Below are 115343 nucleotides of genomic sequence, written 5' to 3' on the forward strand. Positions count from 1 at the left end.
TAGAAAATCTGCAATCAAAAATCGTTAATCATCAATCTACAATCCAATTTTTAGGATTTTCTAATACTTTAATTAATTTCTCTTCTTCACTTCCCATCTCTGGATGATGGTCATAAACCCACTGAACATGTGGTGGTAAACTCATCAAAATGCTTTCAATTCGACCATTGGTTTTGAGTCCGAAAAGAGTGCCTTTGTCGTGCACCAAATTGAATTCGACATAACGACCACGACGGATTTCTTGCCACGTACGTTGTGCGGGTGTGTATTCTAAATTTTTTCTTCTTTCCACAATTGGAACGTAGGCTTCTAGAAAACTGTTGCCCACTTCTGTTACAAAGTTAAACCAATCTTCCATCGTCATGTATTCGTTTGCTTTACAATAATCGAAAAATAATCCGCCGATTCCGCGTGCTTCGTTTCGGTGTGCATTCCAAAAATAGTCGTCACATTGTTTTTTGAATTTTGAATAAAACTCAGGATTATGTTTGTCGCAAGCGATTTTACAGGTTTGATGAAAATGAATCGCATCTTCTTCAAACAAATAATAAGGTGTTAAATCTTGTCCGCCGCCAAACCAACTGTTGATTACATTTCCGTTATCGTCATACATTTCAAAATAACGCCAATTAGCGTGAACGGTTGGCACCATTGGATTCTTTAGGTGAATAACCAAACTCAATCCACAAGCAAAAAAATCGGCTTCACCAACGTTGAATAATTTTTGCATACTGTCAGGCAATTTGCCATGAACAGCTGAAATGTTTACACCTCCTTTTTCAAAAACTTGACTGTTTTCAATCACACGCGTTCTTCCGCCACCACCTTCTGGTCGAGTCCAAATGTCTTCACGAAATTGGGCTACACCATCAACATCTTCCAATCCTTTACAGATTTGGTTCTGAAGATTTAGTATGTATTGGTAGAAATTATTTTTCATTATTGATTGTATTCTTTCACAGCGTCAATAAACGCTTTGGCATGATCCACAGGAATATTGGGTAAAATACCATGACCTAAATTTACAATGTATTTGTCTTTTCCGAATTCGTCAATCATTTGATGCACCATTTTCTTAATGGTAGGAATTGGCGAAAGCAATCTTGACGGATCGAAATTCCCTTGCAAAGTGATATTTCCACCTGATAAATAACGGGCGTTTCTTGGCGAGCATGTCCAATCTACTCCAAGAGCAGAAGCTTTGCTTTTTCCCATTTCATTAAGTGCAAACCAACATCCTTTTCCGAAAACAATTACAGGAGTCATGTCAGCTAAAGCTTCTACAATTTGATTGATGTATTTCCATGAAAACTCTTGATAATCTACTGGCGATAACATGCCGCCCCAAGAGTCAAAAATTTGGATGGCATTGCAACCTGCTTTTACTTTTTCTTTCAAATATAAAATAGTCGTATCGGTAATTTTTTGCAATAAAACATGTGCTGCTTCTGGATGTGAAAAACAAAATCCTTTAGCCGTATCAAAGCTTTTAGAGCCTTTGCCTTCAACAGCATAACAAAAAATGGTCCATGGTGACCCTGCAAAACCAATTAATGGCACCTCATCATTCAACATTTGTTTCGTTAATTTGATGGCATCAAAAACATAACCCAAAGTCTCGTGAACATCCGGAACAACTACTCTTTCAACGTCTTGTATCGTACGAATAGGATTGGGTAAAAATGGCCCAACACTTTCTTTCATCAACACTTCAATCCCCATGGCTTGTGGCACAACGAGAATATCCGAAAACAAAATTGCGGCATCAGGAGCAATTCTTCGTATGGGTTGCACGGTGATTTCAGCAGCCAATTCTGGCGTTTGACAACGCGTGAAAAAATCATATTTGTCCCTCAATGCAATGAATTCTGGTAAATATCTACCCGCTTGACGCATCATCCAAACTGGTGGACGTTGCACAGTTTCTCCTTTTAAGGCTTTTAGAAAAAGGTCGTTTTTGATCATTTTATTTTATTTATCCTACAAAGTTTTAAAAATAGTGTAAGTTTATTTATTGATGGTTTTATATTTTTACCTACAAGGTTAAAAAAACATTGCAGGAAATCCTAATTGTTATTTAAATTCTTCAATTACTTCTAAAATCAAGTCTTCAATTGAAGGATTTTCAGCAATTCTTATATTTTTTGTTACTGTTGCTAATGCTTCTGCTGTGGTTTCGCCAATGCAAAAACAAACTTCTTTTTTTATTTTATTTTCAGATAAATAACTTTCAACTCCAGAAGGACTAAAAAACAGAAGTCCTTCAACTGGTACTTCTAATTTGTGTGGTGTCAAAGTAGTTTCGTACACTTGAATCTCATTGAGTTGAATATTGGCTTCTTTTAATGCTTTGGGTATAGTTTCTTTTCTCAAATTACCACTAAAAAAAGTATAACTCTCATTACTGTAAATTAAGGTGATTATCTCTGCCAAATCGGAAGCATAATCAACATATACAATAATATTAAATCCATTTTCTTCTAATAAAGCTTTGGTTTTTATCCCAACACAAAAAACATTTTTTTCCCGAAGCTTCTGGATTAAATCTTCGTGTTTTGAATGGAGCAGGACACTTTGAGCAGCATTTTGGCTTGTAAAAATCAAATTGTCATTTATAGTATTTAAATCAAAATCGATGCTGGTGGTTTTGATAAAATCGGCTTCATAAACTTCAAAGTTAGTATTCAATAATTCCTCCCTTTGACTGCTAGAAAGTATTTTGGTGGAAGCTATTTTGATTGGATCGCTCATTATTTTTTCAGACTTTCTTTAATGTTTTTCATCAATTCAGCGCCACCGTTATTCAAAATTTCTTGTGCTAAATGGTAACCCAATTTCTTCCATTCTTGAATAGGAACTGTTCTTTCGATTTCTATTTTTTGCTTTCCATCAATAGATAATAAAATTCCTTTAAACAAAATTTCATCTTCCCAAAATTTTGCTAGAGCCCCAATGGGTGCCGTACAACCGCCTTCAAGCGTTTTTAAAAATTGTCTTTCAATGTAGGTACAAATATCGGTTTCAAGATCGTTTAACTCAGCAATAGCTTCTTTACAAAATTCGTCATTTAACATAGCATGTACCACCATTGCGCCCTGAGCTGGTGCGGGAATCATCCAATCTAAATTCACAAAATTAGACGGTTTGATATTTATTCGTTCTAATCCTGCAGCCGCAAAAACGGCTCCATTCCAGTTATTTTCTTTTAATTTTTGCAGTCTTGTGTTGACATTGCCTCGTAAATCTTCTACTTTGTGATTGGGGTATTTGTTTAACCAAAACGCCTGGCGTCGCAAACTTCCTGTTGCTATTATTCCTTCTGCTTCTAGAAAATCGAGATTGTTATTATAAACTAAAATATCTTTTTCGTCGGCTCTTTGCAAAACTGCTGCTTGTACAATTCCAATAGGCAAGGCAGTTGGTACATCTTTCATAGAATGGACTGCAATGTCAATTTGCCCATTAATCATAGCAACATCAAGAGTTTTGGTAAAAATTCCTGTAATTCCCAATTCGTAAAGTGGTTTGTCAAGAATGATGTCTCCTTGTGATTTAACGGCAATAATTTGAGTTTTATACCCTAAATCATTGAGTTTTTTTTCGACATGATGCGCTTGCCAAAGTGCTAGTTCGCTATCACGAGTTCCAATGCGTATCGTTTTTTTCATTATTTGGCAGAAGCTTCTATTTGAAATATTTTTTCAATCCATTCAATACTTTCATCCACAATAGTATCATCCGCTTTGAGATGATTGGCAAAATGATTGGTGATTTTTTGAATGATACGATTGCTAATGATTTCAGCTTGTTCTTCATCAAAATTAGATAATTTTTTACGTTGAAAATTAAGCTCAGAATCTTTAATTGTATTGAGTTTTGCTTTGAGTGCATGAATTGTTGGAGCAAATTTTCTTCCTTGTGTCCAAGTTATAAACTCTTCTTTTAATTCATCGATAATCGCTTCTGCAGCCGGAATATGTAATTTTCTGTTTTCTAATGTTTCATCCGTAATTTGAGACAAATCATCTAAATGAACTAAAGTAACATTATTTAAATCTGTAACATTTTGATTGACATTCTTAGGAATTGACAAATCTAAAATCAACAATGGTTTTTTTAAATTCAAAATGGCTTTATCAATAGTTGGATTTTGAGCTCCAGTTGCCACAACAACAACATCTGTTTTTTGAAGTTCCAATTGCAAATCGGCATAATCTTTTACAACAAGATTTAACTTTCCTGCTAATTTTTCTGCTTTGTCTTTGGTTCTATTGATTAGGGTAATGTGTTCGTTTTTGGAATGTTTTACCAGATTTTCGCAGGTATTTCTGCCTATTTTTCCAGTTCCAAAAAGCAAGATGTTTTTTTCTCCTATTTGCTCTACATTTTTCATGATGTATTGCACGGCAGCAAATGAAACTGATGTTGCTCCAGAAGAAATCTCAGTATCGGTTTTTATTTTTTTACTTGCCTGAATAACGACGTTTATTAAACGTTCTAGAAAACTATTTACTAAACCTAATGATTTACTTGCTACAAAAGCAGCTTTAAGTTGGCTAATAATTTCAAAATCTCCTAAAATTTGACTATCTAAACCTGTTCCAACACGAAACATGTGTGAAACGGCTTCTTTATTTTTGTATACATAAGCCACTTTTTGAAACTCTTCTACGGTGCCTTTACTATTTTCACATAGCAATTTTATAAGTTGAAATGGATGTTGTGCAAAACCATAAATTTCGGTTCTGTTACATGTAGAAGTAACAATCAAACATTCGATTCCTTCTTGTTTGGCTTGAAGCAATAACTGCGATTTAGCTTGAGTATCAACACTAAATTTTCCTCTTATATCAGCATCCGCCTTCTTGTAACTCAAACCAATGGAGTAGAAAGTGGTATGCTTTGATATAATTCCGTTTTCCATAAAATACTATTACTACTAATACAAGACAAAAGTATCGCTATCCTTTTTATAAAAGTAACGCTATAAGTTCTTTTTGTGTCGCTGTGAGATATTTTGTCAATAAATATGATTTTTATCGTTAAATATTTTATTTTTGTACTAAAATCAATACTTATAAACTTTTTAGTTTAGATTAATTCTAAATAAATAGAAAATAAAAATTGGTTCTTTTCCGTATTCAACGTAAAAAAAATATCGCTATGAGTTCTCAGGAAGTAATAACAGTTGAAAATGATTTTACCCTAATTCGATTTCAAAACGACAGTGATGAAATGATTATTGTTGAACGTCAAGTAGATATTGGTTTGATTCAATTTCATTTTGGACTGAAAGGAAGTGCAAAATTTATTTTCAATCAAGGCAATTATACTTTGGAATTGAAAGAAGAAAAATCTTTGCTTTTTTACAATCCTCAAAAAGAATTACCATTGCACATAGAAATTGCTCCAAAATCTTGGTTGATTACTATTTTAGTTTCTATTAAAAAGTTTCATGGATTATTTTCTACCCATTCCGATCATATTCCTTTTTTGAGTGCCGAAAATCGTGATAAAAAATATTATGGTGAAGAAAATATTAGTCCGTCAATGGCAATTGTACTCAACCAAATGTTTCATTATAATTTAAATCCATCAATAAAAAATCTTTACTACAAAGGAAAAGGGTATGAATTATTGAGTTTATTTTTCAACAGAAATGAAGATCCAAATGCAGAGCAATGTCCTTTTTTAATAGACGAAGAAAACGTATTAAAAATTAAAAAAGCCAAGGAAATTATAATTTCGAATATGGCTGAACCTCCAGGATTACAGGAGTTAGCTGATCAAATTGGTTTGAATTTAAAGAAACTAAAAATGGGTTTCAAACAAATTTATGGCGATACTGTTTATGGTTTTTTATTTGATTACAAAATGAATTATGCCCGACAATTATTAGATTCTGGGTCGTACAATGTAAATGAAGTTGGATTGAAAATAGGCTATAGCACCGGAAGTCATTTTATAGCGGCTTTCAAAAAGAAATTTGCGACAACACCAAAAAAATATTTGATGTCAATTAACCCAAACAATTAATAGTATCATAAAACATTCAATAAAAAATTGTTAATTAAATAAAGAAAAAAGAAGTTTCAGTACATTTATAAAAATTAAAAACACATATGAAAGGAGTATTATTAGTTAATCTTGGATCACCAGAAAGCCCAACAGCAAAAGATGTAAAGCCTTATTTAGATGAATTTTTAATGGACAAATACGTTATAGACGTTCCGTTTTTGCTACGTGCCTTATTGGTTCGTGGTATTATTTTACAAACACGTCCTAAAAAATCGGCGGCGGCTTATGCTAAAATATGGTGGAAAGAAGGCTCACCTTTGGTAGTGATTTCTCAAAGAATGCAAAAAAAGGTACAAGCCTTAACAAATATTCCTGTCGCCTTAGCCATGCGTTATGGCACTATGACCATTTTAAAAGGATTGCAAGAACTAAAAGACAAAGGTGTAACAGAAGTGATGCTTTTCCCTTTATATCCGCAACATGCTATGGCTTCTACGACTACCATTTTGGTTTTAGCCGAAGAATTGCGCCAGAAACATTTTCCTGAAATGACCTTTACTATCGTTCCTGCTTTTTACAACAAGCCTGGATATATTAAAGCCTTGTCAAACTCTATAAAAAAGCATTTAGACACTTTTGAATACGATCATTTATTGTTTTCATATCACGGAATTCCAAAACGTCATATTCGTAAAACCGATATCACTAAATCACATTGCGCCATTGATGGTTCCTGTTGCAACACGCCTTCTCCAGCACACGAGTTTTGTTACCGCCATCAATGTTATGAAACTACAAAACAAGTAGTACAATATTTGGGAATTCCAGAAGGTAAATACAGTCAAACTTTCCAATCTCGATTGGCAGGCGACAAATGGTTGACTCCTTATACCGATGTTGAAGTAAATAAAATGCCTGAAAAAGGAATTAAGAAATTGGCAGTTGTAACTCCGGCATTTGTTTCAGATTGTTTAGAAACTTTAGAAGAAATAGCCATGGAGGCCAATCATGAATTTAAAGCTCATGGAGGCGAAGAATTTATGGCAATTCCTTGTATGAATGATGATGAAGAATGGTGTGAAACAGTTGTAGATTGGATTAAAGACTGGCAAAAAACTTAAAAAATGGAATACTACAACTACATAAAATCACTTCACCTCATCTTTGTTATTACGTGGTTTGCTGGTTTGTTTTATATTGTACGTTTGTTTGTATATCAAATTGAAGCTAACGATAAGCCTTCGCCTGAGAAAGAAATTCTTCAAAAACAATACAAAATAATGACCTATAGGTTGTGGTACATCATTACTTGGCCGAGTGCGATTTTAGCTTCGTTATTTGCAATTTGGTTATTAATTTTAATACCAACTTGGCTACAAATGCCTTGGATGCACGTTAAACTTGGGTTTGTAGTTTTACTTATTGCTTATCAACTCAAATGCCAACAAATATATACTCAATTGCAAAATGACACTTTTAAATACGGTTCTAACTTTATGCGATTGTGGAATGAAGGCGCAACTTTAATATTATTTGCAGTAGTGTTTTTAGTGATTCTAAAAAATGCTTTTAACTGGATTTATGGAGTTCTTGGTATTTTTTTATTTTCAATAATTATTATGTTAGGGTTCAAATTTTACAAACGAATTCGAGAAAATAACAAATCCTAATTATGGCAAAAGGATTCAAAATGTCAATGCTTTCCCTTCGAATTAGGATTTTCCTTTCGATGATTGTATTGATCCTGATTGCCTCGCTTTTAATGGCTTCTATTTCTATTATTCAATTTAAAAACGAAGCTAAAGAGTATCATCAGGAGCGATTAGAACGAAAGGAAACCGCCATAAAAGAGCATATAAATTATGTGCTTTCTACTACAACTTATCCGCTAACTTCAAATAATTTACCCTTTATTTTTAAAGATAAAATACATGAATTAGCACAAATTCACAATCTTGAAATTAATATATACAGTTTAAACGGAAAGCTTTTAAAATCATCTAAAGCTTCTTTTTCTATAGACAGTGTCTCTCCTCCTATTCCTAAATACATTCTGAAACTCGTACAATCATCTATTGAAAAAAGATACGTTGATATCAAGAATATAGATGGTGTGAAAAATCGTTCGTCTTACAGTCAAATAAAAGATGAAAAATTCAAACCTTTAGGGATTTTAAATTTACCTTATGTAGAAGACGATGGTTTTTATGACAAAGAATTACAAAGTTTCCTAATTCGATTAGGGCAAGTATATTCCTTTATGCTAGTAATTGCTTTTGCTTTGGCTTATTTTCTTTCTACCTATATTACACAATCGCTAAAAACAATTTCGGACAAATTGAGCGAGACGAGTCTAAACCAAAAAAATGAAAAAATTGTATTGGAAGCTAACAGTAAAGAAATTAATTTACTGATAAAAGCATACAATATTATGGTTGACGAACTAGAACAAAGTGCTACAAAATTAGCGCAAAGCGAACGAGAAGAAGCATGGCGAGAAATGGCAAAACAAGTAGCTCATGAAATTAAAAATCCGTTAACACCAATGCGATTAACGGTTCAAAGTTTTCAACGAAAGTTTGATGCCAATGATCCAGATTTAAAACAAAAGCTAAAAGATTATTCAGAAACTTTGATTCAGCAAATTGACACGATGAGTTCAGTAGCTTCTGCATTTTCGAACTTTGCTTCGATGCCGGCACAACAAAATGAAACTTTGAATGTAGTTGAAGTTGTAGAGTTAGCTTTGGATATTTTTAACGAAGATTATATTGTTTTTGAAAGTCTAGAAAAAGAAATTATCTCTAAGATGGATCGTACACAATTAATTCGAATTATTACTAATTTAGTAAAAAATGCTATACAAGCTATACCTCTAGAAAAAACAGAAAAAAAGATTGTTGTAACAGTAAAAAGAGTTGTAAATGATGTTCAGATTTCAGTAAAAGACAACGGAATAGGAATTGAAAAATTCAATATAGATAGAATTTTTGAACCTAAATTTACTACAAAAAATAGCGGAATGGGTCTTGGTTTGGGAATTATAAAAAACATTATTGAAAATTATAAAGGAACAATTACATTTGAAACTCAATACGGGAAAGGAACTACTTTTACAGTTTCCCTTCCTATAATTAACTCTTAATTTTTTTATAAATGAACTACTCAAATATAGTACTTTCCTCAGAAAATAATATAGCAACTATTACCATAAATCGGCCTACAAAACTAAATGCTCTCAATTCTGAAACTATTCAGGAATTGCATGATACCTTCAAATCATTAGAAAACAATTCCGATATCCGAGTAATTATTTTAACCGGTAGTAGCGAAAAAGCTTTTGTTGCTGGAGCCGATATTGCTGAATTTGCCCACTTTTCTATTGCTGAAGGAGCTCAATTAGCAGAGCAAGGACAAGAACTTTTATTTGATTTCATCGAAAAACTGAAAAAACCAGTCATTGCAGCTATTAATGGTTTTGCTCTTGGCGGAGGTTTAGAATTAGCCATGTCATGCCACTTTAGAATAGCTTCAGATAATGCTAAAATGGGGTTGCCTGAAGTTTCTTTAGGATTAATTCCTGGCTATGGTGGTACGCAACGCTTGCCTCAATTAGTTGGTAAAGGGCGCGCAATGGAAATGATTATGACCGCCGCAATGATTGATGCTACAACGGCAAAAAATTATGGTTTAGTCAATCATGTAGTGACTCAAGCCGAGCTTTTAGAATTCACAAAAAGTATTGCAACAAAAATTATTAAAAATTCTCCATTAGCCATTAGCAAAGCGATTAAAGCAATCAATGCCAATTATAAAGACGGTGTAAATGGTTTTGAAACCGAAATTAGAAACTTCGGAAAATGCTTTGGAACCGGAGATTTTAAAGAAGGAACTACTGCTTTTTTAGAAAAAAGAAAGGCTGAGTTTATAGGAAAATAAAGAAAGTCTTCGTTATTCAGTTCTTAATAATCAATTACCTTAAAAATTATGAAATTATCATTATGAAAAGAATTACGTATTTGTTGTTTTTTGCATTTTTATCGACGTTTAGTTTTACACAAAATATTCCTTTTAAAATTCAAAAAAGCGAAATTTTTAAAGATGAATTTAAAGAGTCAAATATTGTATTATCCGAAGTGGATGAAAACGGAGGGGTTTTGATAGTTCGTACATATAAAGGCAGTGGGATTTCTTCAAACGCTGGATACTATTTTGAGCATTATGACAGTAATTTAAATCTCATCAATGAATTTGATTTTCAATTAACACACACTAGTTCTCAAAAATATGCGGTTACATTTGGGGTCTTTAAAACCAAAAATGCAATTAGAATTATTGAAATGTATTACGATGTTATCGAGAAATCATATATCTGTATGGCTAATTCAATTAGCAAAATTGATTTTAAAGAAGAAAAAAAAGAATTATTTAGGTTAACTCGTGATGAAATAAAACAATATGGGAGTTTCTCACTTTCAAATTTATCTAAAGATAAAAACGACAAAAAATTAGCAAGTGAAACAAACGGTTATTTTACGGATACCTCCAATGGAATTGCAATTATAGCAAATGAAAATGTATTTTCTATTGCAATAGATTTCATGAGCATAGATAATTCTGAAACCTTAAAATTGTTTTTGTTTGATGACAACTTAAATAAAAAAATGGAACATCTTTATAAGAAACAAATTAAGGATAGCAATCATGTGTTTCAAAATATTGATTTAGCAAAGGATAATAATTCTGTATATTTACTAAGCAAATCCTATTCTGAGGATGTAAAAAATAAGGATGATGGCGGGAAATATCAATTTGAAATTACAAAATTTACGCAGAATAAAGAAGAAACTAAATCTTTCGATATAAAAAATCATTTCATTGGTTCTTTGAAATCCATTGTTTTTAATAAAAAAATAGTTTGTATAGGCTTTTATTCAGACTCAAAAGAGAATAAATTTAAAGGCGTTAGTTATTTTGAAATTGATCCAAATAATCTTGAGATAAATCTTTCAAAATTTAACCCATTCACAGAACAATTTATTATTGATAAATACGGAACAGTTAAGGATAAGGAATTAGTGGACTTAAATTTTAAAAATATATTAATCACTCCTGAAAATGACATCATTTTAAATGCAGAGGAGTCTTATGCTACTTCTAGTGCTAGTGGGGGAGGATATGGTGGTGCTGGGTTTGGCGGAGTGAATATGGGTGGAGTGAGTGGCAGACTCTATTTCGGAGGGATTTATGGAGAAACATTCAATCATTTTGACGATATTGTAAGTGTAAAATTAACTCTGAAGGCGATTTAATGTGGGCAAGAAATATTAATAAAAAGCAAAACGACACCTCTGCTTTTAGTCAAACTTCTTATTCTTCCATTTTAAACTAAAATAACGATTTGTTTTTCTTTATTAATACGAAAGAGAAAATAAAAGATATAAGTAATAATCGGATTGATTTTAAAGGAGTTAGAAATCTAAATGTCATCCAGATAAGCAAAAACGGCGATTTTGAATATCAAAAAATCCTTGACGAAATAGAAAACGAAGTGCCTTTTATGGTTTCAAATGGGATTAAATCTGGGAACTCTATTTTCTTCTTGGGTAGAAAAGAAAATAAAAAACAGCTATTAAAAGTTACTTTAGAGTAAACCAATCCACAAAATATCAAATTATTATATTTTTTTAATATTTAAATATCGTATAATTATGTTTTTTTAATGTTGAAATATCATATTATTATGTTTTTTAGTACATTTGCACTGTAAATAAATGTAAAATGATACATCGAACACAACAAAAAGAAATAGATTCTTATCTTTTTAAAGGGAAGGCAATACTCATATTTGGCGCAAGACAAGTAGGAAAAACATCTTTAATAAAAAATACCATAACGAACAATTCCTATTTGTGGTTGAATGGCGATGAACCCGATACCCAACTTTTACTCGAAAACATTACAACAGACAGGTTGAAAGTATTAGTTGGAAACCATAAAATTCTTGTAATTGACGAAGCGCAAATGATTCATAATATTGGATTATTAATCAAACGAATGGTCGATAATTTTCCGGAAATTCAAGTAATTGCCTCTGGGAGTAGTGCTTTTGAACTTGCTGATAAGACCAAAGAAAGCATGGTTGGACGAAAAGAAGAACTACAACTTTTTCCATTTAGTTACCAAGAAATGGTCAATCATACGAACTTCATTGAAGAAACAAGATTGGTACCTCACCGATTGGTTTTTGGATATTATCCGGAAGTGGTTAATAATCCCGGAAAAGAAGAAAAAACTCTTAATGATTTAGTAGATGGTTTTTTATATAAGGACATTTTGAATCTTGAAGGTATAAAAAAATCAGCTCCTTTGCAACGATTGGTTCAAATGTTAGCCTTTAGAATTGGCAGTGAAATCAATTATAGTTCGTTAGGGAATGATTTGGGAATAAACCGAATAACTGTTGAAAAATATATAGACATACTCGAAAAAAACTTCATTGTTTTTAGTTTGAACGCTTTTAGCAAAAATCAAGATAATGAGATTAGAAAAAGCCGAAAAGTATATTTTTGGGATAATGGTTTGCGAAACAGAATCATCAAAAATTTTACACCAATAGAATTACGAGATGATGTAGGAGCCTTATGGGAAAATTTTGTAATTAGCGAAAGAAAAAAGAAATTATCCTATGAAAATCAATACAAAGACACTTATTTTTGGCGAAATACACAACACGCAGAAATAGATTTTTTAGAAATAAAAAACAATGAAATCAATGCTTATGAAATAAAATACAATCCAAATGTAAAAGTAAAATTTACTAAATCTTTTACTTCTATGTACAACCCAAAAACCACTCAAGTTATTCATAAAGAAAATTTTTGGGATTATTTATTATAGATAAAATTACTTTTCACCATCCCATTCTGCATAAAATTGCGACAAGAATAACTCCATAAAATGATGTCTGTCATGGGCTATTCGTTTCCCTGTTTCTGTATTCATTTTATCTTTTAATAAAAGTAATTTTTCATAAAAATGATTCAAGGTTGGGGCATCACTATTTTTATATTCCTCTTTACTCATGTGAAGATTTGGAGCAATGATCGGATTATATAAAGGTCTGTTTTTAAATCCCCCGTAATTAAAAGTTCTAGCAATGCCAATAGCTCCAATAGCGTCTAATCTATCGGCATCCTGAACAATATCTAACTCTATAGATTGAAATTGTTTTTCAAAATTACCCCCTTTGTAAGAAATGTTTTTAATGATAGAAACAACATGAAAAATAATTTCTTCGGAAACGCTTTGAGATTCTAAAAATTCACGAGCTTTCTTTGGACCAATATTTTCATCACCATTATGAAACTTGCTATCGGCAATATCGTGAAGTAATGCACTTAAAGCTACTACTGTTGCATCACATTTCTCGTTTTTTGAAATAGATAGCGCATTTTTATATACTCTTTCTATGTGAAACCAATCGTGTCCGCCTTCAGAATCTTTTAATTCGTGTTTTACAAAAAGGACAGTTTTATTAATTAAATCTGTTGTGTTCATATTTGTTATTATCGCTACAAAGATAATGTGTTTAAAAAACAAAATCCGTATTGCTACGGATTTTAAAACTATTTTAATAAATACATTAACATCTTTAATTCATTATCTTCTGAGAAATTACTTTACCGTTTTCTAAAACAATTTTAGCGATATAGATTCCGTTGGAGTAATTAAAATCAGAAATAAATTTATTACTTGTAGCATTATTATTAAAAGCAGCTACCGTTCGACCTGAAATATCAAAGATTGTTACTTTACTAATAGTTGAATTACTAGAAATAGTTAACTTTCTATTTTTAATATATGCAATTGCGTTTGTGTTTTCAAAATCATTTGATTTTAAAGATTGATTTATATATACTAATTTAAATCTTTCGTTGTCCTCGAGTGTAGAAGCTGTAAAGGTATACGATGACTCTTGAAGATTATGATACGTATTTAAAAATTTATCGTATAAATAAATTGGTGTTCCGTCGTTAAATATTCCTTCTTTATTTGACAATGTTATTGTTAAAACTTGGGGTGTAGTTGCTACTTGTTTAATTCCTAATGGAACTTCATCTGATGAGTCAAAAGGTACTCTTCCGTTTATGGATAATTTTTCTTTACCTAATAACGAATACAATTCTATTGAAGTTTCTCCCATTCTGTGTGCATCAAACATTCTATCATAATCATTAGTTGCGTCTTCAAGATACCCAATCAAAATTTGACTGTTGAGCCTTACTCCATCTGTTATGTTTATCCAATATCTATCTACAACATCTTTAGATTTTCTGTAAAACATGGTGTTTTTATCTGTTGCTCTCATGTAGTTTTTAAAAACTGCAGTTCCATTAGTCATAACCCTAACAAAGAAGCCTTGGCCCGATGGAATTTTTCCGTCAGGAGTTAGTCCGTTTGCAGGAGTAGTTGAACCTGTAAGATTCCAAACAGCATAATCCGGATCTTGATAAGCACCTGTTCCTGGGTATTGAGTTGCAGAAGTCCAGAAAAACAATGATCCCTCTAAATTTGAGTTACTTGGATCAGTAAGAAATTTATAGCCATCTACTGAACACGGATATGGGTTGGCTAATAAAGCACCATTATTATAATTTGTAGGATTGGTAGCATAATCTTCTTGGCTTACAGGCACTGTTACAATTCCATTATTGGCGGTTCCGTTTATTTGCCAACTTGTAGTTCCTCCAGCACCAACATTCCAAGGTGGTAAATTAGAAACTCTAAGAATAAATCCTTTTCCCACACTCATATCACCGGAAGTCAATGTTCTCCATCCTCCACCTGGACCAGATTGTCTCCAATATCCTAAATCAAAAGGAGAAGGCTTTGTACTGAACATGTTTTCATCTATTGGTGTGCCCCAATATTCATAATCCCACTTTCTTTTTAAGCCTGTTGTTTTTAAATGTTCTATGTAAGCCAACTCTGGTTTTTCATCACATCGTTGTACTAAGTTTCCAGAACTAGCAATAACAATCTTTCCTCTGCCTATCCCTGTGCCTAATGTAGTAACAGAATTTAATACTTCTATATAATCATCAGGTCCAATAGTTACTGTAACTCCATTGTTTACAGTCATATCATTACAGTTTATATCGCCGCTTACAGCAGTAGAATAATTTGCTTCAAATAATATATCATTTTTTTTACTTGGAGGAGTCGTTATTGTCCAAAAAGGTGATTTTCTCCAGTTTGCACCATCCCATTTTTTTAAACCATCCGAAGCGCCAATTTTAACACTAGAAACATAAAATAAACTTGTTCCTGGTAAACTGTTTTTAGATGAATTCCCGGGACTTGCTATTGGTGCATTGTTATGATTTGGATTCAGCAATACTCCAGAAGAAGTAACTTTATTCTTATTAATATCTCTATGATAAATTAAACTAGATGCATCAGAACAGTTTCCATTTGTACTTACCCATGCTAACATCGCTATAGCTACTCTATAATCGCCCGAACATGTTGGACAACCTATAGGATTTACAGGAGTATTTATTGCATTAACTGTTCCGGTAACTGGATCTGTATAATCTTTATATTTTGTTATAACATTAGGTGCAACATCTATACTTGAGTTATAGCCCCCATCAGATGTTGAACCTGATGCATTACCGCCAGAAGCTACAAATGGTATATTTGAACCTATAGTTGCAGAAGAATTCACTAATGTAAACTTACCGTTTGTTTGCGAAGTAAATAGTAAACTTGCTGGCGGTAATGGAAAATCTGTTTCTATTGGATCTGCTGTTGTGGCGGCATTATAAACATAACTCCAACTGCTGCAACCACAAACCGTATGGGTTCCTCTTGTGAAAACTTTGGTTTCTGTTCCAACATTAAAAGTCAATCCTGGATCCTGGATCCCAAAATCAAAATTAGAATTATTTGTACTTCCTAAAGCTCCGTCCATATCAAAAACCCTATTCAAGCCAAAAATTGGATTACCGTTTATGTCTTCTACTAAAACTCCCATATAGGATTCAAAGATTCCGCTAGTATTTGCTGCTGTTGGATTATAATTCCCGTCATTTATATCTTGTTCGCCAACAGAGGTAACAGTGATCACGTTAAATGAAGCAGAAAAAGGAGATGTTCCTAATTTATACCAATCATACGTAAATCCGCCATCGTCAGCTGAAAAATAAATTTGTACAATATAGGTTCCGTCTCCTTCAGAAGTACCTAAACTATTTTGGCCAGCACTTATTGTGGTAAGCAACTCACTTATTTCCCATTTTCTGTCAGCTCCATTACAACCGTTACCTGGAGCACCAATATTTACTAGTGATTTAGATGAATATACTGGAGGAGTATTTCCACTTTTAAAAACCCTGTAATACATAGTTGCATTTGTGTAAACAGTTCCTGACTGAATAATGTTACCTCCTATTTGAAAGTTTTGCCCTTGAGAGATTGACCCAACTACAGGCACTCCTACTGCTAAATCTGAGGTTTGTCCTGGGTCACATGTTGTATTTAATTTACACCCATAATATTGTGTCCCAGCACCATTCAATTTAAAAAAGGCTTTACCTGAATAAGTAGGATTTATAATAACTGCAAGTGTTTGCGGTGCACTAGTACCAAAACCATTTCCTGCAGTTACAGTAATGTTTCCGCTTTGACCTACTGTACCTGTTGTAACAGTTATTGAATTTGTTCCAGCTCCTGCTGTAATTGTCCACCCCGCTGGAACAGTCCATGTATAAGTTGAGGCTCCTGCTACAGGGAGCACACTATATACTTGTAAAGTTGTTGTAGAGTTTTGTGAAACTGTTCCTGATATTGCTAAAGGCATTGTTGGAGGACCATTTACTACTGTAACCGCTAGGGTTCTAGCGGAACTTATTCCGCAAATACTTTGTGCGGTTACACTAATATTTCCGTTTTGCCCTGTTGTTCCAACAGTTACTAAAATTGAATTGGTTGTTCCTCCACCAGATTGTGTCCATCCTACAGGTAAAACCCAATTGTAGGAAGTTGCTCCTGCTACAGGAAGTATGCTATAGGCTTGATTTGTTGCGCTATCAGATTGAACAGCAGTTCCTGTTATAGCTAGTGGAACAGAAGGAGTACTATTAATTGTAAAAAAAGAAGCACTTGAACGAGTGAAATCCATTTGTAATCTTGAAAATGAAGTGTTTCTGTTTGGTGTAATATTTATACCATCGGCCATAATTCCTAATCGAATGGTTTTACTAATGGCAGAAGCTGCCAAATAAGTTGCAGTTCCTCTGAGCACAACATAACATCTTAATCCTCCTGTAGTATTTTGGGGAATTGCAATGTTTAAAGCATCATTACCATATTGATTATTTGAAGTAGAATTTCCACCGTAATCTCCATAGAGTATAGTCGACGATTCAGATCCATCAAAGACTTCTGCGCCTGTTGCAGGCTCATAGTACAACATAAATGCGGCATTATTTATATCAGTGCCTTCTGAGGCTGAACCGTCATTAGATAGCCATAACCTATTTAGAGCCTGACCGGCTGTGTTTTCATTAGAAATAGTAAATGTTAATACCACATTTGAATTTGCAGATGAATAGCAAACATTGCTTGTTAAAGCATCTGTTTTAGGATCTACATCTACAACAAAAAAAGACCGCTCATTAAAACACTGAACCGTTGGTGTCATATTAGTATGTGAGTAACCTGGACAATATTGAACAAAAACTGAAGAATACAAAATATTTCCAGCGACCATTGCGTTTGTTGAATTATCATAATTGGTTGTTGAATCATCACCCCTAGCACAACTTCCTGATCCCGAATAATTGTATTTAGTAACATTTGGGCCTCCTAAGAACGTACGAACGCCGTATTGAAAAATATTACCAAAACCTCCATTCCCAATTAGAAAGTTTGTAGTTGTTGCGTCTTTTTCTATATATCCATATTGTCCGTATCCGCCAGTAGTTCTAATTAATGGCTGCGAAAAAGATAGGTTTCCAATTAAAAAAAATGCAATTAGAATTAAACCTAAGCTTTTTGAGTTTAAAGTAAAATTTTTCATATGCTGTATTTTAAGGAAATAATTGTTTTAAGTATAAAAGGCTTCTGCCTAAATCTCTTAAAATCTTTAATCCTATAAAATTTTATCTAAATTTTTATTGATAAAAAAATAAAACAAGCTTGTTTTTATACAATTACAGATTTTTGAGATTATAAATTTAAATTAAAAAAATTAATTTTTACTTACATTACCTGTAATGCTTTTTGCGAAAACGTTTTCGTGTTGATAAGTTTCTACATATCATAGCTTTAATTGTTGAAATATGAAAGTGTTAATAGGTAAAACATCTGTTTTAAAGTGTTTCACAAATTGCTCAGAAATCTATATCAAAGATATAATACTTGTGAAAAAAGATATTTTATGGTAGTATTTTTACAAAAAAAATGGAAGCGCCAATTTTATAAATTTTTTGCAAACTTTAAGTGGTGTATTGCTGTATTCATATGAAAACTAGACGTAAAAAAATCCTTTCTTATTTAAAAAAGGATTTAATAATATTTCTATTTATACTATCGGACTACTGCTGGTTCAACCCATTTAAAAATATAGGAGTCCTCAGGAATTATTAATCTTTCAGAAATTTTAGCCATTCTTGCTGGCAATTTCATCAAATAATCTCTAGCTTTTTCGGCTTCGTCAGTTAAGCCACCTATTTTATCTATTTCCCATTTTTCAATAAGCTTTTGCATAATTTCTACATAATCACTTGCGGTATATACACCAATTCGTTGAGCAGAGTCTGAAAATTGCTCGAAAGCCGTACTTATTTTCTGACCTGATTCTCTTAAAAAATGAGCAGGCATAACTATTTTTTGCTTCATCATGTAATTAAAGGCTAACATCATTTCGCTCGGGTCTACTTTAAAAATTTGATTAACAAATTCGCTGTAGGCCAAATGATGACGCATTTCATCTCCCGCAATCATTTTACACATTTTAGATAATTTATTGTCACCATAATTTTTAGCCAATTGCGAAACTCTGTTATGAGACACATAAGTCGCAAGTTCTTGAAAAGAAGTGTATACAAAGTTTTTGTATGGGTCTCTACCTGTTCCAATATCAAAACCATCGTTAATTAAATGCTGTGTTGTTATTTCAACCTCGCGCATATTTACTCGCCCAGACAAATACAAATATTTATTCAACAAATCTCCATGTCGATTCTCCTCTCCTGTCCATTGTCGAACCCACTTAGACCAACCGTTTCTCTCTACATTATCTACTCCTTCTACTTCCATCAACCAAGATTCATAAGTTGGCAAAGCTTCTTCAGTTATGGTATCGCCTACCATAGCTACCCAAAAATCATAGGGTAAATCTTTTGCTATTTCACGCAGTTCCTTAACTTCTTCAAAAAAAGTATCACTTTCAGAATTAGGTAAAAAATCAGAAGGTTGCCAAATTTTTTCTACCGGAATTAGATATTGATCAACAAATCCGTCAACCTTATTTTCTAGAAACTGCATTACCTCTAGACGAATGTTTTTAATAGACATTATTCATTTTAAATTTAGGATTTTAGATTTAGGACTACTAAAACTAAAATCTGATTATATTATTTTATTATTCCTTGAACAATACTTTGTTCGGTTTGTTTCATAAGCTCATCAAACGACAAATCTTTTACAGAGAGTGGTTTATGAACTACAAAGGTAAGATGATTTCCTAAACCAAGCGGGAAAAATCCGTATTTAAATATTTTCCAAGAGTTATTTATAGAAACAGGAACTACAAATGCTGATGGTGCATATTTACATAATATTTTTAATCCTGTTTGTGAAAACTCTTTTGGAGCTCCAGTCTTAGATCTTGTTCCTTCGGGAAAAATTACAGCTGAACGTTTGTAAAGTTGAATGTATTCTGATAATTTTTTAATATTTGGAACGGCTTGTTTAGGGTCTTTCCTATCTATAAGAACTGAACCTCCATGACGTAAATTATAAGAAACACTGGGAACTCCTCTTCCTAATTCTTTCTTACTTACAAACTTAGGATGAAATTTTCTAAAAAACCAAATTATAGCAATAATGTCAAATAAACTCTGATGATTGGCCACAAAAATAATTGGTACTCCTTTTGGTATATCTTCTCGATTTTCTACTTTATAAGTAGTACCTAAAACATGTCCAATTCTTACAAGAACAAAATTAAGATAGTCTACACTTTTTTTATGTGCCTGATACCCAAATAAATTAAAACATATCCACTGTAAAGGATGAAAAATCACCAATGTTAAAAGAAACAATAATAGGGCAATTAATGATATTGGATACGAAATGATTTTTTGCATTAAACGAAAATATATTGACAAAAATAAGAAATAATTTTTTGTTTGTTTACAATTTATAAAAATGTCTGTTCTTTATATCATCACCTCTTGCAACTTCAAAAAAAATAAGTAATTTTACTAAAAATAATATTCTATATACATGGCAGCAAAAGACACTTTGGAAAAAGGAAATTCTGAAAAAGAAGCGAAATTAAAAGCGTTACAATTAACGTTGGACAAACTAGATAAAACTTACGGAAAAGGAACTGTAATGAAAATGGGGGATAAAGCTGTTGAAGAAGTTGAGGTAATTTCTTCTGGCTCTTTAGGTTTAGACCTAGCATTAGGGGTAAACGGATACCCAAAAGGTCGGGTTATAGAAATTTACGGACCAGAATCATCTGGTAAAACAACCTTAACTTTACATGCCATTGCCGAAGCTCAAAAAGCTGGAGGAATTGCTGCTTTTATTGATGCTGAGCATGCTTTTGATAGAAATTATGCTGAAAAATTAGGTGTCGACATTGAAAATTTAATTATTTCTCAACCTGATAATGGAGAACAAGCACTAGAAATTGCTGAAAACCTAATCCGTTCAGGAGCCATTGATATTGTTGTAATTGACTCGGTTGCAGCATTAACACCTAAGAGTGAAATTGAAGGCGAAATGGGTGATTCTAAAATGGGATTGCACGCTCGTTTGATGTCTCAGGCATTAAGAAAACTGACAGGAACTATTAGTAAAACCAATTGCACGGTGTTTTTCATTAACCAATTAAGAGAAAAAATTGGAGTGATGTTTGGGAATCCTGAAACGACAACCGGGGGAAATGCTTTAAAATTCTATGCCTCGGTACGACTAGACATTCGTCGTTCTACTCAAATAAAAGATGGTGATAACGTGCTTGGAAACAGAACTAAAGTAAAAGTAGTGAAAAATAAAGTAGCTCCGCCATTTAAAGTTGCCGAATTTGATATTATGTATGGTGAAGGAATTTCAAAAACAGGTGAAATTCTAGATTTGGCCGTTGAATTTGAAATTATCAAAAAAGCAGGTTCTTGGTTTAGTTATGGTGACACTAAATTAGGCCAAGGCCGGGATGCCGTAAAAGCGTTAATAAAAGATAACCCTGAATTGGCGGACGAACTAGAACAAAAAATTAAAGATCAGATTAAAGAAAATAATGCATAAAAGTAAAGCCCAAAATTAAATTTTGGGCTTTTTTTATTTCTTAAATCTAAGAAGTTGATTATTTATGATTGTACGTGCTTCTTCTTTTACTTCTTTAATATCTTTTTTGTTTTCAATTGTTTTTCCAATGGTTGACACAAATGAATGAACTTTAACCCTCATCAATCCTGGACTACCGCTAAAAAAAGTATACGAAAAACGTTCTTTATTATCGGCAAAAGTCATAGGAACTATTGGGATTTGATGTTCAATAGCTAAACGAAAAGCTCCATCTTTAAAAGAATCTAAAAGTATCGTTTCGTCTGAAGGAACTCCGCCCTCTGGAAATATACAAATACTTAAACCTTGTTTTAATCTTCTTTCAGCACGATTAAAAACTTCCATTCTGCTTCTTTGGCTTCCTCTATCGACTAAAATACAGGTTCGTTTATAGAAGAATCCAAAAAGTGGAATTTTAGACAATTCCTTTTTACCTACAAAAACAAACGGATGTTTTACTACCGCTAGCATCAACATAATATCAGCCATTGAAGTGTGATTGGCAACAAACATATAACTAGAACCCGATTCTAACTGTTGTTCCCTTTCTACTTTATAATAAAATCCTGAGCCGTAAAGAATACATTTAGCCCAAATTCGTGCCATAATAAAAAAATAGGAATACCATTTTTCTTTAAGAATAGAAACCAACAAAAAAGGCAACATAATAATAATTGGAATACCCATCATGATATAAAACCAAATGCGCCAAAGCGTCCAAAAAATGATTTTTAGTATTTTCATATTGTCAAAAGTAAGAATTCAATCCTTATTTTTTAGTAAAAGATTTACCTTTGAATAAAATCTACCGCAAAGACGCAAAGTTTCTGCAAAGTAAAAAAAGAAAAATGACTGAAAATGAAATTTCTAATACAATAATTGGTCTAGCAATTGATGTGCACAAAAGTCTTGGTCCTGGTTTATTAGAGAGTGCATATAAAGAATGTTTGTTTTTTAAAATAAATCAATTTGGATTATTTGTTGAAAAAGAAAAAGCAATGCCTCTTATTTTTGAAGATATAAAATTAGACTGTGGTTATCGAGTTGATTTATTAGTAGAGAAAAAATCGGTTATTGAAATTAAAAGTGTAGCATCATTGAGTGACTTACATTTAGCTCAAACAATAACCTATTTAAAACTTGGAAATTATAAATTGGGGCTCCTTATTAATTTTAATGAAGTGCTTTTAAAAACAGGAATTAGAAGAGTTGTAAATAAATTATAGAAAAACTACTTTTTTAAAACCTTTGTAAACTTAAAAAACTTTGCAATCTTTGCGATAAACTTTGCAATCTTTGCGGTGAAAATAATCAACAATGGCCAAAATACTTACAGGCATTCAAAGCACAGGAACTCCGCATTTAGGAAATTTATTAGGCGCAATAATTCCTGCAATCCAATTATCGAATAAACCAGAAAATGAATCTTTTCTTTTCATTGCTGATTTGCATTCGGTTACCCAAATAAAAGACGGTGCTGCTTTAAAAGCAAACACTTACAGTACCGCAGCAGCTTGGTTGGCTTGTGGATTGAATATTGATAAAGTGGTTTTTTACCGTCAGTCTGATGTGCCACAAACTGCAGAATTATCTTGGTATTTGAGTTGTTTTTTTCCGTACCAACGGCTAACATTAGCTCACTCTTTTAAAGACAAGTCAGATCGATTAGACGATGTCAATGCTGGATTATTTTCATATCCTATGTTGATGGCTGCAGATATTTTGCTGTATGATGCTCAATTTGTTCCTGTAGGAAAAGACCAATTGCAACATATTGAGATAACTCGTGATGTCGCTTCGCGTTTCAATCATCAAATGGGAGAAACCTTTGTTTTACCAGAATCATACTTACAGGAACATACGAAGTATGTTCCAGGAACCAATGGTGGAAAAATGAGTAAATCGGCAAATAATATTATTAACATCTTTCTTGAAGATAAAGGGTTGCGCAAGCAAATCATGTCTATAGAAACAGATAGTACTCCTCTCGAAGAACCAAAAAATACAGATACTTGTAAAATTTTTGCTATTTATAAGTTATTGGCAAACGAAAGTCAAATAGAAGCATTGACCGAAAAATATAAAAACAAAAACCGAGATTTTGGATACGGTCATGCCAAGCAAGCTTTATTTGAACTTATTATAGAGACCTTCAAAACTGAAAGAGAAAAATATTCTTATTACATGAGTAATCATAACGAAATAGACAATGCTTTATTTCTAGGTGCAGAAAAAGCCAAAGTAATTGCCAATGGTGTTTTAAATAGAGTGAGAGAAAAATTAGGCTTTAGTTTTTAAATCGCTTCAAACAACTTTCCTGGCAAAGGACGTACAACTCCTTTTAACTCCATATTTAATAATATTCCGGAAATTCTATAAATAGGAAAATCACATTGTAAGGCAATTGTATCCAACATTTCTTTGCCATTTTTTTGGAGATACTCATATATTTTTTGTTCGTCCTGATCTAAAGTAACAAACAATTGCTTTTGTATCGCTTTTTTGTTATTGCGCGTTTTCGAAGTAATCTCATCAATGTCCCAATTCAAAATATATAATACATCGGCAGCGCTTGAAAGAAGGTTAGCTTTTTGTGTTTTTATTAAATTATTGCACCCTTGACTGTATTTGTCTGAAGTTCTTCCTGGAACTGCAAAAACATCTCGATTATAATCATTTGCCATATATGCTGTAATTAATGAACCTCCTTTATCAGCAGATTCTATTACAATGGTGGCTTCTGAAATTCCGGTAACAATGCGGTTTCGTTTTACAAAGTTTTCTTTTTCGGGATTAGAAGTACTCCAAAACTCGGTCATAAAACCACCATTTTCTTCTATTCTAGAAACATACTTTTTATGCGTTTTAGGATAAATTTGGTTTAAACCATGAGCTAAAACTCCAATGGTTTGTAAATTGTGTTCTAAAGCCGCTTGATGGGCAACAATATCAACACCGTAAGCAAAACCACTCACAATGATAGGGTTTAAGGGAGCCAAATCTGCAATCAGTTTTTTACAAAATTCTGTGCCATAAGATGTAATTTGGCGCGTTCCTACAATGCTGATTATTTTTCTGTTTTTAAAATCAATATTTCCTGACGAAAACAACAAAACAGGACCGTCGATACAGTGTTTCAATCGTTCAGGATACTTTTCCTCAAGAAAAAAAGAGACATCTATATTATTATTTCTTATGAATTTTAATTCTTGATCTGCTTTTTCAAAAACAATTTTATCTTTCAGGTTTTTCATCAATACAGAACCAATACCGTCAATCGATGCCATTTGTGAAGCTCTAGCATTAAAAACTGCAGATGCTGAACCAAAATGTGTAAGCAGCTTTTTAGCAATAATATCACCTACTCCATCAACTTTTAACAAGGCTAATACATGAAATAATTCGTCGTCGTTCATAATAACAATTTGAACCTGAAAAATATAAAATTTTATTAGAATTGTTAATAAAAATTGTGAATAAAATTTTGATACTTTAGCGCATTGTATAACTTTGTTGCTATGAAGATAGAACAATACATTTCGCAACTTTTATACAGACATCAATGTGTAACTGTTCCTGGTTTTGGTGCTTTTTTGACGGAGATTCAGTCGGCACACATGCATGAAAACACCAATTCTTTTTATCCTCCAAAAAAATTAATTTCATTTAATTCTCATTTAAAAAACAATGACGGATTATTAGCCAATCATATTTCAAAAGCGGAAAATACCAATTACGAAAATGCTGTTGCTTCAATAGAAAGTGAAGTTGTGATTTGGAAAAGTATTCTTGAGGTAAATCAAAAATTTACTCTGAAAAATATTGGAGAACTTTCATTTAATGTGGAAAAAAATTTAGTTTTCACTCCCTCTGAAAACATCAATTATTTGACTGAATCTTTCGGACTGAATTCGTTTGTTTCTCCTTCCATAAAAAGAGAAATTTCAATTCCTGAAATTGAAAAAATAATTGTAGAAGCAAAAGAGCCAATTGCTTTTATTCCTGAGGAGAAAAAGACGCGTCCTTACCTTAAATATGCTGCTATATTTATTGCAACTCTGTCAGTAACTGGAACCATAGGTTATAAAATGTTGCAAAATCATGTTGCTAAGGAAACTTTGATAGTAGAAACTGCTGTTCAAAAGCAGGTTCAAAACAAAATTCAGGAAGCTACTTTCTTTATTGAGAACCCAATTCCATCGGTTACGCTTACTGTAAAAGAAGAAAAATTATCCTATCACATCGTTGCTGGTGCTTTCAGAAATGAAGAAAATGCCCAAAAAATATACGTAGATTTAACTAAATCTGGTTTTAAAGCAAGACGTGTTGAACCTAATAAACACGGTTTGTTTCCTGTATTATACGGAAGTTATGCAACATATACTGAAGCGCATCAGGCCATGATTGATATTCAACAATCAATAAATCCAGATGCTTGGCTTATGGTTAAAGAACTTTAATAATTATCCCGTTTGAAACGGGATTTTTTTTGCGTTGTAATTATTATCTTTGATAAAAAAATGCATCCAAAATCTCCTTCTGATTCTTTAACGATACTAACCGATTTAGTTTTGCCAAGCGAAACCAACCCTTTAAATAATCTTTTTGGGGGTGAATTATTAGCTCGTATGGATCGTGCCGCAAGTATTACTGCCCAAAGACATTCTAGAAGAGTTGCAGTTACAGCTTCTGTAAATCATGTTGCTTTTAATCGTGCTATTCCATTAGGAAGTGTAGTTACTATTGAAGCTAAAGTCTCTAGAAGTTTTAAAAGCTCAATGGAGATTTACCTTGACGTTTGGATTGAAGATCGTGAAACAGGTATTAAAAGTAAAGCCAACGAAGCCATTTACACCTTTGTAGCTGTTGATGACACTGGAAGCCCAGTAGAGGTACCTCCTGTGATACCTGAAACTGAACTTGAAAAAGAACGCTTTAATGCCGCTTTAAGACGCAAACAACTTAGTCTTGTTCTGGCAGGAAAAATGAACCCACATGAAGCTACTGAATTGAAAGCTTTGTTTTCTTGAGATGAAAAGGTTTATCTTTTCTGTTCTTATTTATATAACGTCATTTCGACTTTTTATTCCATTTTATCCAAATAAATTAGTAATCAATAGATTAATATAAAGCATCAATAGGGAAATTTTAATTAAAATGTTGCAATTTTATTTAATTACTTTTGTTAAAAACAATACTTGATTTCAACTTCCGACATATTCACGATTTCGAGCCAAAAGCAATTTGAGAAAACAGCACTAAAAGTGTTTCGTTTTCAATATGATAACAATCAAGTATATCGAGAATTTTGTCAACTTATAAAAACCGAAAAACAGGACGTAAAAACATTGCAACAAATTCCTTTTCTACCCATTCAGTTTTTTAAAAGTCATGCTGTTGTTTCTAGTACTAATCCTATTCAAGAAACGTTCACTAGCAGTGGTACAACCGGAATGGTTACTAGCAAACATCTTGTTACTGACGTTTCAATATATGAAGAAAGCTATCGCAAAGGGTTTTCTCAATTTTATGGAAACATAGAAGACTACACGATATTAGCACTACTTCCATCCTATTTAGAACGCGAAGGTTCTTCCTTAATTTATATGGTCAAAGATTTAATTGAATTATCTAATAACTCAAATAGCGGATTTTATTTGAACCAATATGATGCGCTCATCAAAAAATTAATTGATTTAGACCATTCGGGACAAAATGTAATTTTAATAGGAGTTACTTATGCTTTATTAGATTTGATTGAACTGAATAAACTTCAATTAAAAAACACTATTATCATGGAAACTGGCGGTATGAAAGGCAAACGCAAAGAAATGATTCGAGAAGAATTACACGAACAACTTTGCACTGGCTTTGGCGTTTCTGCCATACATTCTGAATACGGAATGACTGAATTATTATCGCAAGCGTATTCATTAGGAAATGGCGTTTTCGAGTGTCCGCCTTGGATGCATATCTTAATTAGAGAAGCCGAAGATGCTTTAAATTACGTCTCAAACGGAAAAACGGGCGGTATTAACGTCATTGATTTAGCTAACATCAATTCGTGTTCATTTATAGCTACGCAAGATTTGGGCAAAAAAAATCCCAACAACTCTTTTGAAGTTTTGGGACGTTTTGATAATAGCGACATTCGTGGTTGTAACTTGATGGTTATATAACCCGAATGACAAAATAATTTTTCTTTCCGCTTTGCAACAAAACAAACTGATTGTTGATTAATTCTTTAGTCGAAAGAACAAACTCTTCAGTTACTTTTTCTTTATTTATGGAAATAGAATTGGCGGTCAAAGCACGTCTAGCCTCTCCATTAGATTTTAAAAACCCTGTTTTTTCATTCAAGACAGTAACAATATCTATTCCGTTTTCAATATCGTTTATTGAAATTGCTGCTTGAGGTACACCATCAAAAACTTCTAAAAAAGTGGCTTCATCCAATTGTTTCAAATCGTCTGAGGTCGCATTACCGAACAAAATAGCAGAGGCTTGAATCGCTTTGTCTAAATCTGCTGCCGAATGTACAAAAGTGGTTACTTCCTCAGCTAATTTCTTTTGCAAAACTCTTAAGTGCGGTGCTTCATAATGAGTCGCAATTAATTCATCTATCGTTTCCTTATCTAAAAAGGTGAATATTTTAATGTATTTCTCAGCATCACCGTCTGTAGTATTCAGCCAAAATTGATAAAACTTGTAAACAGATGTTTTGTCTGGAGTTAACCAAACATTTCCCCCTTCAGATTTTCCAAATTTCGAACCATCTGCTTTAGTGATTAATGGACAGGTCATCGCATAAGCCTTAGCATCACTATTTACGTTCATTCTGCGAACCAATTCAGTTCCTGTTGTAATGTTTCCCCATTGATCAGAACCGCCCATTTGTAACAAACAATTGTACTGCTTGTGCAAATGGTAAAAATCATACCCTTGAATTAACTGATACGTAAATTCTGTAAACGACATTCCTTCGCCTTCGCCAGTAAGTCTTTTCTTTACAGAATCCTTAGCCATCATATAATTTACGGTGATGCGCTTTCCTACTTCCCGAGCAAAGTCAATAAAAGTAAAGTTCTTCATCCAATCATAGTTGTTGACCAAAATTGGGGCGTTTTTTTCTTTCGAATTAAAATCTAAGAAGTGAGACAAAACTTTTTTTATCCCAGCCACATTATGATTCAAAGTAGCTTCATCGAGCAAATTTCTCTCGTCTGATTTTCCTGAAGGATCGCCAATCATACCTGTTGCGCCACCAACAAGAGCTATAGGTTTATGACCAAAATGTTCTAAATGAACCAATAGAATTATGGGAACTAAACTTCCAATGTGTAACGAATCTGAAGTGGGGTCAAACCCTATGTATGTTGCCGTCATTTCTTTCAGCAATTGTTCTTCTGTTCCGGGCATGATGTCATGTACCAGTCCACGCCATTGTAATTCTGCAATAATATTTTTCATCTAAATAATCAATTTCGACAAAGATAGTAATTCGAAAAGCAATGACAATGGCAATTTCAATGGCAATATTCAAAAAATGTAAAATCAAAAATTTATAAATCCAACAATCTAATTATCTTTACAAAATGGTTTTAATCACAGGAGCAACAGGATTAGTTGGGTCGCATTTAGCATTGCATTTGTTAGAAAATAACGAGCGTGTTCGTGCAATATACAGAACAACATCTTCCATCGAGAAAACAAAGTCCCTTTTTAAGCTTTATGAAAAAGAAAATCTATTTGAAAAAATTGAATGGGTTCAGGCTGATATTACCGATATTCCCTCTTTAGAAGTCGCTTTTAAAAATATAGAATACGTTTACCATTGCGCCGCTTTAATTTCATTTGACCCTAAAGATGAAAAACAACTTCGAAAAATAAACATCGAAGGTACTGCCAATATTGTTAATTTGTGTTTGGCCTATACCATCAAAAAACTATGTTATGTAAGTTCGATAGCAGCACTTGGCAATCTTAAAGAATATGAAACGACAATTACCGAAGAAACCGAATGGAATCCAGAATTGTACCACAGTGATTATGCTATATCAAAATATGGTGCTGAAATAGAAGTTTGGCGTGGTTATAAGGAAGGATTGCCAATAGTAATTGTTAATCCAGGGGTTCTTCTTGGTCCTGGATTTTGGAAAACAGGTAGCGGAGAAATTTTTACTAAAGTACAAAAAGGATTATTGTTTTATACCAAAGGCATTACGGGTTTTGTTACTGTTAACGACGTGGTAAAAATCATGACTCAATTAATGAAAAGCAATATAAACGGGGAAAGATATATTGTCATTGCAAAAAACATTTCATTTGAGAAGATATTAACTACTATTGCAAAAGCATTAAATGTTAATTCGCCCTCTATTTATGCTAAACCTTGGATAACCGAAATAGTATGGCGAATAGATTGGTTACTTTCAACTTTTTTTAATTGTAAAAGACGGCTGAGTAAGGATATGGTTCAATCTTTACATTCAGAAAATTTTATTTCTAATGAAAAAGTAAAAAGGAATTTAGATTTTACTTTTCAGAATGTAGAGGTTTATTGTAATGAAGTTGTGACTTTTTTAAGGATGTAATTATCTAACAAATTGTTCCTCTTTTTTTACGATTTTAGGCAAGACTCCTTTTTTGGGATTTTTACTAATTATTGAATCTATATGTTTTTTTTGGCTTTCAATTTTTTGGCCTACTTCATTCAGCATTTTTTTATAATTTGTAATGTCTGACGAATAATATTTTGTGCTTTTTGCAAATTGAAGACTATCTATTTTAAATTTTTTATATATAAAATCATTTGATCTAAAACTTTGAAAATCAGATGGGTTTTGCGACTTCATTCCCTCAATAATTGCTAAGTCATAAAAAATCGCAACCATTTTATCTTCTTCTATAAGTCTGTCAGGCTTGCTAATAGCATTGTCTCTACAACTTATAAATAAAATAATCAACAAAAATATAGCCAAAAAATTTTTCATGTTAAATATTGAATAAGTGTCATTAACTATTCTCTTTCAAACAATAATCGCTGTCCTTTAGGAGTCTCTTTTACTTTAAAATTACTGTATACTAAATGTCCGTTGACAAAAGTATGTGTAATTCTCGATTTAAAAGTAAACCCTTCAAACGGAGACCATCCACATTTTGCTAAAATATTTTCTTTTTTTACGCTCCATGGCAGGCCTATATTTACAATCACTAAATCAGCATAAAAACCTACTTTTATAAATCCTCGTTTTTCAATTTTGAATATTTTTGCTGGATTATGAGCCATTTTTTCAACAATTTTTTCAATAGAAATTTTACCTTGATGATAGGCTTCGAACATCGCTACTACTGCGTGTTGAACTAGAGGTCCTCCTGAAGGCGCTTTTGTGTAAAGGTTTTTCTTTTCCTCTAATGTATGCGGAGCATGGTCGGTAGCTACTACGTCAATTCGACCATCTATTAAGGCTTCCCAAAGTGCTTTTCGGTCGTTTTTTGTTTTAACCGCCGGATTCCATTTTATTAAATTGCCTTTAGTTTCATAATCTTCATCTGAAAACCATAAATGATGAATACAAACTTCGGCTGTAATTTGCTTTTTCTCTAATGGAATTTTATTAGTAAATAAGTCTAATTCTTTAGCAGTAGAAATGTGAAATACATGCAAACGAGCACCTGTTCTTTTAGCTAATTCAATTATTTTAACAGTCGACTTATAGCATGCTTCTACACTTCTGATTTCAGGATGAAATTTAACTGGAATATCGTCTCCATATTCTAACTTGAATTTTTCAAGATTGGCTTTTACCGTCAATTCATCTTCACTGTGAACTGCAATCAACAATTTTGTACTAGAAAATATCTTTTCTAATGACTCGGAACTATCCACCAACATATCACCTGTTGAAGAGCCTAAGAAAAGTTTAAGCCCTGCAACATTTCTAGGATTTGTTTTTAAAATTTCTTCTAAATTATCATTTGTTCCGCCCATCATAAACGAATAATTGGCAAATGATTTCCCTGCTGCTAATTGGTATTTATGTTCAAGTAATTCTTGAGTTACAGCATTAGGTACGGTGTTGGGTTGTTCTATATAGGATGTGATTCCACCAGCAACAGCTGCTCTAGATTCAGATGAGATATCTCCTTTATGCGTAAGTCCTGGTTCTCTAAAATGCACTTGATCATCGATTGCTCCTGGTATTAAATAATTTCCTTCGGCATCAATAATTTTAGTGGTTGCAGATTTTGCACTAATTGTTTCCGCAATTTCAACAATATATTCGTCTTCAATTAAAACGTCTCCTTGAAAGATCTGACCCTCGTTAACAATTTTGGCATTCTTTATTAAAATACGATTCATTTACTTTTATGCTTGCTTAAATATAAAACCAGAAACTAAATTTTATAATTGATTGAAAAATTTTCTTATTCTTAATGATATTACACCAAAAACGGCTTCGGTAATAATTGAATTACTCATTTTTGATTGTCCTTTTGTTCTATCGGTAAAAATAATTGGAACTTCTGTAATTTGAAACTTTTTCAGATAAGTCCTATACTTCATTTCTATTTGAAAAGCATATCCAATAAACCTAATTTTGTCTATGTTGACAGTTTCTAAAACAATCCTTTTGTAGCAGATAAATCCAGCTGTGGCATCATGAATTTTCATTCCAGTAATCATTTTTACATAAACTGATGCGAAATAGGACATCAAAACTCGGTTTAAAGGCCAATTTACAACATTAACCCCAGTTACATATCTTGAACCAATAGCCATGTCAGCGGTATTGAAATGACACGCTTCGTATAGTCTCTCTAAATCGGCTGGGTTGTGCGAAAAATCAGCATCCATTTCAAAAACATATTCGTATTTTCTTGCAAGTGCCCATTTAAAACCATGAACATAGGCGGTGCCTAATCCTGCTTTTTTTTCTCTTTGTTCTAAAAATAGTTTTCCTGAAAATTCTTTTTGAAGCTCTATTACTCTTTGGGCAGTATGATCAGGTGAATTGTCATCAATAATTAAGACATGAAACTGTTTGTGTAATGAAAGAACAGTTCTAACTATGCTTTCTATATTCTCAATTTCATTGTAAGTCGGAATTATGACAACAGAATCAAACATGCTCTAAAAAAATTTAACGCAAAAATAAACTTTTTATAGCAGTTGACTATTAATAAAACTTTAAATTTTGACAAAATTCATATGCGAATAATATACTAACCCTTTTCTATAAACTTAAAAACAAGAGAATAAATAACATAATAATTTAGTAATTTTGTCGTCATTATGAACGAAATTGTATTTCATCCTCGAGTATTAGAAAATAGAGATTGGGCTAGTATATTATTTATAGTTGCTTTTGCGTTAATTGCATTCGCTAAATCTGTTTTTGAAATTCGTTTTATCGATTTCTTAAAACTAATTGTTTCAGATAAGTATTTAAAAATCTACCGGGACAGCTCTCATCTTCTTAGCGGATTTAATATAATACTATTTATAGTTCAGGTTGTCTCTATATCATTTTTTATACAACTAACACTGCATCATTTTGGATTTGTTTCGAAAACAAATTGGATTGTTTTTATACAAATAACTACATTATTACTTTTTTTTATATTGTCAAAATTCTTGATAGAAATGATTATATCTACATCATTTAATATAGAAGAGTTCGCCGAGCTATACAATTTACAAAAAGTAAGTTATAGATCCTACATTGGGCTACTAATTCTTCCTATTGATATTATTCTTTTTTATAACAATAATTCATCTCAATTCTTAATTTTGTTTTTTATTGCTATTATTTTAATAATTAACACCCTAACTTATATACTTTCTTTAAAAAACTACCAAAATTTAATATTTGGCAAGTTGTTTTATTTTATTTTGTATCTTTGCGCTCTTGAAATAGCGCCCTACTATTTCATCTATTATTGGTTTACAAAAAGTTAGCATATTAGAAAATGTCAAATATGAAAGTGAAAACAATTTTGGTGTCACAACCAGAGCCTAAAGTAGAGAATTCGCCATACTTTGAGCTACAACAAAAGCATAAAGTAAAAGTTGATTTCAGACCTTTCATTCATGTAGAAGGGGTTAATGCAAAAGACGTTAGACTTCAGAAGATAGACCTTAATAACTACACCGCAATTATCTTAACCAGTAAAAATTCGGTTGATCACTTTTTTAGAGTGGCTGATGAGATGCGTTATAAAGTTCCTGAAGGGTTAAAATATTTTTGCCAATCTGAAGCCGTTGCTTTTTATCTTCAAAAATACGTTATATACAGAAAGCGTAAAATTTATGTGGGTCAAAAAGATTTTGCAGATATGTCGCCTCTTATAAAAAAATACAAGGACGAAAAGTATTTATTACCTGCTTCTGATCAATTAAACGCAGACGCACCTCAAACTTTAAATAATCTTAAAGTTGATTGGACTCAAGCTGTTTTTTACAAAACAGTAATGAGCGACTTGTCTGATTTAGCTGATGTTTATTATGATATCTTAGCTTTCTTTAGTCCAACAGGGATTAAATCATTATTCATGAACTTCCCTACTTTTGAACAAAACAACACTAGAATAGCTGTTTTTGGAAGCACTACTCAAAAAGAAGCTTTAGAACATGGATTACGAATTGATATTTTAGCTCCAACACCTGAAACGCCATCTATGACAATGGCTCTAGAAAGATATATTGCTGAAGCGAATAAAGGGAAATAAAGTTTTCAATACTCTATAGATTCAATAATATTGATTTCTTTAACTTTTGTTGAAAATAAAATGCCTCTAAATTTTATCCTCTATTTATAAAATAGGAAATTAAAAAACCTCAAATCAATTTATAATAATTTATTTGAGGTTTTTTGTGCGGATAATAGGACTCGAACCTACACGCCTTGCGGCACCAGATCCTAAGTCTGGCATGTCTACCAATTTCACCATATCCGCGAAATCTGAGTGCAAATATAATCATATCTTCTAACTTTCAAAGGAATTTTTTCGAAAAATAATTATTCTCTTTTTTGTACTTTTGATAGTATAAATAAAGCAACTTATGAGTCCTATAAAAACATACGTACAAGAGCATAAAGACCGATTCATTAATGAATTAATAGAATTATTAAAAATTCCTTCTGTTAGTGCCGACACTGCCTATTCGCATGACGTGATACTTACTGCCGATGCTGTAAAAGTAAGTTTAGAAAACGCAGGTTGTAATTTTGTAGAAATATGTGATACGCCGGGTTACCCAATAGTTTTTGGAGAACATATTATTGACAAAAATTTGCCTACTGTTTTGGTATACGGGCATTATGATGTACAACCTCCAGACCCATTAGAACTTTGGACTTCGCCTCCTTTTGAACCCGTTATCAAAAAAACTGAAATTCATCCCGAGGGCGCCATTTTTGCACGCGGTTCATGTGATGATAAAGGACAAATGTACATGCATATTAAGGCTTTTGAGTACATGATACATTCTAATTCTTTGCCTTGCAATGTCAAATTTATGATTGAGGGGGAGGAAGAAATAGGCTCTAAAAGTTTAAGTTGGTTTGTTGAACGCAATCAAAGTAAATTAAGCTGCGATGTAATTTTAATTTCTGATACTGGAATGATATCTAATCAACAACCATCTATTACAACCGGTTTACGCGGATTGAGTTATGTGGAAGTAGAAGTTACAGGGCCAAATAGAGATTTACATTCTGGATTATATGGTGGAGCTGTGGCTAACCCAATAAATGTATTGGCTAAAATGATAGCTTCACTTCATGATGAAAACAATCATATTACTATTCCTGGTTTTTATGATAACGTTGAAGAGTTATCTTTAGAAGAGAGAGCTGAAATGGCAAAAGCTCCTTTCAGTTTAGATAATTACAAAAAAGCATTAGATATTGAAGCTGTTTATGGCGAAAGCGGCTATGTTACCAACGAAAGAAACTCCATTCGTCCAACATTAGATGTAAACGGAATTTGGGGCGGTTATACTGGCGAAGGTGCTAAAACTGTAATTGCAAGCAAAGCCTATGCTAAAATTTCGATGCGATTAGTTCCTAATCAGGATTGGGAAACCATTACCGAATTGTTTACCAAACATTTCATTAGTATTGCACCTGCTGGAGTTACCGTAAAAGTAAAACCGCATCATGGTGGGCAAGGATATGTAACGCCAATTGATAGTATTGGCTATAAAGCTGCTAATAAAGCCTATACAGAAACCTTTGGAGTACCTGCAATTCCAGTTCGATCAGGTGGCAGCATTCCTATTGTTGCCTTGTTTGAAAAAGAACTTAAATCAAAAACAATATTAATGGGATTTGGTTTAGATTCTGATGCGATTCATTCACCTAATGAACATTTCGGAATTTTTAATTTTCTGAAAGGAATTGAAACGATTCCTTTATTTTATAAGTATTTTGTAGAGTTGAGTAAATAATTTTTATCTGAAAAGCACGACTAATTTATTGAGAATATCATTTTAAATCTTTGATTCATGGTAAGACTATTTAAGATTGGACTATTTTTTATTGTTTCAATTAATTGTGGCTGTAAAACAAATCTAATGGTTAATAAGGAAAGAAATGGGAAATGGATTTTTAGTGATACTATAAATAATATTGTATATAAGTCAAAAGGAAAATATAAAAACGGAATTGAGCAAAAAACTTGGCGCTATTTTGCAAATAACAAACGAATTAAAAAAGAAAAGTATAAAAATGAAGTTTGTTTTACTACCATTTTTTTTGATAATGGAAGACTAAAATCTAAGGGGAAAACCCAGATGATTTCTGTAAACAAAGAGATTCATTGGTTTTATTTTGGAGATTGGCAGTTCTATGATGAGTCCGGAAAACTAATCGAAGTAAAAAAATTTGTAAAAGGAGAATGGGTAAACGAACCACTTTAATGAGTTATTTGGTTTTATTCTTCTCCTCAATCCATCGAGACATATATTTGGTACTCGATAAAGTATGATGTAAAAGAATTGATCCCATAAAGTTATCCATTCGGTGTTGTTCTATGTTTTCTTGAATTGATAAAATGTGACTTATAAAACCATTGCCAAAAAGAGATTTACTGTACCTTTGATTTATAATTTCAATACCATTTTGTTGGGCTTTTTGCCAAAGTATTTCGTCTTGATACAATTGTACAGCTCCTTTTGCAATTTCTTGTTCACCATCGGTAATAATTCCGTTCCAAGGTAAAGTACCATGCATCGATTCAGCCCCTACAGTGGTTGTTATACTTGGGGTTCCGCTTTGCATGGCTTCAATAAGTTTGCCTTTTGCACCAGCACCAAAACGTACAGGCGCTAATACCACTCTTGCTTTTTTTACTTCTGTTGCTGCATTATGGGCTCTTCCTAAAATTAAAAAACGGTCTTCAGGTTTATGCAATTGCCATACTTTTTGCGAAGGATAGGCTCCGTAAATTAATAATGAAGCTTCTGGTAATTCTTTTTTAATTAATGGCCAAAGGGTTTCTTTTAAATATTGAACCGCATTCCAATTTGGCTCATGAAGAAAATTACCAATAAATATAAAATCCTTTCGTTCATGAAATTTGGGTAAATTTTCAATAGTTTTCTCATCAATACTATCCACTAAAAAAGGAAGATAATAGAGGATTTTAGCATCTATTTTAAAATGATTTTGAAGAATTTCAATTTCAATTTCCGAAATCAATAATGAAACATCACATCGCAAAATACTTGCTATTTCTCTTTTAGCAGTTTCTGAATACAAATCTGACGGTTGAAATTCTTTATTCTCCTTACTCGCTTTCTGACGTGCTAATCTTAAAGTATGTAGGTCTATCGTATCTAATATTCGTAGTGCATTTGGGCAATTTTCGGCTACTCTCCATCCAAATTGTTCTTCGACTATAAAACGGTCAAACAAAACAATGCTAGGATTTAATTCTTGTATAAAAGTATCAAAACTAGAGTCATTGATAGCAATAGGAACTTTTTTTACTCCAATGCTAGTCACATCAAACATAAATTCACTATCGGCTGCTGCGCTTGCAAAAGTAATGTTCCAATTTTGTTCCTGAAACAACTCTATTAGTTGCATCATTCGGGTTCCCGCACCTGAAGAATTAGGCTCGGGCCATACAAAACCTATAATTAAAACTTCTTGTTGCATGAATAAATATTCTGAAAAGTGATGCAAAATAAGGCTATTTTTCTTTTAAAATAAGTGATAGCAATACAAATTTTATTAGGTCAACTTAAAACAAATCAACAATTTAAAACATTTGGTAACATTTGGCGTTAAAATTGTACTAAACAATCAATCATCAATCTTTCCACCTTTGGTGGATCAAAATCAATCATCATGTTACAATCCTTTTTTATTCTATGCTCCGGAGCTGACAAAAATCTAATCGAAAGCTGCTCAGATGGCGAAAAAACCAAGTATGTTGGTATAGGTGCTACGGTTTTTTTTACTGCAGTTATGGCTTTTATTGCTAGTAGTTATGCGCTTTTTACCGTTTTTGATAATCCTTTTATGGCAATGGGATTTGGAATAGTTTGGGGATTATTAATTTTTAATTTAGACCGATTCATTGTTTCTACAATACGAAAAAGAGACCGTTTTAGCAGTGAATTTTTACAAGCAACACCTCGAATTATTTTAGCGATAATCATAGCAATTGTCATATCAAAACCATTAGAAATTAAAATTTTTGAAAAAGAAATCAATACCGTTTTATTGAAAGAAAAAAACGCTATGACTTTAAATAACAAAAAAGAAGTCGCTTCTTATTTTAAATCGGATTTAGACAACATCAAAGCCGAAACAGATAAATTGAAAGCTGAAATTGCAAATAAAGAAAAGGAAGTGAATTCACTTTATGAAACTTATATATCAGAAGCGGAGGGAACAAAAGGCACAATGAAATTAGGCAAAGGACCCGTTTTTAAAGAAAAAATCGCCAAGCATAATTTAGCCTCTTCTGAACTAGATTCTATTCGAAAAACCAACTTTGAAAAAATTGCTTTAAATGACAAAAAAGCGATAAGTCTTCGATTAGATATAGATAAAAAAGTGACAGAAACACAGCCTGTGATAGACGCTTTTGATGGGTTGATGGCTAGAATAAATGCGCTCAATAAATTACCATTAATTCCTTCGTTATTTATTATGTTGTTGTTTTTAGCCATAGAAACTTCGCCAATAATTGCTAAATTACTTTCTTCCAAAGGCGAATACGATTATAAATTAGAAGATTTAGAAACTGCTTTAAAAACAACTTTAACTCAAAATAATTACCAACGAAATTTATTAATTCAAACCAGCGCTGCTATGCACGAAAAGGTTTATGAAGATATTGCTCAAGATAAAAAATTGTATGATTTGCAACGTTCTAGAACTTCAGAATTGTTAGAATTGCAAGCTAATGGATTTATAGAAAAACAAAAGAGTACCTTATAATATGTGAAATATTATTCTACAACTATTTTCTTAACCACTTTTCTATCTCCATCTTTAATAGTTACTAGATAAATTCCTTTTTGAATAGGCGAAAGCGAAACGTTTTGCGAGAACAAACCTGAATTGTTGAAACGCTTTTCTAAAATTGACCTTCCTCTTAAATCATGAATAGTAACTGCGATTTCATTTATTGTTTGAGATTCAAACTGAATGATAAAACTTCCGTTGTTTGGATTTGGAAACAACCTAAAATTGGTTAAAGCAAAATCTTCATTTCCTAAACCAGCAATTGAAAAACCTCTAGAATTTATAGCATAGTATACATTAGCCGTGGGTTCAATTAATACTCTACAATTAGATGCCGAAGGTGTAGAAGGGACCGTAATTACTTGATTCCCGTCATTTGGAGTGTTAGAAGCTAAAACATAAGGAAAAGTTGCTCCACCATCAATAGATAACTTAATATTTACATTTGCAGAACCTGACAAAGAAGTAGTATTATTAACATCCCAAGTTATTGTTTGCGATGCTCCAAGATTCCAAATAATTCCTGAAGAATTTTGCGAAGTAACTCTAAAAGGGCCTACACCGCCAGGGGATGTTGAAGCATTAAAAGGGGCCCTAGAAGTTACAGATACTTCATCTGAGTCTGTTTGAGCGCCATTTGGGTTATTGTCTCTAACCGTTAATGTAAACTTTAAAGTTCTTGCAACGGTAGATACTGACTCCCAAGTACTACTTAATGACCCCGATAAAACTCTAGAAAAAGATGGTAAAAATCTATTTGGAGAATCTTTAGGCTCAAAAGACCTATAGTTTGGGCCAGATATTTTAGTAGCAGATGCTACTGAATTAGAACCTGTTTGTGATCCTGTTGCACTGTTATTTTGTTCCCAACAATATGTTAATGAGTCACCGTCTACATCTGTAGCTGTTCCTTTAAGGATATAAGCTGTTCCAGAAGGCACACTAAAATCAGAACCAGCATTTACTACAGGAGGAGAGTTGGAAATAGGAATACCTACAACACATAACTTATTTTTTAAATTATTTTCTATTTGTAAAATACTTCTGTAAGTAAAGTATGGGTCTGAATTAAACTGTATATTAAGATTTGATGGGGTTGCAACTCCAGCATATCCCATAATTGTAGTTCCGCTGCCTGGCTCAACTTGAACACTTGAAATTTCAGGACTATAAGAAAAAGTATGATTTGCACCTAACTGATGTCCTAATTCGTGAGCAACATAATCAATATCGAAATTATCTCCCTCAGGTATGTTATCTGATGGAGCGGTAAATGCACTCCCTTTAGTTTCAGAATTAAATCCGTCATCATCATCGCAAACACAACCAATACAACCTGCATTCCCTCCTCCTCCAGAGGCTCCAAATAGATGTCCTATGTCATAAGCTTCATTTCCTATTACGTTTGTTAAGTTAGTTTGTAATTCTTGATTCCAAACACCATTATTAATTCCTATACTTGCTGGGGAATAAGGATCTGTGCTCCCTCTTGTGTATATTATTTGTTCATTATTATCAATAATATTTAAATGTAATGCTAAATCTTTTTCAAATACACCATTTACTCTAGTCATAGTTGCATTCATTGCTTCTAAAGCCTGAGAAACTCCACCAAAATAAGCACCATATTCTCCTGTACATGATATTGCTAAACGTAGTGTTTTGTAACTCTGATCAGTAGACCTACTAGCATATTGCGATTTGTTAATAATTTCCTGATTTATAGATTTATCTAGTGTTTTACAATTAAATGGAGAGTCCTTTACTCCTTTAGACTTTGAGTCAAAAAGCACATAAATAGATTTATCATTTAAGGTAGGCTCTATAAACTCTGAGCTATTATTTGGACTCAAAACCATAGTTTGTATTCCTCGAGGAGATACACTAAAATTAATTGTGGTACTCTTACGAGAAAGGCTTTTCCCAACATAGGAACGAATATTGGGATATTTTGCTTGCAAAAGTGGTGCAAAATTTGAGTTTTCCCAAACTTGAAATTTTTCTAAATCACCATCAATGTTAGGAAAATTAATAATAATTCCTATTTTACCTGAAAATTTATCACTGACATTAAGTAATGACTTTCTAAACTCTAGAGTATCTAATTTATAAAATTTTTGACTTTCATCAGATTGTTTCAGTTTTTTTGAAGTCACTAAACTATTGATGTTATCAGAACTAACTTTTTGCCAAACATTCTTACTTTGAGCATTACTCAAAATAATTGAAAAAAAGCATAACAATGATAGTATATATTTTTTCATTAGTTTCATTTAAATTTTAACTCGTAAAATTAATACTATTTTTGAACCTATATTGAAATCTATAAAATATTTAACTTTTATAAAAAGTTTTATTTTAAAATAAGACTATAAATTTATTTCTAATAAAGTATAAAAAGATTGTTAAATTAAACTCTACTTCAAATTATTAAATATCGAATTGATAAACTAAATTTGTACTTTTATAAATTACCATTTTGAATATTTTTCATTCTATAGAAACTTTCCGTACCCAACAAAAAACAATTGTAACAATTGGTACTTTTGACGGAGTACATATTGGACATCAAAAAATTATTGAAAAGTTACTTGATAATGCGAAAAACACCAATTATAAGAGTGTAATTCTTACTTTTTTCCCACATCCTAGAATGGTTTTACAAGAGCATTCTGAAATAAAATTATTAAACACCATTCACGAGCGGGCAGAACTATTAGAACAAACAGGTCTTGATAATTTAATCATTCATCCTTTTGACAAAAAATTCTCTAGACTAACTGCCGAAGAATTTGTAAAGAACATTCTTGTTGACCAACTTAAAATTAATAAAATAGTCATAGGTTACGATCACCGATTTGGAAGAAACCGAACAGCAAATATTGAAGATTTAATTCTTTTTGGGGAAAAATATGACTTTGAGGTTGAGCAAATTTCAGCTCAAGAAATAGAAGAAGTATCTATAAGTTCTACAAAAATAAGAAACGCACTTCAAGAAGGTGATGTTGTCCTTGCTAATGCCTATTTAGGCTATCCTTATTTTCTATCAGGAATTGTGAAAGAAGGCAAACAATTAGGTCGGACTATTGGCTTTCCTACAGCTAATTTAATAATTGAAGAAAATTATAAACTCATACCAAAAAACGGAGTATATATAGTAAAAAGTATGCTGCATGACAATACAGTATATGGCATAATGAATATAGGAACTAATCCAACCGTAAATGGGGAAAAACAATCAATTGAAGTATATTATTTAGATTTCGATTTAAATCTTTACAATCAAAAAATTAAAATCTCAATTCTGAAATATATTCGTGCAGAAGAAAAATTTGAATCCCTAGCATTACTCCAACAACAATTAGAAAAAGACAAAGCTACTGCAATAGCTTTTATAAATACTCTTTAGCTAACAATAATTTTTAGCAATTCGTGTCGTATTTAGATATTTTGAATATTGTTATATTAGAACTATTTAACTACTTTTGAAGCATTATAAAAATGCTACTATGAGTATTACAAAACACAATTGGACTAAAGAAGAAATCATATCTATTTATAACAAACCTTTAATGGATTTGCTTTACGAAGCGGCTTCTATTCATAGAGAGCATCACGATCCAAATGTTGTTCAGGTTTCTACTCTTTTGTCTATAAAAACAGGTGGTTGTCCTGAGGATTGTGGCTACTGCCCTCAAGCGGCAAGATACCATACTGAAATAGAAGGCAACGATTTAATGTCTGTAAATCAAGTAAAAGCCCAAGCTTTACGGGCAAAATCAAATGGATCTTCACGCGTTTGTATGGGTGCAGCTTGGAGAAATGTAAAAGATGGTCCCGAATTTGATCAAGTTTTAGAAATGGTTCGTACCATTAATAAACTAGACATGGAAGTATGTTGCACACTTGGAATGATTACTGAAAATCAAGCGCAACGTCTTGCCGAAGCAGGTTTATATGCCTATAACCATAATTTAGACACCTCTGAAGAATATTATAAAGAAGTAATTTCAACTAGAGGATTTGAAGATCGTTTACAGACTATTGAGAACGTTCGTAAAACTAATGTAACTGTATGTAGCGGAGGAATCATTGGCATGGGAGAAGTTATAGAGGATAGAGCCGGAATGTTAGTAGCGCTTTCTACCTTAAATCCGCAACCTGAATCAGTACCAATAAATGCCTTAGTTGCTGTTGAAGGCACTCCTCTTGAAGATGAAAAGCCAGTAGAAATTTGGGAAATGATTAGAATGGTAGCCACTACTAGAATCATTATGCCTGAAACTCAAGTTCGTTTGTCGGCGGGAAGAATGAATATGAGTCGAGAAGGACAAGCTATGTGTTTCTTTGCTGGAGCAAATTCTATTTTTGCAGGAGATAAATTGCTAACAACTCCAAATCCTGATGTAAATGAAGATATGAAAATGTTTGAAGCATTAGGCCTTATTCCTCAAAAACCATTTATAAAAATCACGCAACCCACAACTGTAGAAGCCTCTGATTCGCAATTTACACCTCTAGGAGAAAAACCTAAATGGTCGCGACCAGATCATAAAATTGAAAGAAACTTAGAAGCATCTATTAAAGGAAAATAAAAATAAAAATCCCATCTAGTAAATTTACTGATGGGATTTTTTTATTCGTTTAATGCTGCTATCAAAAAATTATCTTTTTAGAAATTACTTGACCGTTTTCTAAAACTACTTTAATAATTAATGCTTGTTGAAAGGCTTTAATATCTTTAATATTCAATTCTCTAAAATTAATGTTGTCCTTATTGTATATCTCTCTCCCTAAAACATCATAAACTGTAACACTTATAATATTTTCTTTATTCGATTTAACTTTAATCTGGGCATCGCTAGTAGCAACTATAACATTGTTTTTTGAAGTATTAAAATCATTAATTCCTAAAGAAGTTTTTGTATATCGCAATACAAATCGATTGTCGAATCTCCCTGCGTTACTTGTAAAAACATAAGGTTCTTTTCTTAAATCATGAATACTATTTAGCAGTTTATCTTCTAAAAAAACATCTTGATTTTCTTTATTAAAAATCCCATCAACAAATGCAATTCCTATTTTATAAGTGCTTGCTGATGGCGCACTATTTGAGGGCTTGGCTGGAATAACTATTCCAAGTGAAACCCTATCCTTATTATCAAAAGGCATTGGTCGACCTTGAATAATTTGAGGTTCTGTATCAATTAATGAATAGATATTTAAATTGGAATCTACATTGATTTTAGCATCATACATTCTGTCTTTTTCTGTAGTTGCCTCTTTATCATAACCCACTAAAGTCCTTATAGAACTTCCTGTGTCGTTTGTTATGTCAAGCCATATTCTACTTGGTTTTGAAGCATTAGAAGTTCTGAAAAAATTAGAATTATTATAACCCTTATTCCTCATCGAATTATTAAAAATTATGTTTCCAGAAGTTACTGTTGGACTGTGATTCATCGTTACAAAAAAGCCTTGCCCTGCAGCAATTTTTCCATTAAAAGCTTGAGGTCCAGTAGAAGGACCTAATTTATTCCAAAAAACATAATCACTTGCCGTATACGTTAATACAAAACCATTATAAAATGATTGTCCGTTTGAAGCAGAAATTGCTGTGCCGTGAGACCATAACTTAACATGACCTTCTATGTTTGTATTGACTGTTAAAAAAGTATCCGCATCTATTGCCGATGCGTACGGATTACCTAATAAATTATAATTATCATTATCTTTATTAACCGTTAATGTAGTACTTCCGCTTAAATAAGTATAATCAGGTCCGTCGTATGTACTACTTTCAATTCCAACATTAATTACTCCATTATTAATTACACCGCTTCCATGAGTTGCATCATTTGTAAAAGTAGCGGTTACGGTATCTAAACCTCTTATAATATATCCTTTACCAGGTAACATAGTATCTCCATAACAAGCTAACCAACCTCCAAAATCACTGGCTAGTGGGGTTCTTGAAATAGTAGGTATCCATTTATATATTAACCATGAGGCAGGACTTACCTGTGCTACTGGAAAATTAGAAACCGGTGATGACCAATAGATATAATCTGTACTTCTAAGAATTGTTGGGGTACGTTGCATAGAAATGATTCCTGTATTGACACCATTATCATCTATTTGCACCAAGCTACCATTATTTTGTACAATTAAATTACCCCCTACGTTTACTGTTAGGTCATATTTAATGTTGATGTAATCATTTGGATTAATTACTGCGGTATATGGTGAATTGACGACTAAACTACAAGCATCAAAACTTCCATGAGTTGCTGTATTGAATGCTCCATTAATTATAGCGAGTTTACCAATTGTAGGAGCTGAAATTGCATTACTTGCATCTCGCCAATCTACTCCGTTCCAAGTAACTCCACCTCCGTCAGTTATTTTAACAGCAGTCGTGGCTGCAAAACAGGTATTTGTATTCTCTCGAATTTGACAATAATACTGATAATTAATAACCCCGGAAATATTAGATATTGACAAGTTAAGCGTTGAAGTTCCACTATAAATTCCACCATCTGAAAGAGCTGTCCAATCTGTAACTGCTGGAGCTGGGGCAGAAACATACCATTGATACGCTAACTCTTTTACGTCTCCCGGGTCATTGTATCCTTCTGAACCGGCTATAACTAAGCTAGTAGATTTACAACTTGGCGAATAGGTTGGATTCAAAGTAACTGTTGGAGCTAATTTTGGATTTGCTGGAAACGACCCTAAATTGGCACATAATTCAGTTCCTGAAATACTCCAATCGGCGGCACTGTAGGTTGTAGTAGGACCAACTGCTGTTAAATTTCTCAACATTGAATATCCTGTTTCATTTGGAGTAACTACTCTATCAATAATTACATTATTTTTGGTTAGGTAAATACCGTCATTAGCATTTGTTCCGGTTCCGAAAAAATTAACTGTTGCAACACTTGTACAAGGAGATTCACTAGGTGTATTGTTTCCAAGATTATAAACTATGACTCCTCCGGCGGGAATCGTTCCAGTAATATTTATTGTTCTGTTAACGCCATTAAACACACCGTCTTTATCATTATCAATCTCAATTCTATACGTTGGATTTGCTGCGTTTAGAGTTATTGCAGTATTGGTAGGATTGTATAACTCTAGATAAAAACCATTCCCCGCATTTGTATCAAAAACTTCTGAAATAATTAAATCATTAAATGTTCCTCCAACACCATCACAACTGGTTTTATCTTCTTTAATAATGGAATAAGCAGTTGGTAGTCCTGCGCACAGTGCAGCATTAGTAACAACTAAATTCCCTGTCACTGCACTTGGAGGAACTTTAACCACTAATTGAGTAGCAGAACTAGAGACCGGAATCGCTGTAAAACCAGCAAAAGTTGCGGTTGCACCTGATAGTCCTGAGGCCGCATTTATGGTTACTTCAGTTCCAATAGGAGCCATATTTGGAGTTATAGTTGTTATGGTTACAGCAGTACACCCAGCAAGTATATTTATTGTGTAATCTTCGACTTCTCCATCAAATGCAGTAGAACACTCATTAATTCCTAGATCATAAGAAGCGGTTATACGCATTCTTGTAGTACCCAAAACGGCATTAGCTGGAATAGTAATACTTAATGGACAAGAAAATAAAACTCCATTTGCTACATTAATCGCGCTCCCTAAATTAAACGACTCACCAGCATCAGTAAAAAGACCGTTTTTATTAAAATCTATCCAAGCATAGCCATCTACTTCATAGTTCCCTGCTGTGTTTACATTCACCGAAAGAGGATAGGTTAATCCCGAAGTTAAATTGGTTGAAATAGCAGTGTAATCGCTATATCCTGATGGTTTAGCACTAGAATTATTTATGGTGTTTAATATAACATTTGTTACTGAGGTACTAAACGTTGTGTTTCCGCTTGAAGCACAATAAACTAAATTTGGTGTTGCACATATTGAAACTCCGTTGCTCCATTCTGTACCCCGTCGAACAAAAAGTCTATAACAATAACTAAGCCCATTTGTTAGCCCGGTTATTGTAACATTAGTGCCAGCACCTTTATAAACTACCTGATTGGAACCACTGTAAACACTATTTGCCGTATAAGCAGTTCCGTCTCCAGTCGGCGTAAAGGAAACTGTTCCTTGATTGGCAACTATTAAATATTGATAACTGCAAACTGAAACACTTGCAACATTTGTCCATGAAACAAATGATTGATTGTTTCCTACAGTTGCAGACAAACCAGTAACCTCAGGCATATCAGTTGTAACATTTGTTAATCGCCACGTACCAATATTATTAACTCCAGAACTCCATCCTGTTGCTGTATTACCTCTGTAAGCAACCACTGTAAAAGAGTAGTTTGTAGCATTGGTAAGTCCTGTGACTATAACCGAAGTTCCAACTCCTTTGTAAACACATCTTCCTAATGATGCAGTTACTACTGCGGCTAGAGAAAAATTGGAGTTTTCAGTATAAGCTGAGGCATTACCAGCAGCAGCAGATGTAGATGCAGGTGCAGTTGCGCCGGGAAGAACAAAAACCATATATCCATCTGGAGCTGACCCACCTGAAGAAGCTGTCCAAGATAAATCTACACTTGTGTTATTAAAACAAGATGTTAAATTTGTAGGATTATTTGGTGGAGTATTTGTTACTGTTAAACTTGCAGTATTAGAAATTACATTTGTGCATGGAGCTGTACCAGTAACTATACATCTATATAAATACCCACTCATTCCAAGTGAAGCCGCTGTTACATTCATTGTTGCAGTAAGGACATTTGAATAAGGAGGTCCGTTAACCAAATTTGTAAAACCACTTCCAGTATCTACTTGCCATTGGTAACTTACCCCCGCTGCAGCAACTACGGCGAAAGTTGTATTTGTACCATCTGTAATTGCTATGTTAGTTGGCTGGGTTGTAATTGATAATAAAGGGTTTATAGTAATTAAACCTGTATTCATATCGGTTGCACTCCAACATCCAGCATTGTATGCTCTTACATATATTGTTCCTGTGCTATTCAAAATATAATCTGAAGAAGTTGGATTTGACAAACTGTTACCTAAAGAAGTTGTTTGCCAATAATATCCTGGCGCAAAACTTAACGTAGCTGGACCACAAGATGAATAGGAAGAAACCGCTATTAACCCAGGTGGAGCAGATGGAGGAGATAAACAATTCCCTTGAACTGTAACATCATCTATTCTATAATTACCTAAATTTGTTGTAGCCGCTGACCACCTTAATCTTAAATTTGATAAACCCTCAGCTCCAGCAGGCAAAAGGATTCTTGCTCCTGAATTCACTAAATCCCAAGCATTTCCTGCCTGTACATAAGTATATGTAACTGGATTCCATGTTGTTCCGTCCGAACTCCATTCAAAAGTTATCACTCCAGTAAATGCAGATGTACCTCGCCCTCCCCACAAAACGGTAATTGAATTATACCCTATAGTTGATAAATTATTTGAATAAGTTAAAGTGTGTACCGCTCCATTTGCACCAGTACCATTAAAAATTGCGTTTGCTCCAGCCGAAAATCCAGAATATGTAGATGAAGGTGAAGATATATTTCCATTCCAACCATTAGCTGTATTAGAGCTAACCCAACCTATGGGTAAAGTCGATGTTGAACCAAATGTTTCAGTTAAAATATTTGTCTGCCCAAAACAGAATATTGAAAAAAATATAAGGAAAAAAAGTAATTTTATTTTCATTTTATAATGTGGCATTTTGCTAAATAAAAACTTATTAGGTTATTCATTCTTATCATATAACAACAATACATACGTTTAACCCTAATTTTTGAATATAAAAAAACAGGTATAACATGACAATTAAACTTAGGGTTAACAAATTTAGATTTAATTTACTTAATATCAGTCACTTTATTTTAATTAATTGTTAACAAATATGTTAAATTCACGTTTCTCAATAAAATTAAAAACAATGTAATATATAAATATCGCTCATTTTTACAATTTTTTCAACAAAAACAAAACAAATAATTAATCTGTTTTAAAGGTAAAAAAACAATAAAAATCAACACATTTTAACAGTGCATAATAAAAATGTTGTGTTTTAAACAAAAGCAAGTTAGATTATAACTAAAAATTAAAATATGGTGATGAAAGATTTTTAAGTATAAAAAAAACAAGATGCAAATAATATAAGAAACATCTTATTTTTTTAATTTTCCTAAATCCCTCTTAATTAAAATTTCAATACCAATTTGTTTTCAGCTATTTTTGTATATCAAAAATTTCGTGCAATGCAAAAAACTCATTCCCTTACAGAAGCTCAAAAAAAGTTAGAGCATTATTGCGCTTATCAGGAACGATGTCATGAGGATGTGATAAAAAAATCTAGAGAGTTATTACTTTCGCCGTCAGAAATTGATGAGGTAGTTGTTTATCTTATACAAAACAATTTCTTAAACGAAGAACGCTTTGCCTGTAGTTTTGCTAGAGGGAAACACCGTATTAAACATTGGGGTAAAATTAGAATCGTAAACGAATTAAAATTTAGAAATATCTCTACCTACAATATCAACAAAGCTTTAAAAGAAATAACGCCTGAAGAATATTTGCAAAGTTTTAATTCTATAACTGAAAAGTTTTGGGAAAGTTTATCAGAATCAAATCCTCTAAAGAAAAGGAAGAAATTTTGCGATTATTTACTTCGTAAAGGATTTGAAAGCAATCTAGTTTACGGAAAAGTTAAAGAATTAGAACCTTCTTAAAAATCAGATTGACAACAAAATACTCACTGCATTACCACCAAAACCAACCGCATTTATCAAAACTTTTTTTATAGCTTTTCGTTTTGGTTGTTTTGTTGCAAAAGGAACTCCAATAAATTGTTGGTGTTGCATCATCAAGATAGCCATTTCAATGTTTAACATCCCAGAAGCTCCAAAAGTGTGACCTGTTTTCCATTTATTAGTAGTAAGCATAGGTAAATCAGTTCCGAAAACTTTTTGAATCGCTTTGAATTCTGTTTTATCTCCCGCTATAGTTCCCGGGGCATGCATTACAATTACATCAACATCTGAAACTTTAGTGTCATTTAATGCCATTTTCATGGATTTTTGAAAACAATTTGCTTCTGTAGAAATAGAGATGTTATGCTCTAAAATTTCAGTCGCATAACCAATCCCTTCTATATAAGCCAGCGCATTAGGTGATTTACCTATTTCTAAACAACAAACCGCTGCCCCTTCTCCAAGAATTAAAGAGCTTTGCTTTTTCTCTAAATCGAAAGCTCGACAAGGATAATCCTGATTTTCTTTCGCATAAATCTTTAAAGCTTGCATTTGAGCAATAGTGAAATTGGTCAAAGGAGCTTCACTTCCGCCCACTAAAAATTTATCTACCATTCCAGCACGAAGCCAAGCTACGCCGTTTAGCAAAGCATGCAATGCAGTTGAGCAAGTAATAGAGTGTGAAATTTCTGGTCCTTGACATTGCAAGTCATGTGCTACCCAAGAGGAAATATTTCCTAAAGTGGTGGTTGGCGAGGCTAAAGTTTGTGCTTTTCCTGTTTCAAGAAATTCTTTATGGTGTTTCTCAAACAATTCTGTTGCGCCTCTTGACGATCCTATATTCACTCCAAAAACATCTTTGATTGACCATCCAGATTGAGTAACCGCTTTACGAGATGCTGCCATTGCATATAAAACAGATGAATCTAATGATTTGTATTTGATGTCTTCATTTTTTAAATTTTCGACCTCATTTTTGCTATCAAAATCTAAAACTGCTACATACGCTTTATGATTATTGAATTCTTTCTTTACAAAACAATGCTGGTTGGTCAAATAATTGTTCCAAATAGTTTCGGGATTATTTCCTAATGGAGAAATTGTTGCGATTGACGTAATAGAAATAGTTTTAGACAAAGTAGTATTTTCTATATTATAATTGAACAAATTTAAACTATTTCCAATGCTTTTTCAACAACTTGATACACTTTTTCGAGTTGTTGATTGGTAATAATATAAGGTGGCAAGATATAAACGGTATTACCCACTGGTCGTAAAATAATGCCGTTTTCTATAAAAAAGTGATACAGTTTATTTCTTAAATTACCATAATAACTTTCCTGATTTTCAGTTTTGAGTTCTAAAGCAAAAATGACTCCAAGAATTCGAGTGGTTTTAACTCTTGAATGGTATTTTATTTTTTGCTCAAAAACTAAATGTAAATCATGAATTCGTTGAATGTTTTTTTGCATTTCTTCGGTTTCTAACAAAGTTATACTCGCTAAAGCAGCTGCGCATCCTGTTGGGTTTGCCGTAAAAGTATGACCATGAAAAAAAGCTTTGTTCACATCTTCGTCTAAAAATCCGTCGAATATTTCCTGAGTAAAAGTAGTAATTGCCATAGGAATAGTTCCTCCTGTTAAGGCTTTAGACAAGCACATCATATCTGGATTTGTTTCTAAATAATCAACCGCGAGTGTTTTGCCTGTTTTGCCAAAACCAGTCATAACCTCATCGGCAATGGTAAATACGCTATTGGCTTTACACAGTGCAATCATTTTATCTAAAACTTCTGGTGCATACATAACCATACCAGCGGCACCTTGACATAACGGCTCAAAAATAAAGGCAGCAAATTCGTTTGTTTGAACCAATTTTTCGAGAGCTTGAAAAGAGTCAGTTTCGTTTCCTGGAGTTGGAACTGGAATTCGAACCACTTCTAATAATGACCCTTGAAAAGCTTCGGTAAAAAAAGTGATTCCGCTTGATGCCATAGCTCCAAAAGTATCGCCATGAAAAGCATCTTCAAGCGCTATGATTTTGGTTCGCTTTTGGTTTTTATTATAAAAATATTGCAGTGAAGCTTTAATTGCGACTTCAACTGCAGTTGAACCATTATCAGAGTAAAATATTTTTTTTTGGTTGGATGGTAAAATCTCCATTAACTTTTCTGCCAAAAACACAGCGGGTTTATTAGTAAATCCTCCAAAAAGCACATGCTCTAAAGTAGTCAATTGTTTATAAATAGCATCGGCAATTACTTGATTGGAATGCCCGAAAGGGTTTACCCACCATGAAGCAATAGCGTCTATGTATTCTTTACCGTTCTCGTCCCAAAGCAAAGCCCCTTCTCCTTTTACAATAGCTGGCAACAAACCCGTTGTTTGATGTTGAGTATAAGGATGCCAATGGTATAATTGATCTTTTTCAGATAATGTCATTGGATTTCAGATTAAATGGTTGCAATTTTCGTTTCAAGATTAAAATTAATTTTTGAAATTGTCATTGGGATTGCTATTGCAGTCCTAAAAGGTTTTCTCTAAACTTATCGGCATAATATTTCGTGACGTTTGCGTCAAAATAGGGTTCATTGTCTATTCTTCCTATAAAAGTGGCTCCCGTATTTTTTAAAATTATTTCTTCGGTGGCTCTATTTTCATCACCAGAGAATATAATTCCTTCTATTTTGATATTTCTGCTTTTTAAGGCTTCATATGTTAGCAATGTGTGATTGATACTTCCTAAATAATGTCGAGAAACCAAAATTACTTTATAATCTTCCTGAATTAAATCTATAATATAATTTTCATGGTTAAATGGCACTAAAACGCCTCCCGCTCCTTCTATTACTAGATGATTGCTCGTGTTAGGTTCAATGATTTGATTAATATCAACAGTAATTCCGTCTATTGCCGCAGCATAATGCGGACTTGCAGGAGTGTTTAATGCATAGGCATTAGGATGAAAAAAAGACTTTTTGTTTGATACCCTTTCTTGTACTTTATGTGTATCTGAATTTTCTAAATCACCGGCTTGTATGGGTTTCCAATAATCGGCTTCTAAAGCTTCGGTTAAGATTGCTGCTGTTACGGTCTTTCCTACATCTGTTCCGATTCCTGTTATAAATAGTTTCATATTTTTTATTTAACCGCAAAGTTCGCAAAGAATGCGCAAAGTTCGCAACGATTTTTAGTTTATATTATTTAAAAACCAATTCAGACAACAATTTCAATACTTCTGATATTTCTTCTTTAGAATTATAACTGTGCAAACAAAACCGCAATCGTTCCTGTCCTTCTGGAACCGTTGGTGATAAAATGGCTTTTACATCATATCCTTTTTCTTGAAATTGATTTGCTATTGCCTTTACAGCATCATTCCCTGGAATTATTGCCGATTGAATAGCCGATTTACTTCTAACAAATAAAGGTTTTAGACCAAATACATTTTTTTCTTGATTGAAATGAATGATATTTTCTTTTAATTTTTGAATATTTTTTGTTTCTTCTAAATGTTGATACCCTATTAAAATTGTTGCAACAGCATGAGGAGAAAGCCCTGTGGTGTATATAAAACTTCTTGAGAAATTAATTAAATATTCTTGAAGTTCTAAACTTCCTACTATTGCTGCTCCGTGACAACCTAGCCCTTTCCCGAAAGTGATTATTCTTGCAAAAACATTGTTCTGTATTTCCTCTAATTGTAGAATTCCTTCACCATTTAATCCAAAAACACCAAGAGCGTGAGCTTCATCAACAACCAGATAACAGTTGTATTTGTTAGAAAGTTGAACTAGTTCTTTTAAATTTGGCGTATCTCCATCCATAGAAAACACACTTTCGGTAACAATATAAATTTCAGAATGCTCCTTTTGAATTCGTAAAATTAATTGCTCTAAATCGTCTAAATCGTTGTGTTTAAATTTATATGATTTTGCATTTGACAATTGTAATCCATCGCGAATAGAAGCATGACTTAATTCATCGTATAAAATAAAATCGCCTTTTTGAGGAACTGAACTAAAAAAACCAACATTGGCATCGTAACCCGAATTAAAAATTAAGGCTGATTCAGACTGATGAAATTGGGCAATACGTTTTTCTGCTTCTTGATACAATTGATGATTTCCAGACAATAATCGAGAACCTGTCGCTCCGTTTGTTTTGATATTTTTATCAATAAGATATTGATGAGATTCCTGAAAAATAGTTTCTGATAGAGCAAAACCAATATAATCATTAGATGAAAAATCTATCAAATCTTTTGGAATGGACAATTTACGCAAAGCATTGTTTTGCTTGCGAAGTTCGATTTTTAAAGAAAGATTATTAGGGAAATTTTTCATGTTTTTATACCTTAAAAACAATTAGTAATTTAGATATTCAAAAATAAAAAAAGCCAAACAATACTGCTTGGCTTTTACTCTTTATTTTAAATTTTTTAATCTACTAAAACAATTACTTTATTGTCTTTCATTTCTATAGTTCCCGAATTGATATCAAGACTATAGTTTTGATCATTAATTTTAGTAAATTTATCTTCAACATCTTTATCAAATTTAAAACTTGAAGCTGCAATTTTTACAGCACCTTGCTTTAAAGTAGAAACTATGGGAGCATGAAAATTTAACATCTGAAAACTACCATTCACTCCTGGTAAAGATACAGAAGTTACTTCTCCTGAAAATAATTTTGCTTCTGGTGATACTATTTCTAATAACATAGTTATGAGTTATGAGTTATAAGTTATGAGTTATAAGTTATGAGTTATAATTGAGGGTTTGAGATGAAATATTTTACATCTAACCCTTAACTTCTATCCTCTAACTTTATATTACGCTTCTGCCAACATTTTTTCTCCTGCTTCAATAGCGTCTTCAATAGTTCCTTTAAGGTTGAAAGCCGCTTCTGGCAAGTGATCTAGTTCTCCATCAATTATCATATTAAATCCTTTGATGGTATCTTTAATGTCTACTAAAACCCCTTTTAATCCTGTAAATTGCTCAGCAACGTGGAACGGTTGAGACAAGAAACGTTGAACTCTACGCGCTCTAGAAACTGATAGCTTATCTTCTTCTGATAATTCTTCCATACCTAGAATCGCAATAATATCTTGCAATTGTTTGTATTTTTGAAGAATTTCTTTCACTCTTTGCGCACAATCATAATGATCATCACCAAGAATTTGTGGAGTCAAAATTCTTGAAGTAGAATCTAACGGATCCACCGCTGGATAAATACCTAACTCAGCAATTTTACGAGACAATACAGTTGTAGCATCCAAGTGAGCAAATGTCGTTGCTGGCGCCGGGTCAGTTAAGTCATCCGCAGGAACGTAAACCGCTTGTACAGATGTAATTGAACCTTTGTTTGTAGATGTGATACGTTCTTGCATCGCTCCCATTTCGGTTGCTAATGTTGGTTGGTATCCTACTGCAGATGGCATACGACCTAAAAGTGCAGATACCTCAGAACCTGCTTGTGTAAAACGGAAGATATTATCCACGAAAAACAATACATCTTTCCCTTGATCTGATCCTGCACCATCACGGAAATACTCAGCGATAGACAATCCAGAAAGTGCTACACGAGCACGAGCTCCTGGTGGCTCATTCATTTGTCCAAAAACGAAAGTTGCTTTAGACTCTCTCATTCCTGGCATATCTACTTTAGACAAATCCCACCCTCCATTTTCCATAGAGTGCATAAATTCCTCACCGTATTTTATAATTCCTGACTCTAACATCTCACGAAGTAAGTCATTTCCTTCACGTGTTCTTTCTCCTACTCCTGCGAATACAGAAAGTCCACCGTGACCTTTAGCAATATTGTTAATCAACTCTTGAATCAATACTGTTTTACCTACTCCTGCACCACCAAACAATCCAATTTTTCCTCCTTTTGCATATGGCTCAATTAAATCGATTACTTTAATACCTGTAAATAAAACTTCTGATGAAGTTGATAAATCTTCGAATCTTGGAGCCGGTCTGTGAATTGACAATCCGTTATCTCCTGTTTTAGGTAATTCACCTAAACCATCAATTGCATCTCCAATTACGTTGAACAAACGACCGTAAACATCTGGTCCAATTGGCATTTTGATAGGATTTCCTGTTCCAACTACTTCATAGCCTCTGCTTAAACCATCTGTTGAGTCCATAGAAATGGTTCTAACGGTGTTCTCACCAATGTGAGATTGTACTTCTAGTACTAACAAAGTACCGTCTTTTTTTGTGATTTCTAATGAATCATAAATTTTTGGAAGTTCAACATCCTTACCGTTGAAAACTACGTCAACTACTGGACCAATGATTTGTGCAACTTTTCCGATTACTTTTGACATTGCTTATGTATTTATTTAATAGCGTTTTAGGTTTGTAAAAAACATCTAATTATTTTTTATATAATGGGTGCTTTTTTCAGAGTGCAAAGATAATTTTTTAAAATAATAAATCAAGATTTTTTTTAGTAAAATAAATTCTATTTTTTTTAAGTCAAATAAAAATAGAAAATGAAACTAAAGTTTGCTTTTATTTACAATATCTTCAGCTAAAATTATGATAGAATAGATCATTAAACCTATCTCTACATATTATTTAACCAACTCGCTGGATTATTATATGTAGTATTTTGAGAAATCGTAAACTTTAGCACCGTTTTTCCTGAATCGCCATTGGTTCTAATTTTTCCTAAAGCTTGCTTAATTGAAACTTTATCTCCTTTTGCGACATTAACACTGCTTAAATTTTGATAAACGGTAAAATAATCTCCATGCTGTATCATAACTGCTTTATTTACTGGCGAAAGTATCATCACGCTTATCACTTCACCGCCAAAAACAGCTCTAGCAGTCGCTCCTTGATCTGTAGCAATTTCAACACCGCTATTGTGAACAATTAAAGTTTTATAAACGGGATGCGGTTGGTCTCCATAAGGCAAGGAAACAAATCCTTTTTCTACTGGCCATGGCAATCTTCCTTTATTGGCTTTGAAATTGTTGGCTACTATTTGTCCTTCTGTTGTTAAAACTATTTTTGTAGATGTTTCAATGGCTTTTGATTCTGCAATTTCAGTAGCTTTTGATACTACTTTTGTATTTGTTGGATTTTCTTTTCTATTCGTCTCAACCTTTTTTCTGTTGGCTTCTGCGGCTTTTTTATTAGCTGCTGCAATTGCAGCTTTTATTAACTTTTCAATTTGATTATCGATTGCTCGTGTTTCTTGTTGTTTTTTCTTGATTTCGGCAGTAATTTGTTTTTTATCTTTTTTAATAGATTTTGCTATTTCTTGCTGTACTTGTTTTTCTTTTTCAAGCTCATTTTTTTCTTTCTGTTTTTCTTCTAAGAGTTTTTCTTTTTCTTGTTTTTGAACTCCAATTTTATCGTTAAAAACCAATAACTCTTCCGATTTTTGTTGAATTTCTTGTCCTTGCGTTTTTCTATAACTAGCATATTGCTTCATATATTGCGCTCTTTTATACGCTTGTAAAAAACTCTCCGACGACAATAAAAACATAGCTCGGCTTTGCTCTGAACGACTTTTATAGGATTTCAGAATCATCTTTGCATAATCTTCTTTCAACACTACTAACTCTTTTTTGAGTCTATTGATATTGATTTGGTTGATATACATGTCATTATTTAAAAGCTTGGTCTGCTTCTCTGTTGTGTTAATTAATTTTTCCTTCAATTTTATTTTTTCAGTTTGTAATGCTAACTGAGTGACAACTGTTTTCTCTTTCGATTTAACGTTTTGTAGTTGCTCTTCTTTTTCTCTAATCTCTTTTAGAATTTGTGCTTTACGCTGTTCTAATTTTTCTTGCGGCGTTAATTGACTCCATGAAAATGAAGTTATCATTAAAAATATTAGACTTAAAATAAATTTTGGCATACTATTTAATTTTTGCAAAGCTAATTAATAAAAATTCTTTGATATCCTTCAGGGACACTATATGGAAAAGAAAGTTCTTCATTAAACGATACTGTATTGTAATCTATTGTAATATTTGTTTTTTCGCTTTTTTGGTGTGCATCAATAACTAGTCCTATTGGGAATACAATATTATTGAATTCTGAATGACTGGGGTAGCTAATTTTAACCATTCTCTCTTGGCTGTATTGTGCTATTTCTTGTTTTTTGATTAAGAAATTTTCAGCTTCAAAATAATAGGTTTTTTTTGTGTTGGAGTCTGAATTATTTTCTAATTTGTACCATTTATCTTCAATTGAGGTAGTATATTTTAATTCTTTTAAATTGTCTAAAGCTTCACCAATAAGCATGTTTTGTACTTTTTGATAATCTAAATCGGTGCCTACAAGTTTGCTTAATATCGAGTAATTTCCGTCAAAAAATTTGCCTCCAATTTTCTCGTAATATTTTACTTCTGATGGAGTTATTAATGCTTTTGCCATGGTTATTCCTAAAAAACGAATACTTATTAAAATCAATTCATCTTTCTTTATTTTTATCTCAGCGGTTACATTTTGCGATTGTTTTCCATCCTCATAATGCGCACTTGACTTTATGTAAACCGTAGAGAAATTTACTTTAGTGCCGTAATGCTTCTCAATAATTTTATCTGAAGACAAAGAATTACTAGCTGTTCCTGAAGCTAATACTGCTTTAGATTTACAGGAAAGAAGTGTTAGCGAACTTAAAAAAACGACCAAACTAAAATGCGCTATCCTTTTGTGTTTTTTCATATATGTAAAAGTAATTTTTAAATGGTCATATATGTTATCGCTTTTATTACTATGTTTTTGCTTGCGCAAAAGGTTTGCTAATTGCGATTTCATTAATTCTTTTCTTTTAATATTTTTTCTGCTTTAGAAAAATAACTTTCTTTCTTTACCACATCGCCTAAACCGCTATAAGCTTCTCCCAGCTGTATGTAAAAATTAATTTGAAGCGCTTTATCATTTACCAAATAATCCAATCCCATTTCGAGTAAACTTGAAGCCTTTTTAAATTTTTGCAATTGATTATTGGCCAGTCCTGCAAAGTAATAAAATTGAGGTTGCAATGGAAAAATCTCTATTAAATCTTCTGCTTTCTTAGCTAAAACATCAAATTGCATTTTCTGAGTATACACTTCAAATAAAAGAATTTGGGTTGCAAAATCTTCTGAATTTGTATTTAAATGCTTTTCATAATACTTGATTGCTTTGTCCCAATCTTTCTTATTGTGATAAAACTTTCCTATTTCTAAAGCTACTTTTACTGCTGTGTCAGTATCAAAATAAGCAATTGCTTTTTCTAAATCAGTATCGAATTGAGGTTTGTTATTTATGAAAATTAAAAACTCATTCAATATTCGATGTTTAATTTTCTGATCTATATTTTTACTTTCCAAAACAATATTCATAGCTTTAACTGCATTTGCACCATCATTATTGTTTAAATGAAATTTAAAAAGACTTACTTGTGCCCAGCTCGATGTTGGAATTTCAGTTTCTAACTTTTTAGCAATTTCTAGTGCTTTTTCCTCCTGATTGCTTTCTGAATATAAATAAATCAAAGCTATATAATTGGATTCTTCTTTTGGAAACTTCTTTATTTGAGCAATTAAATTGTCTTTTTCGGAATTTTGATACTTGGATTCTCTTAAAATTTGCAACTTATAATTGTCTCTCATTTCCGATTTTCCAACCGTTTCATTCAATTCATTTATCAAGTTTAAAGCCTTATCGAATTGTTGTGTATTCATATAAAGAGAAACTAAATCTTCTTTGTATTCTTTTTTAAATTCGATTAGTTTGATTACAATAATTATAGCTTGATTGTAATCTTTTGTTTCATAACAAACGTCGTACATTCCTACCCAAAACCATTTATTTTTCGGGTCGATTTGAGTAGCTTTTTCAAAAGAACTATATGCTTTTACGTATTGTTTTTGCGCCAAATAATTTTTACCGAATTCAAAGAAAATCGTTGCATTGTTAGGTTGCAATTTTTGACATTTTTCTAAGGCTGTAATCGCTTTGTCGTAATTTTCGATTCCTTTTTGCAATAAGGATTCATAAAACGAATCCTGAAATTCATCTTTTGCCAATGCAATATCATTTGGCTCAGTTTGAGCCAAAAGCAGGGTTGGAAAAAACATTCCGAAATAAAAGAAAATCAAAACATTTTTTTTCATTTTTATGAGCAAAAACCATTATTTCTGAAAGATACAAAAATCAATTTTATTCTAATACTGAATAATCACCTATGCTAATACTTGTAAAATTGCCATCAAAACTAGCATGACTTCCAATCATAGCATTGTCTAAAGTCGCATTTTTTATATGAGAATGGTTTTGTACCAAACTATTTTTAATTGTACTGTCTACTACGTGACATCCATTACCCAAAGATACATTTGGGCCTACAGTAGCATTCATCAAAATAACATCTTCTCCTATAAAACACGGCTGAATAATTGTAGAATGTTCACAAACAACCGAATTAGATACTAAATTTTGTCCATCAGCTTGAAGAAATCCTAATAATCTACCGTTGGTTTCTACGGTTACGTTTTTATTGCCGCAATCCATCCATTCGTCTACTTCACCTGGTACAAATTTCATGCCTTTTGCCATCATTTGCTTAATTCCGTCATTAATTTGATACTCTCCACCATTTATAATGTTGTTGTCTATTACTAATTGAAGTTCATTTTTTAAAACTGCAACGTCTTTAAAGTAATAAATACCTATAACAGCAAGGTCTGACACAAAGTCTTTTGGCTTTTCTACTAATTCGATTATTTCATTGGCGTCGTTTAGATTGACAACACCAAAAGCTTCAGGTTGATCTACTTGTTTAACCCAAATTACACTATCGGCGGTTTTATCTAAATCAAAATTGGCACGAATTAATGTATCGGCATAAGCAATAACGGCAGGTCCGCTTAAGGAATCTTTGGCACACATAATAGCATGACCTGTACCTAAAGCTTCATTTTGATAGTATATGGTTCCTTTAGAACCCAATTTTTTTGCTATTGCTAGTAACTCTTCTTCAACTTTTTTGCCAAAGCTTTCATGAATAATAAAAGCTACTTCTTCAATATCTTGATTCAATACACCAGCAATATCTTCAACTAATCGATGTACGATTGGCTTTCCGGCAATTGGAATTAATGGTTTTGGAACTGTTAATGTGTGAGGTCTTAATCTGGATCCACGTCCAGCCATTGGTACTATTATTTTCATGTTTTATTATTTTTAACCGCAAAGTTCACAAAGTTTTTCGCAAAGTTCACGAAGGTTTTAATTTGTTATTATTAAACTTAGATTAAAAGGATTTAGCCGATTTCTAAAGGTTTTAAACTATTTATGACTACCAAATTGAAATTTTAGACTGAAATCTAAATTCTTATTTCACTCCAGTACTTCCAAAACCGCCCTCTCCTCTGTCAGTTTCGGATAGTTCTTGTACTGCTATCCATTCTGCTCGTTCGTGTTTAGCGATAATAAGTTGGGCAATTCTTTCGCCGTTTTCAACGATGAATTCTTCATTGGATAAATTTACTAAAATCACTCCAATTTCTCCTCGATAATCAGCATCGACTGTGCCAGGGGAATTGAGAACTGTAATTCCTTTTTTTGCTGCCAAGCCACTTCTAGGTCGTACTTGCGCTTCGTAACCAATTGGAAGTTCTATAAAAAGCCCCGTTTTTACAATAGCTCGTTCTAATGGTTTTAATAGTATTGCTTCGGATATATTGGCACGCAAATCCATTCCTGCTGAGGCATTGGTTTCGTAATTTGGTAAAGCGTGTTGCGATTTATTGATGATTTTTATGGTCATTGTTGGAATTTATATTTAGCCCTGATGGAAACGGCATCCTTTTTCTGCTTTCTTTAAGCAGGAAAAGATATAGTGAACAGCAGGAAATAGCTTCTAATTATTTTTACGTTTTAAAATTCGGTTTAAGATTTCTTTTTCGTTGTGATATATGAAATACAAAAATAAAATTAATAATGGTATTCCAACAAAATAATTCTCCCTAAAAACATAAAATGAGAGTATTGAAAAGCCTATTGAAACAACTAGATAACTTGCTATTTTTTTGATATCATAAGGAATAGGATAGTATTTGTTTCCAAAATAGTAGGAGGTAAACATCATGCTCCCGTAGGCTACAATGGTAGCAATGGCAGAACCGTAATAACTCATGGTTGGAATTAATAAAAAATTAAGCGCTAATGTTATGATAGCACCAAATATTGAAATATAAGCTCCTATATAGGTTTTATCGATGAGTTTGTACCAAACGGAAAGATTGGTATAAATTCCTAAGAAAAAATTGGCTAAGATTATTAATGGAACTACTTTCATGGCTTCCCAATAGGACGCATCACGAATCATTACTACCTTTAAGACATCGGCAAAAACGATTACAGCTAATAAAATGAAAGAGCCGAAAATGACAAAATATTTAGTTACTGTAGCGTAGGTTTGTGGTGCATTTTCATTTGCGGCATGACTAAAGAAGAATGGTTCGATCCCTAAGGTATAAGCCGTTCTGTACAACACCATAAATAAGCCGAGTTTATAACAAGCAGAATAGACACCAACTTGGGCTTCGGCGATATTGGCTGGCAATAATTTTCCTAATAAAATTTTATCGAACTGCTCGTTGATGGCGAAAGCTATTCCTGCAATCATAATGGGTAATCCGTAACGCATCATTTTTTTCCATAAATCAAAATCGAAATCCCAATTTATTTGTAAATAACTTGGGGATAGCACTACAAATGTTGCTAAACTTGATAGTACATTAGCAATAAAAATATATCCTACTTGAAAATTTTCGATATATAATGTACTTAAAAAACCATTCGGATTAGCGATTGCTATTTTAGGTAAAAACAATAAAAAGAAAACACTCAAAGTAAGATTTAAAACTACATTTCCTATCTTAATTATGGCATAAATCATGGGTTTTTGAGTAGCTCTAAGTTTTGAAAAAGGAACAATTACTAAGGCGTCGAGAACTAAAATCCAAATGGTATAGATAATGTATTGTGCCTCTATTCCTGACCAATTGCTTAAAGTGTTTCTATATAACAATGCAACAATTAAAAAGAAAATTGTAGACCAGAAGATAGAAACTGTTGCGGTTTCAACAACCTTTTTTTTATTGGTTTCATTATTGTAAAATCGAAAAAAGGCCGTTTCCATTCCGTAGGATAGGATAACATTAAAAAATATCATCCATGCAAAAATGATGGATACTTTTCCGTATTCGGCTTTTGGCAATAAATCGGTATAGAGCGGTACCAATAAAAAACTAAACATTCTCGGCAATACAGTTGCGAGTCCGTAAATAGCAGTTTGTTTAAAAAGTTTTTTATATAATCCCAAAATTGTTGACTTGTTGTTATTTACAAAAATAACCAATTCTTTGGTTATTGACCTAAATTGATTGTGCAATCATTTTTTTTTACTTATAATTTTAATTTGGATTCATTTTTCTTTCAGAAAAGGACATTAATCAATGAATTAATTTGATTTAAAAAAGAAAATATCTTTATTACGTTCATCCTATTATTTTTAAAGATTTCATTTATATTTGTCAGTAGCCTGATAAATTATAACCATGAGAAAAATCATATACACCTTATTGTCTTTTTTATTTGCCATATCCTCTTTTTCACAACAATTTCCTACAACTAAAAAAACACCTACGACAATTACAAAACATAATATTTCTTATCAAGATGATTATACTTGGTTAGAAAATATTGATTCAGAAGAGGTTAAAAATTGGGTAGAAAAACAAAATAAATTTGCCGAAGAAAACTATTCGACAGTTAAAAAAAAAGTGTCTACAATTAATAAACTGAAAATATACAATTCAGCTACAACTAGTCAAGTTCCTATAAGTACTATAGGTTTAAAATATTATTTCTCGTCTATTAATCCAAAAAAATCTCCCCTTTTATTTTTACAAAGAAATTCTAATTCAAATTTTGAAGAAGTATTTAACCCAAACAAAATTTATCCAAATAAAAATGTAACCATAGACGATATTTCAACATCAATGAATTCAAAATATTTATCATGTTCGTTGAGAATCAACGGAAGTGATAAACTTGAAGTGCGGTTTGTAGATTTAAACAAAAATGAAATCATTAATGATAGTTTATTAAACATTAAATTTTCTAATATTTCTTGGAATAAAGATGAAGGTGTGTTTTATAAATTAAATACTAATAAGAGTCGCTTTGCTAAAGATTCAACTTTTAAAGTGTTTTATCATAAGCTGAATACAAATCAAAAAGATGATGAATTACTTTTTGATGGTGTAAATGAAAATACTGAAGTTGATTTTTTTAATAATAAAGCAATATTCTTTTTGATTGAAAAAAACACTCTCAATAATACAAAAAAATATTATTTTTCAGATTTAAATAAATCTAAAATTGAGTTTGTACAATTTTACAAAGACTCGATTAATTCATTTGGATTCATTAATTATTATAAAGGAAGAATATTTTATTCGTCAAAAAACTATAATTGGGGTGAGGTTCGCTCTTTTGATTTAAACAATAAAATAGATGACAAACAAATTATTCCTCAATTTTATAATAATCTCCTTACAAATACCAATTTTACAGATAAGTACTTAATTTGCAACTATAAATCCGAGACTAAAACATATTTGTCCGTTTATGATTATGAAGGTAATTTTATAAAAAAAATTGAATCCCCTATTGGAGCGAATATAAATTTTAGAGATTTTGATGAAGAAAAAAATGAACTTTATTTTGATATTGCTTCATATACGAATCCTAAAAAAAATTTTAAAATAAATATATCAGGAACTAAAGCTACTCTCCTTAATCCAAATGAAGAAATTGTTTACTTATCTGAAGATTTTGAAATAAAATGTATTAGCTTTAAAAATCGAGAAAATATTGACATTCCAATTAAAATACTTTACAAAAAAAATATAAATCTAGATGGAAACAATCCATGTCTTTTAGAAGCATATGGTGGTTTTGGTATAATCAAATCTGCTAAGTATGATAATTCTTTATTGAATTTTATAGATAAAGGTGGTATTTATGTGTATGCTGAAATAAGAGGTGGCGGTGAAAAAGGTGCAGAATGGCATAAAAATGGTAGTGGTTTAAATAAAATTAAGGGCTTAAATGATTTTATTGATGCTTCTGAATTCTTGATTAAAGAAAAATATACAAATCCAAAAAAATTAGCCATTACAGGTGGTTCACATGGGGGATTAGTTGTAGGTTATGCTCTAATCGAGAGACCCGATTTGTATAAGTTAGTAATGCCTAAAGTGGGAGTATTTGATATGATTAATGCTCACAAATATACCGTAGGTAAATACCATCTTGATGAATTTGGTAATCCTGAAATTGAATCGGAATTTAATTCAATACTAAAATATTCACCTTTACAGAAAATAAGCAACGAGGTAAACTATCCCACTACCATTATTTTTACAGCTGACAATGATGACAGGGTCCCTCCACTTCACTCCTATAAATTTGCAGCTTCTTTACAAAATAGAGAAGCTCAAAAAAATCCAATTTATCTAATTACCAAGAAGAATTTAGGTCATCATGGTGGAAATACCTATGACAAAAGCATTCAAGAAGATGCTGAATTTTATGACTACTTAATATATTATTTAATGAAATCAAAATAAAAAAGCCGACTTTCAAAGTTGGCTTTTTTAAACAGTATTTAATTTTCTAACTATCCTTTCAATGCTTCTGCACCACCTACAATCTCTAATATTTCGTTAGTTATAGAGGCTTGACGTGCTTTGTTATACGTCAATTTCAATTGGTCTCTCAATTCAGTTGCGTTGTCTGTCGCTTTATGCATAGCGGTCATACGCGCTCCATGTTCAGAAGCAAATGAATCTCGAATGCCTTTGTATAATTGTGTACGTAATGATTTTGGAATTAAAGTCAACAAGATTTCTTCTTTTGAAGGTTCAAAAATATAATCCCCTGTTGAAGCTACCTTATCCGAAACGATTGGTGCTAAAGGCAAAAATTGTTCTGTTTGAATAATTTGAGTAGCGGCGTTTTTAAACTGATTGTAAACCAATTCGATTTTATCGTATTCGCCTGAAACAAATTTTTGAGTCAACAATTCGGCAATTTTCGATACATTATCAAAAGTCAAATCATCAAAAACTGCGCTTTGATTGTCTACAACTTTTAACGTTTTAGTTAAAATATCGTTTCCTTTTTTACCTATAGCAAAAACATCAACTTGTTTCCCTGCATAAAATGCCGCACGGTTTTTTACTTCCTTAATTACATTAGAATTAAAAGCACCACACAAACCTCTGTTTGAAGTTATGGCAACAACTAATACTTTTTTAATTTCACGTTGTGTAGTAAAATCGCCTCCTACATCACTGTCAAGAGTTTCCGAAAGATTTTGTAATAATTCCGTTAGTTTTTCGGCATAAGGACGCATGGCTGTAATTGCATCTTGTGCTTTCTTCAGTTTTGCTGCAGAAACCATTTTCATTGCCGATGTGATTTGCATCGTCGATGAAACGGAAGTAATTCTATTACGGATTTCCTTTAAGTTTGCCATATAAAGTTAAAAGTTAGAAGTTAGAGGTTAGAAGTTAGAAATGGTATATAACTTCCCATTTCTAACTTCCAAAATCCCACTTAGTTGTATTTTGCTGAGATTTCTTTAGCTGCTGATTCGATTACATCTGTAATTTTATCGTCTAATTTTCCTGCTTTCAAAGCATCAAGAGTATCTCTGTGTTTGTTGTTTAAGTATTCTAAGAAATCTTTCTCAAATTCTTTAACTTTATTTACAGGAACACTTTTCAATAAGTTTTTTGAACCAGCATAGATAATAGCAACTTGATCTTCAACTGTATAAGGAGAGTTTAAACCTTGTTTCAAGATTTCAACATTTCTTCTTCCTTTTTCAATTACATTTAAAGTAACGGCATCCAAATCAGAACCAAATTTAGCAAACGCCTCCAATTCACGGAATTGTGCTTGATCTAATTTTAATGTACCTGCAACTTTTTTCATTGATTTAATTTGAGCATTTCCACCCACACGAGATACCGAAATACCTACGTTAATTGCTGGACGAACTCCTGAATTGAACAAATCTCCATCAAGAAAAATCTGTCCGTCAGTAATCGAGATTACGTTTGTTGGAATATATGCAGAAACGTCACCAGCTTGAGTTTCGATGATTGGTAGTGCTGTTAATGAACCTCCACCTTTCACGATTCCTTTTAAAGAATCTGGTAAATCGTTCATGTTTTTTGCAATTCCGTCATCGGCAATTACTTTACAAGCTCTTTCTAATAAACGAGAGTGTAAGTAAAAAACGTCTCCAGGATATGCCTCACGTCCCGGTGGTCTTCTTAATAAAAGAGAAACCTCACGATATGCTACCGCTTGCTTTGATAAATCATCATAAACAATTAACGCAGGACGACCTGAATCTCTAAAATATTCTCCAATTGCAGCACCTGCGAAAGGAGCATATACTTGCATAGGAGCTGGATCAGAAGCATTGGCAGCTACTATAATAGTATAAGCCATTGCCCCTTTTTCTTCTAACATTTTTGCAATTCCTGCTACCGTTGAAGCTTTTTGTCCAATAGCAACATAAATACAGAATACTGGTTTTCCAGCATCGTAAAATTCTTTTTGATTCAAAATGGTATCAATACAAACAGTTGATTTCCCTGTTTGACGGTCACCAATAACTAGCTCACGTTGACCACGACCTACTGGAATCATTGCGTCAACTGCTTTTACTCCTGTTTGTAAAGGTTCAGTAACGGGTTGACGGAAGATTACTCCAGGAGCTTTTCTTTCTAATGGCATTTCGAATAATTCTCCACCAATTGGTCCTTTTCCATCTATAGGAAAACCAAGAGTGTTTACTACACGACCTACCATTCCTTCACCTGTTTTAAGAGAAGCAATACGTTGTGTTCTTTTTGCAGTTGAACCTTCTTTGATTCCTGTTGATGGTCCTAAAAGTACAACCCCAACATTGTCTTCTTCAAGATTCAAAACGATTCCTTCTAAACCGTTTTCAAACTCTACTAATTCACCATATTGAACATTTGATAACCCGTAAACACGAGCAATACCATCTCCAACGTTTAGAACTGATCCTACTTCTTCTAAAGTAGCACCAGATTCAAAACCTTCTACTTGCTTTCTTAATATTGCTGAAATTTCAGCAGGTTTAATATCCGCCATAATTATTTATAAATAACTAGTTACTTAATTCTCTTTTTAATACTTTTAATCGGTTAGCAACTGAAGCATTATACTGCTTGTCGCCTATTTTTAAAATAAATCCTCCAATAATTGAAGCATCTATGGTGTTTTCAATTGTAATTTTTTTATCTGAAAAGGTGGCTATTTTTGCTAAAACCTTAACTTCTAAAGCCGAATCCATAGGAATAGCAGTAGTTACTTGGGCTACTTCTACACCATTCATGGCATCAAATAATTTGTTGTATTCTGAGGCAACAGCACCAAGAATTTCAAATCTTTTGTTTTCAAATAATAAATGAAAAAGACTCTTAGTTACTGCATTTGCATTTGCAAAAACTTCTAAAAGGGCGCTTTCTTTAACTTCAACTTTTATCGTTGGGCTTTGAATAAAAGAATCTAATTCGACATTACTTTTTAATGTAGATGCAATTAAGATCATATCACTATTCACTTTGTCGGCACTCTTTTTAGAGGCTGCTATATCTAGAATGGCTTTTGCGTAACGAATTGCTGCTCTTGTACTTGCCATAATTAGTTTAATTTAGCATCTCCTAACATCTTCTCTACTAATTTAGTTTGAGCTTCTTTGTTAGACAGTTCCTCTTTTAATACTTTTTCAGCAATTGCTAATGATAATGAAGAAACTTGCAATTTCAATTCAGCCATTGCAGCATTTTTTTCACTTTCAATAGACGCTTTAGCTTGTTCAATCATTTTTAGCCCTTGAGCCTGTGCTTCGTTTTTAGCATCAGCAATCATTTTGTCTTTGATCTCGCGTGCATCTTTTAGTAATGAATCACGCTCTAATCTTGCTTCTTGCAAAATACGTTGATTGTCAGCCTGAAGGTTTTGCATTTCTTTCTTAGCATTTTCAGCAGAAAGCAAGGCGCTTTTAATTCCTTCTTCTCTTTCGTTTACGGCATCAAGAATTGGTTTCCATGCAAATTTTTTCAATAGGAAAATCAATCCTACAAAAATTAAAGTTTGCCAGAAGAACAATCCGAACGAAAAATCATTTATTAACTTTTCCATAATATATAGCGTATAATGTAAATTTAAATTTTAAACAAAAGCTGTAACCAACCGTTACAGCTTTTTGTTTTTTTCTAGTTTACAGCAAACAAAGCTGCGAAACCAATACCTTCAATAAGCGCAGCTGCAATAAGCATAGCTGTTTGAATTTTTCCAGTAGCTTCAGGTTGACGAGCGATTGCATCCATTGCAGAACCACCGATTCTACCAATACCAATACCTGCACCAATAACTACTAATCCTGCTCCAACGATTTTAGGAATTTCCATAAAAATATGTATTAAAAATTAAACATTCAAATTGATATTAGAGGTCAGAATTTAGAGGTTAGAAATAATTTCTAACTTCGTATTTCTAATTTCTAACGTTTTAATGATGTGCCTCATCATGATGGTGCTCCTCTACAGCAGAACCAAAATACAAAGCAGCTAACATAGTAAAAATATAAGCTTGTAATGCCGCAACTAATATTTCGATAACTGAAATTATAAACGTTAATATTAATGAAAATGCACCCATGCCAATATTTTTGAAAATAAAAATTAAAGCGAGCAAACTCATCACTACTATGTGTCCTGCAATCATATTTGCATACAAACGAATCATTAATGCAAATGGTTTGATAAATATTCCTAATAACTCTATAGGAGCTAGTATTATCTTCATTGGAATTGGAACACCTGGCATCCAGAAAATGTGCCCCCAATAATTTTTGTTTGCCGTTATATTTGTAATAATAAAAGTAACTACCGCCAATCCAAATGTAATTGCGATGTTACCTGTAACGTTAATACCTAGTGGTGTTAATCCGAAAATATTTAAAAACCAAATAAAGAAAAATACTGTCAACAAGAAACTCATGTACTTTTTATAGTGTTTCTCGCCAATATTTGGAATAGCTATTTCATCTCTAACATACAAAACTATAGGCTCGAAGAAACGTCCTACTCCAGATGAAATTCCTCCGTTTTTAGCATAGGTTTTAGCCAAGCTTGAAAACACAAAAAACATTAAAAAAGCGACAATCATAATTGATAATACGTTTTTTGTGATAGAAAAATCTAATGGTTTTATGTTTGTAGGATGATGCTCATCGCCTGTCATGGTTCCGGAAGCATCGGTTTTGTATATTTTTTCGTCGTGACCTAATTTATAATAATTACCGTTTGACTCAGCAACTGCGTGACCGTGTTCGAACTTTGATGAAGAAAAAATTTCAACTCCATTATCCCATAATATAATTGGCAGAGGAAACCCGTAATGTGCTCCAGTTGCTTCGTCTTCAAATAAAGAAAATTCATGCGCATCTAAAACGTGATGTTGCTTGTAGGCATCAATTTTAGCTTTTATATCTGTTGGTTCAGAATGTTCTTCATGATTAGCTTGAGTTGAGTGAGCATCTACTTGAATTTCAGATTTTACTGGTAAGTCATCTGATGCGTTTGCAAATCCAAGAATTGGAGCAAAAACAAGTGTTAATAATAATATGAATTTTGTAGCTTTATTCGAAAACACCATAGTCAATCAATTAACTTAAATATTACTTTCTGAAATTTGGTGCAAAGGTACATCTTTTCTTATTATTGAAAAAGAGATAAAAGTTTTTTTTTGATGAAATTGATGATTTACAAGAGTTTTATCAATTATTATTTACTATTCTTATCGTAATAATGGTTTCTATTGCTAAAAACAAAGCAAAAACGATAAAAAAGTTAATTTTTTCTATTGCGACACTCTTTGTGTCAGCATTCAAAATAGGCAAAAGAACAATATAGGCAATCGCCATTTTACTACAAGTGATTAAGAGAAAGGTATATCCTACATTATCTATATTCTTAGATTTGACTAGAATAAGAATAAAAAGTAATATTAAGGAACAGACAAAAAAGAAAAAGTAAACGGTTTCTATTGAATAGTGAAAACTTGGATTATTTCTTTTTATAAAAAAAAACAATTTATGAATAAGAAAAATAACAGTTGAGACTATTGTTAACTCTAAAATGGGTTGGTAGTTTTTTAATTGTATCATTATTCATCAGAAGATTTATTGATGTCTTTTAGCTGTCTGTTGATGTTGTAGAAAGAAAGTGCAACTCCTGCTAAAGTTAGTATTTTGACATAAATATCATTTGGGTTTGGGTATTTTTCATCAAGCCGATTCCCTAAGTAAGAAAACCCAAAAACGATTACTCCCATTTGTATTGGTATATTTATAAGCGCTAACCACTTATTTTTAGTTCTTTTCTTCGGGTCTTTCTTGAACGTCATTTGTAATTGGTGTTTTCACATTGGATTTCATTACACAAGTGGCGCTAAATTCAGCNTCGATTTTATATTTAGGATTTCTACTACTTGTATTTTCCCTTCAAATCGCCCTTCGATATCAGCATTTTTACAACTAATATCTCCCTTTATACTTCCTGCTGGTCCAATTACAATTTTGCCTTTCGATTGAAAATTACCCACTAAATGACCGTCTAATCTAAAATCTGCAGGTGACACAATATCGCCATGAATGGTAGTTCCTTCAACTATTCTGTTGGTTTTCCCTAACAAATCGGTATATGATTTCGGATTTTTATCAAACATTGTTTTCGTTTTATGGTTTTGGTATAGCTGGTATTTCCTGTGACGGATCAATTTCATCCTCTGGAACACTTGGAGGCAGCATGTTTAAAATAGAATCATCGCCTTCTAGAGCATCTTGTTCGCCCATTTCAGGTGGTGGAATATTGCCCTCGTCTGGATTAAATTGGTTTAAATCTGGATTTTGAATTGGGTTCAGGTTCGAATTTGGATTTGGATTTGAACGTTGGCTTTGCTCTACTGGAACTGGAACCACTGGCGCCAAAGGATCTGTATTTAAATATTCTTCGAAATTTTTCTTAATTTGAACTATCTTATAATTATCACTTGAAATAATATAGGCTTTGTCTTGCACTTTATACTCTTTAAACTCTTTTAAAATAGAAGCAATTCCGTTAGCATATTCTTCGGTTTTCATGCCATGAATGACGATGAAATTTTTATCTGTTGTATACAAATCAAACGACATTTTAATTTTTGCAAAATCTCTGTCTGTTATAAATTTTTTAATTTTATCTTGTAACTGAATTGTGTTTTTATCCTCTAGACCATTAGCCTTATATAGAATTTTCCAGCCCAAAGGTTTTGCTTGATAAAATCGTAAACTTTCGAATTTAGGCACATCGGTTGCTAATAATAATTCTGAACGTTTGCCTTCATCATCATTTGGATAATTTAATGCTACAAAATTCAACGCTTTTTTAAATTCATCTAGCCCTTTTATTCTTCCTATCATAAATGCTCTTAACAATTCAAATTTAGGAACAACTTCTTCTCCTGTATACTGATTTATTGCTTTTTCAGATTCTGATAAAACCGTTTTATAATCGCCACTTTCTACTAATTTGTATAATCTATTATAATTTTCTGAAGGCGTTTCGGTTAAATCAGCAGTTGCGGCTTCTGTTTTTCCAATAATTTGAGCGTATCTAGAATTTGGAAATTGAGAAATAATTCTGTTTTTCATAGCCAAAGCCTTCTCGACATCGATTATTTCGTATATTTTAAATAAATTGTACATACTAGGAAGCACCAAGCGTTCTTCTGGTTTGTTTAACAAAAGTTGCTCGTATTTGTTGGCTGCTAATTTGTATTCTTTAAACTTTTCCTTGTAAATACTTCCTAATTGATAATACGCAAAATTGCGTTCTTTAGCAATACTGTCAATTTCGGTTTGCGATTTCGGAAGCTGTTTGATGTAAAAATCAGGAATATACTTTTCCTCTATTTTATCTACTTTAGAATTTTCGGCAATACTGTCTTGAGCAACATCTTCATCGTTAGTGTTTTCTTTAATTGCTGTTGCCGATGATAAACGCCAATTTTCTTTTAGTGGACGATTACCCCATTTTTTTCTAAACTCATTTTTACCAAAAGCCACTGTTGTTGGATTGTAAAAATAGAAATTACTTTGAGAAAATGATTTAGATGTACTTCTGTCAGATGGAGGAGCTAAAGCGTTTCTTTCAGGCTCCGATTTATTTCTGCTTAGCGCTCTACCGTTTGAGTCTACAGGGTCTTGTCCTTCTAGACCTGCTTGATTTTCATTTTGTTTCTCTTCTTTTTCCTTTAAAAGTTTTTTAGCCTCTTCTTCTTTTTTTAATTGAATAATATAATTTTCATAATAAGTAACTTTTTCTTTATCTGATAAAAAGTAAACATTTATAATACTGTCGTTTCGTGTCGCAACACCTTCATATTTTATTACATCAACTAAATTTTCTCTTTTCTTTTTTATCGCTTTAAACTCTCTAGATCTAGCATTTAGTTCCACTAAAGTGCTGTCAAAGTATTTTCCTGCCGTTACATATTTGGCTTTTTTAAAGTAAATATCCGCGATATTTCTATAGTTTGAGGCAACTAGATATTGATCTTGCGATTTCGTTTTTAAAGAACTATTATAATACTTTTTAGCAATGTCGTGTTTGTTTCTTTTATCATAAAACAAAGCCAACTGATGATTTAAAACATCAAGAAAGGGTCTGTTTTCTCTGTCTTTTAGCAAATAGTTGAAATTTTTAAGAAAAGCTACCGTATCTCCTTTTTCAAAATCAAATTGTTGGGCTTGCTTGGCATGAGCTTGAATAACATATTGTTTGGCTGCTTTTCTTTTCATTTCAATAATGGCTTGAAATTCTGCAAAAGCACTGTCTTTATAACCTAATTCTTCATATAATTGCCCTAAAATAAAATGATATCTTGCCTTTTCTTCTTTTTGTTTCGTAAACGCTTTAGCTAATTTTAATTTAGCAATTGCACTGTCTTTTTGCTCAAGATTTAAAAATGCTTGAGATAAAATGGCATTAGCATCAGCAAAAATTTGATCTTTAAATTTGATTTCCTTAAGAAGTTTGTTGAGATTTTTTACCGCTAAAGCATCGTTATCCATTCGGATATTGGTTTTTTCTCTCCATACTTTAGCTTCATAAATCTTATCACTATTTGGGTATTTGTATAGAATATAATTGAAGGCTTCTAAAGCGGGAACAAATCTTTGATCATAATACCTCGCTTTTCCTAGCATTAAGTGCGCTTCATCTATTTGAGGATTTCTCTCTGAGCCAGCAATATTCATAGAATGTTTTTGAATAGCTTTTATGGCTTTAGTTTCAGCCCTTTCAAAATTAGGGTTTGCAGCGGTTTGTCCAGGAAGAATAGCCTCTTTGTTAATTTGCATTCTTTCTATGGGCAATCGTTCCCAAAAATTGTCTTTGTATTGTGCTTTTAAATCGAGGATTCCTTTATCTAAAGCTACTCCACCATTGTATAAAATATTGTATTCTGTACTTAAAGCATGCGAATTTCTAGATAAAAAAGTGTCTTTTTTAGTAGAGCAAGCAATCAAAAGCACAATGACGATTAAAACTGAATAATATTTTAGTGAAGTGGTTTTCAATGTAAAACGGTTTTATTCTTAAAACTTTTAAAAGGCAAATTTAGTATAATGACTGGTAAAAATACGTTTCTTTTTGAGAAAGCAAGTGTTAGGTCTGCTATTTTTAAAATGTTTTATTTTGAATATATTGAAAACCAATTGCTATTAAACCGCAAAAAATGTTTCTAGTTCTTGCAATGTTTCTTTAGAAGTTTGAATATCTTTTACTACTTCGCCTTTATTCAAAGCCACAATTCTATTGCAAACCTCAACCGTATGAAGTAAATCATGGCTGGAAACTAACACTGTTACATTTGGGTTTTCAGCCAATTCTTTAATTATTATTTTTAACCTATTTACTGTAGTTGGATCTAAATTAGCGAAAGGCTCATCTAAAATGATCACTTCAGGGTTTCCAATTAATGTGGCGATGATGCCTACTTTTTTCTGATTTCCTTTAGATAAATCACGTAAATATTTTTTGTTTTTTAGAATTTCTCCATTAAAAAATTCTTCATGTTTTAATAAAAGTGCATCTACATCAGCTTTATTTTGTCCTCTTAAATCTCCAATAAAATAAAAATATTCTTCTGGAGTTAAATACCCTATTAAAAAACTTTCATCAAGAAAAGAAGCGGTAAAAGGCTTCCAGTTTTCGCTTGTATTTACTTGAACGCCGTTGTTTGTTATACTTCCTGATGAAGGTTGAATCAAATCTAATAATAAACTGAAAAAAGTGGTTTTTCCTGCACCGTTATTGCCTACTAAACCAAAGCTTTGCCCTTTTGGAATCTCAAGATTATCTATTTTTAAAACCGTTGTTGCGTTATATGTTTTTGAAAGATTATGTACTTGTATCATGTTGAAAAGTTTATTCGTTGATGTGTTAATTTAGTTAGTTGTATTAAAAATTAAGTTAGCTTTTTTGTTTGTATGCTTCAATTGTTCCATACTTTTCTGATTTATAGATTTTTTCAATCAACTTAAAAACAGGATTCCTTAATGTAAAACCTAATATACCTATAATTGCAACTAAAGCCAGTCCTACATTTTCATTGGCTAAATAGGATCCCAACCAATATAAACCTACTGGCAATGCCAATTGCGGAATAGAAACCAGCATGGTTTTTACATTAAATGCCTTTTTATCGCCAAAAGCACCTTTCCCTGAGCTTAAATCTATTGGCGTTTTAGTATATGCTCCGCCAAGTAAAACCAAATGAGAGTTTATACCAATATTGTAAATAGCTCCTACAACAATTGTAAGATAAATATGCCATCCAAAATACAAATAGAAAGATGCTAAAATGGTAGAAATTACTGTTCCAATAACCATTAGCCACCACTTAGAGTTGAGATAGCCTTTATATGGAATGTTTTGTGTCATCATTAATGGATAATAGGCACTGTCCCAACTTGGTACAAATTGTCCGAAAGTAATTAGGAAACCGCCTGAAACAAAAATTCCTGCAAAAATATGCATGTAAGGATTGTTGTAAACTTCTACATTATTGGTAAAAAAAAGTAACCCATAAAAAAGAAACATAATACTCATTCCAATTGTTGTTTTCGAACGTTTATTTCTTTTAATAAGTTTAATGTCGTTTTTAAGAAAAGTGCCAATCGTTCCAAATTGGTTCAACCAGGTTAAATTCTCTGTTCTGGCAATTTCGGTTTTAGTAGATAATCCGGCGTCTATATATAAATTCTTTTTAAAATAATTAAAAGTAATATAATAAAGACCGATTTGAACCAAAACAGGAACTAAAAATAGTGCTTTAGAGTTGAATAACCCATCAAAAAAAGGCGCGGTATAAGTTGTAATGTCAAGAAATTGGTAATATTGTAACCCTGCTAAAATAGCTACAACACCAATAAAAACAGCTAATAAATTATCTTTATTGCTTAATAAAATATTTAAAAAATTGTTGCTGTAAACCAATGAAAAAATAGCGATATGCCATAGTAACACACTAAAAACAGAATAGCCTTCAATAATTAAAACAACGCAAAACGGAAGAAACAAAAAAGCATGGGCAAAGTTAAAAAACGAAAATGCTGTTTTGCCTAATGAAAAATGAACAATTGTTTCTCTTTTTATAGGAAAAACCAGTAGAGGACGAATATTCATAACTGGGATTTTTTGCAACAATAATCGAAACGCTAAATCCATTAAAAAGTAATAAATTAGGAACTTATTTACAGTTGTAATTGGGTCTAAACCCATTTCGCGAAGCAGGTAAAAAGCAAGTACACCAAGAGCTAAAAAAAGGATAGCAAAATAAATGGCAAAAAAAGCCATCACAATTTTTAATGCCATATTAGTAGCAAAAGTTGCCGATCGAATGGCCTCTTTCCATTCTAAAAAGAGAAATTTTTTTATCATAATTACTTATTCAGTTTCAATAATAAGTTGGTAAAAGTGAAAAAAAGTTACACGTTTTGAAAATTATATTCGGGATAAGTTTGTTTGAGGTATTCCTTTGTTTTTAATGGTATTCTTATTTTTACTATATATATAAACAATCCAAAATAAACTATAAAAGCACTATCATATAAAGATTGAATAGAATATGGAATTATAAAATTTAGCTTCTCTTTTAATTGAGGAACATAATAACTGGTAAAAATGAAAACCCCGAAGAGAGCCAACGGTGAGTGCTTTCTCAAGACTTCTTCAAATAGCCATTTGTTGCTATTACTATTTCTCGTTTTATATTTATTAATCATTCTTGCCACCCAAAAATAAATACTAATTGAAAAATAAATTGCCATTTGAATTACAATAACCACCATTCTCTCTCCCTTATTTAAAAAAAAGAACACAAAAACTAATGATACTAGTGTAAAAATTATCAAATGAAGCTTAAAAAAATCTTTTAAATAATCCCATGCGATTTTTTCATATCGCTTTTGAAGCACAATCTTCCTTTGACCCACCACATCCATAAACCCAAAAATACCAAACTTTTTAAACTCTACATTCAAAGCAGCTTCAAAAGAAAGTTTAGGGTTTTCTTGCCATTGCTCTTCGATAGAATTGGCTAAATGGTCTACCAACTCGGTTTGTAAATCATAATACTCTACGTGATGCTGACGTGTAAATCCGTAGAGATGTGCTATTTGTTCTTGTGAGAGTTTCATTTACAAATACTTATATTTATGCTTCTTAAACTTAGAAGTTTCGCCTATAAAATAATTCAAATATCCAAAAAGAAAGAATAGGAGCAAGATTGAGACATATATGTCACCAGAAAAAATAGGCAAAATCAAATATAATAGTAATAGTATTTGACTTGTTTTCTCAATTCCATAATATCGTTTTTTTAAATAGGAGTGGCAGTATAGTACTTGGAAACTTGCGATACAAACAAAAAGCAAAAAAACTAAATTATTAAAGGTAAAGGATTTTGAAAAATAACTAAGAATATCCGTAAGCTTTACAGTTATAAACAATAAAAAAGCTATTACAATCATTATTGGAGTAACTAAATATTTCAAATAATTGCCAATTTCAAACCAAGAAAAAGAAGTACTTGTTTTGTTGTTTTTCAATAATGCTGATTTATTTAGAACCATATAGTTTTTGAAAGCAGTATAGAAATCAAGACTTTCTACTTCCATTTTCGCTTCGATAGCAGCAGCGATGTGATCTATCATTTCAAATCGAATGTCTAGATAAACAACTTGATTGTTTTTTAAATAGCTGTTTATAAACTCTATGTTTTCCTGACTTAGTTTCATAGCTTATACTTTAGATAATTTTCTTTCGAATTCGAAATGTTTGTATAAATAAATAAACGAAACAATGCTTACAATAGTCACAAATGTTAAAAGGGAAATCATAATTAAATTTAAATATAGATTGGCATCAAAATAAAGAAAAGGTTTAGACCCGCTTAAGTATAAAAAAGTTCCAGTAAAACAAATTGAAAACCTACTAGTTTGTTTAGAAAAGCTTTTATAAGTTGTATTATTTTTAGCTATTTTAATTAATATCATAGTAAGGATAGACAAAAAAAAGATTACAATAAAACTTGTTTTAAAGATACTGTTAATTGAATTCATAAATGCTTTATTTTCAAACATATTTATGCTTTTAGAAACAAAAAAAGTAATAATCGTAGCTATTACTATTGGAAAAACAATAAACCAATATTTAACCTGATTTATCATTTTGTTAGTGACTATTATTGGTATCTTATCATACTCCAAAAACCAACTTTTAAAAGGTTGTAATTGTGGTTTCCATTTTCTAAAAACATCTTTAAAAGCTATTTCAAAAGCAATTTCTTTATCTGTCATTACATTTTCTGTGTCAGAAGCAATATGATCAAGTAGTTCTAACTTTATATCTTCGTAAACCAACCCTTTTAAAGTCAATTTTTCATCAATTTTTGCGATTTGTTCTTGTGAAAGTTTCATAACTAAAATGCTAATTTTGGTTGTACTAATGATTGCATATTTCTGATAAAATCCTCGAGTTCTGCTAATCTATTTATGGTTTCGGTAGTGCCTTTTTCAGTAAGTTTATAATACTTTCTTAAACGATTATCCACTTTTTCTACCTCAACATCTAGCAAACCTTCTGCTTCAAGCTTGTGCAAAGCAGGATACAAAGCACCCTCGGTAATGTGAAGCTCTCCTTGCGTCATCGCCTTTACTTTTTGGGTAATTTCATAGCCATACATTCTGCCGTTTTCTTCTAAGAGTTTCATAACTATTGTGTTGAGACTTCCTTTGTATAATTGTGAATTTTTCATTTCATATTCATTTTGTAAATTCAAATATACATAAATTTCTTATGCATAATACTTTTAGGTATAAAAACTTGATGCATATCATTTTTAGAAACCTTTTCCATTTCGTACATTTGCCAAAAATTATTCTACATGTCGTCATTTTATAAATTAAACATTAAAGAAGTTCGTCGCGAAACCCCATCAGCAGTATCTGTTCTTTTTAATGTTCCGTTAGAATTTAAAGATTTTTATCGCTTTATTGCTGGTCAATACCTCAATTTAAAACTCACTCTTGATGGACAAGAAATTCGTCGTGCGTATTCTATTTGTTCTTCGCCAGAAAGTGGTGAACTAAGAATCGCTGTAAAGGAAGTAAAAAACGGAGCTTTTTCAGCATTTGCAAATTCTAAATTAAAAGCGGGAGATACTCTTGAAGTGGGAACTCCAGAAGGAAAATTTACTTTTGAACCAGAAGCGAATCGTTTACGAAACTATATGGCGTTTGCAGCTGGTAGCGGAATAACTCCTGTGTTTTCTATTATTCAAAATGTATTGAGCCAGGAACCTAAAAGTACTTTTGTATTGGTTTACGGTAATAAATCGCCTGAAGAAACCATTTTTCATCAACAATTGCATGATTTGCATTTAAAATATGTTGGTCGCTTTTTTATTCATTATGTATACAGTCAGGCTAAAGTTGATAATGAACTTTTCGGGAGAATTGATAAATCGACAGTAAATTTTGTCTTGAATAACAAACACGCAGCTTTGCAATTTGATAAATTTTACTTGTGTGGGCCAGAAGAAATGATTAACACCGTTTCTGGTGTTTTAAAAGAACGCAACATTAAAGAATCGGCAATAAAATTTGAGTTGTTTTCTACATCTACAAGCGAAAACAAAATAGAGAAATCATTAGAAGGACATTCAAAAATCACGATTTTAGTAGATGGCGATGAAACTTCGTTTGAAATGTCTCAAAAACAAACCATCCTTGAAGCCGCTTTAAAACAAGGAATCGATGCTCCTTATTCCTGTCAAGGCGGTATTTGTAGCAGTTGTTTAGCCCGCATTACATCAGGAACTGCTGAAATGTCTAAAAATTCTATTCTTACCGATAGCGAAATCGCTGAAGGTTTAATACTTACTTGCCAAGCACACCCTACATCTGCAAGTATTGCTATAGATTATGATGATGTTTAACGACGTTAAAAATATATGAATTGAAAACTTCTCTAAATAGGGAAGTTTTTTAATCAAAAAATAAAAGAGGCTGAAATCATACAAAGATTTAGCCTCTTTTTTTTATCGCTTAATTATTTTTTTTATTACATCTCTTCCCTCTGAAATCAATTTTAAAAAATATACTCCACTGGGTAAATTACGCAATACTATTCTAGAGTTTCTAACGTCCCCACTATGCACTAACTTGCCTTCAATTGTAAACATCTTATAGGATAAAAAACTAGATATGCCTGATATATAAAGGATTTCACTAAAAGGATTTGGAAAAACTCTACTGTTTTTCAAATTATTATCACCAACATTTAATGTCTTATCGACAGTAATTTCTATCTCAAATGAAGTACTTCCATAAGTATTTGTCCCCGTGATTATGTGAGTTGTAGTTTCCGACTCTATTTCGGGAATTCCTGAAATAATTCCAGTTAAAGTATCAAAAATTAATCCATAAGTTAGATCAGGAACAACTTTAAAACTGTTAATTGTCCCAAAATATGTTGGAATTAATTCTGAAATGTTATTTCCTACAGTAAATACATTTGGAGAAGAATACGAAAGAGCCGATGGCGCAACATCATTCACAGTAATCACGACATCAAATGAAGTCGAACCACCTGAATTCACAGCTGTAACGGTATAAGTAGATGTTGGAGTAACAACTGTTGGAATTCCTGAAATTTCTCCTGTAGACGTGTCTAAAGCTAAACCATTAGGTAAATTAGGAGAAACAGAATAGCTTACCACTAATCCAACAGATGAAGTGGGTGTTAAATTACTAATGCCAGTATTTCTAGTAAATATATTAGGAGAAGCATAACTTAAAGAACTAGGTGCAATATCTTTAACAGTAATATTTATGTTAAAAGTTTCTGTTCCTGTAGCATAAGTTCCAGTAACTATATAATTTGAAGCTAATGAAGTTAAAGTTGGTGTTCCTGAAATAACTCCAGAAGTAGGATTTAAAGTTAATCCAGAAGGTAAAGCAGGCGAAACACTATAATCTGTCATTACTCTTGTTGTTGAAGGCAATAAATTAGTAATCATATTGCCAACACTAAACTCATTAGGAGAAGGATAGGACAGCGGTATTTTTACACCGTCAACTGCGATGTTATTAAAAGTTACACGTTTTCCGTTATTGGCTGTCATATTTGGACCAGTAAAACGGAAACGAATTTTAAAATTTGAATTATTATCTACTGTAACAATGCTTGAAAAATCAATTTGAAACAATTGATAGGAAGATGTCAATGGTATTGAAGAGGAAGCTAATCCAGTAGTTACCCAAATTGGTGTCCCTGAATTTACAGCGTAATCTATAACTATGGCACTTGCTGCACCTTCATCAATTCCTGCAAATGAGAATTTAATTTTTTTATATCCACTTGTGGAAAAATTGAATACCATAGTATTTTCTAACACACCGTTTTGGAAAGGCTGTTTGATTTGAATTCCTCTCATATCTGCAGGATAAGCAACATTTCCGTTAACCGCTTGTCTGTAATTGATAGTTGTAGGAAGATTTCTTCTTTCCATAGATGATTTCCCAGAATTTGCAGTAGGATAACCAGTATTGCAAGATTGGTATTGAATTACACCATTAGACCCAAGTTCATAAGTTGAATTTAATAAGGTCAATTGAGCTCCATTAACAATATTTCCATCCATCATCCAGAAATAGATAGGAACACTTATATCTACAATACCATCTGGAACGAATACGGCTGTGATTGAAAAGTTGGCCGTTGGTGTAATTGTAATTTCAGAATCGGTACTAGTTGAAGCCCCAGTCCAATTACTAAAAACAAATCCAGGTTTAGCGATTGCTTTTAGTTTAAACGGAATTCCACTAAAATAAATCCCTGTCCAAGGATAAGGATTTCCGATAATACCAGGAGTCCCATCTTTAATTTCAATCGTACTTATTTTTACATATCCATGATCATAATTTGAAACATTTAAAGTCGCATTTATGTTTGAGGAAATGCCAAATTTAGAGCGGATGTGGTTACGTTGAAATGCAGGTCTTTGATTAGCAAAATTTACATGTTCATTTAAATGATATTGCCAATCACTATTGTTTAGAGGTGCTTTCCATCTAAAATATTGATCAGGCATTTCAGGCGCAATAATTGCAGTCAATTCATTTTGTTTTGCGATTATCCTTGACGGAAGAAAGTTGGTATTCATCAAATCGGCAAATCGATTGATAAAATCATTCTTAAAAGTATTGTTTTGAAGTAATTTTCGAAGAATTAACGTAGACCACGGCGGATTAGGACTTGTGCCATTAGTAGCAGTTGCATCTGCCAGCGAGTTATGATCTGCTTCATCCAAAGTACTATCCATGTCATGGATGGCCCAACGCCATCTACCGTCATGCCCGTAAGGAGCACCTGGCACAAAACCAGCTGTTTTTTTTCGCCAGAATACAATGTTATTTCCTGGCCAGTCATCATTTTGAGTAAAAATGTTTGTGGTGAAATAGTCTATAAAATTATCCGTATCCATTCGTGTTTGAATAAAAGCATAATTAGCATCACTTGTAAAAGAATTGCTCGAAATATAGGAATACATATTATTGTAATCTATGATATCGCCTTCTTGAACAGCATTTTGATTTTCAATTAAATCAACTGCATCAATATTGTAAACCTGCTTAAAATAATTATTATCATATTTCTCGCGCATGTTAAGCATTCCCCAATATTCTCCATTCATGAATACGACCATGGGTTGATGCGATTCAGTATCCATTCGTAAGTCCTTTACCAACTGATGGTTTAAAGGATCTCTGATCATGGTATTGTAAAAATCACTACCTCCAGTTTTGGCACTCAGTCTTTCATAACTCGTGTATGGCTCATCAGAGAAAAATTTATAGGACAGGTTGTCATCGCCAAAATCAGAACGTGCAGCGATATTCCAAGATTTACTTGGATAAACTCTTGAAAAAGCTCCTCTGACACGAAGACCGATATCTTGATTTATTTTTTCAAGACCATTGACGAAATAATGCATATTAGCTTTTCGCTCATTGGCGATTCCATCTCTTTCATAATTCCCCCATTGTCGAGTCGGGGTGCGTGTTGGGTTAGCAAGGCGCCAAGTTTCAAAGTCAATTCCAGCAACTGAAATTCCATCTTCATAATCGAATAAATCATTTTCATCGAAACAAAGCGAAAGCACAGGTAAAGTATATTTACCTGCTCCTGAAGGAGTTATAAAATAATTCTTAGAAACAGATTTGCTAGACAAAGCACCAGCTTTTATCACTTTCGCTCTAACTACATTTCCTTTGTAAATAGTGCCGTTTGGAAAATAGGGAGGGGTAAAGTCGTAAGTCGTGGAAATCGCAGAGATTTTATTGGGCTGTGGCGTTCTATCGGCAACGGCAATCGGCGCAGTATATGTAAGGGTTTGAAAAGTATTGAAAAGAAATGTGCCAAATACTTGTCCTGGATTTCTGGCATATTGATTCCTGTAATTGTAGGTCGTTCCGCTTAAATTATTCTCATCAGGTTCAGAACCATCAAGAGTATATATGATAGTTGTTCCTGGATCAGGAGATGAAATAGTCAAATTAAATCCAGAAGTCAAAAACCCAGAAGCTTGAGAAAAAACAGGTGGACTTAAAGCTTCTGAAAAACCTGTAGTTGCATTTAAAGCATTTGGAGTTGGAGTACCAAAAAAAACATACGTCCCAGTACCGTTTGGAAATCGACCGTAAGAAATATCTGCGTGCAAACTAATAGCAGGAAAAGTATTAATTGTTAATCCCGAAGTATTGGTAAGAAAAAACGCTTCTCCTGAAGCACTAATTTTAAAGTTGGTATGCAACGGATTTCCTGCAACAGACCTGTTTTTATCTGAAGCCCAAACTATTAAATATTGTCCTGCGCCTAGGGAGATATTTGGAAAAGTCCATTTGTAAAGCAATAAAGGATCATCTGAAAGACCAAATCCTAACAGATTTACTGAGGAAGTTCCAGAGTTGTATAATTCTATCCAGTCTTGTCGGGAACTGTCTTCATCTTGAATTGAATTAGTATTAGAAGCTAGAATTTCGTTTATGATAATATTTTGAGAAAAAATAACTTTCGAAGAGCAAATAAATAAACATAAACAAAATACATAAGTAATCTTTTTCATACAGTTAAACAGTTTTTCGATGAAGTTACAATTATAGTAGACCAACTGTTGAATTTTAACGGTATAAAACAAATAAATCCGATAAATGGTAATATTAAAAAGAGGTTAATAGTAGTGCTATTACCTCTAATAAGAGTAGTATTAATAAATTATTTTTTAATTATTTTTTTTGTTTCTGCTTTACCATCAGAAGTTAATTGCAATAAATACAAACCTTTAGACAAGTCATTCAGATTTATTTGATTATTTTCTTCTAATTTACCCTTTTTAATCAATTTTCCGTCAATTGTAAATAAGTTAAAAGATGCATTACCGTTTATTCCAATTATATTGACAATATCAGAAAACGGGTTTGGATAAATAGAAAATTTCAATATCGTATTTTCAACAACCGCTAAAGTTACTTGGGTTCCATGTACCGCAATGTTATTAAAAGTAATTCTAGCTCCTGAGTCGGCTGTCATATTCGCTCCTGTAAATCGTAAACGAATTTTAAAATTAGCATTGTTATTTGCAGCTGTTATGGTTGCAAAATCAATATTAAATAACTGATAGGCATTCGTTAAAGGCAAGGAGTTCGAAGTCAGTCCTGATGTTATCCAAACAGGGCTTCCCGCATTGACCGAATAATCAACAACAATTGCAGTAGCATTAGTTAATTCGTTTATGGCTGCAAATGAGAATTTAATATCTTTTTGACCACTTGTAGAAAAACTAAATATCATTGTATTTTCTACACCCTCTTTTTGCAAAGGTTCTTTAATTTGCAATCCTCTCATATCACTTGTAGCAAATGGAAGATTGTTATTGGCTAAAGGAATGTAGTTGATATCTGTTGGACTGTTTCTTCTTTCCATAGAAGCTTTTCTCCAGTTTGCGACATCAGTAGAAACAAAAGGATAACCCTCTAAACACGATTGATATTGAATGACACCATCTGTTGTTCCAGTTTTATAAGTTGTGTTTAAAGTTTCAAGAGGTAAATTGTTAGCAATTGTTGAATTCATCATCCAATAGTAAATAGGCTGACTAGTAGCTATCGTTTCAGCAACAAAAACAGCAGTAACATTAAAACTTGTAGCAGATGTTACAGTAATTTCAGGATTTGTACTATCTGATGCTCCAGTCCATTTACTAAATACATATCCTGGATTAGCAATTGCTTTTAATTTAATAGGAATGTTTGAAAAATACACTCCTGACCAAGGATAAGGATTAGAAGTAATTCCATCTGTTCCTAATTGGATTTCGATGGTATTCATTTTTATATAACCATGACTTGGATTTGAAACATTTAAAGTAGCATTAATATTTGATGCTATACCAAATTTAGAGCGAATATGGTCTCTTTGTGCAGCTGGTCTTTGAGTAGCAAAACTTTTTTGAAAGTTAATAGACCAATCAAAATCATCTAAATCAGCCGGAGCTTTCCATCTAGAAATATGTTCTGGAATGGTTGGATAGATTACCGCCTTCATTTCATCCATCATAGAAATAATTCTTGATGGTAAAAACGTAGTATTCATTAAATCGGCAAAACGATTGATAAAATCATTTTTGTAAGAAGAGTTTTCTAATAATTTTCTTAATATTAATGTTGACCATGCCGGATTTGGGTATACCGGACCGTCTGATGCAGTTGCTAATTCTAAAGTATTATAGGTAACATCATCATAATAAATACCAAAAGTTCCGTCCATATCGTGAATTGCCCATCGCCATCTACCATCATTACCATAAGGCGCATTAGGAATGTAACCATTGGTTCTCTTTCTCCAAAATTCAATATTGGTTCCTGGCCAATCACCGTTTTGCAGATAAATATTTGAAATATAGTAATCACTAAAACTATCTGGGTCTAATCTGGTTTTAATATAATTATAATTTGTATCGTTTGCCAAACTATTGTTAGTAATATAGCTAATCATATTTTGATAGTCAAGATGATCACCATAAGAAGCATTATATGATTTTCCTTGGTCTTCTAAAAAATCCAATTCGGTTTTTTCAATATTGAAAGTTCTTTTAAAATAGTCATCATCATAGCGTTCACGAATGTTTAAAATTCCCCAAAACTCTCCATTTACAAAGGTAACCGTTGGTTGATAGGCTTCAGTAAGTAGATTAAGCGAACGAATTATTCTGTGGTTTAACGCATCTTTAAAAAGAGTATTATTGAAATCATTTCCTGAATTTCGAAGTATTAAACTTTCAAATTTATCATCTTTCTTGTTGCTAAAAAACTTGTAATCAATTGAATTAGCTCCATATTCTGAACGCGCATATAGTTTTAAAGACTTACTTTGAAAGGCTCTAGTTCCTCCACCGTGAATTCTAATTCCAATATCGGTATTTAAAACAGGTAACCCATTTATGAAATAAGTCATATTTGTAATTTTTTCTGTTTCAATACCCGTTCGCGTATAATTGGCATCTTCAATATAATCAGGTTCAAGTAAAGGGTTATCAATTCGCCACTTATCGAAGTCTTTTCCAGCTACATATATACCTTCATTATAGTCGAATAGTTTATTTTCATCTAGGCTTAAAGACAAAACAGGTAATGAAAATCGGTTTGCGCCCAAAGGAGAAATATAATACGTATTAGTTACCGTTTTACTATCTAAGGAGCCAGGCTTAACTAATTTTGCTCGAACAACAGTTCCTTTGTATATAGGTGAAGTAGGAATATAGTCAGGGTCAAAAGAATAAGTACTAGATATTGAGGCCAGTTTATTGGGTTGACTAGAACGATCAACAATAGCTATAGGAGCACTATATTGTAAGGTTGTAAAACTTTTTGTAAATAAAGGACCTGTTACATCTCCTGGATGTTCAGGATATTGATTTTTATAGCTGTAAGTAGTTCCTCCTAAATTCGAAGATTGGGGTTCAGAACCATCAAGTGTATATAAAATAGTTGCTCCAGGCGTGGTACTAGAAAGGGTTAAATTAAACTCAGTAGTTAAAAAACCAGATTCTTTAGAAAATGTTGGAGGACTTAAAGCTTCAGTATATCCAACCGTTCCGTTAGCTAATGCAGGTGTTACCACATTAAAAAACTTAAAATCACCTGTACCGTTGGGTAATCGCCCGTAAGATATATTTTGTAATATTACTGGAGTTGTAACTGTATTTATAGCTACTCCTGAAGCATTGGTTAAAGTAATTGTTTCGCCTGAAGAACTTAGTTTAAAATTAGTATGTAGAGGTTTTGTTGTATTAGTGCGGTTTTTGTCTGAACACCATATTAATAAATATTGACCCGCAGCAATAGTAACATTTGGGAATGTCCATTTGTATGGCAAAGTTGCATCATCGGTCAATCCAAAATTTGTTAAATTAACAGCGGTAGCACCATTGTTTCTTAGTTCAACCCAATCTTGATAACTTCCATCTTCATCTTGGTTGATTGTCGTATTTGAAGTTAAAATTTCGTTTATAACAATGCTTTGACTTACTGCAGTATTTGTAAAAAGAATTAGAAGCAAAGTAATAAAAAACGGGGACATTTTTTTCATGACTTTTTAATGTATTGATTAATAATGATGTAAAAATATATAAATAGGAATAAAACGACATATTTTATCGTTACACAGCCAAATTAGTCTACGAAATGCAATAAACCTTCAAATTTTGTATAATAAATAGCTTCTTTTCTTTTAAAATAAAATCAAGAATTAAAAAAAACAGAATAAATATTATTCTTTCATAACAAGGTTAGGATTCGATTATTTTTATAGTTTTACATTCAAAATATAGTAAACTGTTTTTAACAACAACATTAGTGTTAATAAAAAATAATTTGAACTCAATTGATATTTCCATAGTTGTTCCGCTATATAACGAAGAAGCTGTTTTTGACACTTTAATTCAGAGGCTTTCAAATGTTATTAATCAAACTGATTTTATGTGCGAAGTCATTCTGGTTAATGACGGAAGTATCGATAAAACAAACCAATTAATACTAGAAATTTGTAAAGCCGACAATCGATTTACTGGAGTACTTTTATCTAGAAATCACGGACATCAATTGGCTGTTAGTGCAGGTTTGGCAAGTGTAAGAGGAAAAAAAGGAGCTATGATTATTGATGGTGATTTGCAAGACCCACCTGAGTTAGTAGAAGAGTTTTATAAATTATTGATTCAAGGATTTGATGTAATATATGCTATCCGAAAAAACAGAAAAGAAAGTTTCTTAAAAAAGTTAGCATATCTAGCTTATTACAGATTGCAAAAAAAGATTTCCAGTTTTAATATTCCTATCGATAGTGGCGATTTCTCTATGTTAAGCAGAAGAGTTGTCGACAATATAAACAATATGCCTGAACAAAGCCGGTATTTAAGAGGAATGAGAGCTTGGGTTGGTTTTAAACAAATCGGTTTTGAATATGATCGAGACGAAAGACAAGCAGGAAATACAAAATACAGTTGGAGTAAACTTTTTGAATTGGCTTTTAACGGGTTCTTTAATTTTAGTGATTTTCCGGTGAAAATTATTACTCGACTTGGATTTTTTACAGTATTCTTTTCATTGATTTATTTTGGGTATAATATTTACAGAAGAGTTTATTACAATGACGTTCCTCAAGGATTTACAGCTACTATTTTAGCTATAATTTTATTTAGTGGTGTTCAACTTATATCTTTAGGATTAATAGGCGAATATGTTTTACGGATTTACAATCAAGTTAGAAACAGGCCCTTGTTTGTAATAGATAAAATTATTCAAGACGGAAAAGAGATTGGAGAATAAAGCATTAATTAGACCATAAAAATATAATTTATACTCAATTTTGTTCATATCAGTATTTTTATCAAGTATTCAAAAACAAATAGAAAAATTAGGAATTAAATTCATCAATAAAGAAGAGATATACCAAGCGATTATTATGATGTAATAATTTGCAATCATGTTTTAGAACAAGTGCCTAATCCAATTGAAACGCTTTCAATAATTAAATCGAAACTAAATAAAAACGGGAAAGTTGTATTAGTAATACCTTTTGAAAAAGGTAGACGATATTCAAAATTTGATATAAATGATAAAAATTATCATTTGTATTCATGGAATGTTCAAACACTAACTTATTTAGTATCTCAAATTGGGTTTAAATGTATTGAGACAAAAATATTAGATTATGGATATGACAGATTTATAGCTAGTACTATCTCAAAGTATCATTTACCAAAATTAACTTTTAACCCACTTTTTAAAATATTAAATTTTTTACGTCAATCCAAAGAAATTTTATTAGTGATAGAGAGAACCAGTTAGTTTTTCTAGAATTACACTAATTTTTTTGGGATTTAATCTATTTATATAATTATCAAAACTTTGAATTTAATTTTTTTAATTAACTAACAAAAACTTATCTTACTTTAGAAGTAAATTTTTCATAATTTTGCGTCCCTTAATTAATTTGAACACAATTTGATTTTTTTGATTATTTAAAGTTTAAATGTAACTTTTTCAAAACTCAAAAGTGCAAAAAAACACCTTAACAAGCGCAATATGTTGAAATTAATGTTTTTAAAAATAAATAAACTCAAAGAAAACCAATTTGTTTTACAGAGTTTAAAAACGATGCTTTTAAGAGTATTTGGGATTATTTTGCTTTTTGGCTTTACGCTTTATTTGACCCACAATTATGATCCAAAAATCATTGGACAATATGATTTCATAAGAACTTATTTATTAGTCTTAGGAAGTATTTGCTTATTGGGAAACGAACAATCTATACTTTACTTTACAGGACGATTGAAGAGCACAAACACAATTTGGGAGCTAAAAGCTATCTACAAAAAGATGCTTTTTATAATTTTTATGACTTGTTTTTTTGCTTTTTTTTTACTTTTAATTATTGATGAGTCAACAATTAACTCGTATTTTAACGATCCTAATTTATATATCTTACTCATTAAATCAACAGCAACTTTATTCTTTTATTCATTAACACTCCTCAACACTGAGGTTTTTAGAGCATTAGATTCAATTTATATTGCAGAACTTTTCAGAAACACATTCAAATATGCCTCTGTTATTTTTGGTTCAATTTTGTTAATTAATATCCATAAAGAAATTTATTTGGTAGATACTTTTTTAATAGGATTTATCTTTCTTGCAATTTTGTCAACATACATGATTTTTGGACTTTTTGGAAAACAAATTTCGATTAATGAGAATACTTATTCATATAAATATATACTAAAGAAGTCATATCCTATGGCAATAAGTGCAATGGCTATTTTTTTGTTGATGAGTTTTGACATTATTTTTTTAAAAAAATATTGGGGGGATAAGACTGTAGCGTTTTACACAGTTGGTATAAAAATAATGACAATAGTTGCAATGATAATTAATGTGGTAAATGTAAATATGGCAAGTAAAATTTCAGAATATTTTTCGGGCAATAATAGAGAACAGTTAATTCGAACTTTAAAAAATGCTTCAAGATTAATTTTTATTTTCACACTTCCATTTACATTTATTATATGTTTTTTCCCAACTTATATTTTAAGTTTTTTTGGAGAGGAATATATTATTGCTAAAAATTCGTTGATAATATTAATAGTTGGACAGGGTATATGTTCGTTTTTTGGTATGGCCCCTGTTTATTTAAATATGACAGGAAGACAACACGTTTTTCAAATTATACTTATTGGTTCTGTAATAATAAATTTTTTTTTAAATAGACTTTTAATACCTTATCATGGATTAACGGGTGCAGCATTTGCGTTTTCAACAAGTATGATTTTTTGGAATTTTACCTCAGCATTATTTATTTATTATAAAGATAAAATTATTGTGTTTTTAAATTAATTTTTTTATTTAATATTATGACTCCAAAAATTTGTAAAATTTAATAATATGAAAATTCTAATAAAAGAAAATAAATTGTTCTTTTTATGCTTATTTATTATTAATTTGCTTGTTGGTGTTTTGGCTTATTTTGTCTTACCAGATAAGTTTTTTTATGATGCAAAAACAATAATTTCTCATGATTATAGTGAGTTAAGCTCTTCAGGAAGCTATGGATTTGCCTGCTTATTTTACAAAATAACGGGATTAAAATATCTTTCATATCCAATAGTAGCAATAATACAATATCCGATTGTTGTTTACATTTTGTACAAAATTGGTATTCCATATAATTTTCAAAAAATTAATGTGAAAAATGTATTGGTATATATCGCATTTTTTATGATGGCTATTTTTATTTCGATGCCCTCAAAAGAGTTTATCACTTTTACTTATTTGTCAATAATTATATTTCTTTATCAATCAGATAGTATAACTTTAAGTAAAAAGATTGTATTTTCCTTATTGATTCTCGCTTTTTTTGGTGTTTTTTTTCGTTCTTATTTTTTGTTGATACCAATAATTTCAATAGGAATGTATGCTTTAACTTATTTAAAATTAAAAAATAAAGCTTTAAAATCAGTAGTATATGGAATTTTCATTGCTGTTTTGATGTCTTTAAGTGTTGGAATTTTAAGCGGAAAGAATTTTTCACAAAGTTCAAGAGATGCAGTAAACTCTGAAAGAATGAATTCTAAAGACGCTAATTCAATGATTCAATCTCCTGTTAAGACTGATACATGGTATGGAGAAACCATTAGTATTATTTACGGTTTTATTGCAGTAAACCTTCCTCTAGAAGGCTTTAAACATATTTTTTCACCACAAATTATAGCTTTTATTATTTGGCAACTTTTATTATTTTATATTCTTTTTGTTCGACTTTCAATTTGCTTGAATGATAGACACAAGCACCCCCTTTTGTTATGGACATTATTAATTTTATTTTCTTATTTTATAGTTCAAGGGGTTTTTGAACCAGATTTAGGAACAGCGACTCGCCATAAAATAGGTGTATTTCCGTTAATTTATTTTGCTTTATATTATGAACATTTCAGAAAAGAGCTTCAACAAAATATTTAATTTTTTCATAATCATTATTGCTACAACAATGATTTTTAGGAAACCTTGTACTTGGTTAATAGTTTCATTTGTAATATTCAACTTGTTTTTTTTTAAAAAATTAGAATACTCTAAAAAATATTTACCCTTAATTACAATTATTGCTTCTCCTTTTTTATTAGAGATACTTCTTTTTTGGAAAAATGATTCTTATTTATTAGGAATAAAATCATTAGAAAAAAGTATTTCATTAATAATTTTCCCTTTGTTTATAATTGGTAATTTTCAACGTATTCAATTCAATAAAATCTGTCGAGTTTATGCGATTATAACAACATATATAATTCTTTTTTTCTTTTTCCGGTTTTTGTTTTTTTTTCCAGAATTAATCAGTAAATACGTTAAAGGGATTGATTTATGGGAAATGGGATATCAATTTACCAACAGTTTTGGCATTCACGCACCAGCATTAAATATGCATTTGGCATTTGCGAGTATTATTAATCTCTATTTTATTTTTTACTCTTTTCAAAAAAAAGAAAAAATAATTTTTAGTACATTAAATATAATTACGTTTGCTTTTTCTTTCTTTCTGATTCTCTTTGTTAATACTCGCTTAGCTTTATTTAATGCTTTATTCGGTTTCGGATTAATCTTTTTTTATGAAATAATTAAAAAATATAATTTTAGAATTGTAATAGGAATACTAGTTGTTTTATCTATTTCGTTAACTTCGATCTTTTATGTTTATGTGCAAAAAAACCCGTACATGAAAGAGAAATATTACAAAGTAACATTTGCCCATATGGATAAAGTAGGAAAACTTGATGAAATAGAAAACCCAGAAGCAGAGGTTTATAATTCATTTGTTACCAGACTATCAATTTGGAAATCTGCATGGGAATTATCCTTAAATAACCTTCCTTTCGGAGTTGGTGCTTCAGATGGTAAACCGGAATTATTTAAATACTTTAGGCAAACAAATCAAAAATTTCTGGCTAAATATGATTTTCCAACCCACAATCAGTATATCGATTATTTTTTAAAGTTTGGAATATTAGGCGTACTAATAATTTTAATGTTCTTTTATAATTTAGCCTATTTAGGATTTAGTACTAAAAGTCCAATTATAATTTCTTTTTTCTTTCTCTTTTTTCTTTCCAATATTACAGACGATTATTTAATTCGTTTTGATGGAATTGCTTTTTGTGGATTATGGATATCAATTTTTGGATGCTATTGGTTACAACGAAAAAGATTGTCTGTAAATACTAGCTAAATATCTAAAATTTTTGTTCTTATCAAATAATTCAATGCATCTATTTAAAGCATTTTTTCCAAAAACAGCTCTGTTTTTATCTTCTTTTAGAAATTCTAAAAATGAATCTATCTCTTCAATTGTATCGAAAAGAAATCCAGTTTCATTGTGAACAACAACATCTTTATTTCCTATAATATTGGTTGCCAAAACAGGTTTTTCTAAAGCCATTGCCTCTAAAACAGCTATTGGTAGTCCTTCCCAAAGTGAAGTTTGTATATAAATATCAATTGCATTGAGTTCTGTCAAAACTTTTCTCTTCTCAAGCATCCAACCTGTAATGCGAATGTTGGGAGCTGTTATTTCATGATTTAGTTCACCGTCTCCAATCCAAACAAAATTAATTTCAGGATATTTATTAGCAATTGCATTGAAAAGGCTAGGATTTCTCGCAAATGTTATTCTTCCAACAATACCTATCGTTAGTATTTCATTTCTCCTTTTGATAAAATTTTCTCTCACAGAGTTAATATCAATACCATTTCTAACTAATACAGATTTACCTATGCTTGCGGCAATTTCATATTCGGTATCCCCACAGGCAATAGTTTCCCCACCAAAAAATAATTGAAAATATTTTTCAATTATCCAATACATTTTTTTACTAAAATCAGAAATATCTGTTCTCAAAAATGCATAACCATGTGGAGTATAAAAAATTTTTTTCTTTTTAAACAATAAAAAACATGCGATTCTTCCTAAAACTCCAGCTTTAGAGGAATGAAGATGAATAATGTCGGGGTTTAATTTCTTGAGTTCTTTAGTTAATTTTATAATCGATTTTAAATCTTGAAAAGGAGAAAAATGTCTAACCATATTAAGTTCAAGAAGAGAAACGCCTTTTGAGAATTCATTTCTCGTTCTTTCAGAATCCACTTCTTTTCTATTACTACTATAAATAATAGTTGTCTCAATAGTTTTATTAATTTCATTGTCTCCAAAAAAAAAGGATAAATCTTTGAAATAAGTGTTAACTCCTCCCGCTAAAGCTTCTACAATATGAACAACCTTCAAAACAATTAAATTTATTTTTGTAAAAATATGTAAAATGAAATTAAGAACAACTTTAAATTTCAAACAATCCTTGTAAAATAAAATATTAAAATCCTTTAAAATTTCTATTAGAAATTACAAAAATGTATTAAAGTAATTAAATATAAAATAATTAAGTGATTTTCCTTTTGGAATTCTAATGATAAGTTTATTTTTGGCAAAATATTTCTATAAGTTATAAATGGAATTACTTGAGGTAATAATAGATTTTTACAATTTAAAAAAAACAGTACCATAAAGAAAAAAATTTATTCTCAAAATTAAAAGTTAATATTTATATAATAAAAACATAATTTTTTCGTTATTATAATTGCCAAACAAACAGACATGAAAAGAATACTTATTACTGGAGCAGCAGGTTTTTTAGGATCACATTTGTGCGACCGTTTTATTGCCGAAGGTTATTTTGTAATAGGAATGGACAATCTCATTACGGGCGACTTAAAAAACATAGAACATTTGTTTAAACTCAAGAATTTTGAGTTCTATCATCATGATATTACCAAGTTCGTTCATGTGCCAGGAGATTTAGATTATATTCTGCATTTTGCATCACCAGCAAGTCCTATCGATTATTTAAAAATCCCCATCCAAACCTTAAAGGTAGGTTCATTGGGAACGCATAATCTTTTAGGTTTAGCTCGGGTAAAAAAAGCTAGAATCTTAATTGCATCTACCTCTGAAGTATATGGAGATCCCTTGGTGCATCCACAAACCGAAGAATATTACGGAAATGTAAATACTATTGGGCCTAGAGGTGTATATGATGAGGCGAAACGTTTTCAAGAATCTATAACCATGGCTTATCATACTTTTCATAGTGTAGAAACAAGAATCGTTAGAATTTTTAATACCTATGGACCAAGAATGCGATTGAATGACGGAAGGGTAATTCCAGCTTTTATAGGTCAAGCTTTACGTGGAGAAGATTTAACTATTTTTGGTGATGGTATGCAAACGCGCTCTTTTTGCTATGTGGATGATCAAGTAGAAGGCATTTATAGATTACTTCATTCCGATTATGTATATCCAGTAAACATAGGCAATCCTGATGAAATTACCATAAAGGATTTTGCAGATGAAATAATAAAGTTAACCGGAACCAATCAAAAAGTGGTATATCATCCTTTACCTACAAATGACCCTCTACAAAGACAACCCGATACAACAAAAGCAAAAGCATTATTAGGATGGGAAGCAAAAGTCTCAAGAAGTGAAGGAATGAAAATAACGTATGAGTATTTTAAATCATTGTCAACCGAAGCACTTTTAAAAGAAGAACACAAAGACTTTACAGGATACATTCATTAGTATGACTTCAGGGACAGGAAGATATTCTAAATATATTAGACCAATAAGTATTTTTTTCGACTTATTGGTTATAACTATTTTATGTTTGTTTTTTTTTAAAGAATTAAACTTAAACGCTTTGTATTATCTAGTATATCAAACGCTAGTTTGGGCAATTATTGCTTTTTTAATACAATTTTATGGTATTTATCGATTTACAACTCCAGTCGAAATTGCTTCTAAAATTTTAAAACAAGGCGTATTGTTTTTATTGGTAATTATTGCTTTTTTTCCGTTTTCAAAAACCGTTTTATTTAGTGGTAAAGCGATAGCCTATTTTATGGTTACTAGTTTTATATTAATTACCATTTTTAAATTTTTACTTTTTTACTATTTAAAGAAATATAGAGTTGTAACAGGAAGTAATTACAGAAGTGCCATAATTATTGGATACACTCCAGAATCGATTCGATTAAAACAACTTTTTGAAACAAGAGTAGATTATGGATATCGATTTTTAGGTTTTTTTTCAGATAAAAAGGCAAATAATAATATAAAAGGCAAACTTGAAAATGTCAAATCTTACGTTATGGATAATGGGGTGGATGAAATTTACTGTTCTTTAAACGAAATTACTAATGAGCAGTTAAAAGATTTTGTAGATTTTGCTGACGAAAATCGTAAAACAATAAAATTTATTCCAGACACTAAAGAAATTTTTGCAAAAAATTTAAAAATAGATTATTACGAGATGTTTCCCGTATTATCCATACAAAAAACAACACTTCATGACCCCATAACTAAAGCGTTTAAACGAGTTTTCGACATTTGCTTTTCATTGATTGTTATTTTTGGTTTGCTTTCTTGGCTTGTTCCATTATTAGCTATTTTAATTAAATTAGAATCACGTGGCCCAATTTTCTTTAAACAAGGACGACCTGGAATAGATGAAAAGGAGTTTTTTTGTTATAAATTTCGATCTATGCATATTAATAAAACTACTGAAAAAGAAGCTTCTAAAAATGATCCGCGAGTTACTAAAATGGGGCGATTCATGCGAAAAACAAGTATAGATGAAATGCCACAATTTATGAATGTTTTACTCGGTGAGATGTCTGTTGTGGGCCCAAGACCCCATCTATGGTCACAAAATAAAACCTATGGCAACAGAATAAATAAATATATGATGCGTCATTATGTAAAACCAGGCATTACAGGACTAGCACAAGTAAAAGGGTTTCGGGGTGAAATAGAGACTGACGAAGATATGGTTAATAGGATTAAATACGATGTTTTTTATATAGAAAACTGGTCAATAATTTTAGATATAAAAATAATTTTACAAACCGTTTTTAATATTTTTAAAGGTGAAGAAAAGGCCTATTAAAACACTTTTTTTTCTATCAAATTCTTAATTTGAAGACTGAGATTAAAATGTGATTTAGATTGTTCAAAAATTTCGGTTTTCATCAATTGAATATTCGGCTTTTTCATTTCAGAAATTTCTTCTAAAACAGCATTTAAAGCAATATGGTTTTCTACTTCTGCAACCCAGCCTAAATGATTTTCGTTAACAATCGTTTCCCCTTCTCCTCCTCCAAAATAGAGTATAGGAATCCCTAAAGCACTATATTCAAATATTTTTGAAGGTACTGAACCATAAATTCTCGATTTTAAAGGAACGAGTGCAACATCAAATGTGGTTAGTTTTGAAATTAAATCATTACGTTCTAACATACCGTGAAAAACAATTTTTTTTGACGGATTGTTTTTTATGTAGTTTTCAATTTGGACTTTTTCTGCTCCTTCTCCAAAAATGTGAAATTCAATGTTGAGATGTTCTAAATTAATTTTTTCACAGACTTCTAAAAGGCCTTGAGCTATTCCTAATAATCCTGCATAAAATAACTTAATCGTATAGTTTTCAGTAGTTTTTAATTCAAAATTTTGTAATTTATGATCAGGATAATTGCGATATAAATGACATTCTTTATTAGGGAAAAGGTGATGAATATGGGTAATAATTTCATTAGATTGACCTAAAATTACTGTAGCCTTTTTGTAAATGAATCGTTCAAAAAACAGGGATATTTTATGCGAAAATGAATTCACTTCCAAAGCTTTTAATTCTATTGCTGCTAACGGCCAAAGATCAGAAATATTTAGAATTATTTTTTTCCGCTTAAAAGAAAGAATTAAAACACTAATAAACGAAAGCAACAATGGTGGTGATTGTATCACAACTTTTTTAGGTGTTTTTTTCAGCAACAAATAAAAAAATAATCCAACTGAAAATGATAAAACAGATAGAATTCGAATAAAAATTCCAGCACTATTACTCGGAAAAATCCAAAGTCGTTTGACTCGAATATTTTGCAGGTTTTCTTCAACAAAAAACTTCCCTCTGTATTCTGGAAACAAAATGCCTTTTGGATAATTGGCGAGTGGACAAAGTACAGATACCGCATAATTATTTTGATGTAATTTTAAAGCCAATTGCTCAATTCTATTAGCTGCGGCACCTTTTTCGGGAGGATAATAATTAGTTATAATTAATAGTTCTTCCATTATAGTTTTTCTAATAAAATAGAAATAATTCGTTCAGCTGCTTTTCCGTCCCAAAGCTCTGGGATTCCGCTTTTTCGTTTCCCGTTTTCTAGAAATGAGCTATAAGTTTCTTGTAGCTTTTCTATTGAAACCCCAACTAATGTATTGGTTCCTATAGATTGTGTTTCGGGTCTTTCGGTATTTTCTCTTAATGTAAAGCAAGGAATTTCCAAAACGGTCGTTTCTTCAGAAATTCCTCCTGAGTCTGTAATGACTGCAAACGAATTTTTAACTAAGTACATAAATGCCAAATAGCCTTGTGGCTCAACAAAAAGTATATTTTTAAACTCTAAAACTGATGTTCCAAGTATTGCTTTTGTTCGTGGATGAATAGGGAAAACTACTTTTTTGTCTTTAGCCAAAATATCGATTCCCAACAATAATTTATTCAATGATTGTTCTTCATCTACATTTGATGGACGATGCAAGGTTAGGATAATATATTTTTCAGTTTCTAATTGATGCTCTTCCCAAAAATCAGGCTTTGTAATTCTATGCAAATTTTGATATAAAGTATCAATCATTACATTACCCACAAAATGAATTTTAGATGCTTCTGTACCATATTTTATAAGATTTTCACTAGCCCAAGTTGAGGTGGTAAAAAAATAATCAGAAATGCTATCCGTTACGATTCGGTTTATTTCTTCAGGCATAGTAATATCTCCAGAACGAATTCCTGCTTCAACGTGTGCTACTTTAATGTTTAGTTTTTTAGCCACGATGGCACAAGCCATAGTCGAATTGACATCTCCAACAACAAGAACTAAATCACAAAAATTTTCTAATAATTCTTCTTCAAAAGCAACCATTATTGCTGCCGTTTGAACAGATTGTGATCCGCTTTTGACGTTTAAATTGCAGTTGGGTTCAGGAATATTGAGCTCTTCGAAAAAAGTAGCGCTCAAGTTTTTATCATAGTGCTGACCAGTATGGACTAATCGAAAAGAAATGGTCACCCCTTCATTTTTCTTTTTCTCAATCGCTTTTATAATAGGAGCAATTTTAATAAAATTTGGGCGCGCGCCAGCAACTATTGTAATTTTCATATTTCTATTTTACTAATGAAACGAACTGTTTCAATTTTCCACTAACACCTCTTTCTAAAATTCCTTTTCTAGTAAAAACATATTTCAAATTAGATTCTAAGTAGTCTGAAAATACCTTTTCAATAGTTTTTATTTCTGCTTTTTTTAGAGGCATTTCACTTGTATATTGAATTTCAAAAGTATCTGTTTTTGTTTGTATTATGACAAATTCTTTTACATTTCCGTCATCTCCAAATAATTTTTTGGTTATAGAATAGAATGTCATTCCAGGACAAGTCTTGCCGCTTGGTAAAATAGCAATATCATTAGTACGGCCAGTTAATTTTTTAAGAATAGGCTTTTTAAGGGTACTTTTTTCGTCTAAAATACCATAATCACCTACTTCATAACGAATAAAAGGATGTGCTTTATTATAGAGATTTGTTATCACAATTCGCCCTTCTTTTCCGTATGGTAGAGGTTGGTCATTTTCGTCTAAAATCTCTACAAACAAAGTTTCGGCATTTACTTGCCATTCGTTTTCGGGGTTTTGAAAAGCAATAATATCCAATTCAGCAGCTCCATATTCGTTTATTATAGGAACGCCAAGATATTCCTCCAATAAGAGTTTATCTTCTTCAAATAGCATTTCAGAAGTGACAATACATGCTTTTAGTGTAGGGCATATTTTAGTTAATACAAGACGTCTTTTTTTTAAGTGCTTAGCCAATAAAACAATTGAACTTGTATATCCGTTGATGTAATCGAATTTCTTTTTCTTAAAAACTTTAATAATTTCTTCTAAGCCTATAAAGGATAAATCAAATATGTTAAAACGATATCTTCTACTGAAAAAGTCCTTAATGCGCAATTTTTTATTGGCTATAAAGTTTAAAGGCATACCATAAAATCGAGCTTGAAACGAACGGTTGCAATCTATATCATACCAAGCAAAGCGTCTCATGATATTTGCCCAAATTATAGCATGACATAATTTGTCTTTGGCAAAAACTAATGGGTCACCACTAGATCCTGATGTTGAGTTAATATAAATGTTTCTTTTAGAAAACCCTTTTGAAAGCCTTTCTTTTAAAGGCCTTTGAAAATCGATTTTTTTTAGTATGGGTAAATCTTCCCATTTTTCGAAAGTAGATTTCCCAACAAAATTTTGGTAAAACAAATTATTATCCAAATGAAATTTTACAATTTCAGACTTTCTAGCCGATAAAAAATCAGCGTAATCTTCTTCTGAAACAGCCAAAATTTGATTTAGTTTTTCTTTTGCTTTCTCAATTGGAAAGCCATTTAATTTTAAAGAAAGAGTAAAAAGCTTAAACACCTAGGTTAATTTTTATACAAAAGTAATACATAGCTACAACTATCAATCAACAAATTTTTAAAAATTGTTATTGATTACGTCTAAAAGCGATTATTTTTGCATTTCACAACTTACTACAAAACAATGACAATTTTATTACTTGGTTCAGGAGGAAGAGAACATGCTTTTGCCTGGAAAATGCTTCAAAGTTCACTTTGTACAAAACTATTTGTTGCTCCTGGAAACGCTGGTACAGAATCTATTGCAACAAATGTAAATATTAGTCCAACTGATTTCGATTCAATAAAGACATTTGTACTACAGGAAAAAATTGAAATGGTAGTTGTTGGTCCAGAAGACCCATTAGTAAAAGGAATTTTCGATTTTTTCGCAAATGATAATGATTTAAAAAACATTCCAGTTATTGGACCTTCTAAAAAAGGATCGCAATTAGAGGGAAGCAAAGAGTTTGCTAAAGAGTTTTTAGTAAAACATAGAATTCCAACAGCAGCTTACGATAGTTTTACTAAAGAAACTGTAGAAAAAGGTTGTCGTTTTCTAGAAACATTACAACCTCCATACGTTTTAAAAGCCGATGGATTGGCAGCAGGAAAAGGCGTTTTAATTATTCAGGATTTAGCGGAAGCTAAGGATGAATTAAGAAATATGCTTGTGAATGAAAAGTTCGGAGAGGCAAGTTCAAAAGTGGTAATCGAAGAGTTTTTAGACGGTATTGAATTGAGTTGTTTTGTTTTAACAGATGGGAAAAGCTATAAAATTTTACCAACCGCTAAAGATTATAAACGTATTGGTGAAGGTGATACCGGATTAAATACTGGGGGAATGGGAGCCATTTCACCAGTGCCCTTTGCTGATGACATTTTATTAGAAAAAATAGAAACTAGAATTGTAAAACCAACTATTGAGGGATTGCAAAAGGACGGAATAGTTTATAAAGGGTTTGTGTTTATTGGTCTTATCAACGTAAAAGGAGAGCCAATTGTTATTGAATACAATGTACGAATGGGAGATCCAGAGACAGAGGTAGTAATACCAAGATTAAAATCGGATTTGGTTGAATTGTTTGTGGCTGTGGCTAATGAAAAACTAGATGAAGTTTCCTTAGAAATTGATTCTAGAAGTGCAACAACTATAGTTTTGGTTTCAGGCGGTTATCCGGAAGATTTTGAAAAAGGTAAAGTAATTTCAGGTATCGAAAATGTTACAGATTCAATCGTATTTCATGCTGGGACAAAAGCCGATAATGAATTTGTCGTGAGCAATGGTGGGAGAGTTTTAGCCGTAACTTCTTATGGAAATGATTTTCAGGAAGCCATAAAAAAATCGTATCAAAACATAGAAAAGCTACATTTTGATACGATGTATTTTAGAAAAGATATTGGCTTTGACTTACTTTAAGAAAGAATGCGCCGTTGTATCTTGGTTTTCTTCGTTGTTTTCCTCGTGTAATTTCAATTGTTGAATCCAATAAACCATGGCAACAGTACAAATAATCATAAAAATCCAATTGATGCCATTAGCTAAAAACCAATGTTCTAGTTCAAGTTTTCTTAAATAGTCTTGAGGAATAAAAAAGATATTCTCAAATAACCACTGTATTCCTTCAAAAAATGCTCTCATAATTTTAAAATTATTTTTAAACAAGTATTATATTTACATTTACAAAAGTATAAAATATCCTTATGTTTACAAGTCTTTTTCGAAAATCTACTCCATTAAATTATTCAATAGTAATTTTAGGGGTGGTTTTATTCTATTTTTTGGTTCAAATTCACTTTGTAACCAATGTATTTACAAGCATAAATGCGATAGAAAAAATAGTTTTGTTGGCAATCATTTTTGGCTCTATTTTTACAACAAATTTTATTGTTAAGAAAAACGGATTGAGCAAAGACAGTGCCTATACCGTTTTTTTTTACTTTTTATTGCTATTGTTTTTTCCAAATGTTTGGAATAATAAAAGTTTATTATTATCTAATTTTTTTATCTTATTGGCTATTCGACGATTAGTTTCATTGCAATCATTAAAAACTCCAAAGGAAAAAATTTTCGACGCTTCTTTATGGGTTTTTGTCGCGGCAATGTTTCATTTCTGGAGTATTATTTATATTATTTTGGTATTTATTGCTATTCTTTTTCATGCTGCAAGAGATTATAGAAATTGGTTTTTACCATTTATAGCCTTTTTTACATCATGTTCTGTTTTTGTATTGTTTGCTTTAATATTTGATAAGAGTTGGATTAGTCAATTGCTTTCTGACACTACAGTAAATTATAAAATTGACTATTTTGTTAAACCCTCACAAAATCTGGCTTTGTCGGTTTACACAACTATTGGTTTGTATTTTGTGCTGTCGCTTTTAATGTCAATGTCTAAGAGACCTTTAATGCTACACACTTCATATAAAAAAGTGCTGTGGGCTTTTTTTTTAGGAATAGCAGTTTTTATAGTATCCACAAATAAAAGCAATGACTTATTAGTGTTTACAGTTGCTCCTTTAGCTGTTATGATAACAAGTTATATAGAAATGGCACAAATAAAATGGCAAAAAGAAATCATTATCGCTTTTTTAATTATAAGCGGATTTATCGCTTTTTTTTATCAATTATAATTTATTTCCGTAAGCCAAGTCTCCAGCATCTCCTAAACCAGGAATAATATAATTTTTATCATTTAGTTTTTCATCTAAAGTGGCAACCCACAAATGACAGTGGTCTGGCAGATGATTTTTAAGATAAGCAATACCTTCTGGCGCAGCGATAATAACAGCAATGTGAATTTCTTTTGGCAATCCTTTTTGCATTAATTTTTCATAAACCGCAACTATAGATTGACCAGTAGCTAACATCGGGTCTATTAGTAATAATGTTTTATTTTCTATGTTAGGAACGGCTTGATATTCTACTAAGATATCAAAAAAAGCATCATTATTAGGATGGTGTCTATAGGCAGAAACAAAACCGTTTTCAGCATTATCAAAATAATTTAAAAAACCTAAATGCAAAGGCAATCCCGCTCTAAGAATAGAACACAACACCAATTTATCTGAAATCTCTGTAGTTTTTTTAATTCCAAGTGGTGTTTGAATTTCTACATCAGAATAATGTAAATCTTTACTAAGTTCATACGCCATCACTTCACCAATACGCTCTACATTTCTTCGAAAACGCATGCTGTCATGTTGAATGTTTACATTTCTAATTTGTCCCAAAAAATGATTGAGAATACTGTTTTCGTCTGATAAGTAATGTATTTGCATAATTCGAATATAAGATTATTTATTTACTTTTTTATAGTAAAAGTTTTTTATAAACTATAAAAGTATAAAAAGTATCTTTGTCTTTTTAATAATTAAAGATATGTTTTCAAAATTAGCTTATTCTGTATTTGAACAAAGTATTCAAGATTATCATCAATTTGATGATGTTAATCAACCCATTAACAATCCTTTTCCGAAAGATAAGTTCGAACATTTACTATATCTAAAAAACTGGATTGATACTGTGCAATGGCATTATGAGGATATTATTCGCGATCCGAATATAGATCCGGTTGCCGCGTTAACTTTGAAAAGAAAAATCGATGCTTCGAATCAAGAACGTACTGATATGGTTGAATATATTGATGGTTATTTTCTAAACAAATACAGCACGGTAAAAGTAAAAGATACTGCAAAAATTAATTCTGAAAGTCCAGCTTGGGCATTTGATAGATTATCAATATTGGCTTTAAAAATTTACCACATGAATGAAGAAGCTACTCGCGCAGAAGCTACTCAAGATCATAGAGATAAATGCCAAGCCAAATTAAATATTCTTTTAGAGCAAAGAACCGATTTGTCTATAGCTATTGATGATTTATTAAATGATATTGAAAACGGTGACAAATTCATGAAAGTGTACAAGCAAATGAAAATGTACAATGATGACGAGTTAAATCCTGTTTTGTATCAGAATAAGAAATAATTTTATTTGACATCTAAATTGTCGAAAAAACCCCAACATATAGCCGTTATGAGACTTTCCGCAATGGGAGATGTCGCCATGACGGTTCCTGTTTTAAGAGCGTTTGTGAAGCAAAATCCGGAAATTAAAATCACTGTAATTTCACGCCCTTTTTTTAAACCTTTTTTCGAAGGAATTCCAAACATTTCTTTCTTTGCTTTTGATGAAAAAAAGCAACACAAAGGATTTTTGGGATTGTTGCGATTGTTTCAAGATTTAAAGCAATTAAACATCGATGCTTTCGCCGACTTTCACGATGTTTTACGGTCTAAAGTTATTAGAACTTTATTTTCTTGGAGCGGAAAAAGAACAGCTTCAGTAGATAAAGGAAGAGCTGAAAAAAAAGCGTTAATGCGTGAAGAAAACAAGATTTTCAAGCCACTACCCACCATGTTTGAAAGGCACGTTGCTGTTTTTGAGCAATTGGGTTTTACTGTAAATTTATCCAATCCTATATTTCCTCCAAAACAAACTTTAGATTCTGAAACAATCCATTTAATTGGAGAAAAGCATGGAAAACTTATTGGAATTGCGCCTTTTGCACAATACGATTCTAAAGTTTATCCAGTCGATTTAATGCAAAAAGTCATAGATGAATTGGCATTAAATGAAAACTACACCATATTGCTTTTTGGTGGTGGGAAAAAAGAAATTGAACTATTGAATTCGCTTTCAAAAAACAAACAGAATGTTATTGTTGTTGCCGGAAAAATAAAATTGGAACAAGAATTACAGCTTTTTTCTAATCTTGATGTGATGCTTTCTATGGATTCTGGAAATGCTCATATTGCTGCGATGCTAGGCATAAATGTTATTACGCTATGGGGAGCAACGCATCCATTTGCTGGTTTTTCTCCATTCAACCAACCTTTCGAAAACGCATTGGTTTCTGATAGAAATGTATTTCCAAAATTACCCACTTCAGTTTACGGAAATAAAAAAGTGGAAGGTTATGAAGAAGCTATGAGAACAATAAAGCTAGAAACAATTGTTGAAAAAATTAGGCGTTATTTAAAATAAGTTACTTATACAATCTTAATGATTCTTTCCAGTCATTGATAGAAATACCAAACTCAGTTTTTATTTTCGATTTATCTAAAACACTGTATTTTGGTCGTTTAGCAGGTGTCGGAAATTCTGATGTTGGTATAGGATTTAAATCAATTATAGTTTTATTAATATTGAATATTTCTTTTGCAAAACCATACCAGCTGGTTTTTCCTTCATTGCTATAATGATAAATTCCGAAATTTTGGCTTCCGCTTAAGACAATTTTAACTAGAGCTTGTGCCAAATCGACAGCATGCGTTGGAGTGCCTATTTGATCATTTACAACGTTTAAACTATTTCTTTCATTAGCAAGTTTAAGCATTGTTTTCATGAAATTATTTCCAAATGATGAATATAACCAAGAAGTTCTTACTATAAAACAATGCTTTAAATGTTTAATTATTTCTATTTCCCCTTCTCTTTTTGTTTTACCATATACTCCTTGAGGATTTGTGGTGTCTTCTTCAGTATATGGTGTTTCTTTAATTCCGTCAAATACAAAATCGGTAGAAACATGAATTAATACGGTACTAAATTCATTACATATTAATGCGATGTTTTTGGCTCCTGTGACATTAACAAGAACAGCTTTTTCAGATTCTGCTTCTGCCTTATCAACTGCAGTATATGCCGCAGCATTAATACAAAAATGAGGTTTAATTAAAGTGAAAATTTCTCGAATGCATTTATTATCAGTAATATCTAATTCCGTTGAAGTATAAAAATGAAATTGAATATCAGAATAGTGCTCCGAAATAAATTGTAACGATTGTCCTAGCTGACCATTAGCACCTGTAACTAAAACTACCATGCTTTTCTAGCGTTATTTAAAGTTGGTTGAATCTTGTCTTTGTCTGAAATAATAAATTCGCTATCCGCTAAACTCCAATCGATATTGATTGTTTGGTCATTATATAAAATTCCTCCTTCACTTTCTTTATTGTAAAAGTTATCACATTTGTAAAAAAATGTTGCGGTTTCGCTCAATACTAAAAAACCATGAGCAAATCCTTTAGGAACATAAAACTGATTTTGATTTTCTGCAGATAAAATTACAGAAACATATTCTCCAAACGTTTTAGAACTAGGTCGAATATCAACAGCTACATCTAATACTTCTCCAGATAACACTCGAACCAATTTTGACTGAGCATGCTCTCCAACTTGATAATGTAAGCCTCTTAAAACTCCTTTTGATGAAAAAGACTGATTGTCTTGTACAAAATGAACATTTTGACCTATTCCATTTTGAAATGTTCTCTCATTAAAACTTTCCATAAAATAACCTCTATCGTCAGTGATTATTTTTGGTTCAATAATGAAACACCCTTCCAATTTTGTGGCGATGAAATTCATAAACTATATTATACTCATTAAATGACTACCATAACCACTTTTTAATAATGGCTGGGCTAATATTATTAATTGATCTGCATCTATATAACCCATTCTAAATGCGGCCTCTTCTATAGATCCTATTTTTAAACCTTGACGCTCTTCTATAACTTGAACAAATTGTCCCGCCTGCATTAAAGAATTAAATGTTCCTGTATCAAGCCAAGCAGTTCCTCTATCAAGAATGCTTACTTTTAACTTTCCTCTATCAAGATATTCTTTATTAATATCTGTTATTTCTAGTTCTCCTCTGTGACTAGGTTTTATATTTGCAGCAATTTCTACTACATCATTGTCATAAAAATAAATACCAGGCACTGCATAATTAGATTTTGGATGCTCTGGTTTCTCTTCTATTGAAAGCACTTTACCATAACTATCAAAATCAACAACTCCATAACGCTCAGGATCATGAACATGATAAGCATATATAATTCCGCCATCTGGATTGTTATTTGCTAATAATAAATCAGATAATCCTGTTCCATAAAATATATTATCTCCAAGAACTAAGGCTACTTTATCGTTTCCTATAAACTCTTTTCCAATAATAAATGCTTCTGCTAACCCATTAGGATTTTCTTGAACAGCGTATTCAAAACGACAACCTAATTTTTTCCCATCACCTAATAATTGTCTAAATAATGGTAAATCATGCGGTGTTGATATGATTAAAATCTCTTTAATACCGGACAACATTAATGTTGACAAAGGATAGTAAATCATTGGTTTATCGTAAATTGGCATTAACTGTTTACTAACAGCTAAAGTTAGTGGATGCAACCTTGTTCCTGAACCACCGGCTAATATTATTCCTTTCATAGCAATCTGTTTTAGAATGTTATTGGGTTAATTTTGGTTTGCTTTTTCAGCTTGTTTCTTGTAAAAACTGATGAAAAAATGTATCAAAATAAAAATAAAAATAAACAAAAAGGGTAAAATAAATTTTAACTTTCCGTTAATTGATTTAGTGTTTTCAATGTTTAAAGTGGTACTATTATCTTTTATTATTTTATCTGCGCTGACAAGTTGTAACCTAAGGTATCCTTTTTCCGATATTAACTTATTCTTTGTTTCTATAGCATCATTTAATTGAGTGTTCTCATTATAATATACTAACTTATCACTTTTAATATTTTGACTACTATCCGTTTTCTTAGTGAAATTATTCAAAAACCCATCTATTTGAGCAATAATATCATCATTAGCTTTTATTTTTGATTCGATATTGTTGATCTCTTGCTTTTGAACTCTACTATAAAAGGAACTTTTATTAAGAAAATTTAAAATTGGTTCAACTGTTTCCTTTACATGGTTTTTATTTGTTGTGCTTATTGTTATTAAATAATGAGAGTAACTTTTACTCATTACTTTGTCTTCAACGATTTTCTTTATATCTCCGTTTTCAACCATTAACTTTAATAATTCAAAACTTTGATTATTTTCACTTGCCGTATTAATAAATTTATTTAAGTCAACTATAGGATTTACACTAATTTTTAAAAGATAGTTAGGGTCTTTTATACCTATCTGTTTTAAAAACACAAAATCGCCTTCTTTAATTTTAGATTCAATTAAATTTATTTTAGAATATAAATAATCTGTGCTTTTAAAATTGGGTTCAACTATAATTTGATGATCGAAAGTCTTGTATGCCTTATCAAAATAAAGTCCTAACCCCACTGATATAATTATAATTATTAAAATAATTTTACTTTTTTTGATTAAAAATTGAAGTGTTTTAAAAATTGAAGTATTGATTTTTTGAAAAAAAATTCCTATTTTTTCTGAGATTAGTGCTAAATCAATTTCTTGATCCTCTATTTTTTTATTTGAGTTTGTGCTCATTATCTTTTTATTGTATGTTAAAAATTTGTTCTAATATCTTTATTGTAATTAAATAAGTAGGCTTTACTCCGGTAGTCCCTAATCCTCCTGAGGCCAATGTGCTACCTGTTTCTAAAGGATTATCTGAAGCATAATAAGCATATCTTACTTTTACATCTTGGTTGATGCTTTTTCTGATTTTCGATGCTGATTGGATGGCTTTTTGATAATAAGCGCCTTCCATTTCTAATCCTATAACTCCCCAAGTCGATTCATGGAAAAACTTTAGTAAGTCTTTATTTTGTAGTGAAGTGCCCAAAACGGTTACCATTGGGCCAGCAAATACATCAATATTATTTCCTTCTAACATTTCCTTTGTTAATTCGTTTTCAAAAGTATAGTTATCACCAGTTCCTTCATTAATATGGGCTGATGGAATCATAATATCTCCTTTTCCTCCTTGCAGAATACCCGCTTTTCCCATAATAGAAACCGATGCCACATTCATAAACACTTTTTTATCTTTTGTTTCTTGAAATGGCTTTAATAATTCGTCTATTGTTTCATAGGCTTGCTCGCCAAAGGCATAATCCATAACAATTAATACTGGTTTTAATTCACCAAATTTTGCATTAGCAAAAGCCGATTTTTTTAAATCGATTTTAGCGGTGTCAAATATTTGAACATCAATGTTTGTGCCTGAAAAATCTGGTAAAGATATCATACCGTATTGTTTGGCAAATTCCTCAACTTTATTTCTTACATCATGAGCGCCTGATTTACTTAACTCTTCATAAATAAAAAAATCGGTTTGATCTTTGAATTTTGTTTTTAAAACATGGGTTGCAAAAATAGAATTCATAACGCTATGCATATTAGCACTTATAATATGAATTGGTCGGTCTAAAAGTTGATTTTGTTTTAAGACTTCTTTTATGTTTGTAGCCCAAATTTCACCATGAATATGATGTCCTAAACGCTCTCTTAAAATCGGACTAAAGGTAATTGTACGTTTTTCATTTCCTATGGCTTCTTCTATGGCTAATTTTCCTAACCAATAAATAATATGAAGAAAACGATCTGGTTTTTCTGCTGTTCCAAAAGCATCATAAATATCTAATACTTCTGAAAAAGTTCTACCAAGAATATTCGCAGCATGTGAAATAGTTTTTTCTTTATCTATTAATGTTAACTTTTTATCTTGATAAACAGCTTCTTCTAATTTTTGCCAATCGCGAGTTACTTCTCCGCTTTCATCAATTAAAATTCTGTTTTTTATTTTATGAGATTCTATGAAAATAAAAGTCAAATGTGTCAAAATATCATAAATATCTGATCGCCCTCGAGTAATTTCAATATTCATTTGTTCGTCATCAATTCGATAACAATTACGTCTTCTTTTTGGGGGAACTATAGCCTTAAAATGTGATTTAGAATATCCTTCATCTGATGTTAAATTAATAAACTGACATTGTTCTATTCCAACAGGTAGCCTTTCAATTACATATAAAAGTCCGTTTAATTCTACTTTTTCTTCTGCAATGGTTCCGTATATTTCAGGGCGTAATGATAATAATGCTTCTCTTAATGTTTCTCCCGATACCCCCATTGGTTTATAGAATCCTCTATTGAACAAATGGCGCATTGTGATGTACAATTTTTCAACAGCACTAGACGATTCTTGTGCTCTTGATCGTACTATATTTTTAATTTCTTTCATTTATTTTATGATTTATAACCTGCAAATGTAAGGTTTTTATTTTTAGTTCGTTAATATCAAATTTATTGCTGGCTCGTATATCATAATTTTTTTTGTCGAATTCTGTTCGTTTTCATTGGTTTGCCTGCTCCATTTACCACCTGAAAAAGTATATAAATATTCTTTTTCTACATAATTATAAAGCACAAACGGATAATAAGTTTTTTTAGTTTGCAATGTATTTGTGTTTTTATCTAAAAAAGTTTTTTCAAGTTTATTGTTTTCTATAATTAATTTTTCGAAACCAATAAATAGTCCTTCTTTAGGCATTTTTAAATTGAATTTGGTTACATTAAATGCTGTTTTATTTACGCCTTTATCAACAGAAACTATAAAATTCTTGTCTAAAATTTCATCAGTAGGAAAACCATTCGAATCTACTTTATAAAAATGAATTTTTATGGAAGCATTATCTATTTTACTGTCGGTAAAAATGGTAATTTTTTTTATAAATCTTGTTTTTTTATAGGATTCTAAATAGGGGAAAAACTTAGTGTCTATTCGAGGTCCGTTGTCAAAAGCTTCTAAAATAGCATTCTCTGTTTGTCCAATTTCAATTTCTCTTGTCTCTTTTCGTTTAGAGATAATTATTTCTTCTAACTGATAGGTTGTTTGAACGAGATTTACTAGGTTTGAGTCAGCTATTTTAACTGTTTTTTTTTCATACCCTAAGGCTGAAAAAATTAAGTTTTTGCTTTTTTCTGATACATTTATAGAAAATGCTCCGTTTTCTTCGCTGGTACTTCCGTAATTTTCGTTTTGAACCCAAATACTCACATAAGGAATGGGCTGACCGGTTATGCTATCTTTAACAACACCTTTTATTTGAGCTGAGATAGAGAAAGCAGTAAAAATAAATAAAAGAAAAAAGATTTTTATTTTCATCCGTTTATTTGTTCTACTACTAATAAATCAACAATAGCTCTATCATTACTTAGTCTTGGTATTTTATTTTGTCCGCCTAATTTTCCTATCGATTTCATGTAATCCTGAAAACCATTTTTAACGACTTTTGTTATAACTAATCTCCTAAGCACTTTACCAACAATCAAATCATCATAATATACGTTTTGTTTTCGCATGGCTGTGTTAATTGCTTCTTCAAATAAGGTTAAATTTTTTGGCTCGTTTTCAAATTCTATAAACCATTCGTGATAAGGCAAGCCTGCATTTGGAGTAATTTGTGGAGCCACCGTAAATTCATTTATTCGTATTGAAGTTCCTATTATTGCCTCTTGTAAAGCACTTTCTACTTCTTTACCTATAACATGTTCTCCAAAAGCAGAAATAAAATGTTTTATTCGTCCAGAAACTATAACTCTATACGGTTTTAAACAAGTAAACTGAACGGTATCGCCAATATTATAACCCCACAAACCTGCATTTGTAGAAATTATCAATACATAATTTACTCCAATTTCTACTTCACCTATCGTATATCTTTTCGGGTTTTGTGACGAGAACTCTTCTACTTTTATAAATTCATAGAAAATTCCTGAATTTAAAAGCAACAGCATTCCTTTCTCTTTTTGTGAATCTTGATAAGCAAAAAAACCTTCCGAAGCGGGAAATAATTCTATACAATCAACCTTTCTACCTATCAAATTTTCGAATTTGGCTCGATACGGTTCATAGTTTACACCTCCGTAAATAAATAAGTTGAAGTTTTTGAAAATTTCTCCAACAGGCTTTTGACCTTTTTCTTTCAATTTTTCAAAATACATTTGAACCCAAGACGGAATTCCAGAAATCACAGTCATGTTTTCGTTAAAAGTTTCTTCAACAATAGCATTAACCTTAGTTTCCCAATCTTCAATACAATTGGTCTCCCATGATGGCATTCTGTTTTTTTGTAAATATTTCGGAACAAAGTGTGCAACTATTCCTGATAATCTTCCTAAATGTATTCCATTTTTTTCTTCCAAAATTGGACTTCCTTGCAGGAAAATCATTTTTCCGTTTACAAAATCAGCTTTTCCTGTTTCATAAATGTAATGTAAAATAGCATTTCGCGCCGCTTCAATATGATATGGCATAGAGTCGGCCGTCAGAGGGATATATTTTGCTCCAGATGTAGTTCCTGACGTTTTTGCAAAATACAAGGGTTTCCCTTTCCATAGTACGTTAGCTTCTCCTTTTACAACTCGATCAACATAGGGTTTTAAAGCTTCATAATCCCTTATAGGAACTGCTTTTGCAAAATCATCAAACGTTGTTATTTGGTTGAAATTATGGTCAATACCAAAATGAGTGTTTCTTGCTTCAAATAGTATTTTTTCAAATACTTTTTGCTGCGTCTCTATAGGATTTTGAGCCCAATTTCGAGTTTTATTGTAGATAATATTTGCAAAAACTTTTGCTGCAATCGTTTTTAATGACATAACTAATTATTCAAATTCTATGAATTGTGTCGGATCAATAGGATAACCGTCTTTCCAAAGTTCAAAATGTAAATGCGTTCCTGAAGACTCTTTTCCTTTCGAACCAGCTAAAGCTATAACTTCTCCTGTTTTTACAATGTCGCCCTGTGATTTTGATAACGAAGCAACATCTTTATAAACTGAAATAAAACCATTATTGTGTCGCAAAATAATTACGTTTCCTGATGAGGGTGACCAATCTGCAAATATAATCGTACCGTTCAAGATAGCTTTAATTGGAGTATTTTTTGTTAAAGCAATATCTATTGCAAAATGTTTCTTTTTTAAACTAAATTTTTCCGTAATTGACCCTTTAACGGGTGGAAATAGTAAAATACTTTCTTTTGATTGTGCCTTTTCAAAAAGATTGTATTTGTCTTCTTTTGCTACTTGTTCCCGTAATTTTAAATCGGCGTCTGACGGTTTTAAATCTTGTTCTTCAGTAACCTCAACTTTAGAGGCTAAAATAGAATCTTTATTGAGTTTAGCATAATCTAAATCGCCAATTAACACTTTTTTAATTGAGGCTATATATGCTTCATTGTTTTTTATAGACAAGGCTAGAGAGTCAGATTTTAAAGCCAATTCAGTTGCGTCTTTTTTTAATTGATTGGAAGCATAACCAGGAATGTATTCCCGTAATGGTGTAAAAGCAATGATATAGGTAGTAATAAATATGATTAAAATAGCTCCAACGGTTGCCACTACAAAAACATTCATTAACGTTAATTTTAAAGAGAAAATTTCTTCAAATGTATCTTCGTTCAAAATAACCAAACGGTTTTTTGTAAAGAGTTTCTTCTTTAATATTTGTCTTTTGAGCCGTTTTTCGGACATGTTTTTGATTTGTTCTACAAATATATAAATTTATAGTAGTTTTATGATTGATATGTTTTTTTGTTATTATCTTTGCTTTAACAAATAAATTTTAAAAACATGATTGCATCTGTAATATTTTTAGGAGAAGTTGGTCCTATGCAAATTATACTTGTTTTGGCTATTATACTACTTCTTTTTGGAGGTAAAAAAATTCCAGAATTAATGAAAGGATTAGGAAGTGGTGTTAAAGAATTTAAAAACGCCGCCAAAGAAGATCAAACTGCTGAGAAAAAAGACGAGACTAAAGAGTAAATTTTTAGTTTAGATTGAAATTCCAACTTTCAAATTGATTATAATTTGAAAGTTGGAATTTTTTGTTTTTTAAATCACCATCGTCAACTGAATTCGCTTCCGATCCTCATCTACCTCAACTACTTTTACAGTAACGTGTTGATGTAATTTTACCACTTCGTTTACATCGCTTACAAAACCGGCTTTAAGTTGCGAAATGTGCACCAAACCGCTTTCTTTAATTCCAACATCGACAAAGCAACCAAAAGCTGTAATGTTGTTTACAATTCCAGGTAAAATCATTCCTTTACTAAGGTCTTTAATCGTTTTTACATTAGAATCAAATTCGAAAACTTTAGCAGCTTTTCTTGGGTCTAATCCTGGTTTTTCTAGTTCTTTAATAATGTCTTTTAAGGTTAAGATACCAACATCAGGTGTCACATATTTTTCAGGTTGAATTAAAGCAGTTTTA

At 31.7% G+C, this 115343-nt stretch carries 99 protein-coding genes and 1 tRNA gene (1 of these 100 cut by a window edge); 37 read left to right on the forward strand and 63 right to left on the reverse strand.

What is annotated here, in order from left to right; all coding sequences use genetic code 11:
* Positions 1 to 31: 31 nt before the first annotated feature.
* The 5 genes from hemF to hemA all read right to left on the reverse strand — a co-directional run bounded on the left by hemF (position 32) and on the right by hemA (position 4924).
* Entirely contained in the window at positions 32 to 940 is a 909-nt protein-coding gene (gene hemF, locus ACFQ0S_RS10755) for an oxygen-dependent coproporphyrinogen oxidase (RefSeq protein WP_379757486.1), read from the reverse strand.
* Complete coding sequence (hemE, locus tag ACFQ0S_RS10760) at positions 940 to 1965, reverse strand: uroporphyrinogen decarboxylase (RefSeq protein WP_151107001.1); 1026 nt, start codon at positions 1963 to 1965, stop codon at positions 940 to 942. The genes hemF and hemE overlap by 1 nt, the downstream gene beginning before the upstream one ends.
* 108 nt (positions 1966 to 2073) lie before the next feature.
* Positions 2074 to 2751 carry a uroporphyrinogen-III synthase gene (locus tag ACFQ0S_RS10765; protein ID WP_379757489.1) on the reverse strand — a complete coding sequence of 226 codons (678 nt, stop codon included), beginning with the start codon at positions 2749 to 2751 and terminating at the stop codon, positions 2074 to 2076.
* The gene (hemC, locus tag ACFQ0S_RS10770; RefSeq protein ID WP_379757909.1) at positions 2751 to 3671 is read right to left on the reverse strand and encodes a hydroxymethylbilane synthase; all 921 of its coding nucleotides are present in this window, start codon (positions 3669 to 3671) and stop codon (positions 2751 to 2753) included. The genes ACFQ0S_RS10765 and hemC overlap by 1 nt, the downstream gene beginning before the upstream one ends.
* Positions 3668 to 4924, reverse strand: coding sequence for a glutamyl-tRNA reductase (hemA, locus tag ACFQ0S_RS10775; protein ID WP_379757492.1), 1257 nt, complete (start codon positions 4922 to 4924; stop codon positions 3668 to 3670). Before hemA ends, hemC begins: the two co-directional genes overlap by 4 nt.
* Before the next feature lie 239 nt (positions 4925 to 5163).
* Here hemA and ACFQ0S_RS10780 point away from each other — a divergent pair, with 239 nt between their 5' ends.
* The 8 genes from ACFQ0S_RS10780 to ACFQ0S_RS10815 all read left to right on the forward strand — a co-directional run bounded on the left by ACFQ0S_RS10780 (position 5164) and on the right by ACFQ0S_RS10815 (position 12918).
* Positions 5164 to 6036 (forward strand): helix-turn-helix transcriptional regulator, encoded by an 873-nt coding sequence (locus ACFQ0S_RS10780; protein WP_151107005.1) that lies wholly within the window; start codon positions 5164 to 5166, stop codon positions 6034 to 6036.
* A gap of 86 nt (positions 6037 to 6122) precedes the next feature.
* On the forward strand, positions 6123 to 7139 hold the full coding sequence (gene hemH, locus ACFQ0S_RS10785; RefSeq protein WP_379757495.1) for a ferrochelatase: 1017 nt from the start codon (positions 6123 to 6125) through the stop codon (positions 7137 to 7139).
* A gap of 3 nt (positions 7140 to 7142) precedes the next feature.
* Complete coding sequence (locus ACFQ0S_RS10790; protein WP_379757498.1) at positions 7143 to 7688, forward strand: CopD family protein; 546 nt, start codon at positions 7143 to 7145, stop codon at positions 7686 to 7688.
* A gap of 2 nt (positions 7689 to 7690) precedes the next feature.
* Positions 7691 to 9163: a sensor histidine kinase gene (locus tag ACFQ0S_RS10795; RefSeq protein WP_379757501.1), complete on the forward strand. Its 1473-nt coding sequence runs from the start codon at positions 7691 to 7693 to the stop codon at positions 9161 to 9163.
* Between the two features lie 11 nt (positions 9164 to 9174).
* Entirely contained in the window at positions 9175 to 9957 is a 783-nt protein-coding gene (locus ACFQ0S_RS10800) for an enoyl-CoA hydratase/isomerase family protein (protein WP_379757504.1), read from the forward strand.
* Between the two features lie 62 nt (positions 9958 to 10019).
* Positions 10020 to 11330, forward strand: a complete 1311-nt coding sequence (locus ACFQ0S_RS10805; RefSeq protein WP_379757507.1) for a hypothetical protein — start codon at positions 10020 to 10022, stop codon at positions 11328 to 11330.
* 89 nt (positions 11331 to 11419) lie between these two features.
* Positions 11420 to 11671 (forward strand): hypothetical protein, encoded by a 252-nt coding sequence (locus ACFQ0S_RS10810; RefSeq protein ID WP_379757510.1) that lies wholly within the window; start codon positions 11420 to 11422, stop codon positions 11669 to 11671.
* 128 nt (positions 11672 to 11799) lie between these two features.
* The gene (locus tag ACFQ0S_RS10815) at positions 11800 to 12918 is read left to right on the forward strand and encodes an ATP-binding protein (protein WP_379757513.1); all 1119 of its coding nucleotides are present in this window, start codon (positions 11800 to 11802) and stop codon (positions 12916 to 12918) included.
* A 6-nt stretch (positions 12919 to 12924) separates the two neighbouring features.
* Here the strand turns inward: ACFQ0S_RS10815 and ACFQ0S_RS10820 are convergent, their stop codons facing one another.
* The 4 genes from ACFQ0S_RS10820 to ACFQ0S_RS10835 all read right to left on the reverse strand — a co-directional run bounded on the left by ACFQ0S_RS10820 (position 12925) and on the right by ACFQ0S_RS10835 (position 20399).
* On the reverse strand, positions 12925 to 13578 hold the full coding sequence (locus tag ACFQ0S_RS10820; RefSeq protein WP_379757516.1) for an HD domain-containing protein: 654 nt from the start codon (positions 13576 to 13578) through the stop codon (positions 12925 to 12927).
* 94 nt (positions 13579 to 13672) lie between these two features.
* Positions 13673 to 18106 (reverse strand): T9SS sorting signal type C domain-containing protein, encoded by a 4434-nt coding sequence (locus tag ACFQ0S_RS10825; RefSeq protein ID WP_379757519.1) that lies wholly within the window; start codon positions 18104 to 18106, stop codon positions 13673 to 13675.
* A gap of 509 nt (positions 18107 to 18615) precedes the next feature.
* On the reverse strand, positions 18616 to 19605 hold the full coding sequence (locus tag ACFQ0S_RS10830; protein WP_379757523.1) for an acyl-ACP desaturase: 990 nt from the start codon (positions 19603 to 19605) through the stop codon (positions 18616 to 18618).
* Between the two features lie 59 nt (positions 19606 to 19664).
* Positions 19665 to 20399 carry a lysophospholipid acyltransferase family protein gene (locus tag ACFQ0S_RS10835; RefSeq protein ID WP_379757526.1) on the reverse strand — a complete coding sequence of 245 codons (735 nt, stop codon included), beginning with the start codon at positions 20397 to 20399 and terminating at the stop codon, positions 19665 to 19667.
* Between the two features lie 139 nt (positions 20400 to 20538).
* Between ACFQ0S_RS10835 and recA the strand changes: the two genes are divergently transcribed.
* Positions 20539 to 21570 carry a recombinase RecA gene (gene recA, locus ACFQ0S_RS10840; protein ID WP_379757529.1) on the forward strand — a complete coding sequence of 344 codons (1032 nt, stop codon included), beginning with the start codon at positions 20539 to 20541 and terminating at the stop codon, positions 21568 to 21570.
* Positions 21571 to 21603: 33 nt separating this feature from the next.
* On the opposite strand, the gene ACFQ0S_RS10845 is transcribed toward recA, so the two are convergent.
* Positions 21604 to 22353 carry a lysophospholipid acyltransferase family protein gene (locus ACFQ0S_RS10845; RefSeq protein WP_379757532.1) on the reverse strand — a complete coding sequence of 250 codons (750 nt, stop codon included), beginning with the start codon at positions 22351 to 22353 and terminating at the stop codon, positions 21604 to 21606.
* A 104-nt stretch (positions 22354 to 22457) separates the two neighbouring features.
* Here ACFQ0S_RS10845 and ACFQ0S_RS10850 point away from each other — a divergent pair, with 104 nt between their 5' ends.
* Positions 22458 to 22835: a GxxExxY protein gene (locus tag ACFQ0S_RS10850; protein WP_379757535.1), complete on the forward strand. Its 378-nt coding sequence runs from the start codon at positions 22458 to 22460 to the stop codon at positions 22833 to 22835.
* 91 nt (positions 22836 to 22926) lie between these two features.
* Positions 22927 to 23907, forward strand: coding sequence for a tryptophan--tRNA ligase (gene trpS / locus ACFQ0S_RS10855; RefSeq protein WP_379757538.1), 981 nt, complete (start codon positions 22927 to 22929; stop codon positions 23905 to 23907).
* Here the strand turns inward: trpS and dprA are convergent.
* On the reverse strand, positions 23904 to 25025 hold the full coding sequence (gene dprA, locus ACFQ0S_RS10860) for a DNA-processing protein DprA (RefSeq protein WP_379757541.1): 1122 nt from the start codon (positions 25023 to 25025) through the stop codon (positions 23904 to 23906). The two genes, trpS and dprA, sit on opposite strands and share 4 nt — an antisense overlap.
* A 102-nt stretch (positions 25026 to 25127) precedes the next feature.
* Between dprA and ACFQ0S_RS10865 the strand changes: the two genes are divergently transcribed.
* The 3 genes from ACFQ0S_RS10865 to ACFQ0S_RS10875 all read left to right on the forward strand — a co-directional run bounded on the left by ACFQ0S_RS10865 (position 25128) and on the right by ACFQ0S_RS10875 (position 27788).
* Complete coding sequence (locus tag ACFQ0S_RS10865; RefSeq protein ID WP_379757544.1) at positions 25128 to 26069, forward strand: HU domain-containing protein; 942 nt, start codon at positions 25128 to 25130, stop codon at positions 26067 to 26069.
* A gap of 60 nt (positions 26070 to 26129) precedes the next feature.
* Positions 26130 to 26639 (forward strand): acyl-CoA thioesterase, encoded by a 510-nt coding sequence (locus ACFQ0S_RS10870; RefSeq protein WP_379757547.1) that lies wholly within the window; start codon positions 26130 to 26132, stop codon positions 26637 to 26639.
* 168 nt (positions 26640 to 26807) lie between these two features.
* A complete protein-coding gene (locus ACFQ0S_RS10875) occupies positions 26808 to 27788 on the forward strand; it encodes a LuxE/PaaK family acyltransferase (RefSeq protein ID WP_379757550.1) in 981 nt (326 codons plus the stop codon).
* On the opposite strand, the gene tyrS is transcribed toward ACFQ0S_RS10875, so the two are convergent.
* Positions 27781 to 29079, reverse strand: coding sequence for a tyrosine--tRNA ligase (gene tyrS / locus ACFQ0S_RS10880; protein WP_379757553.1), 1299 nt, complete (start codon positions 29077 to 29079; stop codon positions 27781 to 27783). The two genes, ACFQ0S_RS10875 and tyrS, sit on opposite strands and share 8 nt — an antisense overlap.
* A 125-nt stretch (positions 29080 to 29204) precedes the next feature.
* Between tyrS and ACFQ0S_RS10885 the strand changes: the two genes are divergently transcribed.
* Positions 29205 to 30203: an NAD-dependent epimerase/dehydratase family protein gene (locus tag ACFQ0S_RS10885; RefSeq protein WP_379757556.1), complete on the forward strand. Its 999-nt coding sequence runs from the start codon at positions 29205 to 29207 to the stop codon at positions 30201 to 30203.
* On the opposite strand, the gene ACFQ0S_RS10890 is transcribed toward ACFQ0S_RS10885, so the two are convergent.
* Genes ACFQ0S_RS10890 through ACFQ0S_RS10900 form a run of 3 tightly spaced genes read right to left on the reverse strand, consistent with a single transcriptional unit; the run spans position 30204 to position 32740 of the window.
* On the reverse strand, positions 30204 to 30602 hold the full coding sequence (locus ACFQ0S_RS10890) for a DUF4296 domain-containing protein (RefSeq protein ID WP_379757558.1): 399 nt from the start codon (positions 30600 to 30602) through the stop codon (positions 30204 to 30206).
* 26 nt (positions 30603 to 30628) lie between these two features.
* Positions 30629 to 31972, reverse strand: coding sequence for a dihydroorotase (locus ACFQ0S_RS10895; protein WP_379757561.1), 1344 nt, complete (start codon positions 31970 to 31972; stop codon positions 30629 to 30631).
* 42 nt (positions 31973 to 32014) lie between these two features.
* Positions 32015 to 32740, reverse strand: coding sequence for a polyprenol monophosphomannose synthase (locus tag ACFQ0S_RS10900; RefSeq protein ID WP_379757564.1), 726 nt, complete (start codon positions 32738 to 32740; stop codon positions 32015 to 32017).
* 165 nt (positions 32741 to 32905) lie between these two features.
* Between ACFQ0S_RS10900 and ACFQ0S_RS10905 the strand changes: the two genes are divergently transcribed.
* Together ACFQ0S_RS10905 and ACFQ0S_RS10910 are read left to right on the forward strand one after the other, a co-directional pair.
* Positions 32906 to 33571: a DUF4271 domain-containing protein gene (locus ACFQ0S_RS10905; RefSeq protein WP_379757568.1), complete on the forward strand. Its 666-nt coding sequence runs from the start codon at positions 32906 to 32908 to the stop codon at positions 33569 to 33571.
* A 20-nt stretch (positions 33572 to 33591) separates the two neighbouring features.
* A complete protein-coding gene (locus ACFQ0S_RS10910) occupies positions 33592 to 34341 on the forward strand; it encodes a uroporphyrinogen-III synthase (RefSeq protein WP_379757571.1) in 750 nt (249 codons plus the stop codon).
* A gap of 146 nt (positions 34342 to 34487) precedes the next feature.
* Here the strand turns inward: ACFQ0S_RS10910 and ACFQ0S_RS10915 are convergent.
* A tRNA-Leu gene (locus ACFQ0S_RS10915) sits at positions 34488 to 34569 on the reverse strand.
* 106 nt (positions 34570 to 34675) lie between these two features.
* Between ACFQ0S_RS10915 and ACFQ0S_RS10920 the strand changes: the two genes are divergently transcribed.
* Entirely contained in the window at positions 34676 to 36064 is a 1389-nt protein-coding gene (locus ACFQ0S_RS10920; protein WP_379757574.1) for a dipeptidase, read from the forward strand.
* Positions 36065 to 36190: 126 nt separating this feature from the next.
* The gene (locus ACFQ0S_RS10925) at positions 36191 to 36535 is read left to right on the forward strand and encodes a hypothetical protein (RefSeq protein ID WP_379757577.1); all 345 of its coding nucleotides are present in this window, start codon (positions 36191 to 36193) and stop codon (positions 36533 to 36535) included.
* Positions 36536 to 36539: 4 nt separating this feature from the next.
* Here ACFQ0S_RS10925 and ACFQ0S_RS10930 read toward each other — a convergent pair whose 3' ends face one another.
* Positions 36540 to 37778: a glycosyltransferase family 4 protein gene (locus ACFQ0S_RS10930; protein ID WP_379757580.1), complete on the reverse strand. Its 1239-nt coding sequence runs from the start codon at positions 37776 to 37778 to the stop codon at positions 36540 to 36542.
* A 192-nt stretch (positions 37779 to 37970) separates the two neighbouring features.
* On the opposite strand from ACFQ0S_RS10930, the gene ACFQ0S_RS10935 reads away from it, so the two are divergent.
* Positions 37971 to 39071: a DUF4407 domain-containing protein gene (locus ACFQ0S_RS10935; RefSeq protein WP_379757583.1), complete on the forward strand. Its 1101-nt coding sequence runs from the start codon at positions 37971 to 37973 to the stop codon at positions 39069 to 39071.
* 11 nt (positions 39072 to 39082) lie between these two features.
* Here ACFQ0S_RS10935 and ACFQ0S_RS10940 read toward each other — a convergent pair whose 3' ends face one another.
* Entirely contained in the window at positions 39083 to 41362 is a 2280-nt protein-coding gene (locus ACFQ0S_RS10940) for a zinc-dependent metalloprotease (protein WP_379757586.1), read from the reverse strand.
* 215 nt (positions 41363 to 41577) lie between these two features.
* Between ACFQ0S_RS10940 and ACFQ0S_RS10945 the strand changes: the two genes are divergently transcribed.
* Together ACFQ0S_RS10945 and bioB are read left to right on the forward strand one after the other, a co-directional pair.
* Positions 41578 to 42507 (forward strand): bifunctional riboflavin kinase/FAD synthetase, encoded by a 930-nt coding sequence (locus ACFQ0S_RS10945; RefSeq protein ID WP_379757589.1) that lies wholly within the window; start codon positions 41578 to 41580, stop codon positions 42505 to 42507.
* A gap of 100 nt (positions 42508 to 42607) precedes the next feature.
* A complete protein-coding gene (gene bioB / locus ACFQ0S_RS10950) occupies positions 42608 to 43693 on the forward strand; it encodes a biotin synthase BioB (RefSeq protein WP_379757592.1) in 1086 nt (361 codons plus the stop codon).
* Between the two features lie 61 nt (positions 43694 to 43754).
* On the opposite strand, the gene ACFQ0S_RS10955 is transcribed toward bioB, so the two are convergent.
* Positions 43755 to 48812 (reverse strand): GEVED domain-containing protein, encoded by a 5058-nt coding sequence (locus ACFQ0S_RS10955; protein ID WP_379757595.1) that lies wholly within the window; start codon positions 48810 to 48812, stop codon positions 43755 to 43757.
* A gap of 554 nt (positions 48813 to 49366) precedes the next feature.
* On the opposite strand from ACFQ0S_RS10955, the gene ACFQ0S_RS10960 reads away from it, so the two are divergent.
* Positions 49367 to 49837, forward strand: a complete 471-nt coding sequence (locus tag ACFQ0S_RS10960; RefSeq protein WP_379757598.1) for a regulatory protein RecX — start codon at positions 49367 to 49369, stop codon at positions 49835 to 49837.
* A 3-nt stretch (positions 49838 to 49840) separates the two neighbouring features.
* Here ACFQ0S_RS10960 and ACFQ0S_RS10965 read toward each other — a convergent pair whose 3' ends face one another.
* From ACFQ0S_RS10965 to ACFQ0S_RS11020, 12 genes are all read right to left on the reverse strand, one after another.
* Positions 49841 to 50995: a beta-ketoacyl synthase N-terminal-like domain-containing protein gene (locus ACFQ0S_RS10965; RefSeq protein WP_379757912.1), complete on the reverse strand. Its 1155-nt coding sequence runs from the start codon at positions 50993 to 50995 to the stop codon at positions 49841 to 49843.
* Positions 50996 to 51027: 32 nt separating this feature from the next.
* Positions 51028 to 52299 carry an adenosylmethionine--8-amino-7-oxononanoate transaminase gene (bioA, locus tag ACFQ0S_RS10970; protein ID WP_379757601.1) on the reverse strand — a complete coding sequence of 424 codons (1272 nt, stop codon included), beginning with the start codon at positions 52297 to 52299 and terminating at the stop codon, positions 51028 to 51030.
* A 73-nt stretch (positions 52300 to 52372) separates the two neighbouring features.
* Positions 52373 to 52993 carry a dethiobiotin synthase gene (bioD, locus tag ACFQ0S_RS10975; RefSeq protein WP_379757603.1) on the reverse strand — a complete coding sequence of 207 codons (621 nt, stop codon included), beginning with the start codon at positions 52991 to 52993 and terminating at the stop codon, positions 52373 to 52375.
* Positions 52994 to 53057: 64 nt separating this feature from the next.
* The gene (locus ACFQ0S_RS10980) at positions 53058 to 54203 is read right to left on the reverse strand and encodes an aminotransferase class I/II-fold pyridoxal phosphate-dependent enzyme (protein WP_379757606.1); all 1146 of its coding nucleotides are present in this window, start codon (positions 54201 to 54203) and stop codon (positions 53058 to 53060) included.
* Positions 54204 to 54298: 95 nt separating this feature from the next.
* On the reverse strand, positions 54299 to 54580 hold the full coding sequence (locus ACFQ0S_RS10985) for a F0F1 ATP synthase subunit epsilon (protein WP_379757609.1): 282 nt from the start codon (positions 54578 to 54580) through the stop codon (positions 54299 to 54301).
* A gap of 111 nt (positions 54581 to 54691) precedes the next feature.
* Positions 54692 to 56203: a F0F1 ATP synthase subunit beta gene (gene atpD / locus ACFQ0S_RS10990; protein ID WP_379757612.1), complete on the reverse strand. Its 1512-nt coding sequence runs from the start codon at positions 56201 to 56203 to the stop codon at positions 54692 to 54694.
* Between the two features lie 242 nt (positions 56204 to 56445).
* Positions 56446 to 57750, reverse strand: coding sequence for a murein hydrolase activator EnvC family protein (locus ACFQ0S_RS10995; protein WP_379757615.1), 1305 nt, complete (start codon positions 57748 to 57750; stop codon positions 56446 to 56448).
* 20 nt (positions 57751 to 57770) lie between these two features.
* Positions 57771 to 58562: a DUF4292 domain-containing protein gene (locus tag ACFQ0S_RS11000; protein WP_379757618.1), complete on the reverse strand. Its 792-nt coding sequence runs from the start codon at positions 58560 to 58562 to the stop codon at positions 57771 to 57773.
* A 92-nt stretch (positions 58563 to 58654) separates the two neighbouring features.
* Complete coding sequence (locus tag ACFQ0S_RS11005) at positions 58655 to 59998, reverse strand: tetratricopeptide repeat protein (protein ID WP_379757621.1); 1344 nt, start codon at positions 59996 to 59998, stop codon at positions 58655 to 58657.
* A gap of 46 nt (positions 59999 to 60044) precedes the next feature.
* Positions 60045 to 61055, reverse strand: a complete 1011-nt coding sequence (locus ACFQ0S_RS11010) for a sugar nucleotidyltransferase (protein WP_379757624.1) — start codon at positions 61053 to 61055, stop codon at positions 60045 to 60047.
* Positions 61056 to 61218: 163 nt separating this feature from the next.
* Positions 61219 to 61653 carry a dUTP diphosphatase gene (gene dut, locus ACFQ0S_RS11015; protein WP_379757627.1) on the reverse strand — a complete coding sequence of 145 codons (435 nt, stop codon included), beginning with the start codon at positions 61651 to 61653 and terminating at the stop codon, positions 61219 to 61221.
* A 93-nt stretch (positions 61654 to 61746) separates the two neighbouring features.
* On the reverse strand, positions 61747 to 63213 hold the full coding sequence (locus tag ACFQ0S_RS11020; protein WP_379757915.1) for a lipopolysaccharide biosynthesis protein: 1467 nt from the start codon (positions 63211 to 63213) through the stop codon (positions 61747 to 61749).
* A gap of 235 nt (positions 63214 to 63448) precedes the next feature.
* Here ACFQ0S_RS11020 and ACFQ0S_RS11025 point away from each other — a divergent pair, with 235 nt between their 5' ends.
* Complete coding sequence (locus ACFQ0S_RS11025; RefSeq protein WP_379757630.1) at positions 63449 to 65527, forward strand: prolyl oligopeptidase family serine peptidase; 2079 nt, start codon at positions 63449 to 63451, stop codon at positions 65525 to 65527.
* A gap of 50 nt (positions 65528 to 65577) precedes the next feature.
* On the opposite strand, the gene atpG is transcribed toward ACFQ0S_RS11025, so the two are convergent.
* The 15 genes from atpG to ACFQ0S_RS11100 form a co-directional block, all read right to left on the reverse strand.
* Positions 65578 to 66438: an ATP synthase F1 subunit gamma gene (gene atpG, locus ACFQ0S_RS11030; protein WP_379757633.1), complete on the reverse strand. Its 861-nt coding sequence runs from the start codon at positions 66436 to 66438 to the stop codon at positions 65578 to 65580.
* 80 nt (positions 66439 to 66518) lie between these two features.
* Complete coding sequence (gene atpA / locus ACFQ0S_RS11035; protein ID WP_379757636.1) at positions 66519 to 68096, reverse strand: F0F1 ATP synthase subunit alpha; 1578 nt, start codon at positions 68094 to 68096, stop codon at positions 66519 to 66521.
* A gap of 16 nt (positions 68097 to 68112) precedes the next feature.
* Positions 68113 to 68646, reverse strand: a complete 534-nt coding sequence (atpH, locus tag ACFQ0S_RS11040) for an ATP synthase F1 subunit delta (RefSeq protein WP_379757639.1) — start codon at positions 68644 to 68646, stop codon at positions 68113 to 68115.
* Positions 68647 to 68648: 2 nt separating this feature from the next.
* Positions 68649 to 69149: a F0F1 ATP synthase subunit B gene (locus tag ACFQ0S_RS11045; protein WP_379757642.1), complete on the reverse strand. Its 501-nt coding sequence runs from the start codon at positions 69147 to 69149 to the stop codon at positions 68649 to 68651.
* 74 nt (positions 69150 to 69223) lie between these two features.
* Positions 69224 to 69418: an ATP synthase F0 subunit C gene (atpE, locus tag ACFQ0S_RS11050; RefSeq protein ID WP_379757645.1), complete on the reverse strand. Its 195-nt coding sequence runs from the start codon at positions 69416 to 69418 to the stop codon at positions 69224 to 69226.
* Between the two features lie 100 nt (positions 69419 to 69518).
* On the reverse strand, positions 69519 to 70667 hold the full coding sequence (atpB, locus tag ACFQ0S_RS11055; RefSeq protein WP_379757648.1) for a F0F1 ATP synthase subunit A: 1149 nt from the start codon (positions 70665 to 70667) through the stop codon (positions 69519 to 69521).
* Positions 70668 to 71177: 510 nt separating this feature from the next.
* Positions 71178 to 71417: an AtpZ/AtpI family protein gene (locus ACFQ0S_RS11060; RefSeq protein ID WP_379757651.1), complete on the reverse strand. Its 240-nt coding sequence runs from the start codon at positions 71415 to 71417 to the stop codon at positions 71178 to 71180.
* Between the two features lie 30 nt (positions 71418 to 71447).
* Positions 71448 to 71795 carry a bactofilin family protein gene (locus tag ACFQ0S_RS11065; protein WP_449267405.1) on the reverse strand — a complete coding sequence of 116 codons (348 nt, stop codon included), beginning with the start codon at positions 71793 to 71795 and terminating at the stop codon, positions 71448 to 71450.
* Complete coding sequence (gene porW, locus ACFQ0S_RS11070; protein ID WP_379757657.1) at positions 71749 to 74631, reverse strand: type IX secretion system periplasmic lipoprotein PorW/SprE; 2883 nt, start codon at positions 74629 to 74631, stop codon at positions 71749 to 71751. The genes ACFQ0S_RS11065 and porW overlap by 47 nt, the downstream gene beginning before the upstream one ends.
* 144 nt (positions 74632 to 74775) lie before the next feature.
* Positions 74776 to 75471 (reverse strand): ABC transporter ATP-binding protein, encoded by a 696-nt coding sequence (locus tag ACFQ0S_RS11075; protein WP_379757660.1) that lies wholly within the window; start codon positions 75469 to 75471, stop codon positions 74776 to 74778.
* A 55-nt stretch (positions 75472 to 75526) separates the two neighbouring features.
* Positions 75527 to 76996, reverse strand: coding sequence for a DUF5687 family protein (locus ACFQ0S_RS11080; protein WP_379757663.1), 1470 nt, complete (start codon positions 76994 to 76996; stop codon positions 75527 to 75529).
* A gap of 47 nt (positions 76997 to 77043) precedes the next feature.
* Positions 77044 to 77754, reverse strand: coding sequence for a hypothetical protein (locus tag ACFQ0S_RS11085; protein ID WP_379757667.1), 711 nt, complete (start codon positions 77752 to 77754; stop codon positions 77044 to 77046).
* On the reverse strand, positions 77755 to 78354 hold the full coding sequence (locus tag ACFQ0S_RS11090; protein WP_379757670.1) for a hypothetical protein: 600 nt from the start codon (positions 78352 to 78354) through the stop codon (positions 77755 to 77757).
* A 3-nt stretch (positions 78355 to 78357) separates the two neighbouring features.
* Entirely contained in the window at positions 78358 to 79035 is a 678-nt protein-coding gene (locus ACFQ0S_RS11095) for a hypothetical protein (RefSeq protein ID WP_379757673.1), read from the reverse strand.
* Between the two features lie 2 nt (positions 79036 to 79037).
* Positions 79038 to 79373 carry a PadR family transcriptional regulator gene (locus ACFQ0S_RS11100; protein WP_379757676.1) on the reverse strand — a complete coding sequence of 112 codons (336 nt, stop codon included), beginning with the start codon at positions 79371 to 79373 and terminating at the stop codon, positions 79038 to 79040.
* 129 nt (positions 79374 to 79502) lie between these two features.
* Between ACFQ0S_RS11100 and ACFQ0S_RS11105 the strand changes: the two genes are divergently transcribed.
* Positions 79503 to 80555, forward strand: a complete 1053-nt coding sequence (locus ACFQ0S_RS11105) for a 2Fe-2S iron-sulfur cluster-binding protein (RefSeq protein WP_379757679.1) — start codon at positions 79503 to 79505, stop codon at positions 80553 to 80555.
* A gap of 102 nt (positions 80556 to 80657) precedes the next feature.
* Here ACFQ0S_RS11105 and ACFQ0S_RS11110 read toward each other — a convergent pair whose 3' ends face one another.
* Together ACFQ0S_RS11110 and ACFQ0S_RS11115 are read right to left on the reverse strand one after the other, a co-directional pair.
* On the reverse strand, positions 80658 to 84746 hold the full coding sequence (locus tag ACFQ0S_RS11110; protein ID WP_379757682.1) for a CotH kinase family protein: 4089 nt from the start codon (positions 84744 to 84746) through the stop codon (positions 80658 to 80660).
* Positions 84747 to 84895: 149 nt separating this feature from the next.
* Positions 84896 to 88267 (reverse strand): CotH kinase family protein, encoded by a 3372-nt coding sequence (locus ACFQ0S_RS11115; protein WP_379757685.1) that lies wholly within the window; start codon positions 88265 to 88267, stop codon positions 84896 to 84898.
* 284 nt (positions 88268 to 88551) lie between these two features.
* Here ACFQ0S_RS11115 and ACFQ0S_RS11120 point away from each other — a divergent pair, with 284 nt between their 5' ends.
* From ACFQ0S_RS11120 to ACFQ0S_RS11140, 5 genes are all read left to right on the forward strand, one after another.
* Positions 88552 to 89502: a glycosyltransferase family 2 protein gene (locus tag ACFQ0S_RS11120; protein ID WP_379757688.1), complete on the forward strand. Its 951-nt coding sequence runs from the start codon at positions 88552 to 88554 to the stop codon at positions 89500 to 89502.
* A gap of 120 nt (positions 89503 to 89622) precedes the next feature.
* The gene (locus ACFQ0S_RS11125) at positions 89623 to 90024 is read left to right on the forward strand and encodes a methyltransferase domain-containing protein (protein WP_379757918.1); all 402 of its coding nucleotides are present in this window, start codon (positions 89623 to 89625) and stop codon (positions 90022 to 90024) included.
* Positions 90025 to 90261: 237 nt separating this feature from the next.
* Positions 90262 to 91569 carry an MATE family efflux transporter gene (locus ACFQ0S_RS11130; protein WP_379757691.1) on the forward strand — a complete coding sequence of 436 codons (1308 nt, stop codon included), beginning with the start codon at positions 90262 to 90264 and terminating at the stop codon, positions 91567 to 91569.
* A 48-nt stretch (positions 91570 to 91617) separates the two neighbouring features.
* Entirely contained in the window at positions 91618 to 92691 is a 1074-nt protein-coding gene (locus ACFQ0S_RS11135) for a hypothetical protein (protein WP_379757694.1), read from the forward strand.
* Between the two features lie 454 nt (positions 92692 to 93145).
* Positions 93146 to 93949 (forward strand): O-antigen ligase family protein, encoded by an 804-nt coding sequence (locus ACFQ0S_RS11140; RefSeq protein ID WP_379757921.1) that lies wholly within the window; start codon positions 93146 to 93148, stop codon positions 93947 to 93949.
* Here ACFQ0S_RS11140 and ACFQ0S_RS11145 read toward each other — a convergent pair.
* Positions 93914 to 95002, reverse strand: coding sequence for a glycosyltransferase (locus tag ACFQ0S_RS11145; RefSeq protein WP_379757697.1), 1089 nt, complete (start codon positions 95000 to 95002; stop codon positions 93914 to 93916). The two genes, ACFQ0S_RS11140 and ACFQ0S_RS11145, sit on opposite strands and share 36 nt — an antisense overlap.
* 366 nt (positions 95003 to 95368) lie before the next feature.
* On the opposite strand from ACFQ0S_RS11145, the gene ACFQ0S_RS11150 reads away from it, so the two are divergent.
* Both ACFQ0S_RS11150 and ACFQ0S_RS11155 read left to right on the forward strand, forming a co-directional pair.
* Positions 95369 to 96352: a UDP-glucuronic acid decarboxylase family protein gene (locus ACFQ0S_RS11150; protein WP_379757700.1), complete on the forward strand. Its 984-nt coding sequence runs from the start codon at positions 95369 to 95371 to the stop codon at positions 96350 to 96352.
* Between the two features lies 1 nt (position 96353).
* Positions 96354 to 97718 (forward strand): undecaprenyl-phosphate glucose phosphotransferase, encoded by a 1365-nt coding sequence (locus tag ACFQ0S_RS11155; protein WP_379757703.1) that lies wholly within the window; start codon positions 96354 to 96356, stop codon positions 97716 to 97718.
* Here the strand turns inward: ACFQ0S_RS11155 and ACFQ0S_RS11160 are convergent.
* The 3 genes from ACFQ0S_RS11160 to ACFQ0S_RS11170 are packed head-to-tail and all read right to left on the reverse strand — an operon-like array spanning position 97715 to position 101305.
* Positions 97715 to 98899 (reverse strand): glycosyltransferase family 4 protein, encoded by a 1185-nt coding sequence (locus tag ACFQ0S_RS11160; protein ID WP_379757705.1) that lies wholly within the window; start codon positions 98897 to 98899, stop codon positions 97715 to 97717. The two genes, ACFQ0S_RS11155 and ACFQ0S_RS11160, sit on opposite strands and share 4 nt — an antisense overlap.
* Positions 98899 to 99987 (reverse strand): non-hydrolyzing UDP-N-acetylglucosamine 2-epimerase, encoded by a 1089-nt coding sequence (wecB, locus tag ACFQ0S_RS11165; protein WP_379757708.1) that lies wholly within the window; start codon positions 99985 to 99987, stop codon positions 98899 to 98901. The genes ACFQ0S_RS11160 and wecB overlap by 1 nt, the downstream gene beginning before the upstream one ends.
* A gap of 4 nt (positions 99988 to 99991) precedes the next feature.
* The gene (locus tag ACFQ0S_RS11170) at positions 99992 to 101305 is read right to left on the reverse strand and encodes a phenylacetate--CoA ligase family protein (RefSeq protein WP_379757711.1); all 1314 of its coding nucleotides are present in this window, start codon (positions 101303 to 101305) and stop codon (positions 99992 to 99994) included.
* Between the two features lie 123 nt (positions 101306 to 101428).
* Between ACFQ0S_RS11170 and purD the strand changes: the two genes are divergently transcribed.
* Complete coding sequence (gene purD / locus ACFQ0S_RS11175) at positions 101429 to 102703, forward strand: phosphoribosylamine--glycine ligase (protein ID WP_379757714.1); 1275 nt, start codon at positions 101429 to 101431, stop codon at positions 102701 to 102703.
* On the opposite strand, the gene ACFQ0S_RS11180 is transcribed toward purD, so the two are convergent.
* On the reverse strand, positions 102695 to 102925 hold the full coding sequence (locus ACFQ0S_RS11180) for a DUF6341 family protein (RefSeq protein ID WP_379757717.1): 231 nt from the start codon (positions 102923 to 102925) through the stop codon (positions 102695 to 102697). The genes purD and ACFQ0S_RS11180 overlap by 9 nt on opposite strands.
* 62 nt (positions 102926 to 102987) lie before the next feature.
* Here ACFQ0S_RS11180 and ACFQ0S_RS11185 point away from each other — a divergent pair, with 62 nt between their 5' ends.
* On the forward strand, positions 102988 to 103917 hold the full coding sequence (locus ACFQ0S_RS11185; protein WP_379757720.1) for a DUF6427 family protein: 930 nt from the start codon (positions 102988 to 102990) through the stop codon (positions 103915 to 103917).
* On the opposite strand, the gene upp is transcribed toward ACFQ0S_RS11185, so the two are convergent.
* Complete coding sequence (gene upp / locus ACFQ0S_RS11190; protein WP_379757723.1) at positions 103912 to 104565, reverse strand: uracil phosphoribosyltransferase; 654 nt, start codon at positions 104563 to 104565, stop codon at positions 103912 to 103914. The genes ACFQ0S_RS11185 and upp overlap by 6 nt on opposite strands.
* Positions 104566 to 104665: 100 nt before the next feature.
* Between upp and ACFQ0S_RS11195 the strand changes: the two genes are divergently transcribed.
* Both ACFQ0S_RS11195 and ACFQ0S_RS11200 read left to right on the forward strand, forming a co-directional pair.
* A complete protein-coding gene (locus ACFQ0S_RS11195; RefSeq protein WP_379757726.1) occupies positions 104666 to 105271 on the forward strand; it encodes a DUF4254 domain-containing protein in 606 nt (201 codons plus the stop codon).
* 48 nt (positions 105272 to 105319) lie between these two features.
* Entirely contained in the window at positions 105320 to 106330 is a 1011-nt protein-coding gene (locus ACFQ0S_RS11200) for a glycosyltransferase family 9 protein (RefSeq protein WP_379757729.1), read from the forward strand.
* Between the two features lies 1 nt (position 106331).
* Here ACFQ0S_RS11200 and rfbD read toward each other — a convergent pair whose 3' ends face one another.
* Genes rfbD through ACFQ0S_RS11240 form a run of 8 tightly spaced genes read right to left on the reverse strand, consistent with a single transcriptional unit; the run spans position 106332 to position 114598 of the window.
* Positions 106332 to 107171, reverse strand: a complete 840-nt coding sequence (gene rfbD / locus ACFQ0S_RS11205) for a dTDP-4-dehydrorhamnose reductase (protein ID WP_379757731.1) — start codon at positions 107169 to 107171, stop codon at positions 106332 to 106334.
* Positions 107165 to 107716 (reverse strand): dTDP-4-dehydrorhamnose 3,5-epimerase, encoded by a 552-nt coding sequence (gene rfbC, locus ACFQ0S_RS11210; RefSeq protein ID WP_379757734.1) that lies wholly within the window; start codon positions 107714 to 107716, stop codon positions 107165 to 107167. The genes rfbD and rfbC overlap by 7 nt, the downstream gene beginning before the upstream one ends.
* 3 nt (positions 107717 to 107719) lie before the next feature.
* Positions 107720 to 108577, reverse strand: a complete 858-nt coding sequence (gene rfbA / locus ACFQ0S_RS11215; protein ID WP_379757737.1) for a glucose-1-phosphate thymidylyltransferase RfbA — start codon at positions 108575 to 108577, stop codon at positions 107720 to 107722.
* Between the two features lie 27 nt (positions 108578 to 108604).
* Positions 108605 to 109603 (reverse strand): hypothetical protein, encoded by a 999-nt coding sequence (locus tag ACFQ0S_RS11220; RefSeq protein ID WP_379757740.1) that lies wholly within the window; start codon positions 109601 to 109603, stop codon positions 108605 to 108607.
* A 7-nt stretch (positions 109604 to 109610) separates the two neighbouring features.
* Positions 109611 to 111302 (reverse strand): DUF6909 family protein, encoded by a 1692-nt coding sequence (locus ACFQ0S_RS11225; protein ID WP_379757743.1) that lies wholly within the window; start codon positions 111300 to 111302, stop codon positions 109611 to 109613.
* Positions 111303 to 111344: 42 nt separating this feature from the next.
* Positions 111345 to 112226: a carboxypeptidase-like regulatory domain-containing protein gene (locus ACFQ0S_RS11230; RefSeq protein ID WP_379757746.1), complete on the reverse strand. Its 882-nt coding sequence runs from the start codon at positions 112224 to 112226 to the stop codon at positions 111345 to 111347.
* Positions 112223 to 113722, reverse strand: a complete 1500-nt coding sequence (locus ACFQ0S_RS11235) for a GH3 family domain-containing protein (protein ID WP_379757749.1) — start codon at positions 113720 to 113722, stop codon at positions 112223 to 112225. The genes ACFQ0S_RS11230 and ACFQ0S_RS11235 overlap by 4 nt, the downstream gene beginning before the upstream one ends.
* A gap of 6 nt (positions 113723 to 113728) precedes the next feature.
* A complete protein-coding gene (locus tag ACFQ0S_RS11240; protein WP_379757752.1) occupies positions 113729 to 114598 on the reverse strand; it encodes a M23 family metallopeptidase in 870 nt (289 codons plus the stop codon).
* A gap of 99 nt (positions 114599 to 114697) precedes the next feature.
* Here ACFQ0S_RS11240 and tatA point away from each other — a divergent pair, with 99 nt between their 5' ends.
* Positions 114698 to 114892 (forward strand): twin-arginine translocase TatA/TatE family subunit, encoded by a 195-nt coding sequence (gene tatA / locus ACFQ0S_RS11245; protein ID WP_379757755.1) that lies wholly within the window; start codon positions 114698 to 114700, stop codon positions 114890 to 114892.
* A gap of 69 nt (positions 114893 to 114961) precedes the next feature.
* On the opposite strand, the gene ACFQ0S_RS11250 is transcribed toward tatA, so the two are convergent.
* Positions 114962 to 115343 carry the 3' portion of a Tex family protein gene (locus ACFQ0S_RS11250; protein ID WP_379757758.1) on the reverse strand. Its footprint extends 1775 nt past the window's final position, so only the last 382 of its 2157 coding nucleotides appear in the window; its start codon lies beyond the right edge, outside the window; the stop codon is at positions 114962 to 114964.

It is taken from the genome of Flavobacterium myungsuense (assembly GCF_042677265.1).
Classification (GTDB): domain Bacteria; phylum Bacteroidota; class Bacteroidia; order Flavobacteriales; family Flavobacteriaceae; genus Flavobacterium; species Flavobacterium myungsuense.

Bases quoted from the DNA above. Each gene is read 5' to 3' on its own strand.
- ACFQ0S_RS10845 (WP_379757532.1), bottom strand. From the start codon at position 22,353: ATGAAAATACTAAAAATCATTTTTTGGACGCTTTGGCGCATTTGGTTT.
- ACFQ0S_RS10890 (WP_379757558.1), bottom strand. From the start codon at position 30,602: ATGAAAAATTTTTTGGCTATATTTTTGTTGATTATTTTATTTATAAGT.
- ACFQ0S_RS11180 (WP_379757717.1), bottom strand. From the start codon at position 102,925: ATGAGAGCATTTTTTGAAGGAATACAGTGGTTATTTGAGAATATCTTT.
- ACFQ0S_RS11090 (WP_379757670.1), bottom strand. From the start codon at position 78,354: ATGAAACTAAGTCAGGAAAACATAGAGTTTATAAACAGCTATTTAAAA.
- purD (WP_379757714.1), top strand. From the start codon at position 101,429: ATGACAATTTTATTACTTGGTTCAGGAGGAAGAGAACATGCTTTTGCC.
- ACFQ0S_RS11025 (WP_379757630.1), top strand. From the start codon at position 63,449: ATGAGAAAAATCATATACACCTTATTGTCTTTTTTATTTGCCATATCC.
- ACFQ0S_RS10935 (WP_379757583.1), top strand. From the start codon at position 37,971: ATGTTACAATCCTTTTTTATTCTATGCTCCGGAGCTGACAAAAATCTA.
- ACFQ0S_RS11185 (WP_379757720.1), top strand. From the start codon at position 102,988: ATGTTTACAAGTCTTTTTCGAAAATCTACTCCATTAAATTATTCAATA.
- ACFQ0S_RS10850 (WP_379757535.1), top strand. From the start codon at position 22,458: ATGACTGAAAATGAAATTTCTAATACAATAATTGGTCTAGCAATTGAT.
- ACFQ0S_RS11150 (WP_379757700.1), top strand. From the start codon at position 95,369: ATGAAAAGAATACTTATTACTGGAGCAGCAGGTTTTTTAGGATCACAT.
- dprA (WP_379757541.1), bottom strand. From the start codon at position 25,025: ATGAACGACGACGAATTATTTCATGTATTAGCCTTGTTAAAAGTTGAT.
- recA (WP_379757529.1), top strand. From the start codon at position 20,539: ATGGCAGCAAAAGACACTTTGGAAAAAGGAAATTCTGAAAAAGAAGCG.
- rfbC (WP_379757734.1), bottom strand. From the start codon at position 107,716: ATGAATTTCATCGCCACAAAATTGGAAGGGTGTTTCATTATTGAACCA.
- tyrS (WP_379757553.1), bottom strand. From the start codon at position 29,079: ATGAAAAATATTATTGCAGAATTACAATGGCGTGGACTGGTACATGAC.
- ACFQ0S_RS10905 (WP_379757568.1), top strand. From the start codon at position 32,906: ATGAACGAAATTGTATTTCATCCTCGAGTATTAGAAAATAGAGATTGG.
- ACFQ0S_RS10895 (WP_379757561.1), bottom strand. From the start codon at position 31,972: ATGAATCGTATTTTAATAAAGAATGCCAAAATTGTTAACGAGGGTCAG.
- ACFQ0S_RS10955 (WP_379757595.1), bottom strand. From the start codon at position 48,812: ATGAAAATAAAATTACTTTTTTTCCTTATATTTTTTTCAATATTCTGT.
- ACFQ0S_RS11140 (WP_379757921.1), top strand. From the start codon at position 93,146: ATGCATTTGGCATTTGCGAGTATTATTAATCTCTATTTTATTTTTTAC.
- atpB (WP_379757648.1), bottom strand. From the start codon at position 70,667: ATGGTGTTTTCGAATAAAGCTACAAAATTCATATTATTATTAACACTT.
- ACFQ0S_RS10835 (WP_379757526.1), bottom strand. From the start codon at position 20,399: ATGCAAAAAATCATTTCGTATCCAATATCATTAATTGCCCTATTATTG.
- ACFQ0S_RS11005 (WP_379757621.1), bottom strand. From the start codon at position 59,998: ATGAAAAAAAATGTTTTGATTTTCTTTTATTTCGGAATGTTTTTTCCA.
- bioA (WP_379757601.1), bottom strand. From the start codon at position 52,299: ATGACATTATCTGAAAAAGATCAATTATACCATTGGCATCCTTATACT.
- ACFQ0S_RS11195 (WP_379757726.1), top strand. From the start codon at position 104,666: ATGTTTTCAAAATTAGCTTATTCTGTATTTGAACAAAGTATTCAAGAT.
- ACFQ0S_RS10830 (WP_379757523.1), bottom strand. From the start codon at position 19,605: ATGTCTATTAAAAACATTCGTCTAGAGGTAATGCAGTTTCTAGAAAAT.
- ACFQ0S_RS11010 (WP_379757624.1), bottom strand. From the start codon at position 61,055: ATGAAAATAATAGTACCAATGGCTGGACGTGGATCCAGATTAAGACCT.
- ACFQ0S_RS10980 (WP_379757606.1), bottom strand. From the start codon at position 54,203: ATGAAAAATTTCCCTAATAATCTTTCTTTAAAAATCGAACTTCGCAAG.
- ACFQ0S_RS10885 (WP_379757556.1), top strand. From the start codon at position 29,205: ATGGTTTTAATCACAGGAGCAACAGGATTAGTTGGGTCGCATTTAGCA.
- wecB (WP_379757708.1), bottom strand. From the start codon at position 99,987: ATGAAAATTACAATAGTTGCTGGCGCGCGCCCAAATTTTATTAAAATT.
- bioD (WP_379757603.1), bottom strand. From the start codon at position 52,993: ATGAAACTATTTATAACAGGAATCGGAACAGATGTAGGAAAGACCGTA.
- ACFQ0S_RS11000 (WP_379757618.1), bottom strand. From the start codon at position 58,562: ATGAAAAAACACAAAAGGATAGCGCATTTTAGTTTGGTCGTTTTTTTA.
- ACFQ0S_RS10800 (WP_379757504.1), top strand. From the start codon at position 9,175: ATGAACTACTCAAATATAGTACTTTCCTCAGAAAATAATATAGCAACT.
- ACFQ0S_RS11240 (WP_379757752.1), bottom strand. From the start codon at position 114,598: ATGTCCGAAAAACGGCTCAAAAGACAAATATTAAAGAAGAAACTCTTT.
- atpA (WP_379757636.1), bottom strand. From the start codon at position 68,096: ATGGCGGATATTAAACCTGCTGAAATTTCAGCAATATTAAGAAAGCAA.
- ACFQ0S_RS11230 (WP_379757746.1), bottom strand. From the start codon at position 112,226: ATGAAAATAAAAATCTTTTTTCTTTTATTTATTTTTACTGCTTTCTCT.
- ACFQ0S_RS11075 (WP_379757660.1), bottom strand. From the start codon at position 75,471: ATGATACAAGTACATAATCTTTCAAAAACATATAACGCAACAACGGTT.
- ACFQ0S_RS11060 (WP_379757651.1), bottom strand. From the start codon at position 71,417: ATGACGTTCAAGAAAGACCCGAAGAAAAGAACTAAAAATAAGTGGTTA.
- ACFQ0S_RS11080 (WP_379757663.1), bottom strand. From the start codon at position 76,996: ATGATAAAAAAATTTCTCTTTTTAGAATGGAAAGAGGCCATTCGATCG.
- ACFQ0S_RS10930 (WP_379757580.1), bottom strand. From the start codon at position 37,778: ATGCAACAAGAAGTTTTAATTATAGGTTTTGTATGGCCCGAGCCTAAT.
- ACFQ0S_RS10870 (WP_379757547.1), top strand. From the start codon at position 26,130: ATGCATCCAAAATCTCCTTCTGATTCTTTAACGATACTAACCGATTTA.
- ACFQ0S_RS11135 (WP_379757694.1), top strand. From the start codon at position 91,618: ATGAAAATTCTAATAAAAGAAAATAAATTGTTCTTTTTATGCTTATTT.
- atpG (WP_379757633.1), bottom strand. From the start codon at position 66,438: ATGGCAAACTTAAAGGAAATCCGTAATAGAATTACTTCCGTTTCATCG.
- ACFQ0S_RS11220 (WP_379757740.1), bottom strand. From the start codon at position 109,603: ATGAGCACAAACTCAAATAAAAAAATAGAGGATCAAGAAATTGATTTA.
- ACFQ0S_RS10825 (WP_379757519.1), bottom strand. From the start codon at position 18,106: ATGAAAAATTTTACTTTAAACTCAAAAAGCTTAGGTTTAATTCTAATT.
- ACFQ0S_RS10925 (WP_379757577.1), top strand. From the start codon at position 36,191: ATGGTTAATAAGGAAAGAAATGGGAAATGGATTTTTAGTGATACTATA.
- ACFQ0S_RS10815 (WP_379757513.1), top strand. From the start codon at position 11,800: ATGATACATCGAACACAACAAAAAGAAATAGATTCTTATCTTTTTAAA.
- hemH (WP_379757495.1), top strand. From the start codon at position 6,123: ATGAAAGGAGTATTATTAGTTAATCTTGGATCACCAGAAAGCCCAACA.
- ACFQ0S_RS10940 (WP_379757586.1), bottom strand. From the start codon at position 41,362: ATGAAAAAATATATACTATCATTGTTATGCTTTTTTTCAATTATTTTG.
- ACFQ0S_RS10780 (WP_151107005.1), top strand. From the start codon at position 5,164: ATGAGTTCTCAGGAAGTAATAACAGTTGAAAATGATTTTACCCTAATT.
- hemE (WP_151107001.1), bottom strand. From the start codon at position 1,965: ATGATCAAAAACGACCTTTTTCTAAAAGCCTTAAAAGGAGAAACTGTG.
- ACFQ0S_RS10790 (WP_379757498.1), top strand. From the start codon at position 7,143: ATGGAATACTACAACTACATAAAATCACTTCACCTCATCTTTGTTATT.
- ACFQ0S_RS10805 (WP_379757507.1), top strand. From the start codon at position 10,020: ATGAAAAGAATTACGTATTTGTTGTTTTTTGCATTTTTATCGACGTTT.
- atpH (WP_379757639.1), bottom strand. From the start codon at position 68,646: ATGGCAAGTACAAGAGCAGCAATTCGTTACGCAAAAGCCATTCTAGAT.
- ACFQ0S_RS11085 (WP_379757667.1), bottom strand. From the start codon at position 77,754: ATGAAACTCTCACAAGAACAAATAGCACATCTCTACGGATTTACACGT.
- ACFQ0S_RS11045 (WP_379757642.1), bottom strand. From the start codon at position 69,149: ATGGAAAAGTTAATAAATGATTTTTCGTTCGGATTGTTCTTCTGGCAA.
- hemF (WP_379757486.1), bottom strand. From the start codon at position 940: ATGAAAAATAATTTCTACCAATACATACTAAATCTTCAGAACCAAATC.
- ACFQ0S_RS10820 (WP_379757516.1), bottom strand. From the start codon at position 13,578: ATGAACACAACAGATTTAATTAATAAAACTGTCCTTTTTGTAAAACAC.
- ACFQ0S_RS10995 (WP_379757615.1), bottom strand. From the start codon at position 57,750: ATGCCAAAATTTATTTTAAGTCTAATATTTTTAATGATAACTTCATTT.
- ACFQ0S_RS11095 (WP_379757673.1), bottom strand. From the start codon at position 79,035: ATGAAACTTTCACAAGAACAAATCGCAAAAATTGATGAAAAATTGACT.
- rfbD (WP_379757731.1), bottom strand. From the start codon at position 107,171: ATGGTAGTTTTAGTTACAGGTGCTAATGGTCAGCTAGGACAATCGTTA.
- ACFQ0S_RS10795 (WP_379757501.1), top strand. From the start codon at position 7,691: ATGGCAAAAGGATTCAAAATGTCAATGCTTTCCCTTCGAATTAGGATT.
- ACFQ0S_RS10900 (WP_379757564.1), bottom strand. From the start codon at position 32,740: ATGTTTGATTCTGTTGTCATAATTCCGACTTACAATGAAATTGAGAAT.
- dut (WP_379757627.1), bottom strand. From the start codon at position 61,653: ATGACCATAAAAATCATCAATAAATCGCAACACGCTTTACCAAATTAC.
- trpS (WP_379757538.1), top strand. From the start codon at position 22,927: ATGGCCAAAATACTTACAGGCATTCAAAGCACAGGAACTCCGCATTTA.
- bioB (WP_379757592.1), top strand. From the start codon at position 42,608: ATGAGTATTACAAAACACAATTGGACTAAAGAAGAAATCATATCTATT.
- ACFQ0S_RS11225 (WP_379757743.1), bottom strand. From the start codon at position 111,302: ATGAAAGAAATTAAAAATATAGTACGATCAAGAGCACAAGAATCGTCT.
- ACFQ0S_RS11105 (WP_379757679.1), top strand. From the start codon at position 79,503: ATGTCGTCATTTTATAAATTAAACATTAAAGAAGTTCGTCGCGAAACC.
- ACFQ0S_RS10985 (WP_379757609.1), bottom strand. From the start codon at position 54,580: ATGTTATTAGAAATAGTATCACCAGAAGCAAAATTATTTTCAGGAGAA.
- ACFQ0S_RS10960 (WP_379757598.1), top strand. From the start codon at position 49,367: ATGCAAAAAACTCATTCCCTTACAGAAGCTCAAAAAAAGTTAGAGCAT.
- rfbA (WP_379757737.1), bottom strand. From the start codon at position 108,577: ATGAAAGGAATAATATTAGCCGGTGGTTCAGGAACAAGGTTGCATCCA.
- ACFQ0S_RS11235 (WP_379757749.1), bottom strand. From the start codon at position 113,722: ATGTCATTAAAAACGATTGCAGCAAAAGTTTTTGCAAATATTATCTAC.
- hemA (WP_379757492.1), bottom strand. From the start codon at position 4,924: ATGGAAAACGGAATTATATCAAAGCATACCACTTTCTACTCCATTGGT.
- ACFQ0S_RS11200 (WP_379757729.1), top strand. From the start codon at position 105,320: ATGAGACTTTCCGCAATGGGAGATGTCGCCATGACGGTTCCTGTTTTA.
- ACFQ0S_RS10910 (WP_379757571.1), top strand. From the start codon at position 33,592: ATGAAAGTGAAAACAATTTTGGTGTCACAACCAGAGCCTAAAGTAGAG.
- atpD (WP_379757612.1), bottom strand. From the start codon at position 56,203: ATGTCAAAAGTAATCGGAAAAGTTGCACAAATCATTGGTCCAGTAGTT.
- ACFQ0S_RS11130 (WP_379757691.1), top strand. From the start codon at position 90,262: ATGTTGAAATTAATGTTTTTAAAAATAAATAAACTCAAAGAAAACCAA.
- tatA (WP_379757755.1), top strand. From the start codon at position 114,698: ATGATTGCATCTGTAATATTTTTAGGAGAAGTTGGTCCTATGCAAATT.
- atpE (WP_379757645.1), bottom strand. From the start codon at position 69,418: ATGGAAATTCCTAAAATCGTTGGAGCAGGATTAGTAGTTATTGGTGCA.
- ACFQ0S_RS11155 (WP_379757703.1), top strand. From the start codon at position 96,354: ATGACTTCAGGGACAGGAAGATATTCTAAATATATTAGACCAATAAGT.
- upp (WP_379757723.1), bottom strand. From the start codon at position 104,565: ATGCAAATACATTACTTATCAGACGAAAACAGTATTCTCAATCATTTT.
- ACFQ0S_RS11100 (WP_379757676.1), bottom strand. From the start codon at position 79,373: ATGAAAAATTCACAATTATACAAAGGAAGTCTCAACACAATAGTTATG.
- ACFQ0S_RS10865 (WP_379757544.1), top strand. From the start codon at position 25,128: ATGAAGATAGAACAATACATTTCGCAACTTTTATACAGACATCAATGT.
- ACFQ0S_RS10765 (WP_379757489.1), bottom strand. From the start codon at position 2,751: ATGAGCGATCCAATCAAAATAGCTTCCACCAAAATACTTTCTAGCAGT.
- ACFQ0S_RS11160 (WP_379757705.1), bottom strand. From the start codon at position 98,899: ATGGAAGAACTATTAATTATAACTAATTATTATCCTCCCGAAAAAGGT.
- ACFQ0S_RS11110 (WP_379757682.1), bottom strand. From the start codon at position 84,746: ATGAAAAAGATTACTTATGTATTTTGTTTATGTTTATTTATTTGCTCT.
- ACFQ0S_RS11115 (WP_379757685.1), bottom strand. From the start codon at position 88,267: ATGAAAAAAATGTCCCCGTTTTTTATTACTTTGCTTCTAATTCTTTTT.
- ACFQ0S_RS10920 (WP_379757574.1), top strand. From the start codon at position 34,676: ATGAGTCCTATAAAAACATACGTACAAGAGCATAAAGACCGATTCATT.